The 115,343-nt window shown below is 58.8% G+C and carries 103 protein-coding genes and 1 other RNA gene (2 of these 104 cut by a window edge); 48 read left to right on the forward strand and 56 right to left on the reverse strand.

Annotated elements, in window-relative coordinates; genetic code table 11:
• Positions 1 to 123, forward strand: partial view of an undecaprenyl-phosphate glucose phosphotransferase gene (locus tag BK667_RS26045; RefSeq protein WP_123512329.1) — the final stretch only. Its footprint begins 1,272 nt before the window's first position; the window shows 123 of its 1,395 coding nt (coding positions 1,273-1,395); its start codon lies beyond the left edge, outside the window; the stop codon is at positions 121 to 123.
• Positions 124 to 379: 256 nt separating this feature from the next.
• Here BK667_RS26045 and BK667_RS26055 read toward each other — a convergent pair whose 3' ends face one another.
• From BK667_RS26055 to galE, 6 genes are all read right to left on the reverse strand, one after another.
• The gene (locus BK667_RS26055; protein ID WP_123599328.1) at positions 380 to 2,458 is read right to left on the reverse strand and encodes a YjbH domain-containing protein; all 2,079 of its coding nucleotides are present in this window, start codon (positions 2,456 to 2,458) and stop codon (positions 380 to 382) included.
• Positions 2,455 to 3,216, reverse strand: a complete 762-nt coding sequence (locus tag BK667_RS26060; protein ID WP_123599329.1) for a capsule biosynthesis GfcC family protein — start codon at positions 3,214 to 3,216, stop codon at positions 2,455 to 2,457. The genes BK667_RS26055 and BK667_RS26060 overlap by 4 nt, the downstream gene beginning before the upstream one ends.
• Complete coding sequence (locus BK667_RS26065; RefSeq protein ID WP_123512323.1) at positions 3,213 to 3,878, reverse strand: YjbF family lipoprotein; 666 nt, start codon at positions 3,876 to 3,878, stop codon at positions 3,213 to 3,215. The genes BK667_RS26060 and BK667_RS26065 overlap by 4 nt, the downstream gene beginning before the upstream one ends.
• 10 nt (positions 3,879 to 3,888) lie before the next feature.
• Positions 3,889 to 5,004 (reverse strand): polysaccharide biosynthesis/export family protein, encoded by a 1,116-nt coding sequence (locus BK667_RS26070; RefSeq protein ID WP_259698192.1) that lies wholly within the window; start codon positions 5,002 to 5,004, stop codon positions 3,889 to 3,891.
• Between the two features lie 87 nt (positions 5,005 to 5,091).
• Positions 5,092 to 5,328 (reverse strand): hypothetical protein, encoded by a 237-nt coding sequence (locus tag BK667_RS26075; RefSeq protein WP_123403467.1) that lies wholly within the window; start codon positions 5,326 to 5,328, stop codon positions 5,092 to 5,094.
• A gap of 234 nt (positions 5,329 to 5,562) precedes the next feature.
• The gene (gene galE / locus BK667_RS26080) at positions 5,563 to 6,579 is read right to left on the reverse strand and encodes a UDP-glucose 4-epimerase GalE (RefSeq protein WP_123599330.1); all 1,017 of its coding nucleotides are present in this window, start codon (positions 6,577 to 6,579) and stop codon (positions 5,563 to 5,565) included.
• Positions 6,580 to 6,889: 310 nt separating this feature from the next.
• Here galE and galU point away from each other — a divergent pair, with 310 nt between their 5' ends.
• Positions 6,890 to 7,723, forward strand: coding sequence for a UTP--glucose-1-phosphate uridylyltransferase GalU (gene galU / locus BK667_RS26085; RefSeq protein WP_123599331.1), 834 nt, complete (start codon positions 6,890 to 6,892; stop codon positions 7,721 to 7,723).
• Positions 7,724 to 7,768: 45 nt separating this feature from the next.
• A complete protein-coding gene (locus BK667_RS26090) occupies positions 7,769 to 8,179 on the forward strand; it encodes a phosphohexomutase domain-containing protein (RefSeq protein ID WP_123512317.1) in 411 nt (136 codons plus the stop codon).
• Between the two features lie 129 nt (positions 8,180 to 8,308).
• Here BK667_RS26090 and BK667_RS26095 read toward each other — a convergent pair whose 3' ends face one another.
• The 8 genes from BK667_RS26095 to BK667_RS26130 are packed head-to-tail and all read right to left on the reverse strand — an operon-like array spanning position 8,309 to position 17,769.
• The gene (locus BK667_RS26095) at positions 8,309 to 9,439 is read right to left on the reverse strand and encodes an SGNH/GDSL hydrolase family protein (protein ID WP_123599332.1); all 1,131 of its coding nucleotides are present in this window, start codon (positions 9,437 to 9,439) and stop codon (positions 8,309 to 8,311) included.
• 12 nt (positions 9,440 to 9,451) lie between these two features.
• Positions 9,452 to 10,489, reverse strand: coding sequence for an acyltransferase family protein (locus tag BK667_RS26100; protein ID WP_123599333.1), 1,038 nt, complete (start codon positions 10,487 to 10,489; stop codon positions 9,452 to 9,454).
• 12 nt (positions 10,490 to 10,501) lie between these two features.
• Positions 10,502 to 11,605 carry a hypothetical protein gene (locus tag BK667_RS26105; protein ID WP_123512311.1) on the reverse strand — a complete coding sequence of 368 codons (1,104 nt, stop codon included), beginning with the start codon at positions 11,603 to 11,605 and terminating at the stop codon, positions 10,502 to 10,504.
• A complete protein-coding gene (locus BK667_RS26110) occupies positions 11,605 to 12,825 on the reverse strand; it encodes an MATE family efflux transporter (protein ID WP_123599334.1) in 1,221 nt (406 codons plus the stop codon). The genes BK667_RS26105 and BK667_RS26110 overlap by 1 nt, the downstream gene beginning before the upstream one ends.
• Entirely contained in the window at positions 12,822 to 13,934 is a 1,113-nt protein-coding gene (locus tag BK667_RS26115) for a polysaccharide pyruvyl transferase family protein (RefSeq protein ID WP_123512307.1), read from the reverse strand. The genes BK667_RS26110 and BK667_RS26115 overlap by 4 nt, the downstream gene beginning before the upstream one ends.
• A gap of 14 nt (positions 13,935 to 13,948) precedes the next feature.
• The gene (locus tag BK667_RS26120; protein WP_123599335.1) at positions 13,949 to 15,031 is read right to left on the reverse strand and encodes a glycosyltransferase; all 1,083 of its coding nucleotides are present in this window, start codon (positions 15,029 to 15,031) and stop codon (positions 13,949 to 13,951) included.
• Positions 15,032 to 15,069: 38 nt separating this feature from the next.
• Complete coding sequence (locus tag BK667_RS26125) at positions 15,070 to 17,289, reverse strand: polysaccharide biosynthesis tyrosine autokinase (protein ID WP_123599336.1); 2,220 nt, start codon at positions 17,287 to 17,289, stop codon at positions 15,070 to 15,072.
• Between the two features lie 39 nt (positions 17,290 to 17,328).
• Positions 17,329 to 17,769, reverse strand: coding sequence for a low molecular weight protein-tyrosine-phosphatase (locus tag BK667_RS26130; protein ID WP_123512949.1), 441 nt, complete (start codon positions 17,767 to 17,769; stop codon positions 17,329 to 17,331).
• Between the two features lie 298 nt (positions 17,770 to 18,067).
• Between BK667_RS26130 and BK667_RS26135 the strand changes: the two genes are divergently transcribed.
• Positions 18,068 to 19,024 carry a cellulase family glycosylhydrolase gene (locus tag BK667_RS26135; protein WP_123599337.1) on the forward strand — a complete coding sequence of 319 codons (957 nt, stop codon included), beginning with the start codon at positions 18,068 to 18,070 and terminating at the stop codon, positions 19,022 to 19,024.
• Positions 19,025 to 19,164: 140 nt separating this feature from the next.
• On the opposite strand, the gene BK667_RS26140 is transcribed toward BK667_RS26135, so the two are convergent.
• The 3 genes from BK667_RS26140 to BK667_RS26150 all read right to left on the reverse strand — a co-directional run bounded on the left by BK667_RS26140 (position 19,165) and on the right by BK667_RS26150 (position 21,832).
• A complete protein-coding gene (locus tag BK667_RS26140; protein WP_123599338.1) occupies positions 19,165 to 19,557 on the reverse strand; it encodes a GtrA family protein in 393 nt (130 codons plus the stop codon).
• 88 nt (positions 19,558 to 19,645) lie between these two features.
• Positions 19,646 to 20,584 carry a glycosyltransferase family 2 protein gene (locus BK667_RS26145; protein ID WP_123599339.1) on the reverse strand — a complete coding sequence of 313 codons (939 nt, stop codon included), beginning with the start codon at positions 20,582 to 20,584 and terminating at the stop codon, positions 19,646 to 19,648.
• Between the two features lie 42 nt (positions 20,585 to 20,626).
• Entirely contained in the window at positions 20,627 to 21,832 is a 1,206-nt protein-coding gene (locus tag BK667_RS26150; RefSeq protein WP_123599340.1) for a hypothetical protein, read from the reverse strand.
• Between the two features lie 492 nt (positions 21,833 to 22,324).
• Here BK667_RS26150 and tal point away from each other — a divergent pair, with 492 nt between their 5' ends.
• A complete protein-coding gene (gene tal / locus BK667_RS26155; protein WP_123403444.1) occupies positions 22,325 to 23,251 on the forward strand; it encodes a transaldolase in 927 nt (308 codons plus the stop codon).
• 230 nt (positions 23,252 to 23,481) lie between these two features.
• On the opposite strand, the gene rssC is transcribed toward tal, so the two are convergent.
• Positions 23,482 to 23,964: an anti-sigma factor antagonist RssC gene (gene rssC, locus BK667_RS26160; protein ID WP_123403442.1), complete on the reverse strand. Its 483-nt coding sequence runs from the start codon at positions 23,962 to 23,964 to the stop codon at positions 23,482 to 23,484.
• On the reverse strand, positions 23,964 to 25,145 hold the full coding sequence (gene rssB, locus BK667_RS26165) for a two-component system response regulator RssB (protein ID WP_123512298.1): 1,182 nt from the start codon (positions 25,143 to 25,145) through the stop codon (positions 23,964 to 23,966). The genes rssC and rssB overlap by 1 nt, the downstream gene beginning before the upstream one ends.
• A 276-nt stretch (positions 25,146 to 25,421) precedes the next feature.
• On the opposite strand from rssB, the gene BK667_RS26170 reads away from it, so the two are divergent.
• Positions 25,422 to 25,721, forward strand: coding sequence for a PilZ domain-containing protein (locus BK667_RS26170; RefSeq protein WP_123512296.1), 300 nt, complete (start codon positions 25,422 to 25,424; stop codon positions 25,719 to 25,721).
• 62 nt (positions 25,722 to 25,783) lie between these two features.
• Here the strand turns inward: BK667_RS26170 and BK667_RS26175 are convergent, their stop codons facing one another.
• Positions 25,784 to 26,473: an MlaA family lipoprotein gene (locus BK667_RS26175; protein ID WP_123599341.1), complete on the reverse strand. Its 690-nt coding sequence runs from the start codon at positions 26,471 to 26,473 to the stop codon at positions 25,784 to 25,786.
• A 199-nt stretch (positions 26,474 to 26,672) separates the two neighbouring features.
• Between BK667_RS26175 and pcrP the strand changes: the two genes are divergently transcribed.
• The gene (pcrP, locus tag BK667_RS26180) at positions 26,673 to 27,293 is read left to right on the forward strand and encodes an HAD superfamily inactivated hydrolase PcrP (RefSeq protein WP_123512292.1); all 621 of its coding nucleotides are present in this window, start codon (positions 26,673 to 26,675) and stop codon (positions 27,291 to 27,293) included.
• A gap of 109 nt (positions 27,294 to 27,402) precedes the next feature.
• Complete coding sequence (locus BK667_RS26185; RefSeq protein WP_123512290.1) at positions 27,403 to 27,666, forward strand: DUF4404 family protein; 264 nt, start codon at positions 27,403 to 27,405, stop codon at positions 27,664 to 27,666.
• Between the two features lie 173 nt (positions 27,667 to 27,839).
• Here the strand turns inward: BK667_RS26185 and queF are convergent, their stop codons facing one another.
• A complete protein-coding gene (gene queF / locus BK667_RS26195; RefSeq protein ID WP_123599342.1) occupies positions 27,840 to 28,670 on the reverse strand; it encodes an NADPH-dependent 7-cyano-7-deazaguanine reductase QueF in 831 nt (276 codons plus the stop codon).
• 61 nt (positions 28,671 to 28,731) lie between these two features.
• Positions 28,732 to 29,253, reverse strand: a complete 522-nt coding sequence (copI, locus tag BK667_RS26200; protein WP_123512286.1) for a copper-resistant cuproprotein CopI — start codon at positions 29,251 to 29,253, stop codon at positions 28,732 to 28,734.
• Between the two features lie 155 nt (positions 29,254 to 29,408).
• Between copI and BK667_RS26205 the strand changes: the two genes are divergently transcribed.
• Together BK667_RS26205 and BK667_RS26210 are read left to right on the forward strand one after the other, a co-directional pair.
• Positions 29,409 to 30,089 carry a heavy metal response regulator transcription factor gene (locus BK667_RS26205; protein WP_123599343.1) on the forward strand — a complete coding sequence of 227 codons (681 nt, stop codon included), beginning with the start codon at positions 29,409 to 29,411 and terminating at the stop codon, positions 30,087 to 30,089.
• Entirely contained in the window at positions 30,089 to 31,435 is a 1,347-nt protein-coding gene (locus tag BK667_RS26210; RefSeq protein WP_123599344.1) for a heavy metal sensor histidine kinase, read from the forward strand. Before BK667_RS26205 ends, BK667_RS26210 begins: the two co-directional genes overlap by 1 nt.
• 118 nt (positions 31,436 to 31,553) lie before the next feature.
• On the opposite strand, the gene BK667_RS26215 is transcribed toward BK667_RS26210, so the two are convergent.
• From BK667_RS26215 to BK667_RS26225, 3 genes are all read right to left on the reverse strand, one after another.
• Positions 31,554 to 32,798 (reverse strand): lipoprotein-releasing ABC transporter permease subunit, encoded by a 1,245-nt coding sequence (locus BK667_RS26215; protein WP_123599345.1) that lies wholly within the window; start codon positions 32,796 to 32,798, stop codon positions 31,554 to 31,556.
• A 66-nt stretch (positions 32,799 to 32,864) separates the two neighbouring features.
• Positions 32,865 to 33,548, reverse strand: a complete 684-nt coding sequence (gene lolD, locus BK667_RS26220; protein WP_166655989.1) for a lipoprotein-releasing ABC transporter ATP-binding protein LolD — start codon at positions 33,546 to 33,548, stop codon at positions 32,865 to 32,867.
• A 7-nt stretch (positions 33,549 to 33,555) separates the two neighbouring features.
• Positions 33,556 to 34,806: a lipoprotein-releasing ABC transporter permease subunit gene (locus BK667_RS26225; protein WP_123512278.1), complete on the reverse strand. Its 1,251-nt coding sequence runs from the start codon at positions 34,804 to 34,806 to the stop codon at positions 33,556 to 33,558.
• Between the two features lie 94 nt (positions 34,807 to 34,900).
• Here BK667_RS26225 and BK667_RS26230 point away from each other — a divergent pair, with 94 nt between their 5' ends.
• Positions 34,901 to 35,482, forward strand: a complete 582-nt coding sequence (locus tag BK667_RS26230; protein ID WP_123512275.1) for a PilZ domain-containing protein — start codon at positions 34,901 to 34,903, stop codon at positions 35,480 to 35,482.
• Between the two features lie 13 nt (positions 35,483 to 35,495).
• Entirely contained in the window at positions 35,496 to 36,218 is a 723-nt protein-coding gene (locus BK667_RS26235; protein ID WP_123403413.1) for a glycerophosphodiester phosphodiesterase, read from the forward strand.
• A gap of 42 nt (positions 36,219 to 36,260) precedes the next feature.
• On the opposite strand, the gene sthA is transcribed toward BK667_RS26235, so the two are convergent.
• Positions 36,261 to 37,655 (reverse strand): Si-specific NAD(P)(+) transhydrogenase, encoded by a 1,395-nt coding sequence (sthA, locus tag BK667_RS26240; RefSeq protein WP_007907752.1) that lies wholly within the window; start codon positions 37,653 to 37,655, stop codon positions 36,261 to 36,263.
• 207 nt (positions 37,656 to 37,862) lie between these two features.
• Positions 37,863 to 38,807, reverse strand: a complete 945-nt coding sequence (locus BK667_RS26245) for an FAD:protein FMN transferase (RefSeq protein WP_123599481.1) — start codon at positions 38,805 to 38,807, stop codon at positions 37,863 to 37,865.
• Between the two features lie 405 nt (positions 38,808 to 39,212).
• On the opposite strand from BK667_RS26245, the gene BK667_RS26250 reads away from it, so the two are divergent.
• Positions 39,213 to 40,514: an MFS transporter gene (locus BK667_RS26250; RefSeq protein ID WP_123512273.1), complete on the forward strand. Its 1,302-nt coding sequence runs from the start codon at positions 39,213 to 39,215 to the stop codon at positions 40,512 to 40,514.
• Positions 40,515 to 40,695: 181 nt separating this feature from the next.
• Here BK667_RS26250 and BK667_RS26255 read toward each other — a convergent pair whose 3' ends face one another.
• A complete protein-coding gene (locus BK667_RS26255) occupies positions 40,696 to 42,159 on the reverse strand; it encodes a glyceraldehyde-3-phosphate dehydrogenase (RefSeq protein ID WP_123512271.1) in 1,464 nt (487 codons plus the stop codon).
• Positions 42,160 to 42,523: 364 nt separating this feature from the next.
• On the opposite strand from BK667_RS26255, the gene mfd reads away from it, so the two are divergent.
• Genes mfd through BK667_RS26270 form a run of 3 tightly spaced genes read left to right on the forward strand, consistent with a single transcriptional unit; the run spans position 42,524 to position 49,251 of the window.
• Positions 42,524 to 45,973 (forward strand): transcription-repair coupling factor, encoded by a 3,450-nt coding sequence (mfd, locus tag BK667_RS26260; protein ID WP_123512269.1) that lies wholly within the window; start codon positions 42,524 to 42,526, stop codon positions 45,971 to 45,973.
• Between the two features lie 10 nt (positions 45,974 to 45,983).
• Positions 45,984 to 46,550: a CsiV family protein gene (locus tag BK667_RS26265; RefSeq protein WP_123403403.1), complete on the forward strand. Its 567-nt coding sequence runs from the start codon at positions 45,984 to 45,986 to the stop codon at positions 46,548 to 46,550.
• Positions 46,551 to 46,560: 10 nt separating this feature from the next.
• Positions 46,561 to 49,251, forward strand: coding sequence for a DEAD/DEAH box helicase (locus BK667_RS26270; protein WP_123599346.1), 2,691 nt, complete (start codon positions 46,561 to 46,563; stop codon positions 49,249 to 49,251).
• 141 nt (positions 49,252 to 49,392) lie between these two features.
• On the opposite strand, the gene BK667_RS26275 is transcribed toward BK667_RS26270, so the two are convergent.
• From BK667_RS26275 to BK667_RS26290, 4 genes are all read right to left on the reverse strand, one after another.
• Positions 49,393 to 52,671 (reverse strand): DEAD/DEAH box helicase, encoded by a 3,279-nt coding sequence (locus BK667_RS26275; RefSeq protein WP_123599347.1) that lies wholly within the window; start codon positions 52,669 to 52,671, stop codon positions 49,393 to 49,395.
• Positions 52,672 to 52,729: 58 nt separating this feature from the next.
• A complete protein-coding gene (locus BK667_RS26280) occupies positions 52,730 to 53,467 on the reverse strand; it encodes an S-methyl-5'-thioinosine phosphorylase (protein WP_123512262.1) in 738 nt (245 codons plus the stop codon).
• Between the two features lie 12 nt (positions 53,468 to 53,479).
• On the reverse strand, positions 53,480 to 54,490 hold the full coding sequence (nagZ, locus tag BK667_RS26285) for a beta-N-acetylhexosaminidase (protein ID WP_123599348.1): 1,011 nt from the start codon (positions 54,488 to 54,490) through the stop codon (positions 53,480 to 53,482).
• Positions 54,491 to 54,648: 158 nt separating this feature from the next.
• On the reverse strand, positions 54,649 to 55,356 hold the full coding sequence (locus BK667_RS26290) for a TetR/AcrR family transcriptional regulator (RefSeq protein WP_123512258.1): 708 nt from the start codon (positions 55,354 to 55,356) through the stop codon (positions 54,649 to 54,651).
• 229 nt (positions 55,357 to 55,585) lie between these two features.
• On the opposite strand from BK667_RS26290, the gene lexA reads away from it, so the two are divergent.
• Together lexA and sulA are read left to right on the forward strand one after the other, a co-directional pair.
• Positions 55,586 to 56,194, forward strand: a complete 609-nt coding sequence (gene lexA, locus BK667_RS26295) for a transcriptional repressor LexA (RefSeq protein ID WP_054054288.1) — start codon at positions 55,586 to 55,588, stop codon at positions 56,192 to 56,194.
• Between the two features lie 10 nt (positions 56,195 to 56,204).
• Positions 56,205 to 56,678, forward strand: coding sequence for an SOS-induced cell division inhibitor SulA (gene sulA, locus BK667_RS26300; RefSeq protein ID WP_123599349.1), 474 nt, complete (start codon positions 56,205 to 56,207; stop codon positions 56,676 to 56,678).
• 93 nt (positions 56,679 to 56,771) lie between these two features.
• On the opposite strand, the gene BK667_RS26305 is transcribed toward sulA, so the two are convergent.
• The 6 genes from BK667_RS26305 to fadB all read right to left on the reverse strand — a co-directional run bounded on the left by BK667_RS26305 (position 56,772) and on the right by fadB (position 64,257).
• Complete coding sequence (locus BK667_RS26305; RefSeq protein ID WP_123403749.1) at positions 56,772 to 57,005, reverse strand: hypothetical protein; 234 nt, start codon at positions 57,003 to 57,005, stop codon at positions 56,772 to 56,774.
• A gap of 152 nt (positions 57,006 to 57,157) precedes the next feature.
• Entirely contained in the window at positions 57,158 to 57,682 is a 525-nt protein-coding gene (locus BK667_RS26310; RefSeq protein WP_123512254.1) for a DUF6586 family protein, read from the reverse strand.
• A 141-nt stretch (positions 57,683 to 57,823) separates the two neighbouring features.
• Complete coding sequence (topA, locus tag BK667_RS26315; protein ID WP_123512252.1) at positions 57,824 to 60,451, reverse strand: type I DNA topoisomerase; 2,628 nt, start codon at positions 60,449 to 60,451, stop codon at positions 57,824 to 57,826.
• A gap of 114 nt (positions 60,452 to 60,565) precedes the next feature.
• Positions 60,566 to 60,802: a DUF1653 domain-containing protein gene (locus BK667_RS26320; protein WP_092270764.1), complete on the reverse strand. Its 237-nt coding sequence runs from the start codon at positions 60,800 to 60,802 to the stop codon at positions 60,566 to 60,568.
• A gap of 99 nt (positions 60,803 to 60,901) precedes the next feature.
• Positions 60,902 to 62,077 (reverse strand): acetyl-CoA C-acyltransferase FadA, encoded by a 1,176-nt coding sequence (fadA, locus tag BK667_RS26325; protein WP_010456360.1) that lies wholly within the window; start codon positions 62,075 to 62,077, stop codon positions 60,902 to 60,904.
• A gap of 32 nt (positions 62,078 to 62,109) precedes the next feature.
• Entirely contained in the window at positions 62,110 to 64,257 is a 2,148-nt protein-coding gene (gene fadB, locus BK667_RS26330) for a fatty acid oxidation complex subunit alpha FadB (protein ID WP_123512249.1), read from the reverse strand.
• Positions 64,258 to 64,484: 227 nt separating this feature from the next.
• Here fadB and BK667_RS33145 point away from each other — a divergent pair, with 227 nt between their 5' ends.
• Positions 64,485 to 64,877 carry a hypothetical protein gene (locus BK667_RS33145; RefSeq protein WP_148060166.1) on the forward strand — a complete coding sequence of 131 codons (393 nt, stop codon included), beginning with the start codon at positions 64,485 to 64,487 and terminating at the stop codon, positions 64,875 to 64,877.
• Here BK667_RS33145 and BK667_RS26335 read toward each other — a convergent pair.
• Positions 64,861 to 65,298: a hypothetical protein gene (locus BK667_RS26335; protein WP_123599350.1), complete on the reverse strand. Its 438-nt coding sequence runs from the start codon at positions 65,296 to 65,298 to the stop codon at positions 64,861 to 64,863. The two genes, BK667_RS33145 and BK667_RS26335, sit on opposite strands and share 17 nt — an antisense overlap.
• Positions 65,299 to 65,402: 104 nt before the next feature.
• Between BK667_RS26335 and BK667_RS26340 the strand changes: the two genes are divergently transcribed.
• Positions 65,403 to 65,840, forward strand: a complete 438-nt coding sequence (locus tag BK667_RS26340; RefSeq protein WP_123512245.1) for a universal stress protein — start codon at positions 65,403 to 65,405, stop codon at positions 65,838 to 65,840.
• Between the two features lie 192 nt (positions 65,841 to 66,032).
• On the opposite strand, the gene BK667_RS26350 is transcribed toward BK667_RS26340, so the two are convergent.
• Positions 66,033 to 67,949 carry an ATP-binding cassette domain-containing protein gene (locus BK667_RS26350; RefSeq protein WP_123599351.1) on the reverse strand — a complete coding sequence of 639 codons (1,917 nt, stop codon included), beginning with the start codon at positions 67,947 to 67,949 and terminating at the stop codon, positions 66,033 to 66,035.
• 213 nt (positions 67,950 to 68,162) lie between these two features.
• Between BK667_RS26350 and BK667_RS26355 the strand changes: the two genes are divergently transcribed.
• A complete protein-coding gene (locus BK667_RS26355) occupies positions 68,163 to 70,091 on the forward strand; it encodes a transglycosylase SLT domain-containing protein (protein ID WP_123512241.1) in 1,929 nt (642 codons plus the stop codon).
• A gap of 78 nt (positions 70,092 to 70,169) precedes the next feature.
• On the opposite strand, the gene BK667_RS26360 is transcribed toward BK667_RS26355, so the two are convergent.
• A complete protein-coding gene (locus tag BK667_RS26360) occupies positions 70,170 to 71,201 on the reverse strand; it encodes a Fic family protein (protein ID WP_123599352.1) in 1,032 nt (343 codons plus the stop codon).
• An 87-nt stretch (positions 71,202 to 71,288) separates the two neighbouring features.
• Positions 71,289 to 73,076, reverse strand: coding sequence for an ABC transporter transmembrane domain-containing protein (locus BK667_RS26365; protein WP_185058279.1), 1,788 nt, complete (start codon positions 73,074 to 73,076; stop codon positions 71,289 to 71,291).
• 257 nt (positions 73,077 to 73,333) lie between these two features.
• Between BK667_RS26365 and BK667_RS26370 the strand changes: the two genes are divergently transcribed.
• Entirely contained in the window at positions 73,334 to 73,513 is a 180-nt protein-coding gene (locus BK667_RS26370) for a PA1571 family protein (protein ID WP_123512235.1), read from the forward strand.
• A gap of 183 nt (positions 73,514 to 73,696) precedes the next feature.
• Here BK667_RS26370 and pdxB read toward each other — a convergent pair whose 3' ends face one another.
• On the reverse strand, positions 73,697 to 74,839 hold the full coding sequence (gene pdxB / locus BK667_RS26375) for a 4-phosphoerythronate dehydrogenase PdxB (protein ID WP_123599354.1): 1,143 nt from the start codon (positions 74,837 to 74,839) through the stop codon (positions 73,697 to 73,699).
• A 333-nt stretch (positions 74,840 to 75,172) separates the two neighbouring features.
• Here pdxB and BK667_RS26380 point away from each other — a divergent pair, with 333 nt between their 5' ends.
• Entirely contained in the window at positions 75,173 to 76,582 is a 1,410-nt protein-coding gene (locus BK667_RS26380; protein WP_123599355.1) for an MATE family efflux transporter, read from the forward strand.
• Here BK667_RS26380 and tusA read toward each other — a convergent pair.
• The gene (tusA, locus tag BK667_RS26385; RefSeq protein WP_123403368.1) at positions 76,579 to 76,830 is read right to left on the reverse strand and encodes a sulfurtransferase TusA; all 252 of its coding nucleotides are present in this window, start codon (positions 76,828 to 76,830) and stop codon (positions 76,579 to 76,581) included. The two genes, BK667_RS26380 and tusA, sit on opposite strands and share 4 nt — an antisense overlap.
• A gap of 191 nt (positions 76,831 to 77,021) precedes the next feature.
• Positions 77,022 to 78,095 (reverse strand): 23S rRNA (cytidine(2498)-2'-O)-methyltransferase RlmM, encoded by a 1,074-nt coding sequence (gene rlmM, locus BK667_RS26390; RefSeq protein ID WP_123599356.1) that lies wholly within the window; start codon positions 78,093 to 78,095, stop codon positions 77,022 to 77,024.
• Positions 78,096 to 78,318: 223 nt separating this feature from the next.
• Between rlmM and acnA the strand changes: the two genes are divergently transcribed.
• The 5 genes from acnA (at position 78,319) to BK667_RS26420 (ending at position 85,374) form a co-directional block, all read left to right on the forward strand.
• Positions 78,319 to 81,060 carry an aconitate hydratase AcnA gene (gene acnA / locus BK667_RS26395; RefSeq protein WP_123599357.1) on the forward strand — a complete coding sequence of 914 codons (2,742 nt, stop codon included), beginning with the start codon at positions 78,319 to 78,321 and terminating at the stop codon, positions 81,058 to 81,060.
• 504 nt (positions 81,061 to 81,564) lie between these two features.
• Positions 81,565 to 82,356 (forward strand): CPBP family intramembrane glutamic endopeptidase, encoded by a 792-nt coding sequence (locus BK667_RS26405; protein ID WP_123599358.1) that lies wholly within the window; start codon positions 81,565 to 81,567, stop codon positions 82,354 to 82,356.
• 103 nt (positions 82,357 to 82,459) lie between these two features.
• Positions 82,460 to 84,025 (forward strand): methyl-accepting chemotaxis protein Aer, encoded by a 1,566-nt coding sequence (locus tag BK667_RS26410; protein ID WP_123512223.1) that lies wholly within the window; start codon positions 82,460 to 82,462, stop codon positions 84,023 to 84,025.
• A gap of 213 nt (positions 84,026 to 84,238) precedes the next feature.
• Positions 84,239 to 84,691: a hypothetical protein gene (locus BK667_RS26415; RefSeq protein WP_123599359.1), complete on the forward strand. Its 453-nt coding sequence runs from the start codon at positions 84,239 to 84,241 to the stop codon at positions 84,689 to 84,691.
• A gap of 215 nt (positions 84,692 to 84,906) precedes the next feature.
• Positions 84,907 to 85,374, forward strand: coding sequence for a hypothetical protein (locus BK667_RS26420; protein ID WP_123599360.1), 468 nt, complete (start codon positions 84,907 to 84,909; stop codon positions 85,372 to 85,374).
• A gap of 170 nt (positions 85,375 to 85,544) precedes the next feature.
• Here BK667_RS26420 and BK667_RS26430 read toward each other — a convergent pair whose 3' ends face one another.
• Entirely contained in the window at positions 85,545 to 86,222 is a 678-nt protein-coding gene (locus BK667_RS26430) for an alpha/beta family hydrolase (protein WP_123599361.1), read from the reverse strand.
• A gap of 111 nt (positions 86,223 to 86,333) precedes the next feature.
• Here BK667_RS26430 and ccoN (BK667_RS26435) point away from each other — a divergent pair, with 111 nt between their 5' ends.
• The 10 genes from ccoN (BK667_RS26435) to BK667_RS26480 all read left to right on the forward strand — a co-directional run bounded on the left by ccoN (BK667_RS26435) (position 86,334) and on the right by BK667_RS26480 (position 94,131).
• The gene (ccoN, locus tag BK667_RS26435) at positions 86,334 to 87,758 is read left to right on the forward strand and encodes a cytochrome-c oxidase, cbb3-type subunit I (RefSeq protein WP_123599362.1); all 1,425 of its coding nucleotides are present in this window, start codon (positions 86,334 to 86,336) and stop codon (positions 87,756 to 87,758) included.
• Positions 87,759 to 87,768: 10 nt separating this feature from the next.
• A complete protein-coding gene (gene ccoO / locus BK667_RS26440) occupies positions 87,769 to 88,377 on the forward strand; it encodes a cytochrome-c oxidase, cbb3-type subunit II (RefSeq protein WP_123512214.1) in 609 nt (202 codons plus the stop codon).
• A 3-nt stretch (positions 88,378 to 88,380) separates the two neighbouring features.
• Positions 88,381 to 88,581, forward strand: coding sequence for a cbb3-type cytochrome oxidase subunit 3 (locus tag BK667_RS26445; protein ID WP_123599363.1), 201 nt, complete (start codon positions 88,381 to 88,383; stop codon positions 88,579 to 88,581).
• The gene (gene ccoP / locus BK667_RS26450; protein WP_123512212.1) at positions 88,578 to 89,534 is read left to right on the forward strand and encodes a cytochrome-c oxidase, cbb3-type subunit III; all 957 of its coding nucleotides are present in this window, start codon (positions 88,578 to 88,580) and stop codon (positions 89,532 to 89,534) included. The genes BK667_RS26445 and ccoP (BK667_RS26450) overlap by 4 nt, the downstream gene beginning before the upstream one ends.
• Positions 89,535 to 90,070: 536 nt before the next feature.
• Positions 90,071 to 91,513, forward strand: coding sequence for a cytochrome-c oxidase, cbb3-type subunit I (gene ccoN / locus BK667_RS26455; RefSeq protein ID WP_123403345.1), 1,443 nt, complete (start codon positions 90,071 to 90,073; stop codon positions 91,511 to 91,513).
• Positions 91,513 to 92,121: a cytochrome-c oxidase, cbb3-type subunit II gene (ccoO, locus tag BK667_RS26460; RefSeq protein WP_054054085.1), complete on the forward strand. Its 609-nt coding sequence runs from the start codon at positions 91,513 to 91,515 to the stop codon at positions 92,119 to 92,121. The genes ccoN (BK667_RS26455) and ccoO (BK667_RS26460) overlap by 1 nt, the downstream gene beginning before the upstream one ends.
• 5 nt (positions 92,122 to 92,126) lie before the next feature.
• Positions 92,127 to 92,312, forward strand: coding sequence for a CcoQ/FixQ family Cbb3-type cytochrome c oxidase assembly chaperone (locus BK667_RS26465; protein ID WP_003175465.1), 186 nt, complete (start codon positions 92,127 to 92,129; stop codon positions 92,310 to 92,312).
• Positions 92,309 to 93,292, forward strand: coding sequence for a cytochrome-c oxidase, cbb3-type subunit III (ccoP, locus tag BK667_RS26470; RefSeq protein WP_123599364.1), 984 nt, complete (start codon positions 92,309 to 92,311; stop codon positions 93,290 to 93,292). The genes BK667_RS26465 and ccoP (BK667_RS26470) overlap by 4 nt, the downstream gene beginning before the upstream one ends.
• 174 nt (positions 93,293 to 93,466) lie before the next feature.
• Positions 93,467 to 93,721 carry a type II toxin-antitoxin system Phd/YefM family antitoxin gene (locus BK667_RS26475; RefSeq protein WP_185058284.1) on the forward strand — a complete coding sequence of 85 codons (255 nt, stop codon included), beginning with the start codon at positions 93,467 to 93,469 and terminating at the stop codon, positions 93,719 to 93,721.
• Positions 93,721 to 94,131 (forward strand): type II toxin-antitoxin system VapC family toxin, encoded by a 411-nt coding sequence (locus tag BK667_RS26480; RefSeq protein ID WP_123599365.1) that lies wholly within the window; start codon positions 93,721 to 93,723, stop codon positions 94,129 to 94,131. The genes BK667_RS26475 and BK667_RS26480 overlap by 1 nt, the downstream gene beginning before the upstream one ends.
• A 145-nt stretch (positions 94,132 to 94,276) precedes the next feature.
• On the opposite strand, the gene BK667_RS26485 is transcribed toward BK667_RS26480, so the two are convergent.
• Positions 94,277 to 95,293, reverse strand: coding sequence for a metallophosphoesterase family protein (locus tag BK667_RS26485; protein WP_123599366.1), 1,017 nt, complete (start codon positions 95,291 to 95,293; stop codon positions 94,277 to 94,279).
• 722 nt (positions 95,294 to 96,015) lie between these two features.
• On the opposite strand from BK667_RS26485, the gene ccoG reads away from it, so the two are divergent.
• From ccoG to hemN, 6 genes are all read left to right on the forward strand, one after another.
• The gene (gene ccoG, locus BK667_RS26490) at positions 96,016 to 97,431 is read left to right on the forward strand and encodes a cytochrome c oxidase accessory protein CcoG (RefSeq protein WP_123599367.1); all 1,416 of its coding nucleotides are present in this window, start codon (positions 96,016 to 96,018) and stop codon (positions 97,429 to 97,431) included.
• A gap of 11 nt (positions 97,432 to 97,442) precedes the next feature.
• Positions 97,443 to 97,982, forward strand: coding sequence for a FixH family protein (locus BK667_RS26495; RefSeq protein ID WP_123403332.1), 540 nt, complete (start codon positions 97,443 to 97,445; stop codon positions 97,980 to 97,982).
• Positions 97,983 to 98,128: 146 nt separating this feature from the next.
• Entirely contained in the window at positions 98,129 to 100,579 is a 2,451-nt protein-coding gene (locus tag BK667_RS26500) for a heavy metal translocating P-type ATPase (protein WP_123599368.1), read from the forward strand.
• 23 nt (positions 100,580 to 100,602) lie between these two features.
• Complete coding sequence (gene ccoS, locus BK667_RS26505; RefSeq protein WP_123512196.1) at positions 100,603 to 100,821, forward strand: cbb3-type cytochrome oxidase assembly protein CcoS; 219 nt, start codon at positions 100,603 to 100,605, stop codon at positions 100,819 to 100,821.
• On the forward strand, positions 100,814 to 101,497 hold the full coding sequence (locus BK667_RS26510) for a sulfite exporter TauE/SafE family protein (protein ID WP_123599369.1): 684 nt from the start codon (positions 100,814 to 100,816) through the stop codon (positions 101,495 to 101,497). Before ccoS ends, BK667_RS26510 begins: the two co-directional genes overlap by 8 nt.
• 194 nt (positions 101,498 to 101,691) lie before the next feature.
• Complete coding sequence (gene hemN / locus BK667_RS26515; RefSeq protein ID WP_123599370.1) at positions 101,692 to 103,074, forward strand: oxygen-independent coproporphyrinogen III oxidase; 1,383 nt, start codon at positions 101,692 to 101,694, stop codon at positions 103,072 to 103,074.
• Here the strand turns inward: hemN and BK667_RS26520 are convergent.
• On the reverse strand, positions 103,071 to 103,550 hold the full coding sequence (locus BK667_RS26520; protein ID WP_123599483.1) for a hypothetical protein: 480 nt from the start codon (positions 103,548 to 103,550) through the stop codon (positions 103,071 to 103,073). The genes hemN and BK667_RS26520 overlap by 4 nt on opposite strands.
• Positions 103,551 to 103,705: 155 nt before the next feature.
• Between BK667_RS26520 and fnr the strand changes: the two genes are divergently transcribed.
• Positions 103,706 to 104,437: a fumarate/nitrate reduction transcriptional regulator Fnr gene (fnr, locus tag BK667_RS26525; RefSeq protein WP_123512190.1), complete on the forward strand. Its 732-nt coding sequence runs from the start codon at positions 103,706 to 103,708 to the stop codon at positions 104,435 to 104,437.
• Between the two features lie 79 nt (positions 104,438 to 104,516).
• Positions 104,517 to 105,065, forward strand: a complete 549-nt coding sequence (locus tag BK667_RS26530; protein ID WP_123599371.1) for an adenine phosphoribosyltransferase — start codon at positions 104,517 to 104,519, stop codon at positions 105,063 to 105,065.
• Positions 105,066 to 105,201: 136 nt separating this feature from the next.
• Here the strand turns inward: BK667_RS26530 and BK667_RS26535 are convergent, their stop codons facing one another.
• From BK667_RS26535 to dnaX, 5 genes are all read right to left on the reverse strand, one after another.
• On the reverse strand, positions 105,202 to 106,350 hold the full coding sequence (locus tag BK667_RS26535) for an acyl-CoA dehydrogenase family protein (RefSeq protein ID WP_123599372.1): 1,149 nt from the start codon (positions 106,348 to 106,350) through the stop codon (positions 105,202 to 105,204).
• Positions 106,351 to 106,550: 200 nt separating this feature from the next.
• Positions 106,551 to 107,153, reverse strand: a complete 603-nt coding sequence (recR, locus tag BK667_RS26540) for a recombination mediator RecR (RefSeq protein ID WP_123512184.1) — start codon at positions 107,151 to 107,153, stop codon at positions 106,551 to 106,553.
• A 65-nt stretch (positions 107,154 to 107,218) separates the two neighbouring features.
• On the reverse strand, positions 107,219 to 108,253 hold the full coding sequence (gene curA / locus BK667_RS26545; RefSeq protein WP_123599373.1) for an NADPH-dependent curcumin/dihydrocurcumin reductase: 1,035 nt from the start codon (positions 108,251 to 108,253) through the stop codon (positions 107,219 to 107,221).
• A 273-nt stretch (positions 108,254 to 108,526) separates the two neighbouring features.
• Entirely contained in the window at positions 108,527 to 108,865 is a 339-nt protein-coding gene (locus BK667_RS26550) for a YbaB/EbfC family nucleoid-associated protein (protein ID WP_123403312.1), read from the reverse strand.
• 66 nt (positions 108,866 to 108,931) lie between these two features.
• Complete coding sequence (gene dnaX, locus BK667_RS26555) at positions 108,932 to 111,001, reverse strand: DNA polymerase III subunit gamma/tau (RefSeq protein ID WP_123599374.1); 2,070 nt, start codon at positions 110,999 to 111,001, stop codon at positions 108,932 to 108,934.
• A 144-nt stretch (positions 111,002 to 111,145) separates the two neighbouring features.
• Here dnaX and BK667_RS26560 point away from each other — a divergent pair, with 144 nt between their 5' ends.
• Positions 111,146 to 111,895, forward strand: a complete 750-nt coding sequence (locus tag BK667_RS26560; protein ID WP_123599375.1) for a substrate-binding periplasmic protein — start codon at positions 111,146 to 111,148, stop codon at positions 111,893 to 111,895.
• Between the two features lie 144 nt (positions 111,896 to 112,039).
• Here the strand turns inward: BK667_RS26560 and BK667_RS26570 are convergent, their stop codons facing one another.
• A complete protein-coding gene (locus BK667_RS26570; protein ID WP_123599377.1) occupies positions 112,040 to 113,740 on the reverse strand; it encodes a putative bifunctional diguanylate cyclase/phosphodiesterase in 1,701 nt (566 codons plus the stop codon).
• A 415-nt stretch (positions 113,741 to 114,155) separates the two neighbouring features.
• Here BK667_RS26570 and BK667_RS26580 point away from each other — a divergent pair, with 415 nt between their 5' ends.
• Complete coding sequence (locus BK667_RS26580) at positions 114,156 to 114,470, forward strand: helix-turn-helix domain-containing protein (protein ID WP_054054050.1); 315 nt, start codon at positions 114,156 to 114,158, stop codon at positions 114,468 to 114,470.
• Positions 114,471 to 114,664: 194 nt separating this feature from the next.
• Here the strand turns inward: BK667_RS26580 and ffs are convergent.
• An RNA gene (ffs, locus tag BK667_RS26585) (signal recognition particle sRNA small type) lies at positions 114,665 to 114,761 on the reverse strand.
• Between the two features lie 133 nt (positions 114,762 to 114,894).
• Positions 114,895 to 115,343, reverse strand: partial view of a zinc-binding metallopeptidase family protein gene (locus BK667_RS26590; RefSeq protein ID WP_123599378.1) — the 3' portion only. The gene runs 715 nt beyond the window's last position; the window shows 449 of its 1,164 coding nt (coding positions 716-1,164); the start codon falls outside the window, past its right edge; its stop codon occupies positions 114,895 to 114,897.

Below are 115,343 nucleotides of genomic sequence, written 5' to 3' on the forward strand. Positions count from 1 at the left end.
ATCGACAAGATGCAGAAGCGCGTCGAGATCGACCTCAAGTACATCAATAACTGGTCGTTGTGGCTGGACCTGAAGATCCTGGTGAAGACGCCCTTCACCTTGCTCTCGAAGGACATCTATTGATGGCGTGACGGCTGAAACAGCAACACCACAAGGGGACGAAAGTCCCCTTTTTTGTGGCTGGGATTAGCCGGTGAGCCTGATGACTCATTCGCGAGCAGGCTCGCTCCCACAAGAGTTCAGCGTTGTTCATCAACTTATGTCCATGCACAAATCCCTGTGGGAGCGAGCCTGCTCGCGAAGAGGCCTTGTCAATCGACATATAAGTTGACTGACACACCGCCTTCGCGAGCAAGCCCGCTCCCACAGGGCCCGATCGTTACTCGGTGATCTTCTCGAAGTTGCGGTAGAACATGTCGTTGTCGCGGCTGTCGGTCATCGAGTGCAGTTGGAAGCTGCGATTGAGCCGTGCGCCGCCGTCCCGGGTCAGGGGCGACCAGACGAGGTTGGCGCGGCGCATGGTCGACATACTCATTAATTCGTCGAACGGAATGGACAGGTACAGCCCCTTGTCGAAGCTACCTTCGCCATACTGCGCGCCGGTGGCGGTAGTGATCGTCGCCCACGCCCCGAACCGCACGCCGTTGGAGAATTCCCGCGAGAGATCGACCGTGGTGCCCCAATCCCCCGCCAGGTAACGTCCAACGCTGACCGCAGCCAGGGTGTCGTAGGGCAAATCGGTATAGCCAGTGATATGGCCGGTGATCACCGAGTAGTCCCGCAGCCCGAAGCCCTGGTCGAATTCGCGCTGACGCACGTAGTTCAAATCCGCGCCCACCGACCAGCGCTGGCCTGCCGGGCGAAACAGCACTTCGCCGCCCACACCGGCAAACATCGATTCCAGATAGCCGCCGTAGACCATGCCATACAGGTCTTTGTCCAACTGCTCGGCGTGGCTGACCTGGAACAGCGGCATGGTCACTTCCGAGGTGGTCAGGTACTGGCGCAAGTCCGTGCGCACCCGTGGCAAACCACTGGGTGCGTCGTATTTGAAGCCGTCGAAGTTGTTCAGCAAATTGGCGCTGAGCAGGCCGCTCCACCAGGTGTTGCGGTTGAAGCGATACTCGGCATCCGCGTCGGCACTGAATTGATAGAAAAAGCCGTCAGGGCCGCCAACGTTCTGTTTGAAGCCCAGCCCGGCGCCGTAGCTGAAAGGGTCGCGGGCTTCGGTGTAGAGGGTCTTCTCGTTGTGCGGCATCGCCGGATTGATCTCGGTGGTGCGGTGCAACGCTTGCAGTGGTTCTTCGTTGTTGAGCACTTCGCGAAAGGTTTGCCGAGGCACGCTGGTTTCTTCCAGCGGCAAGTCGTAGCGCTTGTTCACCAAGGTGAACCAGTCGATATCGGCGTTGACGCTATTGTCCAGAATCCGGCTGGCCCGACCGACCGCTTTGGCCGAATGAAAATAGCGGCCCTGCTCACCGTAGACGATCAGCTCGGAGCCGCGCTGGCTGATGCGCTCGACTTTGTAGCCGGCATTTTGCTGCAGACGCCGGGACACATCGGGCCAATTGACCTCTTCCATTGCGACGGCCGGGGCCTTGGCCGGCAATGGCTCGGCTGGCGGATCGAAACGCTTGGCCGGGGCCTTGCGGCTGACGAAATTGGTGTGAAAAGTCAGGCCAAACATCGCGGTGTTGCCCCGCTCCCACGCCGCACTCACGTCCAGCGAGTCGGTCACCTTGAACACGGCGCCAAGGTTGATCGGTGAATCCTGTTTGATCACGTTGTCCTTTGGCTCGTGCTTATAGTCGTTGCCTTCGTACTCAAGCTTCAGGCTGAGCCGGTCCCAAGGTGTCTGGTAGGTCACGCCGCCGAACAACGAAGGCTTGCCGCGAAAGTAGGCGCCGGCGTTGACGTCACCGGTGCCTTCCATGTTCGGTCGGGTCTTGAAACGATCATCGAGCCAGCCCGCCGGGTTGTCGAAGTCGCCGCGATTGCCCAGGTAACCCCAGGCAATGCCGGCACTGAAATCAAAATCGTCATAGCGCTTGTTGGCCACCAGGAACTCACTGGAGAACAGGCCGGTACCACCGATGTCTCGGAATCCCAACGCCACGTCGGGCGCCCAATGGGTTTCCTGCCACAACCGGACTTTGAGATCGACCGCCTTATCCTTATAGCTCTGGCCGCCACTCAGCGACTCCGGGCCATAAGGGCGGTTGGTGATGGAGGTGTAGCGAAACGCGCCTTCCAGCCAGTCGAACGGCTGAAGCGCCACGCTGTAGCGACTATAGGGCTCGGTGCGGTTGGCGTTCACGCTCAACTCACCGGCCGGGGACATTCGGGCGGTGGGCGTCTGCCACAAGCCGACGCCACCGAAATCATTCTGGGTCAGACGCGGCTCGGCATGGGCCAGTCCGCAGGGCAATAACAACACGGCTGCAAAACGTAAATTCAATGAACCACCTCAGCCAATTGCGTGGCAAGAAATTCGGCCAACTGCTGATTCAGTTCAGGGATAGGCGGATCCAGATCATCGTTTTTGAGCGGAACCAGGATCTTGCTGCCAGCGGCAGGCACCTGTCCGCGCTCACGATTCCACGGCGCGATGCCGACTTGTCGGGTGACACCATTGGGCTGGATCAGCCACAGATAATCGGCCTCGGCATCGCCCAGGATTGCGCACCCTTGCAGGTAATCCCGGGCCTCCTGCCCGACCACATGAGGCAACCGACAGGGTTCGACGACAGCGCCGAGCACTTCAACCTCATCGACGCGCATCGGATAGATCAGGCGATCGCCGTCGCTCAGACGCACGTTTCGGGCGAACCCGACCTCAATCGCCACCGGGTCCAGAACCGTGACCTCGCGCCCGGTGACCGGCATGGCGCTGACTTGTTCAAACAGACGCGTCGCCAAATCCGCCCGGCCCGGCCTGTCGAAGATCAAGGCTTCACGCCGCAACACCTGCAAGTCGAACAGCACCCCGGTCTTGAGTCGGGCCTGTTCCTCCAGCAACGACTGGCGCAATAACCCGGCGGCCAGCCAATAACTTTCGGCATTGGGCACGGCGACGCTGATCACGTCCGACAACCGCCTCCCCGGTGGCAGCTCGACCGGCCCAGGGACTTGCACATCGCCAGTGACGGTGACCGCCGCCTGACTCACGCTGGCGATCAACAGCAGGCAGGCCGATAGAAGCGGTAACCGCTTCAACGGGCAAACCTGCGCTCAGGGGTCAATTGCACGATCTTGACCCGCAGTCGCGTGGTCAGTTGCTGCTCGCTTTGCACAATGAACCCGTCAACGGGATCGACCCAATAACGATTGGTCGCCCGCAAGCCAATGGCCGGGGCGTCAATCTGCTCATCGACACGTAGCACGGCATATTCCTTGTTGAGGATTTCGAGGGTTTCCATGGATTTTCGGGAGAATCGACTGTTCAAGGTCACGCCCGTTTCGCTGCCTCGATACAGATCAATCCAGCGCTGGCTGGTGTAGCCATCCGGCAGGTTTTGCAGGCCTTGCTTGAAGGGCGAAGACGCCGCCAGCCGCGTGCCGTCCAGATCGCCCTCGACGCCCAGGCCGATGCTGCGTACCGCGAGTCCATCGCGCAGCAGCAACACCTGTTTGCCGGACGCGACCCAGAACTGCAGGTCGCCCCGCTCACGCACCATCGCCAACACCCCGGAGCCGGACGGCGTGGTCAAAGTAAGCTGAGGGAACTCAACCCGGGCCACTTCGGCAGGCGTGACTTCCAGTTCATCGGGGCCCATTACCGCTGCCTTGAAGTTGCCCAAGGAAGCGGTCATCAGCGGGTTACAGCCACACAACACCACGGCCGCTATCACGCAGACGCCAACTTTCAACGTTTTCACAGACCTGACCTTATTTACCGTTGTCCCGGACTTCACTCAGGTTCTTCGCCGAGGAAGCGCCCACGCCGAGAATGGCCGCCGAAGGCACCAATTGGCTGATGAAACGGTTCCAGCGCGTCACGTTGGCGGGGCCGACGTAGACGATGTCCTGGGGCCGAACATTGAAGTGCGTGGCGAGCGCCATGGCGGTCGGCGACTCGGCTTGCAACTGGTAGATTTTCGCCGGTTCCACATCCAGGTTTTCCACGCCACGGATCACGTACACGGCGTTGCCGTTGGAGGTGGTCTGGCTCAAGCCGCCGACCGAGCCGAGGACATCGGACAGGTTCATGGTGCCGGTCTTGAACGTCAGCGCCCGGGGCTGATTGACCTCGCCCATGACGTAGATGCGCTTGTTGTCGTTGTACGGCAGGTACAACTGATCGCCACCCTTGAGGTAGACGCTCTGCAACTCGGAATCCTGTTGATTGAGCGCATCAAGGTTCAGCGGATAGACCCGCCCGTTGCGCGTCAGCAGCAGGCCGGACAAATCCGCATTCTGCGGGTCGATGCCAGCCGTACCGAGGGCTTCGACCACATTCAGCGGATTGGTGGAAATCGGCTGCGGACCGGCCTTCACCACCGCCCCCGACACCACCACTTTCTGACTGGCAAAACGCAACACCGCGACATCCACTTGCGGGTCGGCAATGAAGGCCGACAGTCGTTCGGAGATGTCCGCGCGCAGTTGCTGGATGGTCCGGCCGGCGGCCTGGACTTCCTTGATATAGGGGTAATACAGCGTGCCATCGGAGCGCACCAGGCGACCGTTGGCATCGATCTGCTGTTGCGCGCCGGAAGGCGCGGTCAGCTCGGGGTGGTCCCAGACCGTGATGTACAAGACATCGTTGTTACCGATGCGGTACTCGGCCGGGGTGGTCAGCAATTCCGCCGGCAGCGACGCATGTTTCTGCGTGGCCCGGTCCATCGCAATGAGCTTGGGCGTGATCGGAATCAGCTCGACGCGACTGCTTTCGCTGGCCCCCTGGCGCGTGATATCGCTGGTGCTCAGGTATTGCCCCGGAGAAAACATGCAACCTTGCAAAGCGATACTTGCCAACAGCAAAAAAGGAAAACTACGAGTCATAATGGCACTACGCTATTCAAGGGCAAATCTAAAAACAAGGTCACCCGACTTTCATCGGGCGACCTTGTATTACACCTACAGAGTTACTCAGTTACTGGTGCCGGTTGTCCCGGTAGTACCTGTGGTCCCGGTAGTTCCGCCATTGGCGTTGCCACCACTGTTGGAAGCAGCCACTGCACCCGCAACCATCGCCGTACTGGCCGCAGGCGCTTGGGAAGCGGCTACGTTACCGGCGACATTAGTTGCCTGTGTCAGCGGTGCTTCCGCTGCGGACGCCCAGTTGCCAAACATCGACAACAGGGCAATTGCCATCACTTTTTTCATATCAACTCCTTTCTAACGTTCGGCCCTGTCAGAAACACAGCGTTCAGTTAGAGGTGGAAAGATCAAGCCGCAAAAAGTGCGAACAAGATCCGTTGTTCATCCACAGTCAAACGTGACTGATAGATGTCGAACGGCAGGGTTTATATCTACGGATTTGCCGGAAGTAACTCCAGCCTAATTTCCCGACGTTACTTAACATTGCTGTCGGTTTATAACATTCAGCAGAATCAATACTTAGCCGATGTAACCCTTCGGGTGGTTCGATTGCCAGCGCCAAGTGTCGGTCATCATTTGCTGCAAACTGCGCGTCGCCTTCCAGCCCAGTTCACGGGCAGCCTTGGAGGGGTCGGCCAGGCTCTCGGCGACATCACCCGAACGGCGCGGCAAGATCCGATAAGGCACCGGTCGTCCCGACGCCTGCTCAAACGCGTGCACCACTTGCATCACGCTGTAACCGTCGCCCGTGCCCAGATTCCAGATATTGATTCCGGTAGTTTGCGAAATCGACTGCAAGGCCTTGAGATGCCCCTCGGCCAGATCCACGACATGGATATAGTCACGCACACCGGTGCCATCCGCCGTGGGGTAATCGTCACCGAAGATCGACAACTCTTTCAGGCTGCCCACCGCCACCTGGCTGATGTAAGGCACCAGGTTATTGGGGACGCCATTGGGGTCCTCACCCAAGTGGCCACTGTCATGCGCACCGATCGGATTGAAGTAGCGCAACAGGGCAATGCTCCAGCGCGGCTCCGCCAGACACAGGTCTCGCAGCAGGTTTTCGACGATCAACTTGGATTGGCCGTAGGGATTGGTGGGGCTCCCGGTGGGGAAGTCCTCACTGATCGGCATTTGCTCCGGCGCGCCATAGACCGTGGCCGATGAACTGAACACCAGGCGAAACACGCCAGCCGCCGCCATCGCCTGACACAGCGTGATGCTGCCGCCGACGTTGGCTTCGTAATACTCAAGCGGCTTGCGCACGCTTTCGCCGACCGCCTTGAGCCCGGCGAAATGCAGGACCGCATCAATGGCGTGCTGCTGAAAAATCCGGTCGAGCAAGGCTCTGTCGCAGACATCCCCGTGAATCATCAGTGCACGTTTGCCGCAAATGGCTTCCACGGCATGCAGCGCAGCGTCGGAACTGTTGGAAAGATTATCCAGCACCACCACATCAAAGCCCGCTTCAAGCAGCGCAAGTGTGGTGTGCGAACCGATATATCCGGTGCCACCCGTTACCATAATCTTCATAGCGCGGTCCATAGTGGGGGGTCGTGAAGTACGCAATAACGTGTGCCGATCAATATTTACTTCGACCAGACAGTCATACTGGGTACTTATTTAGCACTATGAAACGTTCATCACTATCAACAGATGCGGACGAAAAATAACTAACGGACTACAGGCCGACAACTCATAACATTCCGTTGTTATAAACCTTAGACTAATTGCCATTAACAACCTATCTCAGGTATTAAAGTAGTCGCTTATTCAAGAAACTTACAGCCACTAGTTATTTCATCCGCAGTGGGTTGTGATCAATGACTTCCAGGATACTTTTATGATTCGTAAATGTTTGTTCCCCGCCGCGGGCTATGGCACGCGTTTCTTGCCGGCCACTAAAGCCATGCCCAAGGAAATGCTGCCAATCGTCAACAAGCCATTGATCCAGTACGCGGTAGAAGAAGCACGGGACGCCGGTCTGCAACACATGGCCCTCGTGACCGGTCGGGGCAAGCGCGCATTGGAAGATCACTTCGACATCAGCTATGAACTGGAGCATCAGATTCGTGGCACCGATAAAGAGAAATTCCTGGCCGGCACCCGCGAGCTGATCGAAACCTGCACCTTCTCCTACACCCGGCAGGTCGAAATGAAGGGCTTGGGTCACGCGATTCTCAGTGGCCGTCCGTTGATCGGTGATGAACCCTTCGCCGTGTCGCTGGCGGATGACCTGTGCCTGAACCTGCACGGCGATAGCGTGCTCGCGCAAATGATCCAGCTCTACAAGAAGTATCGCTGCTCGATCGTGGCCATTCAGGAGGTGCCCCGGGACCAGACGCACAAATACGGGGTGATCGCCGGCGAGTTGATCGCCGACGGCGTCTACCGAGTCAGCAGCATGGTTGAAAAACCCAACCCGGTAGATGCCCCGTCCAACCTGGCAATCATCGGCCGCTACATTCTGACGCCCGATATCTTTGATCTGCTCGCCGATACCCAGCCCGGCAAAGGTGGGGAAATCCAGATTACCGACGCCCTGATGAAGCAGGCGCAAAACGGCAGTGTCCTGGCCTACAAGTTCAAAGGCCTGCGCTTCGATTGCGGCGGCGCAGAAGGTTATCTCGACGCGACCAACTTTTGCTACGAGCACCTGTACCTCAAGGGCCTCTGACCAAACCTTTTCACCGTCGCCCACTCTTCATTCAGGCAGGCCACTATGAACATTGCAAAAAACTCGGCAGACATTGAACAGGGTAACGTCGGGGTGATGGCCTGGTTGTCACTGAATCCGTCGTTGCCCTCCCCCACTGAAACCTGGCTCGGCTCCCTGCTGATGGTGGAGCGCATCGGCGTGTTTCCTTCGTCCGGGGAAATCCGCCGACCGATTCGCGATCCTGATTCCCTCCTTGCCCACCTGAAGTCGCTGTACGCCCGGCAGGCGCTGGATGTCGATGAGCGCAACGGGCTGAAAGTGATTTTCAGTGACTGGCGATTCCGGGCGCGCATTGTCGGCAGCGATCCGGCCATCGTCATCACGGTGGAAACCCGTTGTGATCCGCAGTTGATGCCGCTCAAGACGGCGGAGTTGTTGAGTCAGTTGGAGTGCTTTGAGAAGGGCATACGCTGAAGCAGGTAAACGCCGCCATCCCTGTAGGAGCGAGGCTTGCCCGCGAAGACGGTGTGTCAGTAACGATGATGTCGACTGATACGCCGCCTTCGCGGGCAAGCCTCGCTCCTACAGGTTCTGTGTTTCAGCTCACTGGCAGGTGTTGTGCGGCGCGACGATCAGGCTATAGAGATAATCGGCAATCACCCGCCCTCCCGATCCCGGGATTGGATGAATCTTGTCCGGTCCAATCATCGGCGCAGCTCCGCCCAAGGCATAGCGTTTGACGTCAGCGCCGAACGCACACTGCATATTGGCGTACCCCAGATGTTCACCGCGCGCCCAGGGCTCCAGCACCTGCGCATAAGCCGACATCGGATAGGCGCTTGAGCGTGTTGTGTCCTGGCGCAGGATCAGGTTGATGCTCGCCTTTGGATGAACCTCGCGCACCATCCGCACCAGGCCTTGAATGTTCTGCAGATAGGTTTCCGGTTTCACGCCAAACCCTTGGTCGTTGCCGCCCAGCATGATCAGGTAAATGTCCGCCGGAATCTTCGCCACCACGGCTTTCCACTGCGTCTGCCATTGAGTATCGCTGTGATAGAAATCCGCGGATGACGCACCGGAAGCCGCAAGCTTGGACACCCTGATACCGCCCTGCTGATTGCTCATCCACAAGCCAAACAGGGTTGGCGCGCCTTTGACCACTTCCAGCCGGAACGCCCACTCGGGCTGTTCGGAAAAACCGGGCAACTGGACTTCCTGAACACCTGAGCCGCCTAACTGCAATGAATGCCAAGGGTCTGATGCCGTCCAGCGGTAGCGCACCTCGCTGGATTTCCCGTCCCCCAGGTACAGCAATTTCGCCTGGGCGATCGAGGTGTCAACGGCGGTTGTCGGTTTGGCATCGATCTCCAGATAAGCACCGGGCCGGCCCGTTATGGTGCGACTGTCGGGACTGGCCTGGCCTAGACCGGACACGTCCCAATCACCACCGAAGTACTTTTCGCTGCTGCGGGTGTATTTGTAGTGGGTGCCGCCGAGCGCCGCGCCATGATTGAAGCCGACATAGCCCGGCCCGGCAAAACCCGCCTTGTGGGTAAGCCGCTGGACAAGCTTGTTCAGATAAAAATCCTGCCCGGCGCTGTAGCTGTCGCCGATCACCGAGATGGCCAACACCTTCCCCGCTTTGCCTTCGCGCCACTGCGCAAACCGTTCGCGAGCGTCACCGACTGCGAGCACCGAAGCCGCTGCGGGATGTAAATCATCAACTGCAACCATGCGTCATTTCCTTCAGGATTGCGCCACCGACGCCACGGCGGCCGGCGGCTTTTTACGTGTTGCCCGCTCACCCAGAAACAGCACGGACGTGAGGCTGAACCGGCTGAAAATATTCGACAACACCACCGGTCCCAGCAAGCCACAGACCACGCCGCTAAGCACTAGAACGGCGTCCTCGTTAACCCCCAGACGTCCCAGCACGGCTCGCGAAGTGGCGGCAAACAGCACATGAAACAAAAAGATCGCGTAGGAATAACCACCGAGCCAGATCAGCCATCGCGCCTGCAGGTTACTCGACAGCAGCGCCATGCAAGACACACAACCTACCAGCAAACCGACCAGGCTGCGGCGATCAACGATCAACCCGCGATCCAGCGTCGCCACATACAGCAGCACCAGCGAGATCACCACGAACACCACCGGCCCGATCACCCTGAACGTTTGTCTGATCTCGGTCACCTTTTCATGACCAATCATCCCCAGCACAAAAAACGGCAGCAGATACACCGCGCCATTAATACCGAACGCATCGACCGCAAAGGGCGGCAGCAGAAACACCCCCGCCGCAAACGCCAGCAACAGGTACTGGCGCGTCATTGTCTGCAACAACTCGCGCCATTCCAGCAGACCGACAAACATGAAAATGATGAACACCGCCTGCAAAAACCAGAAGTGGTTGACCGGCACATAGAACGACAACAACGCATCGATCACGCCTACATCCTTGTTCACGCCGGGCCCGACCGCTTGCAGCACCGAGAACGGAACCCCCACACAAAACAACGGCACGATCAGCCGCCGGACCTTGCCGCTCACGTAGGCCGGGAAGTCATTGCCGCGGATTTTGTACAGGGAATAGATGTAGCCCGAGATAAAGGTGAACAGCGGCATGCGCACGTAGACCATCGAGTCGGCGATGACCCGAAATGGCGAACCCACGTCTATTTTCAAGCCGCCACCCAGGGGCCCGATCACGTGATAAAGCACCAGCAACAGGCAGGCCAGGCCGCGCAGGGTTTCAATCTCCAGCGACTTTTTCTTGCTCGACATAAAGCACCAACCTCAGCTCAGGATTCTTGATTCAACCAGCACAGGTTTCTTTGCGCGCAGCTGCAAACCCAGGCCCATAAACAGCACCGGCACCACCATGGAAAAATGCCGGGCGAAGGAACCGAAGTCCGGTTCGAACAAGCCCTGCACCAATAAAAAGGACAGGGGAATGGCGATCAGCTCTTTGACTTTGGTATCGATGCGCACGCCCTTGTAGTCGCTGGACGTGATCATTTTGAACATCAGCAATGAGGTCATCATCATCAACACCACGAAGATGATCTGGCCCAGGCCGGACAGCAAAATCAGCTCCACCGGAAACGACAGCCGGAAGAAGATGCTCATCGAGTCCAGCGCTTGGGACACGAAGTCACCGCCACTGATCCAGGACACGATCAGCGACTTCGAGCCCTCCTCGCCCGCCGTGCGCAGTTCGTTGTTGCTGGCGCGAATCGACGACACCGAATAGCCGACCGCCAATTGAATCGCCGTGGCGATGGCCAGGTAGAACAGGAACAGCATCAGGAAGAAGGTCATCCGCGACACGTACTTCTTCATCACGCACACGCCGAACCAGGCCAGGGAAAACAGGATCCAGTAGGGCCGGATCAACACGCCGTAGATCACCGCCGAGCAGAAAAATCCGCCGCGATAACGCCTGGAAAACGAGAACAGCAAAATTGAAATCATCGCCACCGAGACGATGATTTCCTTGGTCAGGTTTTCGAGGAAAAACGAGCGGACTACACCCCACAAACACAGGGTAAAAAAGATCGTCAGCGGCATGCGCCGGAACATCAGGACCGGCACCGCCGTCAGGAACAGGTTGCACGCCATGCCGTAGGCCCAGGCATTGGTCAGGTTGATGCCGGTGGGTCGCAGCAGGTACGCCGAGCATTCGTAGGACGAGCGGTCCGGCGAGAACGGATTCCAGAAGTTGCAGTTGTCGGCGCGGGCGTAGGACGACCACAACGTCATGGCATCGGGGCCGGGATCACGGTGCATCAGCAGCGGCATGGCCACCGACAGAAACAGGCCACTGAACAGAATCAGGAACGAGATGTACGCGTCGAGTTTTCTGCCGCGAAACTCGATGGAGGGCAGTTTCAGCGCCATTACGCGGTCACCTTCACGCGGGCAGACCGAGTCAGCAAAGCGATAACGCCGAGCTGCACGGTGATCGAAAACACATTCCCCCAGGCCGCGCCATAAATCGAGTAGTGCTTGATCAGCAGATAACTGACGGGCAGAGAAACCAGCAGGCAGATCGCCGCGCTGGTGAGTGATACCCGGCTGTTTTTCGACGCGATCAAACCACCCCAGACAATGTCGCCGACGGCGCGCAGGGCAAAGGAAAAAATCAGTACGCCGAGCAGGTCGTTATCCGGACGCGGCACCGTTGTCGCGACGTAATCGAGCACGACATTGAAGAACACCACAATCATCAGCGCCACGGCGCCGGACAGCACCAACGCGCGCATCACCCACTGATTGACGAACAACTGCCGGGCCGTCAGCGCCTGCTGGTCGTTCTGATAGCGCTTGGCAAGCACCGGAATGCCCACCACCGCCACCACGGCGTAGGACAACGCCTGCAAGGTGTTAGCCGCCGACCAGGCGTAAACGTACTTGCCCAGGCTGGCGTAGGGCTCGAGGTCGATAATCAGAAAGCGCTCGGCGTACTGACTCAACGCGATCAGCCCCGTACCCAGGTAAAACGGCAATCCGGCTTTCCACACCGAGGCCGTGGTCAGCGCACCGGTCACTCGCCCTCGGTGAACGTTCACCACAATCAGGTAACCGGCCAGCATCACCGACACGTTGGCCGCGACCCACAACCACAACACACTGGCGATGTCGGAGACCCAGCCGAGCATCATCCCGCCCAAGGCCAACAGCGCCCAGAAGCCGGTTTTGATAAAGAACAGCAGCGCGCCCCACGTGGCTTTCTGCGCAGAAAACACAAAGGAATTGATCTCGAACGACAGGTGCTCGGTGAGCAGCAGCAACGCCACACAAACGATCAGTGTGGTGCTCGCCTCAATCCCCTGGAACAACGAATACACCGTGACCGTCGCCACCGACAACACGACGCCCACGGCCAGGTACAACAGCAAGACCCTATCGACGACCCATCGCGAACTGCGACCGACGCTGATCAGCCGATTGATTTCCGAACTGAAACCGACGCTGTAGAACTTCGACGCAATCAACGACGCCGCCACCACCACGCCGTAAAAACCCAGCGCGTCATAGCCCAGGTAATGGGTGATGGCCAACACCAGCAGAAACTTCGCACCTAAAGCTCCGCCCCGGAGCAGTAGCCGAAATATCATCGAACAACACCCTTGATGATCCCGTCCATGACCAGGGTCTTGGCTTCAATCTCCCGGCAGGTGTCCGTCAACTTCTGACCAAATCGGGACAAGGCATTCGGTGCGTAAACCGTGTTGATGATGGTGTCGACATTGATATCGCCGCCATTGATCACCCAGTCTTCCACGCCCATGTCCTGATAGGCGCCAAAACCCTTGCGCTCGTAGCTGATATGGAACGCCGGAACGCCCGCCAGCAGCGATTCGATGGCGCCATGCAAGCGCACGGAAATCACCAGGTCCGGTTGATATTTGGCCAGGGTCGCCTTCAATGGCAGCAGGTCTTCGGTGATGCCCAACTCGCGATAGAACGCACCGTCATCGTTGCCACGCACGGCGCTTTGCACCGCACACACCACTTTGCTTTTGTTCTTCAAGCGCTGTAGCAGCAGCTTCAGATTGGCCACGTAACCGGCCTTCTTTTCCTTGCTCCACGCCGGCGGTTTGCGCAGTACCACACAGACCACCGCCGGCGTTGAGGCACAACGGGTGAACTTGGGTTGCTGGAGAATCTTGCCGGCCAATGCCTGCACCGCCAGGTCCGGTGCGCGGTATACATTTTCATAGGTGCCGAAAAGCTCCGAGGAGCGGTTGTCCCGCACAAACACCGCATCAGCCTTGGCGTAATGCTCGACGATTTTGCCGCCGTCACCATGGAACGGACCAATGCTCTGCGGCAGGTACACCGACGGCACTTTGCTCAGGATCGCCGTTTCCAGTTGCTTGGCGTGCCCCAGTTTCAACTTGATATGTTCGAAGGCGCTTTTGGAGCGCATGTAACCGCCGCCGACGCCGACGATCAGGTCGCTCGACCTCAATACATCCGCAAGGCCCGCATAGGACTGATTCAGGAACAGCGCCTGCTTGACCCGCCCCAAGCCCTTGGCCGCCATGACCGGCGCGTCGTGGCGCAGGTAGGGCAAGTAGCTGAAGGATTTCGGGTCCGAGGCCACGACGCTGATCGAGGTGTCGGCACCAAAGTTTCGCAGCACCAGGGCGATGGCCAAGTCCACCAGGAGACCATCACCGGAATTGGACGCGCTGTAGCCATGCAAAATCGTTACGTTCATAAGCTGATATCTACTTAATAAGAGGGAGCGGAATACACGTCGTAGGTCTGCTTGATCATCAACGTGGCACTGAACCGCTCGCGGACCATTTGCCGGCCTTGGGCGCCGAGCAACTGCAACCGGGGCTTCTCGATGTTCACTAACACGTCGGTCAGTGCCTGGTGATCACCGGAGGGAAAGACGAAGCCGGTCACACCGTGGGTGACCAACTCGGGCAAGGACGTGCAGTTGCTGGCAATCACCGGCAGCCCCATGGCCATGCCTTCCAGCGGCACCATGGCAAAGCCTTCCCAGCGACTGGGAACAATCAGTGCATCCGCCGCTTGATACAGCGCATTCACTTCAGCCGGGGTTACCCACGGCACGTACTCGACCCCGTCCATCACCGGGCAATCGACGGTGTCCTCGTTGACCGCACTGCCGACCACCGTCAGTTTCAGGTCCGTGCGCTGCACGCCGGCAAAGGCCTTGAGCAACACATCGAAACCCTTCTGATAGTCGAGCCGCCCCACAAACAGCAGATGGATCGGCGCTTGACCGGGGGTGTTCGGCTCATCGTCTTTGTAAGGGATACCGTTGTAGATCAACTTCATCCGGCGGCGCTCGATGCCAAACCGCGCGGCTTTGTCCAGTTCGTACTGGCTGACGCAAATGATCACGTCCGTGACCTTCTGCAACAGCCGTTCAATCAGCGAATAGACTTTCTGCTTGGCCGGCGAACTCTCCATCAAGAATGAAAAGGCATGCGGGCAGTAGACAATTTTCGGCGACCGCCACGGCCGCAGGAGCACGCACACGCAACGGCCAATGACCCCGGAAAAGGTGCTGTGCAAATGCACCACATCAGGTTTTTCCTTGAGAATCAGCCGCGCCAGTTGCCAGGCGAATCGCAGCAGCGAGCGCACATCGCGCTTGGTCCGGTCGAAGGTCCGGATCTGTTTTTCATCGATGCCGTGCAGCTCTTTTTTCTGATCGAACGGGATCAAATACACCAGTTCATAGTTCTCGACCTCGGCCTCAGGTGGCGCCGATATCGTGCGAATAACGGTCGCCACGCCACCCTTAATCGTTTCGGCCACATGCAGTATTTTTTTCACAATCCACCCATTTCCATTCAGGTAATGCCAATGCCGAATCAAGCCTTGTCGGACGCATACTCGTAGTTGTAATTGCCGTAGCCGCCGTTGCCGTAGTAGCCCGCGGCACGCTTCTCGACGCCATTGAACACAGCGCCTTTCAACTGGATACCGTTCTGGGCAAATCGACGGATCGTCAGTTCGATCTCTTTGGCAGGGTTCACGCCGAAGCGGGTGACGATCAGGCTGATCGCGGTTTCACGCCCGACAATCGCGGCGTCTGTCACCGCCAGTAGCGGCGGCGTATCGATGATCACCACGTCATACAGCTCGCTGAGTTGTGCCAGCAGCTCACGGAAGTTCGCGTGCATCAGCAGCTCTGATGGATTAGGCGGGACCTGCCCGCGACTGATGAAGTGCAGGTTGTCGACCTCGGTTTGATGGATGCCCTGCTCAAGCGTGCAACGCTTGACCAGCAGGTCCGACAAACCATTGGTGATCGGCGTATTGAGGGTTTTATGCAAATGCCCTTTGCGCATGTCGGCATCGATCAGCACCACTTTTTGCCCGCTTTGCGCCATGACCGCCGCGAGGTTGGAAGAGACAAACGTCTTGCCGACCTGCGGGCTCGGGCCGGAAATCATGATGCGGTTGTTGGTCGAGTCCAGCCCGGCGAAATGCAGGCAGGTGCGCAGGCTGCGGATCGACTCGATCGACAGGTCGGTCGGGTTACGCAGGGCCAACAGAAAAGCCTGCCGGCGCGACTCGTCACTTAAGCGCAGTTTTTTACTGTCCTCTTCCTGTTGCAACACGCTGTAGGGAATCGACGCATACACCGGCAACCCGAGTTGCTCGATGGCCTCCGGCCCTTCCAATCCACGACTCAGGGATTTGCGCACCAGCACCACAGCGACGCCGACAAACGCGCCGAGGAACGTTGCGATCAGAACGATCAAGGCTTTGCGCGGTTTGACCGGGGTGGTCTTGTCGACATCCGCGGCATCGATCAGCCGGGCATTGCCCACCGCCCCGGCCCGGACGATGTCCAATTCCTGGGATTTGTTCAGCAACTGGGTGTAGATCTGCGAGGCCACTTCCACGTCGCGGGTCAGGTTCAACAACTCCTGTTGCGTGGCGGGCAGATCCTGAACCTTGCTCTCCAGACTTTTCTGTTGGCGGGTCAATTCGCCAATCTGCGCCATCAAGGCACGATAGACCGGATGCTGTTTGGTGAACTTGCGATCAAGCTCTGCCTGTTGCAGCTTCAGTTCCGAAATGCGCGTGTCCAGGGTGACAATCTGTTCCAGCACCGACTGGGTTTCGAGGGAAATGTTGACCGTCTTGCCACGGGTTTGATAACCGTTGAGCGCATCACTGGCCTTGATCAGGTCGTTCTTGACTTGCGGCAGTTGGGCTTGCAGAAAGTCCAGGCTTTGCGCCGCTTCCGCCGAGGTGCGCTCGACGTTTTGCTGCACATATAACGAGGCGACTTTATTGAGAATCTTCACAGCCTGAGCGTGGTCAGGACTGGCCAGGGCCAGGCGGATGATGCCCGATTCCTTGCCTTGCTCGGACACGTCCAGGTCATCCTGGTAATCCAGGATGGTGACGATTCTTGCACTGCGCACCACTTCGAAACGGGTGCCGGGATTGGCCGCCAGATCGGCGATCCGCCCCTCGACCCCATTTTGCGCAAAGGCTTCGCCGGCGACGCCGTCCACCAACAGGTTGTCGTTGTCATCGAACAACTGGAATCGATGTTGCTCGGCGGCCACCAGTTTCAGTTTCTTGCCCAACAGTTCTTCCGGCAAGTTGAGCCGGGCGATATCCAGACGTTCACCGCCCCAGGCGTAGCTGTTCAGGCCGAAACGAGGGGGTGCAACGGAATCACCCTTGTAGCGTCGGGCCAGAAAGCCGCCAATGACCGGGAAGGTATTGGGCGTGACGTCGATATCAAGGTGCAGATCGTCGACGGTTTTACCGATTACCGCGCGGGATTTGATGATGCCGATCTCGGTCACCGACGGCGATTGACCATTGAGCATGCTGTTGAGATCGGAGAAACCGAGCATGTCGTTCTTTTTCGGTTCGACCTGTACCACAGCGTTCGCCAGGTACACCGGTGTCGCCAAAATCGCATAAGCCACACCGGTCAGCATAAATGCACCGGTGAGCGCGCCGATCAACCATTTCTGATCAATTAAACTGCCGAATATACCGAGAAGATCAATATCATCTCGCTCGTTGTCCCGGGTGCCGACTACTGACGGTAACTGCATAAGTGAATTCTTACCATTTACTGATCTGAAAATTATTCATCAATGCCCAAGGCGCTGCGCCCATGAGCAAACAGCATCTTCAATCAATGCGTGGGCATGAATAAAAGCTGCTTTTCCTTGACGATACGGGTCCTGTATTTCTCGCTCACTCTGCCACTTGCCGAGAAGAAACACTTTGCCCCTGGCGTGCGATGCAATCTTCAGCACTTGGCTTACATGCTGTTTTTCCATGACCAGAATCAGGTCTGATTCATTAACAATGTCCGGGGTGATTTGCCGCGCCTTGAACGCTTCGGCACTATGCCCATGCGCTTCCAGAACCTGGCGTGCCGCAGGCTCCATGGACTCGCCAACACGTGCACTAAGGCCCGCGGAGGTCACGGTGATGGTGGAAGATGCCAGCGCATTGCGCAGCAACATTTCTGCGGTCGGACTTCGGCAAATATTGCCTACGCAGACGACAAGGATCTTTCTGAACAAGGCAACGCTTCCCGTGTAATGTCGAATCAACCAATGCGTAGCGGGGATTTGAGTGAACCACGGGTTCATCCCGCACTCAGAAAAGGATCAGCCTTGTTAATACAAGCGTATTAAGTACCACGACAGCCAAAAACCACCCAACCAGAATAAGCGGACCAAAAATAACGAACGTTTTCTAACAATGGTTATCCGACAAAACATAACAGTCGTGCACTTAACAACTTCACCGCTATCGAACTAATAGCAGCAGAAAACCAATAATCAACGTTATTTCCAGATCGACGAGAGGGAATTCGCCATGCATGCCAAACGCCTTGCCGCTTGCACGCTGCTGATGCTCAGCAGCGCCAACCTGGTTCACGCCAGCGACCTGTTCCCGGCCCTGAGCGCCAAAAAGACCTTCGGTGTCCAGGTCAAGATCCAGAACTTCACCCCCGCCGATGCCGGGCAGATTAAACAGGCGGGGTTCGGGTTCGTGCGTTTTGGCGTATGGACAAACAGCTTGGCTGACTCGGCGTATCAAAAACAGATCAGCGACGCATTCGCCGTTGCCAAATCCGCCGGATTGCCGGTCCTGATGACCATTCGCTCAACCGATGCACTGACGGCCACGCCGGGCAACGCCAGTGAGCTGAAGACGGCGGGAGCACTGTTTGCCAAGTCCGTGGTCGCCCTGGAACAGTCCTACCGTCAGCAGTTGGTGGCCATTGAAATATGGAATGAGCCGGACCTGGACAAGTATTGGCCGACCGGCAACTTCGAAACGACCTTCGTGCCTTTCATGAGTGCCGTGTGCCAATCCCTGGGGCCAAACGCGCAAACCACGCCGCTGATCGGCTTCGGCTTTGCGAAAGCGCCGAGTGCGGGGTCGGCCTCGACGGTGGCGCTGAACCGGATAGTCAGTGAATACCCTAAATGCCTCAGCGCGATTTCCTATCATCCTTATGGCCAGACCGGCGCGCAGATCAGTAATGCCCAGGCGTTTATTCAGCAGAACTTCCATCTGCCGGGGGTTATCAGTGAGTGGGGAGTGTCAGCGCTCAGCTCCAACGGCGGGGATGACGGGCAAGCGAGTAAAGTCAGTACCTTCATCTCTGATGTCGAAAAACTGAAAATCCCGCTGACGTCCGTTTATGAATGGAAGAACAGTGATTCGGGCGGGAATGATCGGGAGCGCAATTTTGGCCTACTGACGGCAGATGGTCACCCGAAGCCGGCGGAAACGGCGGTCAGGACACTGCTTAATTCAAATTAGAGCGAGCGCGATAACTGCCCAGGCCCGCCAATCATTCAGGAGCGCGGTCCGGGCACATTAGCGATTCAAATATCCGCTTTGCGGATGCTACAGGCGTGCTTTCCAGCCAACCGCACGCTCAGCTGTTCGATGATCCAGTGTTATTTTTCGCGGACACGAAACACATAATACTTGCAGGTAAAAAAGCCATAAATCGCAACCACGAGGATGGCGACTATCTGCACAACCTGATGTGCAAAACCCAACGTATCAACGAGGACGAACAGGAACAAGAAGTTTATTAAATAACCCACCACGTGCATCTGAATATAACGCATAAGTGCGCCATGATTTTTATCCTGCGTAAACGTCCATCTATAATTTGCAAGAAATCCAATTATGACACCCATCAAATACATCAGCGTCATGGAGAGTTTCTTTCCACCCCCGGCATACACGATCAACAAATACCCTAGATAGAGCAAGCCGTTATTGACTACACCCACGACACCATAGCGAACAAACTGACCAATCGCTAAATTATCATCCGCCATAACCCTCAACTAACCTCTCATCTCACAGCATCACCAACGACTGTCTTCAATTACCAAATACAGCTGGTTAAACTCCAACTTTTGACAGTCAATTCGTTGTTCGCCCGACGATATACAACGGTCGCTTCTTAGTTTCATCGAACGTCTTGCCAATGTATATTCCAACAACCCCTTGTATAGAGATGATTACTCCACCAATAAAAAATAGTGAGACCATCAAACTAGTCCAACCTGGCACTTCCGCACCATGAATCAGAGTGGCGCCCAACAAATAAGCACCGTAAAAAAAAGACAAGAGCGCCATGGTAAACCCGAGTTTTACTGCCAATCGGAGCGGTTTATCCGAATACGCAAGTATCGTTTCCATCGCCAGATCCCAGAGCTTTGAAAACGTATAGGTGCTTTTTCCTTCAAACCGCGCAGCATGCTCAACCTCAATGCCCGTGGTGCTGAAACCTAACCAATGAACCAACGCGCCAAAAAAACGTAGTTGCTCTCGCATTTGACAAAGGTTATCAACGACCTTTCGCGAAATAATTCGGAAATTACCACTGTCGCCGCTGTACTCAAAATCTGCCAAATAACTGAACGTCTTATAAAACATCCATGACGCCGCTCGCTTCATTAAGGGATCATTGCGTTTGCCGCGCAGGGCCAAAACAATATCGTATCCTTCTTGCGCCTTGGCGTATAAACGCGGAATTTCCTCGGGTCGATCCTGTAGGTCGCAATCCATGACCACGACCCATTGCCCGAGACAGGCATCCAGGCCGGCAGTGATGCCATAGTGTTGGCCAAAATTTCGACTCAATTGGATACCGCGCACTCGTGGATCCGCGGCGGCAAGTCGCTCAATAATCTGCCAGGAACGGTCACCACCACAATCTTCGACTAGCAGAATCTCAAAATCCGGAGAAGTCTTCTCCAGCGACGTTTTTAATCGGGTGTATAGCTCATCCAGCGAGTTCTCCGCTTTGTAAACGGGAACAACAACCGATATTTGAGGCCCTGCTGATTTGAGTGACATTGTATTATTTGCTCTTATTCCGTTAAAAAAAAATCGTTATGATTACCAAAATTGCGCATAAGAAAATAGCAATTCCTGCTTAAAGTAAAAAATACCGCAGGCCGTGTGCACGAAGAACAACGCCATACAGACAGCATATTTTATTTTTCCAGCCGTTCCTGCGGTAAACGCAATTCTGTTTTTAAGCAAAAACACTACAGAAAACAAGAACGCCAAATACAATCCAATTTGCCCACTCCACCAAAAATTCCCGTCATACATTCTGTACCCGCTCTCCGCAAACAAGTAGGTAAGGATAGCCCCCATCAAAAGGCAGATTAATGCGAACACCAAGGCTCTATCTTTTATCAACGCTTTTGGATAACACAGCATCACCGCCAGTGGGAATGCAATCGAGAGAAAAAATTTGTATATCAAGAAGCCGGAATAATGAGACATTGTTTCAAATGGCAAGAAAACGATTCGACTGTCGGCATTCCCCGTCCCTTGCGAAAGGCTTTGTTCAAAGTAAGTTTGCGCAAACTGAAGACCTAATACCAAAAACACAGGAAGAAAAAACGCTCCATATACATACCCGCGCTTCAGCATAGGTTTTAACCGACGAAAAACAAATAAAAATACGGTAAACGCTGGCAGTACGATCAGCAGAAAGCTAGGCTTGGATATTCCGCAAAAAAACAAAGCTAACGCCAGTGCAATGCCATTTACCAAGTTGTTTTTCGATGAACTGTCGGCGGATTTCAGTGCATAACAAAAGACAATGAGAGACAGCGGCTTCAAGAGCAACATGGTGGGACTGTGATAAACAGTCACCCCCATGTACCCAAAATACAAATGATTATCCACAAAGTAAAAAAGCTGTATTGGCGTTACCATAAGCAGGCAGACAGAAAACAATATCGCAACCGATACAGATGAATTATTGACCAACACTTTATAGTTCAAGACAGCCAATAAAAAAATAGCAAGCGATACCACAACTGTCGACGACTCCACATAATCGATAGAAAAAACATGTCGAGTGGCAATGACGAGAAGATGATAAAGCGGGTGCGGCAGTATTAACTTCCCTTGATTATCCATATCGCTGGCCCACCTCAAGTGAACCACGTAATCGCCACCAATTATAGACAGCTTGTTTATCAACGGCGTAAATACAACCACGACGATCAAAAGCAACGCAATGTACGCTGCTAAATTCACGTATCGTTCCAACTGAATGCTGGAGGTTGTTTCAGTTTTTATCATCGTTTCATCCCAATCAGCGGCGGGGATAACTTAATTGGCTTAAATATGATCCCCCCCATGCGCCGTGTCTGTTTTCGTTTTGCACCCCCTCACTAAGTTGACCAGTTCAACGCTTATCTGGACAAACTATTGGGAAGCTTGAATTTTGCAGCGCATTATAGGCGCAGGACTCTCCAGTCGCCATCACGACTTGGCCTGTTTCTCCGAGGGCTCGAAAGGACTCAGCCGTGCGCGGTGCAAGTGAATCATCACACTATAAACCGGGGACTAGAGCGTCTCTTGCTGGGTGCGTTTACCTGCTGACAGAGCGTTAGCCGTCAGAATGGTTGAACCTGCCGCAATATTTGGCATCGTATTTACCGATACCACGCCCCACCATTCAAACACCCGTTTTCAGGATGTTGCCATTGGGGCCATCGATACGCACACCCGCCCTTGAGTGGCTGTCAGCGCTCGGGTAATGTCATCAGACCCATAGGACAGAGCACGCCCATGACTTCCAAGCTGGAACAACTCAAACAAATCACTACCGTCGTTGCCGATACCGGCGACTTCGAAGCAATCGCTCGCGTTAAACCCGTGGACGCTACCACCAACCCTTCCCTGCTGCTCAAAGCGGCGGCCATTCCCGGCTATGCCGAGCTGCTGAACGCCTGCGTTCACGACTGCAAGGGCGATGTGGGCCTGGCCAGCGACCGTTTTGGCGTCGCGGTAGGGCAAGAAATCCTGAAAGTGGTACCTGGCCGCATTTCCACCGAAGTGGATGCACGCCTGTCGTTCGACACTGACGCCGTATTGAAGCGTGCGCACCGTCTGATCGAGCTGTACGACAAGGCCGGTATTGGCCGTGACCGCGTACTGATCAAGATCGCCTCCACCTGGGAAGGCATCCGCGCCGCCGAAATCCTGGAAAAAGAAGGCATCCAGACCAACTTGACCCTGCTGTTCTCCTTCGCTCAAGCCGCTGCTTGCGCTGATGCTGGGGTTTTCCTGATTTCGCCGTTCGTGGGCCGCATCTACGACTGGTACAAGAAGGCCAACGGCAACGACTACACCGGCGCGGATGATCCGGGCGTGCAGTCGGTGACCCGCATCTACAACTACTACAAGGCCAATGACTACAAGACTGTAGTGATGGGCGCGAGCTTCCGTAACCTGAATCAGATCGAGCAACTGGCCGGTTGCGATCGCCTGACCATCAGCCCGGACCTGCTGGAGAAACTGGCAGCGGATAACGGCAAGCTGGAGCGCAAACTGGCGCCAGGGCATGCCGGCGAAGCGCGTCTGAGCCTGAACGAAGCGCAGTTCCGTTGGTTGTCCAACGAAGATGCGATGGCGACCGAGAAACTGGCTGAAGGTATTCGTCAGTTTGCTCGCGACCAGGAAAAGCTTGAGGCGTTGCTGCAAGCCAAGCTGTGATCTAGTTCGGCGCAACGCAAAAAGGGCGAACCCGATGGGTTCGCCCTTTTTTGTGTCCAGCAATTGCATTGGCTTCGCACAAGGCTGGTTGGCGGCCTCAAGGACGCCATCGCGAGCAAGCTCAGCTCCTACAGGAGCGGTGTTAGGCCGGGGTAATGTGATCGACGCACAACCCTGTAGGAGCAAGGCTTGCCCGCGATGGAGCCAGTCCAAACTACATCACTTCAGGATCAGTGGCGCTCCAGCGCATTCACCAGGTCATGAAACGCTTCACGATTGGAGTCGTTCAGGCCCATCAGGATCTTGTGCGCTTCGAGGACTTTGATCCGCACGATTTCCTCGGACTGATCCTGGTCGGGCAGGTCGGTCAGGCACTCAGGGCAAGGGATCGGGCGGTCAACGATGTTGAACACTTGCTCGAAGCCCATGGACTGCAGCAGACGGGTGATGTCTTCGTGGGTCGTGACGACGGTCGGCAGCAAGCCGACCTTCTGCCGCGACAGGATCGACAGTTTGGCCAACAGGCCCAACGTGGTGCTGTCGATGCTGCGGGTTTCGGTCAGGTCGATCACGATCGCGTTGAAGTTCAACGCCGTGAAGATCCGCTCAATAGTCGCATCCAACGCCGAACACAGGGTCAGGCGAACTTCACCGACGAACTTGAGGACGAAGGTGCCGTCCTGCTCGGCGAACTGGATTCTACCGGTACTCATTAAAGATTCCTGCTCAACACCAACAGGGCGATATCATCCGGCATCTCCCCTAGCGTGGCCAATCCAAAAACCTGCCGCAGCCCATCCAGGGTGCCGCCCGCAGCCTTGACCCGTTGGGGCAATGCCGCTTCTTTCTCTTTGAGTGTGGGTTCTGGCAAAAGGTCCAGAATGCCATCAGACATCAGCGTCAGGCTGAACGTCGGTGGCAATTCCATCACGTGGTCTTCATAGGTGGCTTCATTGAAGAGGCCCACCGGCAGACCACGCCCTTCCAGATAACGAACACTGTCTGGCGTGTACAACACAGGCAACGGCAGATGACCGCCGATGCTATAGGTCAACAAACCTGTCTCCTCGTCGATGACACCACCGACCATTGTGACGTGTTTACCCAGCTTACAACTGATCAGGCCTCGGTTGATATGACCAAGTACCTCTGAAGGCTTGAATTCTGGCAGCGTGCCATTGCGCTTGGATTCGAACAGCAGGCGCGTGGTCATGAATTTCAGCAGCACGGTGACAAAGGCTGAAGAAGCGCCATGCCCGGAAACGTCCGCCAGGTAGAAGGCTACCCGACGCTCATCAACCCGAAAGTAGTCGACGAAATCACCCGACAGGTACAGCGACGGGATGATCTGGTGGGCAAACTGGAACTCGTCAATCGTCCAGGGACTGACCGGCAGCATGTTCATCTGCACCTGGCGACCGGCGTTCTGATCTTCCTGGAGCAGGTTCAGGCTGGCTTCGAGTTCGCGGTTGGCCTTTTCGAGTTTGTCGCGGTAGCGCTGGTTTTCCAGCAGCAGACGCGCACGATCCAGGGCCCGGCGCACGGAGTGCTCGAGCACGGCCAGATCTTCGAGAGGCTTGATCAGGTAATCCGCCGCGCCCAGGCGCAGGGCCTCGACCGCATCGTTCATCACGCCGGCACCCGACACCACGATAACCGGGGTTTGCGGCGACAGCTCGGTGACCTGGCGAATGAGTTCGAGTCCGCCCATCTGCGGCATGCGCAGATCGCAGATGACCAAGTCGGGCTTGTCTTGCTCGAATACCTGAAGACCCTGCTGGCCATTGCTGGCCTGCAGGACACTGAAACCACTGTCTTCCAAATAGGCGGCGAGGCTCGCGCGCACTACTTCGTCATCATCGATTATCAGCAGCGTGGCACTGGTTTTTGGCATGTGGGCAAACGGCGCCAGAATTAGGTTGGCGTAGCAGGCAGGGTTTTTATCCCGGCTCTCACTACTGGATTCGCTTTCTAGCCTCTCTGTTGCACTGTTTTCGAGCGTTTGCCCTACACACAGGTCCACCAGAGGTGCCCTTCTAAGGCGCAGACGGTACTCCCATCCGCGGGGCGTTTCAAGCTCACGCCGATGGTCGCTTGACGTCTTTACTTCTCAAATCACCGGGAGTTATAAGAACAGGCAAAACCGTAACCCAATGGAAGGATCGAGCCCATGAGTCAAACCGATCGGGACTACAGCGAAAAGCGCGACTTCATCCGCATGCGAGTCGATGCCGATGTGTCGCTGATTCACGAGGGCGATGAGGTGCCAGCCGTCTGCATCGACCTTTCCAGCAGTGGCATGCAGGTCGAGGCGCCGCGCTTGTTCAAGATCGGGGACCGGCTCAGCGTGCGGATCGATTCCGATCACGCAGCCCTCAAGGGGCTTGAGGCCGACACCGAAGTGGTGTGGGTGAAGGAACAGGACGGTGGCAACCAGAAACTCGGGCTTACAATCTTGAAGATGAAATAAGCACGAACCCAAACGAAAGAAGGCGGCCCAATGGCCGCCTTCTTCGTTTTTACCGGGCTGAATCAGAAATCGTCTTCGACGTGGCCGTCTTTGACTTTGAATTCGCGGTTCTGCAGGTAGGCGTTGCGGATGAAGATGTACTTGTCGCCGTTGATCAGCTTCTCGGCCGACAGCAGGCTCGCGCGGGTATCGACGATGTTCAGGCCAAATACCGAGTTACGCACTGGCACGTCGTTGATGTACGGGTACGGGCCGGTGTAGCTGTCGACGAACTTGGACGGCGCATCGCGCAGGGTGCTTGGGCCGAGCAATGGCAGCATCACGTACGGACCACTGCCGACGCCCCAGTAGCCGAGGGTCTGGCCGAAATCTTCGTCGCTGCGTTGCAGGCCCATCTTGGTGCCCACATCGAAGAAGCCCAGCAAACCGAAGGTGGTGTTGAAGATCAGGCGAGCCGTGTCAACGCCAGCCGCCGCCGGTTTGGCCTGCAACACGTTGTTGGCAAGGTTGGTGACATCACCGACGTTGCGGAACATGTTGTGGATGCCGTCTTCCAGGAACTGCGGCGTCACGAACTCATAGCCCTGGGCAATGGGCTTCAGTGCGTAGGTATCGACAAAATCGTTGAACTGGTAGATCGGGCGGTTGACGCTTTCCCAAGGATCATCTTCCGAAGCCGCCTGGGCGGTAAACGAAACCAGCAACACGCTGGCACACACACATAGCTGAGCGAGTTGATTGCTCCAGCGCATAGAAAACTCCTTGGATTGTACTGGCGCGGGCGCGCGGCCCAAGCGTAATGGCGGCTAGTATAAGACGGAAAGTCAGGTTTAGGCAGCACCGTACGAGTCGGCCTTCAGAAGTTGCCAGACAACTGTGAGCGATTCACATGAATGTCACTCAACTGTCACCGTCCTCCCATAGCCTTGTCGTTATTTCAGGGACGTTGATATGCCGCATGCCGAAGCCTTGCCCCTCGCTGCCCCCAGCCTGACTGCCGTGCTGTTCGGCCTCAGTGGCTGCCTGGTGGATTTCGGCGCACGCACGCGCCAGCCCGATGCGCCCTGCGCCGAACACGCCGAAGTCACGCCCGGCGCCCTGGACAGCCTGCACAGCTTGCAGCGCCTGCAGATTCCATGCGCATGGCTCGATGAACTCCCCCCTGCCCTCAGCCACGCCTTGGCTGCGGGCCTGCCGGCGTGGATCAAACCTTCGCAACATCCGGCAACAATCAATCCATGGCCGGCCCCGAACGCCTGCTGGCAAGCCTTGATGGCGTTGAACGTCGAACGTCTGGACGGCTGCGTACTGGTCAGCGGTGAGCCGCGATTGCTGCAAGCCGGGCTGAATGCCGGGTTGTGGACCATTGGCCTCGCGTCCTGCGGCTCGTTGTGCGGGCTGGCGCCGAATGAATGGCAAGCCTTGAGCCAAAAGGAGCGCGAACACCTGCGCGGCAAAGCGACCGTGCAGCTGTTTGGCCTGGGGGTGCATTCGGTGATCGATCACCTCGGCGAGCTCGACACCTGCCTGGCGGACATCAGCCTGCGCCGGCTCAAGGGCGAAAAGCCCTGACAGAGATCATGCAGGCTGCACGTGAGTGGATTAATCTAAAGGTCAGCCATAGACCTTTGGCGTGCTGCTGCGGTCTATGCCAGTGCCTATCGATAAAAGGAAGAACGCCATGCCTGCCCGCGAACTGCAAGAACAGCTCAATACCCTGCGCGAGCAATTGGAACAGAATCCGCCGCTCAACGAAGACGAGCGCAAAAATCTGCACGACCTGATGGCGCAGATTGAAGCGGAGATCAAATTGGAAAGCACTACGCAGGACGCCAACCTCGCCGACGGTGTAAACCTGGCCGTCGAACGCTTCGAAGTCGACCACCCCACCATTGCAGCCACCTTGCGCAACATCGTGCAAACACTGGGCAATATCGGGATCTGAACCCACCAGATGCGAAAAAGCCCTGCTATCACTAGCGGGGCTTTTTCATATCTGCGACTTGAAATGCAGTCCCCTTGTGGGAGCGAGCCTGCTCGCGAAAGCGGAGCGCCAGTCACCATTGAGGTTGAATGTGACGGCCTCTTCGCGAGCTGGCTCGCTCCTACATTAGATCTTCACTGACGGGCCAGGCGGTGGTTCGGCAGTTGCACTTCTTCAGTACTGCGATACGGATTGATATCCAGCCCACCCCGGCGCACATACCGCGCATACACCGTCAATTTCTCCGGCTTCAACAACCGCTGCAGGTCGAGAAAGATCCGCTCCACGCACTGCTCATGGAAGTCCGAGTGCTGGCGGAAGCTGACGATGTATTCCAGAAAACTCGCGTGATCCAGCGCTGCGCCACGGTATTCCACCGCTACGCTGCCCCAGTCCGGCTGACTGGTGACCGGGCAATTGGATTTGAGCAAATGGCTGTGCACGCTCTCTTCAACAATCCGCGAATCATCACAACGCAGCAGTTCCGGGCGCGGGTGCTCGTAGTTGCTGACGCTGATGTCCAGGTCATCAATGCACACGCCGGGCAAGGCCACGATGCCTTCCGCCTCGACATCCTTCAAGCTGCGAATTCGCACACCAACCGGTTTCCCGGCCGCCGCCGACAGGTCTTTCACCAGCGTGGCTTCGAGGCTCGCGGTGTCGGCGAACGGCGTCTGGTTCAGGGAATTGAGGTACAGCTTGAAGGACTTGGATTCGATGATGTTCGGCGAATCCGCCGGGATGCTGAATTCACCGATCGCCACCACGGGCTTGCCCGACGGCAGCAGCCACGACAGCTCGAAGCAGTTCCAGAAGTCCACGCCTTTATACGGCAGGGTGTCCGCCGTCAGGCCCAGCTCGGCCCATTTCGCGGTGCGCGGGATCGGGAACAGCAAGGACGGCGTGTAGGTGGCGATGTATTCGCTGGATTTGCCCAGCGGCGAATGTTCGGCTGCGGGATGCATGGCGGAAACCTGACTGAAGAATCAGCGGATTCTATCAGCCTTTGCGCCCGCCTTTGAGTGCTTACTGACTGACTGTCAGTTTGCCGACCATGCCTGCCTGATAGTGGCCAGGAATATTGCAAGCAAATTCCAGGCTGGTGGCCTTGGTGAAGGTCCAGGTCAGCTCCGCGGTTTTGCCCGGTGGCACCAGCACGCTATTGGGGTCGTCATGTTTCATTCCATGCTCCATGCCAGCCATCGCACCGTGGTCCATTTCCTTCATGGCTGTAGGCGTCAGCATTCCGCTTTGCTGCATTTTCAACATTTCCTGCTGGTGCGCGGCATGCATCGCCGCGTCGCCGAGGTTGAATTCGTGCAGCAACTGGCCTTTATTCACCAGCACAAAGCGAATCGTCTCACCGGCCTTGATATCAATGGCCTTCGGATCAAACGACATATCGCCCATCACCACTTCAACACTGCGACTGGCCTTGGCCGCCGGGGCTGGCTGACCGAAGTCGTAAGTCTGCGCGGGCGAAGCCTCCAGCCCAAAGCTCAGAGCCAGCAAACACGCCGCCAGCACCAGTCGATTGCGCAAAAACATAGTCGTACTCCAACAAGATAAGGTTCAGCCTGTGGAAAACTCTAAACTGACACGCCTGCCCACAACCTGACAGCCAGATTACAACTTTGTCAGGTTGGCCTGTATCGGCAGCCCCCACGGTATAAAGCGTTCGTTCCATTTGCCCAGAGTCACTCATGAAACTGCTGATCGTCGAAGACCAAGCGAAAACCGGCCACTACTTGCGCCAGGGCCTGACCGAGGCGGGTTTCAATACCGAACTGGTGGCCGACGGCAGCACCGGTCAGCAATTGGCGCTGACCGGCGAATACGCCTTGCTGATCCTCGACGTGATGCTCCCCGGCCGCGATGGCTGGCAGATTCTGCAAGCGGTGCGCAGCGCCGGGCTCGACACGCCGGTACTGTTTCTTACGGCGCGAGACGCCGTGGAGGACAGGGTTCACGGCCTGGAACTGGGCGCCGACGACTACCTCGTCAAGCCGTTCGCGTTTTCCGAACTGCTGGCCCGGGTCCGCAGCCTGTTGCGGCGTGGCAGCGCTACACCCCAGGAAACGTCCCTGCAATTGGCCGACTTACGCCTGGACCTGATTCGCCGCCGGGTCGAACGCGACGGTCAGCGCATCGACCTGACCGCCAAGGAATTCGCCCTGCTGGAAATGCTCCTGCGCCGCCAGGGCGAAGTGCTGCCCAAGTCGCTGATCGCCTCCCAGGTGTGGGACATGAATTTCGACAGCGACACCAATGTCATCGAAGTGGCGATCCGGCGTTTGCGCCTGAAGATCGACGACGACTTCCCCAACAAACTGATCCACACCGTGCGCGGCATGGGTTACGTCCTCGAAGAGCGCGACGCCTGATGCGCCGTCTGTCCTTGAGCAATCGCCTGGCCCTGCTGTTTGCCGCCTGCACCGCAGTGGTGTCGTTGTTTGCCGGGGTGTTGTTCAGTCGCGCCAGCGAAGCGCATTTTATTGAGCTCGACCAGCAATTGCTGGACGGCAAGTTGATTGGTTTGCGCCGGGCATTGCAGGACATTCAGTCCAGTGAAAGCGAAGTCAAACTGCAGGATGAGCTGAGTCGCCAGGCCGATCTGTCGCTACGGATTAGCGGAAGCGATGGCCAACACTGGTACGACAGCTCCGCGCGCCTGCCCAAGCAACTCCCGCAGAAACCCGGCTTGTCGACCGTGACCGACAACGGCACCGACTATCGCGTCCTCAACGCTCCGCTGTTCCTCGACAAACCCGACTCGCCGCAACTGACGCTGTTGCTCGACATCACCCATCACCAACACTTCCTGCAACGCATGCAGCACCTGATCTGGCTGACCGTTGGTCTCTCAGCGCTGGCCACCGCATTGCTCGGCGCCTGGGCGGCACGTAGCGGGTTGCGCCCCTTGCGGCGCATGAGCGCGGTGGCCAGCGGGGTTTCCGCGCAATCGCTCAATGCGCGACTACCGGCAGAGAACATGCCACCGGAACTTGCGGAAATGGCCCACAACTTCAACGCCATGCTCGGACGTCTCGACGACTCTTTTCAACGGCTCTCAGCGTTCTCCGCCGACATCGCCCATGAACTGCGCACGCCCCTGTCGAACCTGCTGACCCACACCCAAGTCACCCTCACCCGCCCGCGCCCTATCGAGGATTACCGCGAAGCGCTGCACAGCAACCTCGAAGAACTGCAATGGATGGCGCAACTGGTCAATGACATGTTGTACCTGGCCAAGGCTGATCACGGATTATTAATGCCCAAGCGCGAACCGCTGGAACTGGCAGAGGAAGTGGATCTGTTGCTGGAGTTTTTTGCGCCGCTGGCCGAGGACGCTCAAGTGAAATTGAGCCGTGACGGTACAGCACGGATGGAGGGGGATCGCAGCATGTTGCGTCGGGCGCTTTCCAATCTGCTGGATAACGCGTTGCGGTTTACCCCGGCCGGCGGAGAAGTTCGGGTGCGGATTGTTGATCAACCCAAAGGCCTGAGTTTGACGGTTGAGAACAGTGGAGACGGGATTGTTGAGGCGTTGCTGCCACGGTTGTTCGACCGATTCTATCGGGCCGATCCGGCGCGTCAGGAAGGCAGTAGTGAGCATGCGGGGTTAGGATTGGCGATTACCCAGTCGATCATTCGTGCCCATGGGGGGCTGATTCGTTGCGAATCGGAGAATGGTTGGACGCGGTTTGTGATCGAGTTGCCCCGAACCTGATCATTCCCACGCTCTGCGTGGGAATGCAGCCCGTGACGCTCCGCGTCACATCTAAAGCCGAACGCGGAGCGTCCGCAGAGGCATTCCCACGCAGAGCGTGGGAACGATCGTGGTTGGCTTACGAATACCGCAATGCGTGAGCCGGCTCGATCTTCGCCGCGCGCCAAGCCGGGTACACCGTCGCCAAAAAGCTCAGGATGAAACCCGCCGAGCAGATCAACAACACATCTCCGCCCTGCAATTCCGACGGCAAGTTACTGACGAAGTACACATCCGAACTGAAGATGTGCTGCCCGCTAACGCGCTCCAGCCAACCCACCAATTCACTGACGTTCAACGCCGCAATCACGCCCAGCACGCCACCGATCAACGTGCCGACAATGCCGATCACCGTGCCCTGGACCATGAAGATCGCCATGATCTGGCGTGGCGTGGCGCCGATAGTGCGCAGGATCGCGATGTCCGCGCCCTTATCGTTCACCACCATGATCAACGTCGCGATGATGTTGAACGCCGCCACCGCGACGATCATCAGCAACAGCAGGCCGATCATGGTTTTTTCCATTTTCATCGCGCTGAACAGGCTGCCCTGGGTGTGGGTCCAGTCGTCAGCCTTGTAGGCGGTGCCGAGGCCATTGGCGATGTCGTTCGACACCTTCGGCGCCGCGTACAGATCCTTCACCGCCAAGCGTACGCTCTGCACCTGGTTCGGCTGCCAATGCTGCATCTGCGCCGCGTCGGCGATGTGGATCAGCGCCATCGAACCGTCCAGTTCGGCGCCGACCTTGAACACACCGACCACGTTCAGTCGCTGCATGCGCGGGGTGATGCCGCCCGGTGCGCTGCTGACTTCCGGCACGATCAGGGTGATCTTGTCGCCGACGTTCAAGCGGAAGCGCCGCGCGGTGATTTCACCGACCACCACGCCGAATTCGCCGGGTTTCAAGTCATCGAGACGACCTTGCACGATGTGCTGGGCAACGATGGACACCTTGCCTTCCTGCGCCGGGTCGATGCCGCTGACCTGGATCGGCTGCATCGAGCCCTTATAGGAGAGCATGCCTTCCATTTCGGTGAACGGCACGGCGGCAGTCACTTCAGGATTTTTCATCGCCGCAGCGGCCACGGGCTGCCAATCGTCAATCGGGTTCACGCCGACGATGGTCGCGTGGGGCACCATGCCGAGGATGCGCGAGCTCATTTCGCGCTGGAAACCGTTCATCACCGAGAGCACCACGATCATCGCCAGCACGCCCAGGGCGAGGCCGATCATCGAGGTCATCGAGATGAAGGAAACAAAGCGATTGCGGCGCTTGGCGCGGGTATAGCGCATGCCGATAAAGATCGATAACGGTCTGAACATTCGCTGGGGCACCGTATAAAAATAAAAGACCCGACGGACTTTTCAGTCACGCCGGGTTTCGGTCAATCAGATGGGCGTCAGGCAACCTTCCTGCAAATGCAGGACGCGATCCATCTGGCGGGCCAGGTTCATGTCGTGGGTCACCACCAGGAACGCCGTGCGCATCGAGGTGCTGAGTTCCAGCATCAAATCCTGAATGCCCTGGGCGGTGTGGGAGTCGAGGTTGCCGGTCGGCTCATCGAGCATCACCAGCCCCGGGTTGTTCACCAGGGCGCGGGCGATGGCCACACGTTGACGTTCACCACCGGACAGTTCCGACGGTTTGTGCTGCAAGCGATGCCCCAGCCCTACCCGCTCCAGCAACGCGGTGGCACGCTGACGCGCTTCCGGGATCGCGGTCTTGCCGATCAGCAGCGGCATGCAGACGTTTTCCAGGGCGGTGAATTCCGGCAGCAAGTGGTGGAACTGGTACACAAACCCGAGGGAACGGTTACGCAGCAGGCCACGATTCTTCTCGCTCAGGGCCGAAAGCTCTTCGCCATCGAGCCAGACGCTGCCCTTGGTCGGCGTATCGAGGCCGCCCAGCAGGTTGAGCAACGTACTTTTGCCCGAACCCGAGGTGCCGACAATCGCCACACGCTCACCCGGATGCAGCTCCAGTTGCAGACCGGCCAACACTTCTACCGACTCCGGACCTTCCTCGTAGGATTTGCCCAGGTTGCGGCAGCTCAAGATTGCTTTTTCACTCATGCCCGACTCACTCATAACGTAGCGCCTCCGCAGGCTGGGTGCGCGCGGCACGCCAGGCTGGATACAGGGTGGCGAGGAAACTCAGTACCAACGCGGCGGCGCAGACCATCAACACATCCTGGCTCTGCACTTGCGACGGCAGGTAATCGATGAAATACACGTCGGCGTTGAGGAATTTATGCCCGATCAGCCCTTCGAGGACCGAGATCGCGGCGCTGACGTTCAGCGCGGCGAAGATCCCGACCACGGCGCCAATCAGCGTACCGACCACCCCGATGACCGTGCCCTGGACCATGAAGATCGCCATGATTGAACCCGGCGTCGCGCCAAGGGTACGCAGAATCGCGATATCGCCCTTCTTGTCGTTCACCACCATCACCAGCGTGGAGATGATGTTGAAAGCCGCGACGGCCACGATCAGCAGCAATAGCAGACCGATCATGGCTTTTTCCATGCGGATCGCCTGATACAGGTTGCCGTGGGTGCGGGTCCAGTCGCGGGCGTAGTAATGGTCTTCGCCGAGTTGCTGGGCGAGGGTCCATGCCACGCGTGGTGCCTGGAACAGGTCGTCGAACTTCAGGCGGATGCCCTGGACCTGATCCGGTTTCCAGCGGTGCAACTTCGCCAGATCCTGCAAGTTGGTCACGCCCAGGTAGCCGTCCAGCTCACCGGCGCCGACATGGAAAATGCCGACCACGGTAAAGCGCTTCATGCGCGGGAACATCCCGGCCGGGGTCACGGTGACTTCCGGCGCGACGAACGTCAGCTTGTCGCCGATGGCCGCACCGAGCTTGGCCGCGGCCTTGTCGCCGATGACGATGCCGAAGCTGCCGGGGGTCAGGTCGTCGAGTTTGCCCTGCTGCATGAAGTTATCAATGATCGAGACATTACGCTCCAGCGCCGGGTCGATGGCATTGAGCAACACTTTGGAGACCTTGCCGTTGTTGGTCAGCAGCCCCTGCATCTGGGTGAACGGCGCAACGGCCGTCACCTGCGGGTTCTGCTTGACCTTGGCAGCCAGGCTTTGCCAGTCACTGATGGGTTCACCGGACTCGATGGTCGCGTGGGGCACCATGCCCAGCACGCGGGTGCGCATCTCATGATCGAAGCCGTTCATGACCGACAACACGACGATCATCACGACCACGCCGAGGGCGAGCCCGATCATCGAAGTCAGGGAAATGAACGACACAAAATGATTGCGACGCTTTGCACGGGTATAACGCGTGCCAATAAATACGAAGAGAGGTCTGAACATGTCGGGGCTTGTTCGGAGGGAAAAGGAACGTCCTTGTGGCGGGGGTCGATAACCAGCTTTACACTCAGACCACCGCCGCTACCATGGGTTCGCCATGTCGACATTAGATGAAGAAGATCGCCGCGAATACTACCGTATCGAGGACGCGATCGCACTGGAAATTCGGACCCTGTCCGCTCCCGAAGCCGCAGGCCAGGAAGTGTTGCAGGATGCTTCCCCCCTCTTCAACTTGCTCAGCGAACTGCACCTGAGCGAATTCGAGTCGCAGCACCTGTTGCGCCAGATCAGTGAGCGCGACCGGGCGATTGCGGCATTCTTGAAATCCCAGAACAAACGCATCGACTTGCTCAGCCAGGTGGTCGCGCTGACCGTGCTGGGGCAAATCGGCGAACCGCAACCGGTGATCATCTCCGAAGGCGGCATCGACTTTCAGCATCCGACCCCGATTGCCGTCGGCGCGCATCTGTCGGTCAAACTGGTGCTGATGCCGCAGGCGCTGGGCCTGCTACTGCGGGCCAGGGTCACCCACTGCGACCGCAAGGGCGATGGCTACGACGTCGGCACCGAGTTCGAGTACCCGACCGATGCCCAACGCCAGTTGCTCGCCCGTTACATCTTGCAAAAGCAGGCCCAGGAACGACGCCTGGCCCGCGAACAAAACGAATCAGGCATTTAATTAAGGAAGAACCGTGACCCTCATCTACGGCCATCGCGGCGCCAAAGGCGAAGCACCGGAAAATACCCTGACCAGTTTTCAGGAATGTCTCAAGCACGGCGTGCGCCGTTGCGAACTGGACCTGCACCTGTCCATGGACGGCGAGCTGATGGTCATCCATGACCCGACGCTCAAGCGCACCACCGACCGGCGCGGCAAAGTGGTCGAGCACACCGCCAAGGATCTGGTGACCTACGACGCGCGCAAAGGCGGTCCGGGCTGGATCAAGCCGTGCCCGATTCCAACGCTGGAAGAACTGTTCGAGAAATGCGATTTCGAGCACTGGCAACTGGAAGTCAAAAGCGCTTCACGCACCCGCGCCGCAACCACGGTGCTGGCGATCCGTGAGATGGCGGTACGTCACGGCCTGCTGGACAAGGTGACGATCACCTCAAGCTCCCGCGAAGTATTGAAAGCCGCGCTGGACCTGGTGCCGGACGTGTCCCGCGGATTGGTGGCCGAGTACGCCTGGCTCGACCCGTTGAAGGTCGCGCAAAGCTATGGCTGTGAGATTCTGGCGCTGAACTGGACCCTGTGTACGCCGGAACGCCTACAGAAGGCGCAGCGTCAGGGGCTGCATGTGTCGGTATGGACAGTCAACGAGCCCGCGCTGATGCGCAGACTCGCCGACTTCGGCGTTGACAGCCTGATTACAGACTTTCCCGGTTTGGCCACTGCCACCCTCGAGAATTGCTGAAATCGGTCTCCCCGGCCGGCTCAGGCCACCGGCCGGAGCCGCTCAAAAAAGCCGGTTGAGGCCATCGTACGCCGCTACCCGATAGGCTTCGGCCATGGTCGGGTAGTTGAACGTCGTGTTGACGAAGTATTTCAGGGTGTTCAGTTCGCCCGGCTGGCTCATGATCGCCTGGCCGATGTGAACAATCTCCGACGCCTGATAGCCGAAGCAGTGAACGCCCAGCACTTCCAGGGTTTCGCGGTGGAACAGGATCTTCAGCATGCCCTGAGGCTCGCCGGCGATCTGTGCACGCGCCATGCTCTTGAAGAACGCCTTGCCCACTTCGTACGGCACTTTGGCCTGAGTCAGCTCTTGCTCGTTCTTGCCGATCGAGCTGATCTCCGGAATGGTATAGATGCCGGTCGGCACGTCATTCACGAAGCGCCAGCTATTGTTATCGACGATGCTGCCAGCGGCCGAACGGCCCTGGTCGTGGGCGGCACTGGCCAGGCTCGGCCAGCCGATCACGTCACCGGCACCGTAAATGTTCGGCACACAGGTGCGGTAGGCTTCGTCGACTTCGATCTGGCCACGGCTGTTGACCTTCACGCCGATGTTTTCCAGACCCAACTGGTCGGTGTTACCGGTACGACCGTTGCACCAGAGTAAGGCATCGGCCTTGATCTTCTTGCCGGACTTGAGGTGCAGGATCACACCATTGTCCACGCCTTCGACGCGGTCATAGTCTTCGTTGTGGCGAACCGTGATGTTGTTGTTGCTGAAGTGATAGCTCAAGGCCTGGGAAATTTCCGAGTCCAGGAAGCTCAGCAACTGACCACGGTTGTCCACCAGCTCAACCAGTACGCCCAGACCACTGAAGATCGAGGCGTACTCGCAACCGATCACGCCAGCGCCGTAAACGATGAGTTTGCGCGGGGTGTGGCCGAGGCTGAGGATGGTGTCGCTATCGTAGATACGCGGGTGATGGAAATCGATGTCCGCCGGGCGATAAGGACGCGAACCGGTGGCGATGATGATGTGCTTGGCCACCAGTTTCTCGACCACACCGTTGGCGCAGACCACTTCGATGGTTTGCTCGTCGGCGAAGCTGCCGGTGCCGAAGAACACGTCGACGCGGTTACGAGCGTAGTAGCCGGTGCGCGAAGCGACTTGTTTGGAAATGACTTTTTCAGCGCTTTTCAGCACGTCCGGAAACGAGAACCAACGCGGCTCACCAATGGCCCGAAACATCGGGTTGGTGTTGAACTGCATGATCTGCCGGACCGAGTGACGCAATGCCTTGGACGGGATGGTGCCCAGGTGGGTGCAGTTGCCGCCGACCTGGCGACGGCTGTCGACCATCGCCACCTTGCGTCCTGCTTTGGCGGCGTTCATTGCCGCGCCTTCTCCTGCCGGGCCGGAACCCAGCACCACCACGTCGTAGTTGTAGACAGCCATGCGTACTCCTCAGAACAGGCCGCGGCGCCATCGGCACCTGCGGCTAAATCACGCCAATTTGCGGCGTGAAGGAACAATTTGGGGCCAGTGCAGAACCCGGACACAGTCTATAGAAGCGTCAACGCCGCGCACATTAACCCTTGGTCGCGTCGTAGGCTACTTTTGCCTGCACTACAACGCCAGTCTTCAATGCTTGAATCGCCGCAATCATTCGGTTTTCCCGCCACTGAGACGCTCAAAAGCCTGATTGGTCCGTGAGACGAAACCTGTATCGGCACGAATCACAAAGAATGCACCGATGTTGTGTTTTTGCGCGTAGTCCCAACCGCGCTCCGGGCCGAGAATCAGCAACAGCGTCGATAAGCCATCGGCCATCAGGGTTGAAGGATTAATTACCGTGACGGAGGCCAGGTTGTGGGTAATCGGCGCACCGGTGCGGGCGTCGAAGGTGTGGGAATACCGCTGGCCGTTTTGCTCGAAATAATTGCGGTAGTCGCCGGAAGTGGAGACGCCGTAGCCGTCCACGTTGATGATGCGCTCGGCCACTTGCTGGTCGTCCCGGGGTTCTTCCAGGGCAATCTTCCACGGCGAGCCGTCGAGTTTTTTGCCGGCCGCCTTGAGTTCACCGGTGGCTTCGGCGAGGTAGTTGTGGATGCCCAGGCCTTCGAGTCTGGCGGCAATGGTGTCCACGGTGTAGCCGGCGGCGATGCTGTTGAAGTCGACCTCGACGGCGGCATCCTTGCACAGCTGATTGCCGTCGATGTGCAGGTGGGCGTGACCGACTCGCTGCATCGCGTTGGCGAGTGCTTCGGCGCTCGGGACTTTTTCTTCGCGGGCCTGTGGGCCGAAACCCCAGAGGTTCATCAGCGGTTCCACAGTGATGTCGTAGGAGCCTTCGCTTTGTTGTGACAGTTGTTCGCCAACGCGGACCAGTTCGAGGATTGGTGCGGGCATGGTCTGACAGCGGTCGGCAGGCAGATCGTTGAAGCGCTCGATGTCCGAGTCGCTGCGGTAGGTGGACATTTGCCGGTCGACATCAGCGAGGATTTTCTCGACTTCGATCTGCACTTCTTTCGGAGCGGGCAGGCCTTGGGTGCGCACGTACTTGATGGAATAGGTGCTGCCCATGGTCGGGCCGCCGAAGCTTTCCATGGAATTGCCGTTGCCGCAGCCGGATAAGGCACTGATCCACACAACGAAAAAAAACTTCCGTTTCAACAATCGCTCTTCTCCTGAACACCCCTGACACAGCGCCGAGGGAAGCCATTATGCACTTCCCCTGTAGGAGCGAGGCTTGCCCGCGAAGGCGGTGTGTCAGGTTTATCGTCTTCGCGGGCAAGCCTCGCTCCTACAGAAGGCTAATTCGCTCCACCTCTAATTTCATGCCCCGTAATGGCTATAACGTTTAAGCAGCAGCCTAACTAGTGGTTGCCTATCCATCCTCATACACATATCGTTACAAAACTGTTCGGTGCGTGCCTGCGTGCTTGAGGCCGACAGCCAGGAAGCGTCAAGACCAGGGATTTCCAATAAGACAGCCAAAGTGAGAGCGTTAAAATGTCCTCGAATACGGGCAAAGGCAAAGCGATCTTTCGCGTTGTCAGCGGTAATTTTCTTGAGATGTTCGACTTTATGGTCTACGGCTTCTACGCCACGGCCATTGCCAAGACCTTCTTCCCTGCCGACAGCGCTTTCGCTTCCCTGATGCTGTCCCTGGCGACATTCGGCGCCGGGTTCCTGATGCGTCCGCTGGGTGCGATTTTCCTTGGCGCCTACATCGACCGTCATGGCCGTCGCAAAGGGCTGATCATCACCCTGGCCCTGATGGCCGCCGGTACGGTACTGATTGCCTGCGTGCCGGGTTATGCCACCCTGGGCGTGGCCGCGCCACTGATCGTGCTGTTCGGTCGCCTGCTGCAAGGCTTCTCGGCTGGCGTCGAACTGGGCGGTGTGTCGGTCTACCTGGCCGAAATTTCCACCCCGGGCCGCAAAGGCTTCTTCGTCAGTTGGCAATCCGCCAGTCAACAAGCGGCCGTGGTGTTCGCCGGCTTGCTGGGTGTGGGCTTGAACCACTGGCTCAGCCCGGAACAAATGGGTGACTGGGGCTGGCGCGTGCCGTTCCTGATCGGCTGCATGATCGTGCCGGTAATCTTCGTGATTCGTCGCTCCCTGGAAGAAACACCGGAATTCCAGGCACGGAAACATCGCCCTACCCTGCAGGAAATTGTCCGTTCGATCGGTCAGAACTTCGGCATTGTCATCGCTGGCATGGCACTGGTAGTCATGACCACCGTGTCGTTCTACCTGATCACCGCCTACACCCCGACCTTCGGTAAAGCCGAACTGCATTTGTCGGATATGGATGCGCTGCTGGTTACGGTGTGCATCGGCCTGTCGAACTTCTTCTGGCTGCCGGTGATGGGTTCTCTTTCCGACAAGATCGGGCGTAAGCCCCTACTGTTGGCGGCGACCATTCTGGCGATCCTCACGGCCTACCCTGCCCTGTCGTGGCTGGTGGCAAACCCGAGTTTCAGTCATTTGCTGATCGTCGAGTTGTGGTTGTCGTTCCTGTATGGCTCGTACAACGGCGCCATGGTGGTGGCCCTGACCGAGATCATGCCGGTAGAGGTTCGTACGACCGGCTTCTCCCTGGCCTACAGCCTGGCGACCGCGACCTTCGGCGGGTTCACACCGGCAGCCTGCACTTACCTGATCCATGTGCTGGATAACAAGGCTGCACCGGGGATCTGGCTCAGTGGCGCGGCGGTGCTGGGGTTGATCGCGACGCTGGTGTTGTTCCGTGGCAACAAGCATGAGTTGCGGACTGCGCAGGCCGCTGTAGTAGGCGGCGCCAGGTAGATCGTATTCGTCAGCATGGATCGTTCCCACGCTCTGCGTGGGAATGCAGCCCGGAACGCTCCGCGTCCCAGTGGAACGCGGAGCGTCCCTTGAGGCATTCCCACGCAGAGCGTGGGAACGATCACACCACAAACAAAAACGCCCCGACCAAAGTCGGGGCGTTTTCATTTGCAGCTAACGCTTAGCGCGGAAATGCTGGCGGATTCACACCGGCCATGTCTTCCATCACGCGAACCACCTGGCAGCTGTAACCGAATTCGTTGTCGTACCAAACGTACAGAACAACGCGGTTGTCTTGGCTGATGGTTGCTTCAGCATCCACAACACCGGCGTGGCGCGAGCCAACGAAGTCGGTGGACACCACTTCCTGCGAATTGACGTAGTCGATTTGCTTATGCAGATCGGAGTGCAACGCCATGTAACGCAGGTAATCGTTCATCTCTTCACGGGTGGCGGCTTTCTCAAGGTTCAGGTTGAGAATGGCCATCGACACGTTAGGCGTTGGAACGCGGATCGCGTTACCGGTCAGCTTGCCGGCCAGCTCAGGCAAGGCCTTGGCAGCAGCGGTGGCAGCACCGGTCTCGGTGATCACCATGTTCAACGCGGCACTACGACCACGGCGATCGCCTTTGTGGAAGTTGTCGATCAGGTTCTGGTCGTTAGTGTACGAGTGAACCGTTTCAACGTGACCGTTGATGATGCCGAACTTGTCGTTGACGGCCTTCAGCACCGGCACAATGGCGTTGGTGGTGCAGGAAGCCGCGGAAACGATCTTGTCGTCAGCGGTGATTTCACCGTGGTTGATGCCATGAACGATGTTCTTCAGCTTGCCTTTACCAGGCGCGGTCAGCACAACGCGGTCGATACCCGGGCAAGCCAAATGTTGGCCAAGGCCCTCGGCGTCACGCCATACACCGGTGTTGTCCACCAGCAGCGCGTCTTTGATGCCGTACTGGGTGTAATCCACTTCAGTCGGGTTTTTCGCGTAGATAACCTGGATCAGGTTGCCGTTAGCGGTGATGGTGTTGTTGGCTTCATCAATAGTGATGGTGCCATCGAACGGACCATGAACCGAGTCCCGACGCAGCAGGCTGGCGCGTTTGACCAAGTCGTTCTCAGCGCCCTTGCGGACCACGATGGCGCGCAGACGCAGGCCGTCGCCACCACCGGTTTTCTCGATCAGGATGCGCGCCAGCAGACGGCCGATACGACCGAAGCCGTACAGAACAACGTCGGTGCCTTTGCGCGCGGCAACGTTTTGCTGGCCAACCACATCGGCCAGTTCTTCACGGACGAACTGCTCGGCCGTACGGCCATTGCCTTCGGCCTTGAATTTGACCGCCAGCTTGCCCAGGTCGACCGAAGCGGCGCCGAGCTTGAGCTCGCTCATGGCTTTGAGCAGCGGGAATGTTTCGTGGACGGACAGTTCGCTGTCATCGGACTGGCGATGGCGAGCGAAGCGGTGAGCTTTGAGAATCGCAATGACTGAACGATTGATCAGGCTGCGGCCATAGATCGAGCTCACCACGTTGTTATTGCGGTAGAGCTGACCGATAAGCGGAATCATCGCTTCTGCGAGTGCTTCACGGTCGATCCATTCACCAAGACACTGGTCGGGCTTCTGAGTCACGGGAACCTTCCACATATGTAGGGGCAGAAAAAAGGGGCTACATTATGCCGCCGAGTGCCTCTCGTAGCAATGCGCGCCTGTCGTGCGAGCCGTAACAAAATTCCGTTCAAAAAAACTACGCCGCGCTGGAGCCCAGTAAATACGGGCCTTCCAGCGAAGTCAATTTTTTGGAGGTAGCGCTGCCTTGTCCGTAACCATCCGTAACACTGGTTAGTTTTGCCACTACATAATCGCTAATTTTCACTAAAAAACGGCCGGATTTTGTCTTTACCACTACATTTCGCCCAACCCGCGTAATAGACATATCTGCAACTGACAGCCGGCACCTGAGGCCGCTACAATTACCGACTTTGTCGCAACGCTTGGAGCTCAACCTTCCGTGCCCGTTCTGCGTCTACCGCTTCTCCCTGCCGCGGCAGGTAAACAGCACTGGGGCAACCTGCCCGGTGCCGCCCTGAGCCTGGCCATCGCCGAGGCCGCCAGCGCTGCCAAGCGCTTTACCCTGCTGCTGACCGCCGACAGCCAAAGTGCCGAACGGCTGGAACAGGAGCTGAGTTTCTTCGCCCCGGATTTGCCTGTCCTGCATTTTCCCGACTGGGAAACCCTGCCCTACGACCTGTTCTCGCCGCACCAGGACATCATCTCCCAGCGCATTGCCAGCTTATATAGGCTGCCGGAGCTGACCCATGGCGTGCTGGTGGTGCCAATCACCACGGCCCTGCATCGCCTGGCGCCGACCAAGTTCCTGCTCGGCAGCAGTCTGGTGCTGGACGTTGGCCAGAAGCTCGACGTCGAACAGATGCGTACCCGGCTCGAAGCCAGTGGCTATCGCTATGTCGATACGGTGTACGAGCACGGTGAATTTACCGTCCGTGGCTCGCTGATCGACCTGTTCCCGATGGGCAGTAAATTGCCGTTCCGGATCGACCTGTTCGACGACGAAATCGAGACGCTTCGTACTTTCGACCCGGACAACCAGCGCTCCATCGACAAGGTCAACACCGTTCGCCTGCTGCCGGCGCGGGAATTCCCGCTGCAAAAGGATGCCGTCACCCGCTTCAAGGCGCGGTTCCGCGAGCGTTTCGATGTGGATTTCCGTCGCTGCCCGATCTTTCAGGACTTGAGCAGCGGGATTACACCGGCCGGTATCGAGTACTACCTGCCGCTGTTCTTCGATGAAACTTCGACCCTGTTCGATTACCTGCCGCAAGACACCCAGGTGTTTTCCCTGCCGGGCATCGAACAAGCGGCGGAGAATTTCTGGAACGACGTGCGCAATCGTTATGAAGAGCGCCGCGTCGACCCTTCCCGTCCTTTATTACCGCCGGCCGAACTGTTCTTGCCGGTGGAAGACTGTTTCGCACGCCTGAAAAACTGGCCGCGCGTCGTAGCCAGTCAACAAGACGTGGAAACCGGTGTCGGCCGCGAACGCTTCCCGGCGCAGCTGTTACCAAACCTGGCCATCGAAGCCAAGGCCACCCAGCCATTGGCGGCGTTGGCCGGTTTCCTCGATGAGTTCCCTGGTCGCGTGCTGTTTACCGCTGAGTCTGCGGGCCGTCGTGAAGTGCTGCTGGAATTGCTCGAACGCCTGAAGCTGCGCCCGAAAACCGTCGACAGCTGGCCGGACTTTGTCGCGAGCAAGGATCGCTTGGCGATCACCATTGCGCCGCTCGATGAAGGCTTGATGCTGGAGGACCCGGCGCTGGCATTGATCGCGGAAAGCCCATTGTTCGGTCAACGGGTTATGCAGCGTCGTCGCCGGGAAAAACGCGCCGACGGCAACAATGATGCGGTGATCAAGAACCTCACCGAACTGCGCGAAGGCGCGCCGGTGGTGCACATCGATCATGGTGTCGGCCGCTACCTCGGCCTGGCGACCCTGGAAATCGACGACCAGGCTGCTGAATTCCTGACCCTGCAATACGCCGAAGGCGCCAAGCTCTACGTGCCGGTGGCCAACCTGCACCTGATCGCGCGCTATACCGGCAGCGACGATGCCCTCGCCCCGCTGCACCGTCTCGGTTCCGAGACCTGGCAGAAAGCCAAGCGCAAAGCCGCCGAACAGGTGCGCGACGTGGCCGCCGAGTTGCTCGACATTTATGCCCGCCGCGCCGCCCGCGAGGGCTATGCCTTCGCCGACCCGAAAGCCGATTACGCAACCTTCAGCGCCGGGTTCCCGTTCGAAGAAACGCCCGACCAGCAAACCACCATCGACGCCGTGCGCGCCGACATGCTCGCGCCCAAGCCGATGGACCGACTGGTCTGCGGCGACGTGGGTTTCGGCAAGACCGAAGTGGCGATGCGTGCTGCGTTCATCGCCGTGCACGGCGGTCGCCAAGTGGCGATCCTGGTGCCGACCACCCTGCTCGCCCAGCAACACTACAACAGCTTTCGCGACCGCTTTGCCGACTGGCCAGTGAGCGTGGAAGTGATGAGCCGCTTCAAATCGACCAAGGAAGTGAATGCAGCTATCGCTGACCTGGCCGAAGGCAAGATCGACATCGTCATCGGCACCCACAAACTGCTATCCGACGATGTAAAAATCAAAAACCTCGGGCTGGTGATCATCGACGAAGAGCACCGTTTCGGTGTGCGTCAGAAAGAACAGCTCAAGGCCCTGCGCAGTGAAATCGACATCCTTACCCTGACCGCCACGCCGATTCCGCGCACGCTGAACATGGCGGTGTCGGGCATGCGCGACCTGTCGATCATCGCCACGCCGCCGGCCCGTCGCCTGTCGGTGCGGACCTTCGTCATGGAGCAGAACAAAAGTACGGTCAAGGAAGCCTTGTTGCGTGAGTTGCTGCGTGGCGGTCAGGTCTACTACCTGCACAACGACGTGAAGACCATCGAGAAATGCGCCGCCGACCTCGCCGAACTGGTACCGGAAGCACGCATCGGCATCGGCCACGGGCAGATGCGCGAGCGCGAACTCGAACAGGTGATGAGCGACTTCTACCACAAGCGCTTCAACGTGCTGATCGCCTCGACCATCATCGAGACCGGCATCGACGTGCCGAGCGCCAACACCATCATCATCGAGCGTGCCGACAAGTTCGGCCTGGCGCAGTTGCATCAGTTGCGCGGCCGGGTCGGTCGCAGTCACCACCAGGCTTACGCGTACCTGCTGACGCCGCCGCGCCAGCAAATCACCGGTGATGCCGAGAAGCGTCTGGAAGCGATCGCCAACACCCAGGACCTCGGCGCGGGCTTCGTGCTCGCCACCAACGACCTGGAAATCCGTGGCGCCGGTGAACTGCTGGGCGACGGTCAGAGCGGGCAAATCCAGGCCGTCGGCTTCACGCTGTATATGGAAATGCTGGAACGCGCGGTGAAGTCGATCCGCAAGGGCGAACAACCGAACCTCGATCAGCCACTGGGCGGTGGCCCGGAAGTCAACTTGCGCGTACCGGCGTTGATTCCCGAGGACTACTTGCCGGATGTTCACGCCCGTTTGATCCTCTACAAACGCATCGCCTCGGCCACCGACGAGGAAGGTCTGAAGGACCTGCAAGTGGAGATGATCGACCGTTTCGGCCTGTTGCCGGAGCCGACCAAGAACCTGGTGCGCATCACGCTGCTGAAATTGCAGGCTGAGCAACTGGGCATCAAGAAAGTCGATGGCGGCCCGCAAGGTGGACGCATCGAGTTCGCCGCACAGACCCCGGTCGATCCGTTGACCCTGATCAAACTGATCCAGAGTCAACCCAAACGCTACAAATTCGAAGGCGCCACGATGTTCAAATTCATGGTCCCGATGGAGCGCCCGGAAGAGCGCTTTAATACTGTAGAGGCGCTGTTTGAGCGCCTCCTCCCGAAAACTGCTTGAAGGACGCCGCATGCGCCTGTTTCGCTCACTGACCTTGTTGATGACGCTGGTTGCTCCCTCGGCGTTTGCCGATGATCTGTATCAGGTCGAAATGATTCTGGTCCGGCAAAACGCCGTGCCGGCCATCGTCAGTCGTGCCGCCCCCGAAGACTGGGCCGCCGGCGCCCAGCGCCTCAGCCCCGACAGCCAGCGCACGCCGAGCCTGAATGGCGAAGTGGAGAAACTCACCGCCAGCAACGATTACACCGTGTTGCTGCACAAGGCCTGGCAACAGACCCTCGGTGAAGCCGAAAGCAAAGTTGCGATCAGCGACGGTACGGAGCAATTCGGCCAATTTCCGATCGAGGGCACGCTCAACCTGAAACTGGGGCGCTTCACCGACGTTGACGCCGACTTTTGGGTCAACCAGATCGACGGCAACGGCATGGTGACCGCCAGCGAACGCCTGAAACAGGAAAGCCACACCAAAAACGGCCAGTTGAACTTCCTCGACAACGGCCACTTGGGCCTGTTGATCAAGATCACCTCGCTCACCGCCCCGGCACCTCGGCCAGCCCCCGAAGAAATTCCGGACTGATTGAGTCCCTATGTCGACCCTGAGCAAACCCCTGGCACCTTCCTGGGTCAGCCGATTCAAGGAACAGAGCCTGGAGCGTGGCCGTCGCTACGCGTTGGAGAACCGCGTCAGGATCGTCGAGGCTGGCGATGCCACGATCATTGCCGCCTGCGAAGGCTCTGGCGGCAACGTTTACCGTCAGACCATTCGCCTGCGTGAGTCGGCCAAAGGCACGCTGCTGATGATCGACGCCAACTGCACGTGCCCGGTCCACAGCAACTGCAAACATTGCGCAGCGGTCTTGTTGAAAGTCCAGGAAACCCTGGCCTACCCTGCCGCCGCGCAAGATGCGGAACTGCTGGAAAAACTCCAGGCCGTACTGGAAAACCGTAGCCCGAAGGCGCCACCACAAGTGCTGGTGGATAACGTGCAACCGGTGCCGCGCCTGTGGCTGGCGAGCATCGAGTTCAGCGCCTTCGAACCGCGCAACGGCAAGATGCAGCGCTACATCCAGCATCGCGCGGCACTGTCCTTCAGCTATCTGGACGAATACGTGTCCGGGCAGAAGAATGCCGACGTGCTGATTCGCCAGGAGACACAGACTTTACGGATAAAACGTCACCCGGAAGTCGAACAGGCCTACAGGGAACAGTTAAGAATCCTCGGTTTCAAGATCGCCACCCGGCAAAGTAAGGCCTTGCCGGAAAGCGCCGGCGAACTGTTTGAGATGGTCAACGACAGCGCCTGGCTGACGTTCACCCTCAATGAACTGCCGAAGCTGCGCACCCAAGGCTGGGAGTTGCAGATCGACGAGGATTTCGGCTTCGACCTGACCGCCGTGGACGACTGGTACGCCACCGTCGAACAGGCGCCGGAGCGCGACTGGTTTGACCTGGAACTGGGAATCATCGTCAATGGCGAGCGGCTGAGTCTGCTGCCGATCCTGTTGAACCTGATGCGTTCGCACACCGAGATTCTCAACCCGGAACGCCTGGCCCGACGTCGTGACGACGAGTTGATCCTGGTGAACATCCCGAACCGCCCGAACTCCGAATACGGCCCATTGCAGGTCGCCCTACCCTTCGGCCGTCTGAAACCGGTACTTGCGACCCTTGGCGAGTTTTACCTGCAAGAGCCCGGCGAAACCACGCTGCGCCTGAGTAAGGCCGATGCCACGCGGCTGAATCCGCTGGAAGGCATGCCGTTGCTGTGGGAAGGCGGCGAGCAGATCCGCACCTTTGCCCAACGCTTGCGGGACATCAAGGACTTCACCACCACAGCGCCGGTAGGCTTGAATGCCACGCTGCGGCCGTATCAGCTTGAAGGTTTGAGCTGGATGCAGTCGCTGCGGCAGCTGGAAGTCGGCGGGATTCTCGCGGATGACATGGGCCTGGGCAAAACCCTACAGACCCTGGCGCATATTCTCAGCGAGAAAATCGCCGGACGCCTCGATCGGCCGTGCATGGTGGTGATGCCCACCAGCCTGATCCCCAACTGGCTCGACGAAGCGGCGCACTTCACGCCCCAGCTCAAAGTACTGGCGCTGTACGGTGCCAGCCGCAAAAAGCACTTCGAGAACCTGACCGATTACGACCTGATCCTGACCACCTACGCACTGCTGCCCAAAGACGTTGAAACCCTGGCAGCCGTGCCACTGCACGTGTTGGTGCTGGATGAAGCGCAATACATCAAGAATCCCAACAGCAAAGCCGCCCAGGCCGCTCGTGAACTCAATGCACGTCAGCGCCTGTGCCTGAGTGGCACGCCACTGGAAAACCACTTGGGCGAGTTGTGGTCGTTGTTCCACTTCCTGCTGCCCGGCTGGCTCGGCGATGTTAAAAGCTTCAATCGCGATTACCGCGTGCCGATTGAAAAGCGCGGCAGCGAAGTCAGGCTCCAGCACCTTAACGGTCGGATCAAACCGTTTCTGTTGCGCAGGACCAAAGAGCAGGTCGCGACGGAATTGCCACCGAAAACCGAGATCATTCACTGGGTGGATCTCAACGAAGCCCAGCGCGACGTGTACGAAACCATGCGTCTGGCCATGGACAAGAAAGTCCGCGACGAGATCACCCGCAAAGGCGTGGCCCGCAGTCAGATCATCATTCTTGAGGCGCTACTGAAGCTGCGCCAGGTGTGCTGCGACTTGCGCCTGGTCAATGACGCCGCCGTGCCCACCCGCGGCAGCACCTCCGGCAAGCTCGACAGCTTGATGGAAATGCTGGAAGAGTTGTTCGAAGAGGGTCGGCGGATTTTGTTGTTCTCACAGTTCACGTCGATGCTGGCGCTGATCGAAGACGAACTGAAGAAACGCGGCGTTGAATACGCCATATTGACCGGGCAAACCCGCGACCGCCGCGCGCCGGTAAAGGACTTCCAGAGCGGCAAGCGTCAGATCTTTCTGATCAGTTTGAAGGCTGGAGGTGTGGGCTTGAACCTGACCGAAGCCGATACAGTGATTCACTACGATCCGTGGTGGAACCCGGCGACGGAAAACCAGGCTACCGACCGGGCCTATCGAATCGGCCAGGAGAAACCGGTGTTCGTCTACAAGCTGATTGCCCGTGGCACGGTCGAAGAGAAGATTCAGCATCTGCAAAAGGAAAAGTCCGACCTGGCGGCGGGCGTACTGGATGGACGCTCGGCTGGGGACTGGAAGTTGCAGAGTGATGATATCGAGGCGTTGTTTGCGCCGTTGCCGGATAAGTTGGAGAAGCGTTGATATTTGTGGTGGCTGGTCGATCGCTTTCGCGGGCAAGCCTCGCTCCTACAGGTATTGTGTCGTTCGCGGCATCGACGATCACATAAAACCTGTAGGAGCGAGGCTTGCCCGCGAAGGTGCCATCACTGACGAAACCCTCTATCAGGACCTGAGATTGGGCAATGGCGCAAACAACGCCTCAATATCACTCTGCTCAAGCTTCAACCCACCCGTCGCCCCACCCTCAAGCACCGCTTCGGCCAGAACGGCTTTCTCCTGCTGCAATGCCTGTATCTTTTCTTCCACCGTGCCCCGGGCAATCAGCTTGTAGACGAACACCGGTTTGTTTTGCCCGATGCGATAAGCACGGTCGGTCGCCTGGTTTTCCACCGCAGGGTTCCACCACGGATCGAAATGGATCACCGTGTCCGCCGCCGTCAGATTCAGCCCGGTGCCGCCGGCCTTCAAACTGATCAGAAACAACGGCACGTTACCGCTCTGGAAGTTCTTGACCGGCGTGCGCCGATCCGTGGTTTCGCCGGTCAGTATCGAGTAGCTGAGGTTACGCTGCTGCAACTCTTCTTCAATCAGGGCGAGCATTGACGTGAACTGTGAAAACAGCAGAATCTTGCGACCTTCACTGAGCAACTCTTCCAGCATTTCCATCAAGCTGACCAGTTTCCCGCTACCTGATCGCAGGGCCTTCGCCGTCAGCGTCATGTTGATCAGACGCAAATCGCAGCAGACCTGACGCAGCTTGAGCAACGCATCCAGGATGATGATCTGACTGCGGCCAACGCCACTGCGGGCAATTTCGTCGCGGACTTTCTTGTCCATCGCCACGCGCACGGTCTCATACACGTCCCGCTGCCCATCACTGAGATCAACCCAATGCACGATCTCGGTTTTCGGCGGCAATTCGGTGGCGACCTGGTCTTTCTTGCGACGTAGCAGAAAGGGTTTTATCCGGGCCGTCAGATGCTGCATCCGCTCACTGTTGCCGTGTTTCTCAATCGGTGTGCGGTAGTCGCGATTGAAGGTTTTGCTGTCACCCAGCCAGCCGGGCAGCAGAAAGTGAAATTGCGACCACAACTCGCCGAGGTGGTTTTCCAGCGGTGTGCCGGACAGACACAACCGCTGGTGGGCCTGAAGATCGCGGGCGGCTTGAGCGGCTTTGCTGACCGGGTTTTTGATGTTCTGCGCTTCGTCGAGAATCAGCACGCTCCAGAGCTGAGGCTGCAACACCTCCTGGTCCCGAGGCAGGAGGGCGTAGGTGGTCAACACCAAATCGTAGTCGGCAAGGCTGGCGAAGTCTTTTTGCCGTGTCGAGCCGTGCAGTGCCAACACCTTGAGTTGCGGGGTAAAGCGCTGGGACTCGTCGAGCCAGTTGGGGATCAGGCTGGTGGGCATCACGGCCAGGGCTGGACGATCAAGTCGCCCGGCCAGTTTTTCCGTCAGCAGGTGAGCCAGGGTCTGTAGGGTTTTACCCAGACCCATGTCGTCGCCGAGGATGCCGCCCACTTCCAGCTCGCGAAGGGTTTGCATCCAGTTCAGGCCTTCATGCTGATACGGGCGCAGCGTCGCCTTCAGGCCCTCGGGCGCCGCGACCTGAACGTGCGTCGATTCACGCAAGCGTTTGGCAAAACTGCGCAGTCGCTCGCCGCCCTGCCAGACCAGCGGCACGCCTTCCAGCGCACTGAGGCGCGCGGCGTCCGGCGCAGTCAAACGCAACGAGTCGCCCTCATGGGCCCCCAGGTACAACTCGCCAAGGGTCGCCATTAGCGGTTTGATGCGACCATAGGGCAGTGCAACTTTCACATGCGCCTTGGAACCGCCAAGCTCGATCAACAGTTGTTCGTCATCGTTGCGTTTAGCCAGGCTGGCGGGATCGAGCAACTGTGGCTGGCTGCGCAGCAAATGCAGCAAGATCGGCAACAGGCTGTGGCGCTCGCCGTTGACCACGATGCCCAGTTGCAGATCAAACCACTGGTGCGCCGACTCTTCCTCAACATCGGCATACCACTGCTCTACCGGCTGCACATTGAAGTGAAAGGCATGACTGATATCGACGTGCCAATTTGCCTTACGCAGCAGCGGGATTCCTTCCTGCACAAAGGCAAGCCAGGCTGAATCATCCGGCAACGCGAACATCTCGCCCGGGCGGTCCACACTGCTTTTAATCGTAGCCTTTTTAAAACCGTGTTTTTGCAGGGCTTGGCGCAAGGCTTTTTCGGCGGCGGGCTTGCGCTGGATACGCTGGGTTTCGGTGCCGGAAAGGATCAACACTTCGGGGTTTCGGTCCGTGGCCGGGTGCCCGTCGTAGGTGAACGCCAGCGCGGCACGGTGCTCCGCCTCATACTTCCAGTTCTTGTAGCGTTTACCGCTGTTGAGCGTCAGGTGCGCCTTGGGAAAAATGTCATCGACCACCCGTTCCGTCAGCTGGTGCGGCGGGGCCACTTGCGTCGCGGAACTCATCCGATGGCTGAACTGCATCGCCTGGCGCGCCGGGATATCCGGCGCCAAGGTCAAGTGACACGCCAGTTTTTCATCCTGCTCGGTGCACAAGGTTCCGACGTGCAGTCGCTCGCGGTCAAGGTAGTACATGGGTTCAATGGCCAGTACCGTTTCCGGCTCGACTTCGTCGCTGCTCCATTGAGGCCGAAAACTGCCGTTGGATTGTTCGACCCAGGCAAACCGACCTGCCCTCTTCGCTCCCGACGCCAGGGGCGGCTGCTCGAAATCGAGGAACAGTCGCGCGGTACGCACCAACATCTCCAGGAGTTCAGCGCCACTGCTGCCTTCCAAGGGGTAGCCACCGTAATAGGCGTGATGGGAGTGAATGGCCACCAGCAGCCTGGCGATCCGAAGGTCCAGTTCAGCCAGGTAGCCGGGTTGGCGCAACAGCATTTCCGATAACGAGTACACCGGCTTGAGGTCTTGCAAGACGCCGCTCTTGAGTTGGCGGGCCTTGAAAATTTCCAGTGTCCACTTCCCTGCTACGGTTGTGGCCTTGAGCCGGTAGACCAGGCGCGTGTTTGTCCCCAGCGCCGGCTCATCAACCGTCTTGCCCGTAGTGGGAATACCGTCGAGCCAGCGCTCCAGCTCGCGACTCAGGTGGACCTGTGCGGTGCTTTCGGATGGTTTAGCGGGAAGGCCTTGCAGGTGATAGATGACTGCGGCGCAGTGTTTGCAGTTGTATGAAACAGGACAGGTACAAATGCATCCGAACCGCAAGCCCCCATCCCGATCTTTGATGAGCTCGATGTTCTGCTCGTATTCCTGTCTTTCGGAGCCGACGCACGTTGCGATAATCATCGAGCCGTCGTTCTGATGGATTGTTACACGATCCTCATCCGCGTACCTGCGGGCCTTTTCCAGAGCGCGATGACTGAACACCTCTGCCCAAGGTAGCGCAAGAAGTTGCTCAGTTATTGTTGTCATGAAATCGACGCCGCTTGATTCAATGAATCGGCCAGACACTTTATCTGCCCGCAGAAACTCAACCCGCCAACACTCGCGCCAACGTCGACTTCACCTTGCCCATCCCGTCATGCAACGCCTGTTCAATCTCGGCCATGGTGATCACCGCCGTGGACTTGCCCGCCGCCGGGTTCACTACCAGCGCCAGGCAGGCGTAATCCAGTTCCAGCTCACGGGCCAGCGCCGCTTCCGGCATGCCGGTCATGCCGACGATGTCGCAGCCGTCACGTTCAAGCCGGGCGATTTCAGCAACGGTTTCCAGGCGTGGGCCTTGAGTGCAGGCGTACACGCCGTGACTGCTGTAGCCGACGCCTTCAGCCGCCAACGCCGCAATCAACTGCTGACGCAGCGGCTCGCTGTACGGATAGCTGAAATCGATGTGGGTGACGTGTTCCAGATCATCAGCGAAATAGGTGTGCTCGCGGCCGCTGGTGTAGTCGATCAACTGATGAGGTACGCAGAAGTGTCCGGTGCCCATTGCGGCGTGAATTCCGCCCACGGCGTTGACCGCAAGAATCGCTTCGGCCCCGGCCTGTTTTAGCGCCCAGAGGTTGGCGCGATAGTTGACCTGATGCGGCGGGAATCGATGGGGGTGACCGTGGCGCGCAAGGAACAGCACTTCCTTGCCGGCGTAAACGCCGATATGCACCTCGGCGGAAGGCGGGCCGTAAGGCGTGTCCACCGCCAATGACTGACGAATGCTCAGGCCTTCGAGTTGAGTCAGGCCGGTGCCACCGATAATCGCGTAAACCGTCATAACGAAAAGTCCTTATTCAATCAGTTGAGCTTCTTTGAGCGCGCCGACAGCAGTGAGCCAGCGTGGGTCTTGGCGATATTCAATACCGACGAACGACTGCCCGCGCATCCGCGCAATACGCGGCGATGGCTTGACCTTCATGCGTTGGGCGGCGGTCAGGGCCAGTTCCGCAGCCGCGCGGTCGTTGCACACCAGGCCCATGTCGCAACCGGCGGTCAGCGCGGCTTCGATACGGCTGGCAGCATCGCCGACTACGTGGGCGCCAGCCATGGAAAGATCGTCACTAAAGATGACACCGTCGAACTGCAACTCACCACGCAGGATGTCCTGCAACCAGCGCCGGGAGAAACCGGCTGGCTGGGCATCGACTTGTGGATAAATAACGTGGGCCGGCATGACGGCGGCCAATTGCTTGCTCAATCGAGCGAACGGCACCAGATCCTTGGCGCGGATCTCGTCGAGGCTGCGTTCATCGTTGGGAATGGCGACATGAGAATCCGCCTCGGCCCAACCATGACCCGGGAAATGTTTACCAGTGGCGGCCATGCCGGCGCTGTTCATGCCGCGGATAAAGGCACCGGCGAGCAAAGCGGCGCGCTCGGGATCGCCCTCGAACGAGCGGGTGCCGACCACGGCGCTGCGCTGGTAATCGAGATCCAATACCGGCGCAAAGCTCAGGTCGAGGCCGACGGCGAGGACTTCGGTCGCCATGATCCAGCCACACTGCTCGGCCAGGTATTCGGCATTCGGGTTGTCGGCGATGGCGCGCATGGCCGGCAGTCGCACGAAGCCTTGGCGCAGACGCTGAACCCGCCCACCCTCCTGGTCCACCGCCAGCAGCAGATCAGGACGAATGGCGCGGATCGAGGCGCTCAGTTCGCGCACCTGACGAGGGTGCTCGATATTGCGGGCGAAAATGATCAGGCCGCCCACTTCGGGCTGGCGCAACAATTGGCGATCTTCAGCCGTCAGCCAAGTACCGGCGACGTCCACCATCAACGAGCCTTGCAGGCCAGCAGTCATAGAGATTCCTTGAAAACGATAAACCCGGCTCGCACAGGTTCGCCGCCGTGGGCTGTGCCCGGCAGGTCGGCGATATCAATGGGAAACGGGTTCAGAACGAGAGTCGGCATGGGCGGCTAGCTTAGCGGATGTCAGCTGCCGCGCCCACCCGTGTGCAGTCAAACCTTGGCGGCAACCGGGGCCGATTTGCTGCGCGGACGCAACTGCGCAGTCGCCATGGCCGTGTCAGTGACGCCGGTTTCGGCACGCATGCCAGCGGCCAGGAACGGCACCATCAGGCGCATGACCTGCTCGATGGAGGTGTTGACGCCGAAATCGGTTTCGGCAATCGCCCGCAGAGCCTTGATCCCCGACATGCTGAAAGCAGCGGCGCCGAGCATGAAGTGCACGCGCCAGAACAGTTCGATCGGTGGAATACGCGGCGCGGCTTCGTTAACCAGCATCATGTAGCGACGGAATACCTTGCCGTACATGTCTTCCAGATAACGACGCAAGTGGCCCTGGCTCTGACTGAAGGCCAGGCCCAGCAAACGCATGAATATAGAGAGGTCGTTGCCGCTGCGTGGCTGAACCACCAGTGCTTGCTCGACGAGGATTTCCAGCAGCTCTTCAAGCGTCGGTTTGTTTTCCGGCTTGGCCTGGCGCCGCTCCAGCTCTTTATCGAGGCTGATGCAGAACGGCCCGAGAAAACGCGAGAAAACGGCTTGGATCAGCGCCTTCTTGGAGCCGAAATGATAGTTCACCGCCGCCAGATTGACACCAGCCTTGCTGGTGATCAGACGCAACGAGGTTTCGGCGAAACCTTTTTCCGCGAACAACTGCTCGGCAGCATCGAGAATGCGTTCAACGGTTTCCGACTGGGCCATGGCTACTCCGCCTGACAAACACTTGTTTGAAACATACGTTTCAGCCTGTGCATTGTCAAGCCTGCCGGTTCGTTTTGGGAATGGTCGGTCAGCTATTTAACCATACAACTCTGCGTCGTTAATCAGCGAGCTGACTGACCGTCCAGCGGCGAGGGAAAAAAGGGGCATTGCCAAGAAGCTTTCACTGTATATAATCCCAGTCACTGTATAAAAAGACAGAGCGATCAATATGCTAAAGCTGACGCCACGCCAAGCAGAGATTCTGGCCTTCATCAAACGTTGCCTCGAAGACAACGGCTATCCGCCGACCCGTGCGGAAATCGCCCAGGAATTGGGTTTCAAATCGCCTAACGCAGCGGAAGAACACCTCAAGGCGCTGGCCCGCAAGGGTGCGATCGAGATGACACCGGGCGCCTCCCGCGGCATCCGTATTCCAGGTTTCGAAGCCAAGGCCGACGAATCCACCCTGCCGATCATCGGTCGCGTCGCGGCCGGTGCGCCAATCCTGGCCCAGCAACACATCGAAGAGTCCTGCAACATCAATCCGACGTTCTTTCACCCACGCGCCGACTATCTGCTGCGGGTGCATGGCATGAGCATGAAGGATGTGGGCATTTTCGACGGCGATCTGCTGGCCGTCCACACCACCCGTGAAGCCCGTAATGGCCAGATTGTAGTGGCGCGGATCGGCGATGAAGTCACCGTCAAGCGCTTCAAGCGCGATGGCAGCAAAGTCTGGTTGATTGCCGAAAACCCTGAGTTCGCCCCCATCGAAGTCAACCTGAAAGATCAGGAACTGGTGATCGAAGGCTTGAGTGTCGGCGTGATTCGCCGCTAAAGGAGGCTTTATGCAGTTCCCACACACACCACAGCAAGCCCAACTGCCGTTGTTCGAGGCGTTCATGGTGCAACCGCTGGCGCCGATCCTGAAAGACGTGGTCGAGTCGCCCTGGAGCGCAGAGCCCGAGGTTTTCAGCGAGCTGTCACTGCGTGGTGCAGCAGGGAGCTGCCTGAACCTTCTGGCACCGATTCTTCGGGAATTGAGCCAGGACCAGGATGCACGCTGGCTGACCCTGATTGCTCCACCCGCCAGCCTGACCCAGGCCTGGCTGCGGGACGCCGGCCTGAACCGTGAACGCATCCTGTTGTTGCAACCCCGCGGGACCCAGAGCGCCCAACAACTGACCTGCGAAGCCTTGCGATTGGGCCGCAGTCACACGGTCGTCAGCTGGCTCAACCCGCTGAACGCCGCGTCACGGCAACAGTTGATCAGCGCCGCCCGCACCGGGGACGCTCAAAGCCTGAATATTCGACTGGGGTAATTAAAATTCAATGTGCGCTTCAAACAGCGCCAGGCTTCTCCAGGGATAGAGAAGCCGATCTGTAGCGGTATCAGCAGAAACCGACGGACGGGATCAGTGAAGGATCCGCGGCTCTTCATCTTTATTGAATTCGCCTTCAACCAGGCGCCCTGCCATCTGCACACCGACGCTTAACATCGCCTTCGCGACTTCCACATGATTGCCTTGCAGGAACGCTTTGGCGTCCTCGGAGAAATCCAAAGTAACCAGAGAACCCTCGTCCTCAGCCCTGCGCAGCTCGATTCGGCCGTCTGGTAACTCAACAATTTCTAGAAAGGACGTTGGCATAAAGGTCTGTTCTCCACGAAAGGCGGGGATTATATAGGCATCGGCCAGGCTTCGCTCGGGATCTTGACCAGAAGTCATCGCGAAGAAATATCTGTTAGCAATCATCCCTGAACGGACAGCCCAACGGGTCATCCGTCACATCAGTCAGTCCACTAGCACTCGTTCAGCCCGTCACGGAAGCGGATCGCCAACTCTTTAAGGTTCTGGCGCCAGCTCTCCAGCTCTTCTCGACTCAGCTCTTGAGGCGCCTCTTCTTCGTCCAGATTAACCGCCATGATCAATGGCTGTGTCACGTCACCCTTGGGTTTGTGCGGGACCCGTGGCGGCTGAAACAGTGCCGCATGGGCCGCGAGCAGCTTGGCCAGCCAGGTTTCCGAATTACCAGCCAACTCGACCATCTCGGCCATTTCGGGAATGGCGATAGCTTCCAGCACTTCACGGGTCAGTAACATCTCCGCCCGCGGCGCATTGGCCTGAGGCAAGCGATAGAAACCGGCGATTTCATGGCACAACCCGAGCAACGCGCCGTAAAGGTGAAACAACGCCGACTCGCGCCCGGCCTGGATCAGCGCCAGGGAGTTCATCGCCCGCCCTTCTTCGGCCCTAGCGAGCGCTTCAAGCGACAGGCCGGCGAAATAAATCTTCTGGTTGGTGCGGGTATAGAGTTCGTGGGCCATGACGGCAGCCTCCACAGCGAAATAATTACGTCACACAGACCCGACAGTGTCGTGGATCAGCCGATCTGACCGCAAGCTCAAAACAAAAAGGCCGCATGAAAATCCGAGGATTGTCATGCGGCCTTTTGTGTACAGCTACTTTTAAGCTTTAGCGGCTGGACGCTTATCTTCAACCGTCCACTTACCGCCGTCGTAGTACGCTTTCCAACCCGTCGGCTTACCGTCGACTTCAGTCTGCACGTACTGCTCTTTGGTTTTGCGGCTGTAACGGATCACGGAAGGCAGGCCATCCGGATCTTTCTTCGGCGCTTCGCAGAGGAAGTGGTACTTCGGATCGATCTCGTCCTTGTGCGGCACGATCTCGATCACCAGCGGAGCACGGGTCTCGCGGTTTTTCGGGAACTGGCTCGCCGCCAGGAACAGGCCGGAAGCCCCGTCGCGCAGGATGTAGGTGTCGTTGACCTTTTCGCATTTCAGCTCAGGCATCTTCACCGGATCCATCTTCGGCGGCGCCGCATCACCGCTTTTCAGCAGTTTACGGGTGTTCTTGCACGTCGCATTGGTGCAGCCAAAGAACTTGCCGAAACGGCCGGTCTTGAGCTGCATCTCGCTGCCGCACTTGTCGCATTCCAGGCTCGGACCTTCGTAGCCCTTGATGCGGTAGCTGCCTTCTTCGATTTCGTAGCCATCGCAATCCGGGTTATTACCGCAGATGTGCAGCTTGCGTTTCTCATCCAGCAGGTAAGCGTCCATCGCCGTGCTGCAAATCGGGCAGCGGTGCTTGCCGCGCAGGACCAGGGATTCCGACTCGCCTTCGTCGTCCGCAGCGATTTCATCGCCCGGCACCAGGTTGACGGTGGCCTTGCAGCGTTCTTTCGGCGGCAGGCTATAGCCCGAGCAGCCGAGGAACACGCCGGTCGATGCGGTACGAATCTGCATCGGACGACCGCACACCACGCACGGAATGTCAGTCATGACTGGCTGGTTGGCACGCATGCCGCCTTCAGCGCTTTCGGCTACTTCGAGTTTCTTTTTGAAGTCGCCGTAGAACTCGTCGAGCACGTTTTTCCAGTCGCGTTCGCCCTGGGCCACGTCATCGAGGTTCTCTTCCATGCCGGCGGTGAAGCCGTAGTCCATGAGGTTGGAAAAGCTCTCGGCCAGACGCTCGGTGACGATATCGCCCATCTTTTCCGAGTAGAAACGACGGTTGTGCAGCGCTACATAGCCGCGGTCCTGGATGGTCGAAATGATCGCCGCGTAGGTCGAAGGACGACCGATGCCGCGTTTTTCCATTTCTTTTACCAGGCTTGCTTCCGAATAACGGGCCGGCGGCTTGGTGAAGTGCTGGGTCGGATCAAGCTTGATCAGCTTCATCGCGTCGCCCTGGGCCATGTCCGGCAGCACGTCGTCATCGCCCGGTTTGGCGATTTGCGGCATGACGCGGGTGTAACCGTCAAACTTCAGGATGCGGCCCTTGGCACGCAGCTCGAAATCACCGGCACCCACAGTCACCGTGGTCGACAGGTATTGCGCAGGCAACATCTGGCAAGCGAGGAACTGACGCCAGATCAGCTCGTAGAGCCGCTCAGCATCACGCTCCATGCCCGACAGCTTGCTTGGCTCGGTATTGGCGTCGGAGGGACGAATCGCTTCGTGAGCCTCTTGTGCGCCTTCCTTGCTGCTGTAGACGTTCGGGTTTTCCGGCAGGTACTTCTTGCCGAACTCGCCTTCAATATAAGTACGCGCCATCGCCACCGCATCAACCGAGAGGTTGGTGGAGTCGGTACGCATATACGTGATGTAGCCCGCTTCGTACAAACGTTGGGCCATCATCATGGTTTTCTTCACCCCGAAGCCCAGGCGGTTACTCGCGGCCTGCTGCAGGGTGGAGGTGATGAACGGTGCCGACGGCTTGCTGCTGGTCGGTTTGTCTTCACGTTTGACGATGCTGTAGCTGGAAGACTTGAGTTTCTCCAGCGCGGCCATGGCCTGGGTTTCGTTGAGCGGCTTGAAGGCTTCGCCTTTCTCGCGAGCCACGTCAAAGCGCACGGTGGCGCCCTTGGCGGTGCCGAGGTCAGCGTGGACTTCCCAGTATTCTTCCGGGTTGAACGCGCGGATTTCACGCTCACGCTCAACGACCAGTTTTACCGCAACCGACTGCACGCGCCCGGCGGACAGGCCGCGAGCGACCTTGGCCCACAGCAGCGGCGAAACCATGTAACCCACCACGCGATCGAGGAAACGACGCGCCTGCTGGGCGTTTACACGGTCGATATCCAGCTCGCCCGGCTTGGAGAAGGCTTCCTGAATCGCCTTCTTGGTAATTTCGTTGAACACCACGCGCTTGTAGCGGCTGTCGTCACCACCGATGGCTTCGCGCAGGTGCCAGGCAATGGCTTCCCCCTCGCGATCCAAGTCGGTTGCGAGATAGATGGTGTCAGCATCTTTGGCGAGCCGGCGCAGCTCTTCGATGACCTTCTCTTTGCCCGGGAGGATCTCGTACTTGGCTTTCCAGCCATGATCGGGATCGACACCCATGCGCGAGACAAGCTGCTTGCGCGCCTTCTCTTTCGGCGTGAGCACCGGACCTTCACCCGCGGCAGCCTTGCCGCGCTTGGCGGCTGGCTCTTTGCTGGCGCTAGCCGAACCGCTGGTGGGCAGGTCTCGGATATGGCCGATACTCGACTTCACCACGTATTGGTTACCCAGATACTTGTTGATGGTCTTGGCCTTAGCCGGGGATTCCACAATGACCAGCGATTTGCCCATGGATCAGAAAATTCCTGAATTCTAGAAGTGAAAGGCGGTTGGCGCCTGACGCGGCACCGCTATATATAGTGGCTACAAGGTGAGGTCAAGCGCAGGGTTCGGCGCGCACTCAGCTTATGGCTTGGAAAAAAGGCTCGGTTCGGCTTGCACCAAAGCAAAGCGTGGGACCTGTTCGCCGTCAACCTCGACCGACTCCAGGAACATGCTCAAGGGACGCACCCAAAAGCCGTAATCGCCATACAGGGCTTGGTAGAAGACCACTTCTTCTTCGGTCTCGGAATGCCGCGCAACATTGAATACACGGTACTGCGGACCTTTGTAATGTTGGTAGAGCCCAGGTTGTATCGGCATGCTTCGGCCCTCGCTCAAATCTTTTTAAAATAAAAACAAAAATAAATTCAGAAAAACAAAAACCGGGGCACTTGGCCCCGGCTTCCATCAACGAGACGCTTAAACGCGTTCGAAGACGGTGGAGATGCCTTGGCCGAGACCAATGCACATGGTGGCTACCCCGAAGGTGCCGCCATTTTGCTTCATCACGTTCAGCAAAGTGCCGGAGATACGTGCACCGGAGCAACCAAATGGGTGACCCAAGGCGATTGCGCCGCCGTGCAGGTTAACCTTCTCGTTCATCTTGTCGAGCACTTTCAGATCTTTCAGCACTGGCAGGGCCTGTGCGGCGAAAGCTTCGTTGAGCTCGAAGAAGTCGATATCGTTGATCCCCAGGCCCGCACGCTTCAGTGCTTTTTGTGTGGCCGGAACTGGACCATAGCCCATGATTGCCGGATCCACACCTGCCACTGCCATCGAGCGAATCACCGCCAATGGCTGGATGCCCAGGTCCTGGGCACGCTGCGCCGACATCACGATCATGCACGAAGCACCATCGGTGATCTGCGACGAAGTACCGGCTGTCACGGTGCCACCCTTCGGGTTAAACGCTGGCTTAAGAGCTGCCAGGCTTTCCAGGGTGGTTTCCGGACGAATGGTTTCGTCGTAGTCGAACAGTTTCAGGAAACCGTTCTCGTCGTAGCCCTGCATCGGGATGATTTCGTCTTTGAACTTGCCTTCCAGGGTCGCCTTGTGGGCGAGCTGGTGGGAGCGCACGCCGAAAGCGTCCTGTTGCTCGCGAGTGATGCCGTGCATTTTGCCCAGCATTTCAGCGGTCAGGCCCATCATGCCCGAGGCTTTCGCCGCGTACAGGGACATGTGCGGGTTCGGATCGACACCGTGCATCATGCTCACGTGCCCCATATGCTCGACGCCGCCAACGACGAACACGTCACCGTTGCCGGTCATGATCGCTTGCGCCGCAGTGTGCAGGGCGCTCATCGACGAGCCACAAAGACGGCTGACGGTCTGACCGGCAGCGGTGTGCGGGATCTGAGTCATCAGGGACGCCATGCGGGCGATGTTCCAGCCCTGCTCCAGGGTCTGGTTTACACAGCCCCAGATCACGTCTTCGACTTCGTTCGGGTCAACCTTGACGTTGCGTTCCAGCAGTTTGCTGATCAGGTGCGCCGACATATCTTCGGCGCGGGTGTTGCGGTGCATGCCGCCCTTGGAGCGGCCCATCGGAGTACGACCGAAGTCGACAATCACGACGTCTCTTGGATTCAAGCTCATAAAATTTCACTCTCGCTCAAAAGTTGGGACGCTTAACCGAAGAACCGTTGGCCAGTCTTGGCCATTTCACGCAGCTTCGCGGTCGGGTGGTACAGCGCGCCCAAATCAGCGTACTGGTCAGCCAGGGCAACGAACTCTGCAACACCGAGCGAATCGATGTAGCGCAGCGCACCGCCACGGAATGGAGGGAAACCAATACCGTAGACCAGACCCATGTCGGCTTCGGCGGCGGTTTCGACAATGCCGTCTTCCAGGCAACGCACGGTTTCCAGGCACAGCGGGATCATCATCCAGTTGATGATGTCTTCGTCAGTGACTTCGCGCTGCTCGTAGACGATCGGCTTGAGCACTTCCAGCACCGACGGATCGGCGACTTTCTTCTGCTTGCCCTTCTTGTCGGTCTCGTAAGCGTAGAAACCCTTGCCGTTCTTCTGGCCCAGGCGCTTGGCTTCGTAGAGCACGTCGATAGCCGAACGGCGATCGTCTTTCATGCGGTCCGGGAAACCTTCAGCCATGACGTCACGACCGTGGTGACCGGTGTCGATGCCGACCACGTCCATCAGGTACGCCGGGCCCATTGGCCAGCCGAATTTTTCCATGACCTTGTCGATACGGACGAAGTCCACACCGGCGCTGACCAACTTGGCGAAACCGCCGAAGTACGGGAACAGGACGCGGTTGACCAGGAAGCCCGGGCAGTCATTGACGACGATCGGGTTCTTGCCCATTTTCTTGGCGTAGGCAACGGTGGTGGCAACAGCCAGCTCGCTGGACTTCTCGCCACGAATCACTTCAACCAGCGGCATCATGTGCACCGGATTGAAGAAGTGCATGCCGACGAAGTTTTCCGGACGCTTGAGGGCTTTGGCCAGCAAGGTGATGGAAATCGTCGAGGTGTTGGACGCGAGGATGGTGTCCTCTTTGACCTTGTCTTCGACTTCGGCCAGTACGGCTTGCTTGACCTTCGGGTTCTCGACGACAGCTTCGACAACCAGATCCACGTGACCGAAATCGCCGTAGGACAGGGTCGGACGAATGCCGTTGAGCACTTCAGCCATTTTCGCCGGGGTCATGCGACCTTTATCAACGCGACCGACCAGCAGCTTGGCGGCTTCAGCCAGACCCTGCTCGATACCGTGCTCGTTGATATCCTTCATCAGGATCGGCGTACCTTTGGAAGCCGACTGATAAGCGATACCGCCACCCATGATGCCGGCGCCCAGTACGGCAGCCTGCTTCACGTCCTTGGCGATTTCGTCGTAGGCCTTGGCCTTTTTCTTCAGTTCCTGATCGTTCAGGAACAGACCGATCAAGCTCTGCGCGGCAGAGGTCTTGGCCAGTTTGACGAAACCGTTGGCTTCGACTTCCAGCGCTTTGTCGCGACCGAAGTTCGCAGCTTTCTGGATCGTCTTGATCGCTTCAACCGGCGCCGGGTAGTTCGGGCCAGCCTGACCGGCGACGAAACCTTTGGCGGTTTCGAAAGCCATCATTTGTTCGATGGCGTTCAACTTCAGCTTTTCCAGCTTCGGTTGGCGCTTGGCCTTGTAGTCAAACTCGCCGGAGATGGCGCGTTTGATCAGTTCCAGAGCGGCTTCCTGCAGTTTCTCAGGAGCAACCACCGCATCGACTGCGCCGACTTTCAGCGCGTCTTCAGGACGGTTTTCCTTGCCAGCGGCAATCCACTCGATAGCGTTGTCGGCACCGATCAGGCGCGGCAGGCGCACGGTGCCGCCGAAGCCTGGGTAGATGCCCAGTTTGACTTCTGGCAGACCGATCTTGGCCTTGGTGGACATGACGCGGTAGTCCGCCGCCAGACACATTTCCAGACCGCCGCCCAGGGCGATACCGTTGATCGCGGCGACAGTCGGGACGTTGAGGTCTTCGAAATCGCTGAAAATCTTGTTGGCTTCGAGGTTGCCAGCGACAAGCTCTGCATCAGGCAGCTTGAAGTTCTCGACAAATTCGGTGATGTCGGCACCGACGATGAACACGTCCTTGCCACTGCTGACGATCACACCCTTGATCGAAGCATCTGCCTTGATAGTGTCTACGGCCTGACGCAATTCGTTCAGGGTTAGACGGTTGAACTTGTTGACGGACTCACCCTTGAGATCGAACTTCAGTTCGACGATGCCACTTTCAAGAGCCTTAACCGTGATGGCTTTACCTTCGTAAATCATCAACTGATCTCCACGATATGGAAGCTGAACAGTACACGTCGGACGCAGGCGAATGGCTCGGCAGGACGCTTTTCGTCGATGCTAACGCCAATCCACCCGGCACACCCGCCAACGCGATAGTCGGGATTCTGTAGGAGCGATCTGAAATACAAACGCTCAATTCATACGCCCGTTTGATTTGGGTACGCCACCTTCACGGAATTTCCGGCAATTGTCAATCGCCCAAAATGCTGGTTGAAACGCGACTTTGCAGTCATTTCCGTAAGACGAAGGTTCACAACACGCAGGTGCATGTGAGGCCATTCATAGAATCAATAGTTAGAAAAGTCGCCCTAATTCACGGCAACCTGCGTTTAAGCAGCTACGCTGGCGGGACATTGAGGAAAAAATTTGAACGCTTTTGGCGAATGCCCGGCGTAAGATCAGCGCCACAAAGATTTCCGGCCTGCCTGGCCAACCCCAGCCCGATGATGATGTCGGGCTTTTTATTGCCTGTCTGTCAGGTGCTGGCGCTCGCTTTTGTAGGAGCTGCCGCAGGCTGCGAGCTTTTGATCCTGTCTTTCTTACAAGAGCAAAAGATCGCAGCCTACGCGGGATCGGGTTTCAGGCAAGGGCTTTGAGTGTGGCGTCGATGTGCTGCAGAACTTCGGCGTCGCCCTTCTCGCCCCAATACAAGAAGATCATCTGCTTGTCCGCCTCGACCTTGTAGACGTTGGCCGGCAATTTTTCGAAATGATTGAGCAACACCGGGTCTTCACAGACCTCCTGCCACTGATTGACCCACACCCCCGGCGACTTTTGCCAATAACTCCAGCACTTGGGCTGATTGCCCCGGCGCGGTCGATGGTACTGGGCGCAGGGGCTCGGCGGCTCCTGGCTCAGCCAGTGAGGCCACTCTTGCGGCGCCAGTTGCATGGCCAACCCGATGCGTCGCGCCTCCATTCGCAAGGCCATACGGCCACTCTGGTGGCGGGACGGTCGCAACCATGCCAGCGGACTCAGTACCACCAGCAGGATTGACACCACTATCCAGACCGTCATATCTGTACTCCCGATTCTTGATGAGCGCTTTGGGTCACTTTGGAACCATTGCGCTTGAAACCAGCCATACTTACCAATATTGCAATCCTCAGGAGGAGCACCTCATGCCCTACAACCATATTCTGGTCGCTGTAGATCTAACCGAAGAGTGCGATCCTGTTATCCACCGCGCTCGCGAACTGTCGGTGAGCAACGGCGCGAAGCTGTCCCTGGTGCACATTGTCGAGCCGATGGCCATGGCCTTTGGCGGCGACGTGCCGATGGACCTGTCACAACTGCAACAACAGCAGTTCGACCAGGCCAAGGAACGACTTGACCGCTTGATCCTCAAGTACCCGGAACTCTCCAAGGAATACAGCCACCTGACTTACGGCCAGCCGCGCCAGGAAATTCATCACCTGGCCAAGGAACAGACCTGCGACCTGATCGTGGTCGGCAGTCATGGTCGACATGGTTTGGCACTGTTGCTCGGCTCCACCGCCAACGACGTGCTGCACGGTGCGCCCTGCGATGTGCTGGCGGTGCGCCTGATCAAAAGCTGACAACACGGACCAATGTGGGAGCGGGCTTGCTCGCGAAGGCGGCTTAACATTCAACAAATAGGCTGACTGAGACAGCGCTTTCGCGAGCAAGCCCGCTCCCACATTGGATCTATGGCGGCCCAGTAGATCGCATTCCATACGAAAAGCCCGGCGTTCATCTCTGAACGCCGGGCTTTTTTATTGCAGGATCATTCAGGCATCCAGCTCGGCCCAACGCTCGACCATCACGTCGAGTTCAGCCTGCAATTGCTCAAGCTGAGCAATCACCGCCGCCGTCTCGGCAGCCGGGCGCTGATAGAAAGCGGGGTCCGCCATCTGCGCTTCAACCGCAGCAATCTGCTGCTCCATGGCTTCGATCTGGCCCGGCAACATCTCCAGCTCACGCTGATGCTTGTAGCTGAGCTTCTTCTTCACCGCCGGCGCTTCCACCGCCGCGACCGGCGCTGCTTCGGCAGTCACGACCGCGGAGGTCAGGTCGGCTTTGCCGGACTTGCTCTCGGTCACGCCCAGCAGACGCGGCGAGCCGCCCTGACGCAGCCAGTCCTGATAACCACCGACGTATTCGCGAACCTTGCCTTCACCTTCGAAGACCAGGGTGCTGGTCACCACGTTGTCGAGGAATGCCCGGTCGTGACTGACCATCAGTACGGTGCCGTTGAAGGTCAGCAAGACCTCTTCCAGCAGTTCGAGGGTTTCCACGTCGAGGTCGTTGGTTGGTTCGTCGAGGACCAGCAGGTTCGCCGGTTTGCTGAACAACTTGGCCAGCAACAGACGGGCACGCTCACCACCGGACAACGCCTTGACCGGCGTGCGGGCACGCTGCGGGCTGAACAGGAAGTCGCCGAGGTAGCTCAGTACGTGACGGCTTTGACCATCGATATCGATGAAGTCGCGACCTTCGGCCACGTTGTCGATCACGGTCTTTTCCAGATCCAGCTGATGGCGCAACTGGTCGAAGTAGGCCACGTCGATGCGCGTCCCCTCTTCCACAGTGCCGCTGGTTGGTTGCAAACCGTTGAGCATCAGTTTCAGCAAGGTGGTCTTGCCGGTGCCGTTGGCGCCGAGCAGACCGATACGGTCGCCGCGCTGCAGGACCATCGAGAAGTCCTTGATCAGGAACGGGCCACCCGGGTGAGCGAAACTCACGTTCTCGAGGACCATCACCTGCTTGCCGGACTTGTCGGCGGTATCCAGTTGAATGTTGGCTTTGCCGGTGCGCTCACGACGCTCGCTACGCTCGTTGCGCAGGGCCTTGAGGGCACGGACGCGGCCTTCGTTACGGGTACGGCGCGCCTTGATGCCCTGGCGGATCCAGACTTCTTCCTGGGCCAGTTTTTTATCGAACAGTGCGTTGGCGGTGTCTTCAGCGGCCAGCGAGGCTTCTTTGTGCACGAGGAAACTGGCGTAGTCGCCGTTCCAGTCGATCAAGCCGCCGCGATCCAGTTCGAGGATGCGGGTCGCGAGGTTCTGCAGGAAGGAACGGTCGTGCGTGATGAACAGCACGGCGCCCTGGAAATCCTTCAGCGCTTCTTCAAGCCAGGCGATCGCACCGATGTCCAGGTGGTTGGTCGGTTCGTCGAGCAGCAGCAGGTCCGGTTCGGAAACCAGGGCCTGGGCCAGCAGGACGCGGCGACGCCAGCCGCCGGACAATTCGGCGAGGGTCTTGTCGGCCGGCAATTGCAGACGGCTCAAGGTGCTGTCTACCAATTGCTGCAAACGCCAGCCGTCGCGGGCTTCGAGATCGTGCTGGACGTGCATCAGCTTATCCAGGTCGGCGTCGGTGACGATGTTCTGGCTCAGGTGGTGATACTGCGCAAGCAGCTCGCCCACACCGTCCAGGCCTTCGGCCACGACATCGAACACGGTCCGCTCGTCGGCTACCGGCAATTCTTGCGGCAATTCGCCAATCTTGAGGCCGGGTGCGCGCCAAACGGAGCCGTCATCGGGCTTCTGGTCGCCCTTGACGAGCTTCATCATGCTGGACTTGCCAGTGCCATTGCGGCCGATGATGCACACCCGCTCACCACGGGCGATCTGCCAGGACACCTTGTCCAACAACGGCGTAGAGCCGAAAGCAAGGGACACATCGCTGAATTTGAGCAGGGTCATGAGCTTCTCCAAAAACCGGGCGCGCATTCTACCTGACTTGAGGCTTCAGAAGGCCGGCAATTTCACCTGTGTAGCACTCTGCATGACAATTGTTGCGATCTTGCACCGGCAGGCCGGCAAAGCTTTCGCCCGTTGCTGGCAAAAGGCTAAGCTACAGATTATTCAGTGCTGATCCTGTCAGCACTTGTCATGATTTTTCTGCCCGGATGTCTCATGCGCAGTCGCCTTTTCAGTCTTTTATCGTGTTTGCTCCTTTCTGCCACTGCCGCTCAATCAGTCCAGGCGGTAGACCTGTCCACCCAACGCCAGTATTACGATGAAGCCAAGCGTGCCTTGGCAAAAGGCGATTCAGAGCCTTATTTCCGTTACAGCCAGGCCCTCAGCGATTACCCGTTGGAACCGTATCTCGCCTATGACGAACTGACGGCCCGCCTTAAAACCGCCAGCAATACCGAAATCGAGAAATTCCTCGCTGAACACGGTGACCTGCCCCAGGCCAACTGGATGAAATTGCGTTGGTTGCGCTGGCTGGCGGATCGCGGCGACTGGGCGACCTTCGTCAAGTATTACGACCCCAAGCTCAACTTCACCGAACTGGACTGCCTGAACGCGCAGTATCAGATCGGGCACAACCAGAAAGCGGTCGGTTACGCCAACGCCGAAAAACTCTGGCTGACCGGCAAATCGCAGCCCGCAGCCTGTGATGGCCTGTTCGGGATCTGGGCTGCCGAAGGTCAACTGACCGAACAGAAACGCTGGGAACGCACCAAGCTCGCCGCCCAGGCGCGCAACTATCCACTGGCCAACAGCCTGGTGAGCGGCCTGACCACCCTCGCCCCACGCGGTCGTTTGTTGGTGGACGTGGCGCAGAAACCCGAATTGCTTAACCAGCCGTCGCGGTTCAGCCCGGCCGACGAGCCGATGTCCGACATCGTCAGCCTCGGTTTACGCCGGCTGGCCAAGCAGGACCCGGACAAGGCCATGGACCTGCTCGACGGTTACGCCAGCAGCATGCATTTCTCCCGCGATGAAAAAGTCGCCATCGCCCGGGAAATCGGCCTGACCCTCGCACGACGTTTCGACCCTCGTGCGCTGGATGTCATGACCAAGTACGACCCGGAGCTGCGCGACAACACCGTGTCCGAATGGCGCCTGCGCCTGCTACTGCGCCTGGCTCGCTGGGACGACGCCTATCAGTTGACCCGCCGTCTGCCACAGGACCTGGCCACCACCAACCGCTGGCGTTACTGGCAAGCTCGCGCCCTGGAACTGGCGCAGCCGCAGAATCCGGAAGCGCAGACGCTCTACAAAGGCCTCGCCCGGGAGCGTGATTTCTACGGTTTCCTCGCCGCCGACCGTTCGCAGTTGCCCTATTCATTGGTGAACAAGCCGTTGGTGCTCAGCCAGGCGATCATCAACAAAGTACGCAACACCCCCGGCATCCGTCGCGCCCTGGAATTCCACGCCCGTGGGCAGATCGTCGACGGTCGTCGCGAGTGGTACCACGTCAGCCGTCATTTCAACCGAGACGAGATGGTTGCTCAGGCGAAACTGGCCTACGACCTGAAATGGTATTTCCCGGCGATCCGCACCATCAGTCAGGCCCAGTACTGGGACGACCTGGATATCCGCTTCCCGATGGCCCACCGCGAAACCCTGGTGCGCGAAGCCAAGGTCCGTGGTTTGCATTCGAGCTGGGTGTTCGCCATCACGCGCCAGGAAAGCGCGTTCATGGACGACGCTCGCTCCGGCGTCGGCGCCAGCGGCCTGATGCAACTGATGCCCGGCACCGCCAAGGAAACCGCGCGCAAGTTCAGCATCCCCCTGGCCTCGCCGCAGCAAGTGCTCGACCCGGACAAAAACATCCAGCTCGGCGCCGCCTACTTGAGCCAGGTCCACAGCCAGTTCAACGGCAACCGCGTCCTCGCCTCCGCCGCCTACAACGCCGGCCCCGGCCGCGTACGCCAATGGCTGCGCGGCGCGGATCACCTGAGCTTCGACGTGTGGGTGGAAAGCATCCCGTTCGACGAAACCCGCCAGTACGTGCAGAACGTGCTGTCTTACTCGGTGATCTACGGCCAGAAGCTCAACTCGCCGCAACCGCTGGTGGATTGGCATGAACGGTATTTTGATGATCAGTAATGGTCTTCTGATCGTGCGCTGAACCGTAAACAAAAATGCCCGCATCGAGTGATGCGGGCATTTTTCAATTCAAAGCACTTATTGCTTCAACTTTGCGACAGCGTTATTGCCTTGGCTGGTCAGGCGATATTTTTGAGCCGGACTGCTGGGAGACTCAGGATTGCTCATTTCAATCAACCCGGCAGCCAATGCAGCCTTGAGATAGTTCGCCCGAAACGTTGCCTTGTGAGCCAAACCAACCTGCGCCATTAGCTCACTAATCTTGAGCGGACCATTTGCATGAAGCACTCGAAGCAACTTCCCTACTGGGTCGGTTACTGGGTCGGTTACTGGGTCGGTTACTGATTCACTCCGAGCCGCCTCCGCCAGCGCAACACTCAACGCCTGAAGCATAAATTCAACAAACGGAGTCGATTCAGCCAACTGATCGGCAGCAGACAACGCCGCATAATAAGCATCCTGCTGCTCACGGATCACCGCTTCAACCGGCAAAAAAGCCAGTACCGGGCGCCACTGGCTGAGAATCAAAGTCTGCCAGAGCCGTCCCATGCGTCCATTGCCGTCGGCGAAAGGGTGGATGAATTCGAATTCGTAATGGAACACGCAACTAATGATCAACGGATGCCAGTCAGAGACACCCAGCCAGGCCAGCAGGTCATCCATCAAGTGCGCGACTCTACTCGGTGGCGGAGCCATATGAACCAACTGTTCACCACGGTAAATGCCGACACCCGCTTGTCGAAACCGGCCGCAATCATCAATCAAACCATGCATCAACAGTTCATGGGCACGGAGCAAATCGGACCGATTGCCTGGCCGCCAGTCCGGCATGGCTTCGTAGGCTGCGAAGGCATTGCGGACTTCCTGGATTTCCCTCGGCAAACCCAATACCCGTTGCCCAGCCAGAACAGCGGTGACCTGCTCGATGCTGAGCGTATTGTTTTCAATCGCCAACGAAGCCTGGATCGTGCGGATACGATTACCCCGGCGTAGTTGGGGCGTTTGCCGACTGTCACCGAAAGCCGAAAGCTGACCGATCTGCTCGCTGATCTCGGCGATCAGAGCCAGTATTCGCGTGGTCAGGGTCAGCGGGGGTTGGTAGCGACTCATATCCTCATCCGGGCAACTCGATTGAGCCGCCATAATGCCCGAACAACCGGACATCAGCAGCCTTCATTCCGCCCCCAAAGGTCGCTGTCACAGATGAGCCTCGTACTCCGTCTTGCCATCACTAAACTGCAACGCCGCCAACCGCGCATACAACGCATTGCTCGCGACCAATTCCTGATGCGTGCCCACTGCCACCAGTTTCCCTTGGTCCATCACCGCGATCCGATCCGCGTTTTTCACCGTGGCCAGGCGGTGGGCGATGACCAGGGTGGTGCGGTTTTTCATCAGGCTGGGCAGGGCTTGTTGGATCAGGTGTTCGCTCTGGGCGTCGAGGGCGCTGGTGGCTTCGTCCAGCAGCAGGATGGGTGCGTCCACCAGCAGCGCCCGGGCGATGGCCAGGCGTTGGCGCTGGCCGCCGGACAGGCCGAGGCCGCCGTCGCCGAGGTGGGTTTGGTAGCCGTTGGGCATTTGCTCGATGAAGTCGTGGGCGTAGGCAATTTTGGCCGCTTCCTGGACCTGGGCCAGGGTCGCATTCGGGTTGCCGTAGCGGATGTTCTCTTCAATGCTGCCGAAGAATAGTGCCGGGTTTTGCGACACCAGGGCGAAGCAGCGGCGCAGGTCCAGCGGATCAAGTTGAGTCAGTGACACACCGTCAAGCAGGATGCGCCCTTCGGCGGGGTCGTAAAAGCGCAGGAGCAGGTCATACACGGTGGACTTGCCCGCGCCGGACGGTCCGACCAGGGCGAGGGTTTCGCCGGCGTTGATGGTCAGATTCAAGCCATCGACAGCAAAGCTTTCGGGACGCGACGGGTAGGAAAAGCGCACATCCTGAAGAACCAGATTGCCATTAACCCGCTCGGGCAAGGTCACCAGCCCGGCAGTCGGTTTCTGGATGATATTTTCCGAGCGCAGCAATTCGGCAATCCGCTCTGCCGCACCGGCCGCTCGCTGCAACTCACCGATGACTTCGCTCAAGGTGCCAAAGGCGCTACCGACGATCAGGCTATAGAAGACAAACGCCGCCAGCTCACCACCGGAAATCCGCCCGGCGATCACGTCCATGCCGCCGACCCAAAGCATCACGCCCACCGCGCCCAGCACCAGCACGATCACCAGCGTAATCAACCACGAACGTTGGAGGATGCGTTTGCGTGCGGTGTCGAAGGCCTGCTCCACGGTGATAGCAAAGCGCTTTTCGTCCTGGACCTGATGGTTGTAGGCCTGCACGGTTTTGATCTGGCCGAGGGTTTCGGAGACGTAACTGCCGACATCGGCAATCCGGTCCTGGCTCTCGCGGGACAGGCTTCTGACCCGACGACCGAAGATCAGGATCGGCGCAACCACCAAGGGCAAGGCGATCACCACGATGCTGGTGAGTTTGGGGTTGGTGATAAACAGCAGCACGATTCCGCCGATCACCATCAGCAGATTGCGCAGAAACAGCGACAGCGAAGAGCCGATCACCGATTGCAGCAGGGTGGTATCGGCGGTCAGCCGCGACTGGATTTCGGAGCTGCGGTTGTCTTCGTAGAAACCCGGATGCAGGTAAACCAGATGATTGAACACTTGGCGCCGAATGTCCGCGACAACCCGCTCGCCGATCCACGACACCAAATAGAAGCGGGCGAAAGTCCCCACTGCCAGGGCAATCACCAACACCATAAACAGGCCGATGGACTGGTTGAGCAAATGCGGCGACTGGGTCATGAGCCCCTGATCCACCAACAGGCGAATACCCTGGCCCATGGACAAAGTGATACCTGCCGTGACGATCAACGCCAGCAAGGCACCAAAGGCCTGCCAGCGATAAGGCGCCAGAAAGTGACTGGTCAGGCGAATGGCGCGACGGTGACGGGAAGAGAGCATCGGGTTCATCCAGGTTCGCAACAGAAGCGATTGATGGGGCCAGCCTACACACTCAATGGGGTGGAACTCTGTAAATCACAATGAGTCAGGTTAATTATGACCGCCAAGACTAGTGCCTAGACGCTATTGGTCTAAAGTCCGGGTGGCAACACTGATGTATTTCTGGTGGACTGGCGTTGCCGCCCCGAAGAGACCGCAGGGAGTTGTCACAGCCCGGTCACTTGGCGGCTTTAGAGTAAGCACACAACCTGATGAGGAGACAGGCCATGTCCTTGCAAAACAGCAGCGAAGACAAGATTCAAGTGATCCGCACACAACCAGACCAGTCTCTGGGTTGCTCGATTATCGATAAGGACGGGCGCGAAGTACCGATCACTGAAGGCATGATCCAGGACGCGTGCCGCGAACTGGAGAAGCGATTGGTCAAGCCTGCCGAACAAGAGTGATATAGCCACCGTCTTCTTGACCCGGCCCTGGTTGGCCGGGTTTTTTGTGGGTGATTATCCGGAAATGACAGCGCGGCCTTCGCGGGCAAGCCTCGCTCCTACAGGTAGAGTCGCCCACATTTTTAACAAACGACACCAAACCTGTAGGAGCGAGGCTTGCCCGCGAAAGGGCCAGTGCGGTTCCTAGATTACCGTCGCGCCCAACGCCGCCACGATCCGGCGCAACACCGGCGAATCCCCCTCTATCCTTACCTGCAACCCATCAATCTCCCGCCGCGACGGATAGTTCTTGCGCAGTGCATCAAACGCCGCACGCTGTTCGCTCACATTACCTACAAGGCTGCGGCGAAAGTCCGCATCGTCACGGCGCGGGTCGTACACCCCGCGGCACAACATCGCCAGCGCCCAGGCCGGATCGCTGTCAGCGTGCAAGGTCACGTGCGACAACCAAGGCGCCGGCAGCAAATCGCTCAGGCTGACTTCGGCAGGCTGGTCGAGGAAGTCGCAATACGCCTGATAGATCTGCGCCGTGCCACGCTGTTTGCCGTCGAGGCTGTAGCCGGCGATATGCGGCGTCGCCAGCACACAGAGTTCGGCCAGTGCCACATCGACCTCGGGTTCGCCTTCCCAGACGTCCAGCACCGCTTGCAGGTCTTCACGTTGCAGCAACACTTGGCGCAGGGCGGCGTTATCCACCACCGGGCCGCGGCTGGCGTTGATCAGCCAGGCGCCGGGCTTGAGCCGGTTCAAACGGGGTTTGTCGAACAGGTGCCAGGTCGCCAGAGCGCCATGCTTCTTCAAAGGCGTGTGCAGGCTGATGACGTCGCACTGCTCGATGATCTGCTCGAGGCTGACGAAATCACCGCCTTCCGCCGCTTGCCGCGGTGGATCGCACACCAGCACATTCCAGCCCAGGCCTTGCAGGACCTTGACCAGTCGCCCGCCCACTTCGCCAGCACCGACGACACCGTAAGTGCGTTGGGTCAGGTCGACGCCTTCGATTTCGGCCAGGGTCAGCAGGCTGCCGAGCACATAATCGACCACGCCCCGGGCATTACAGCCGGGCGCGCTGGACCAAGTGATGCCGGCCTGCTGGAAATAATCCAGGTCCAGGTGATCAGTGCCAATGGTGCAGGTGCCGACAAACCGCACCTTGCTGCCTTCAAGCAACGCGCGATTGACGTTGGTCACCGAGCGCACCAACAGCACATCGGCCTGCTCAACCGTAGCGCGGTCGATGGAACGCCCCGGCACCCGGCGGATTTCGCCGAAACCCTGGAAAAAGGCATCGAGCAGCGGGATATTTTCGTCGGCAACAATCAGCATGGCGAGGCTCCTTTGGCGGATCGGCAGTTTAGGCGCAGAAGGTGGGATCGGCCAGCGAGTAATCAGGCTGGCCGCGCACCTTTGTGGCGAGGGGGCTTGCCCCCGTTCGGCTGCGAAGCAGTCGTAAAACCTGCGTACACGGTGGTTCTGACGAAACGGGGTTGTTGGTTTTGGGGCCGCTTCGCTGCCCAACGGGAGCAAGCTCCCTCGCCACAGGGATGTCGCAATGTTCTAAACAGGATTACAAATCCCTAACACAGCTCTTTTCCTGACTAGCGCGTCAACGGGTAGAATGCGCCGCCCTGCGCATCAAATCCCCTGGACGTTTCGCTCTTGAATTCCGTAACAGATCGCCCCGCTGCAACCACCCTCACCCGCCCGGCACGGATTCGCCTGGAGCTGAAAACCCTGCTCGCCCTGGCGCTGCCGATCATGATCGCGCAACTGGCGACCACCGCCATGGGCTTCGTCGATGCGGTGATGGCAGGCCGGGTCGGGCCGCGAGACCTGGCCTCCGTGGCGCTGGGCAACTCGATCTGGGTCCCGGTGTTCCTGCTGATGACCGGCACCTTGCTGGCAACTACACCGAAAGTCGCCCAACGCTTCGGCGCCGGCACCCACAACGAGATCGGCCCGATCGTGCGCCAGGCCTTATGGCTCGCGCTGGTGGTGGGTTTGATGGCGACCAGCATGCTCGTCGCTGCCGAACCGATCCTGCACATCATGAAGGTCGATCCCGAACTGATCGGCCCGTGCATGCAATACCTGCATGGCATCGCCGCCGGTTTGCCCGCAGTCGCGCTGTATCACGTGCTGCGCTGTTTCAGCGACGGCATGGGCCGCACGCGTCCGGCGATGATCCTCGGTTTGTGCGCCCTGGCGCTGAACATCCCGCTGAACTACGTCTTCATTTATGGCCACCTGGGCGTGCCCGCCATGGGCGGCGCCGGTTGTGGTTGGGCGACGGGGATTGTGATGTGGTTCATGGCTCTCGGCATGGTGGCCTATACACGCTGGGCGCCGGCCTACCAGAAAAGCGAGCTGTTCAGCCGCTTTGACTGGCCACAATGGTCGGTGATCAAACGCCTGCTGGGCATCGGCCTGCCGATCGGCATTGCCGTGTTCGCCGAATCGAGCATCTTCGCGGTGATTGCCCTGTTGATCGGCAGCCTCGGCGCAACCGTCGTCGCCGGCCATCAGATTGCCCTGAACGTCAGCTCCCTGGTGTTCATGATCCCTTACTCGCTGGGGATGGCCGTCACCGTGCGTGTCGGCCAGGCACTGGGCCGCAGTGAACCGCGCGAGGCCCGTTTCGCCGCGGGCGTCGGCATGGGCACTGCCCTGGCGTATGCCTGTCTGTCGGCGAGCATGATGCTGTTGCTGCGCGAACACATCGCGACGATCTACACCGCCGATCCGACGGTGATTCATGTGGCGGCAATGCTGATCGTGTACTCGGCGCTGTTTCAGTTTTCCGATGCGATCCAGGTCACAGCAGCCGGCGCGCTGCGTGGCTATCAGGACACCCGGGTGACGATGATCCTGACCCTGTTCGCGTACTGGGGGATTGGTTTGCCGGTGGGTTACGCGCTGGGCCTGACCGACTGGCTGGGCGCGCCGAGCGGCCCGAGCGGGCTGTGGCAGGGTTTGATCGTGGGCTTGAGTTGCGCGGCGTTGATGCTGTCGATCCGCCTGACGCGCAGTGCACGCAAGCGGATCCGCATCAGCCAGTCGGCGGGTTAAGCGAGTTTTTTGCGGATCCAGTAGAGGTAGGTGCCTGCCTCTTCGTGCTGGCCGACCAGTTCGTGGTCGAGGAACACGCAAAACTTGGGGATATCGCGACGGGTCGACGGGTCGGTGGCGATGACTTTCAGCAAGCCACCGGGCGCCAGGTCACGGATGTGCTGGTGCAGCATCATCACCGGCTCCGGGCAGTTGAGGCCGGTGGCGTCGAGGGTGCCGTCTACCGGCGTATCAATCATTTCACTCATGATTCACTCCTGAAACTGGCCGGCATTGTCGCGCATTGCCGGGTGTTCGGTCATCTACGGCTGATCGCCTGATCGTTCCCACGCTCTGCGTGGGAATGCCGCCGGGGACGCTCCGCGTTCCGCCTTGCATGTGACGCAGAGCGTCACGGGATGCATTCCCACGCAGAGCGTGGGAACGATCGGCGTACGAATCAGCGGGACTTGGGTTTCTTCACGTCGATCCGGCGCAAGTGGCAGGTTACTTCTTCGCGGTCGTGGTACAGCTGTTTGCAGCCGATCTCGACCTTGATCCCGCGTTCCTTGAAGCCGTCGGCGATGCGTTCGAGCAAGCGCTTCACTTCAGCGTAACGCTGTTTCATCGGCAACTTGAGGTTGACCACCGCTTCGCGGCAATGCCCTTCGCCAATCCACTCTTCCAGCATCGCGGCGTTGCGCGCCGGTTTCTCGACGATGTCGCAAACCATCCAGTCCACGGGTTGGCGCGGCTTGAAGGTGAAACCGTCGGCCATCAAGTGTTGCACCAGACCGGTGTCCATCAGGCTTTCGGCCATCGGACCGTTGTCGATGGCGGTCACCAGCATGCCGCGATTGACCAGTTGCCAGGTCCAGCCGCCGGGTGCGGCGCCCAGGTCAACGCCGGTCATGTCGCTGTGCAGACGCTCGTCCCACTGGTCACGTGGGATAAAGTGGTGCCAGGCCTCTTCCAGCTTCAGGGTCGAACGGCTTGGCGCGTCACGGGGGAACTTCAAGCGGGGAATGCCCATCGGCCACATGGCCGAGTTATTCGACTCAGCCAGACCGACGAACACTTCACGACCGCTTTTGAAGGTCAGCAACAGGCGCGGCTTGCCGGCTTCTTCCACCAGTTTGCCGGCGGCCATCAACGCCTTGCGCAGGTGGCCTTCGAATTTCTTGCAGAAGTTCGACAATTCCTTGCCATCGTTGGTATCGACCATTTCCAGCCACAGGCTGCCGCACACCGGAAAATCAACAATGTGCGCGAGAATCACGCTGATGCGGTCGGTTTCCGGCAGGTCGATGAAGATCCCCCGGGCCCACTGGCGCGGGAAGATCAATTCGGCGAAACGCTGGCCACGCATCAGGCGCTCGGCGCCGTCTTCTTCGGTGCAAATGAACTCGGCGCAGGCGCTGGCGGTCTTCGCCTTGGCGTAACCGGCCACGTTCAGCCGTGCGGCGTGTTCGGAAATCTCGGAACAGACTTCGCCTTCGAAGCCCGGCCGGCAGTGCATAAAGAGGGTGTTCATTCTTACTCCTGGGCAGATGGCGAGAAATTCAACCACTGCGCGATGCCCAGGCTTGCGGTGAAGCAAAGCCTGTCACGAAAACCGGCGCATGATAGCCGAGTTCGGAACCTTGGACTCGCCCATAGAGTCCAGTTATTAGCTTTAACGAATGAACAGGGCTAGGTTAAAGGCTCTGCTTGTCCCGTCAGTCCGTAGCCGTGCGGACCCAAAGGAGTCATTTCAAATGCCGTCCCTCGATAGCCTGAAAACCCTTAAAACCCTGCAAATCGACGACAAGACCTACCATTACTTCAGTCTGCCCGACGCTGCCAAGAGCCTCGGTGATCTCGACAAGTTGCCGATGTCGTTGAAAGTGCTGCTGGAAAACCTGCTGCGCTGGGAGGACGAAAAAACCGTCACCGGCGCCGACCTCAAGGCGATTGCCGCGTGGCTCAAGGAGCGCCGCTCCGATCGTGAAATCCAGTACCGCCCGGCCCGCGTCCTGATGCAAGACTTCACTGGTGTGCCGGCGGTGGTCGACCTGGCCGCCATGCGTGCCGCCATGGCCAAGGCCGGCGGCGATCCGCAGCGGATCAATCCGCTGTCGCCGGTGGATTTGGTGATCGACCACTCGGTGATGGTCGACAAATTCGCCAGTTCCAGCGCCTTCGAACAAAACGTCGATATCGAAATGCAGCGCAACGGGGAGCGTTATGCGTTTCTGCGCTGGGGCCAAAGTGCCTTCGACAATTTCAGCGTAGTGCCGCCGGGCACCGGGATTTGTCACCAGGTGAACCTGGAATACCTCGGGCGCACGGTCTGGACCAAGGACGAGGACGGCCGCACCTATGCCTTCCCCGACACACTGGTCGGCACCGACTCCCACACCACCATGATCAACGGCCTCGGCGTACTCGGCTGGGGCGTGGGCGGGATCGAAGCGGAAGCGGCGATGCTCGGCCAACCGGTGTCGATGCTGATCCCGGAAGTGATCGGTTTCAAACTCACCGGCAAGCTCAAGGAAGGCATCACCGCCACCGACCTGGTGCTGACCGTCACCCAAATGCTGCGCAAAAAAGGTGTGGTCGGTAAGTTCGTCGAGTTCTACGGCGACGGCCTCGCTGACTTGCCGTTGGCCGACCGCGCGACCATCGCCAACATGGCCCCGGAATACGGTGCCACGTGCGGTTTCTTCCCGGTGGACGACGTAACGCTGGAATACCTGCGCCTGTCCGGTCGCCCGCCGGAAGTGGTCAAACTGGTCGAGGCTTACACCAAGGCCCAGGGGTTGTGGCGGCTGCCGGGCAAGGAACCGATTTTTACCGACAGCCTGGAACTGGACATGGGCAGCGTCGAAGCCAGCCTCGCCGGGCCGAAGCGCCCGCAGGACCGCGTCTCGCTACCGAATGTCGCCCAGGCCTTCAGCGATTTCCTCGGCCTGCAAATCAAACCCACCAGCAAGGAAGAAGGTCGCCTGGAAAGTGAGGGTGGCGGTGGCGTCGCGGTGGGTAACGCCGACATGGTCGGCGAAGCGGACTACGAGTCTGACGGCCATACGTATCGGCTGAAAAACGGCGCGGTGGTGATCGCTGCGATCACTTCCTGCACCAACACGTCCAATCCGAGCGTGATGATGGCGGCCGGGTTGGTGGCGAAGAAAGCGGTCGAGAAAGGCCTGAAACGCAAACCGTGGGTCAAGAGTTCACTGGCGCCAGGTTCGAAAGTGGTTACCGATTACTACAAGGCTGCCGGCCTGACTCAGTACCTTGATGAGCTGGGTTTTGCGTTGGTCGGTTATGGCTGCACCACGTGCATCGGCAACTCCGGGCCTCTGCCGGAGCCGATCGAGAAAGCGATTCAGAAAGCCGATCTGGCCGTGGCGTCGGTGCTGTCCGGCAACCGCAACTTTGAAGGCCGGGTGCACCCGCTGGTGAAAACCAACTGGCTGGCCTCCCCGCCCTTGGTCGTCGCTTATGCGCTGGCCGGCACGGTGCGCATCGATATCAGCAGCGAATCCCTGGGTGATGACAAGGATGGCAACCCGGTCTTTCTGCGGGACATCTGGCCAAGCACCAAAGAGATCGCCGACGCGGTGAATCAGGTCAACACCGCGATGTTCCACAAGGAATACGCCGAAGTGTTTGCCGGTGACGAGCAGTGGCAGGCGATTGAAGTGCCGCAAGCCGCGACTTATGTCTGGCAGGATGATTCGACGTACATCCAGCATCCGCCGTTCTTCGATGACATCGGCGGGCCGTTGCCGGTCATCCAGGACGTGAAAAAAGCCAACGTGCTGGCGCTGCTCGGCGATTCGGTGACCACCGACCACATCTCCCCCGCCGGCAACATCAAGGCCGACAGCCCGGCCGGTCGTTACTTGCGCGAGAAAGGCGTGGAACCGCGAGACTTCAACTCCTACGGCTCCCGTCGTGGCAACCATGAAGTGATGATGCGCGGCACCTTCGCCAACATCCGCATTCGTAACGAAATGCTCGGCGGCGAAGAAGGTGGCAACACGATCTACATTCCCACCGGTGAGCGGCTGCCGATCTACGATGCGGCGATGCGTTATCAAGCGTCGGGCACGCCGCTGGTGGTGATTGCCGGGCAAGAATACGGCACCGGGTCGAGCCGCGACTGGGCGGCCAAGGGCACCAACCTGCTGGGGGTGAAAGCGGTCATCGCGGAGAGCTTCGAGCGAATTCACCGCTCCAACCTGGTGGGCATGGGCGTGCTGCCGTTGCAGTTCAAACTGGACCAGAACCGCAAGAGCCTGAACCTGACGGGCAAGGAGACCGTGGACATTCTCGGGCTGACTGGCGTCGAGGTCACACCGCGAATGAGCCTGACCCTGGTCATCACCCGTGAAGACGGGACCAGCGAGAAGGTCGAGGTGTTGTGCCGGATCGATACGCTGAACGAAGTGGAATACTTCAAGGCTGGGGGGATTCTGCATTACGTGTTGCGCCAGTTGATTGCCTCATAAGCACCGCTGCTGACAGAGACACCGCCTTCGGGCGGTGTTTTTGTTTGTGCGGTATACGTCCTTATAATCGCCCCACATTTTCGGGCCTGACACACAATCCCTGTGGGAGCGAGCTTGCTCGCGATAACGGTGCCACAGGCAACATTGATATTGAATGTGCCGGCCCTATCGCGAGCAAGCTCGCTCCCACAGGGGACCGTGTCGAATGCACATCTCCAGGCGACGCCGATCCACTGTGGGAGCGAGCCTGCTCGCGAAAGCGGAGTGTCAGGCGACATCGATGCTGGATTTGATGGCCCTTTCGCGAGCAGGCTCGCTCCCACAAGGGGAAAGGTGTTGAACACAAATCCCCAGAACACCACCGATCAACTGTGGGAGCGGGCTTGCTCGCGAATGCGGTGTGTCATTTAACAATTAAGTCGGCTGACACACCGCTTTCGCGAGCAAGCCCGCTCCCACAGGGGACTGCGTCACACTGCAAATTTATTGGTACAAGGATTTCCCATGCTCGCTCTGCCATGGCTCTACCTGGCACTCCTCTCCATCGGCTATGGCCTGGCTCTGCTTTACGGCCAACTTGGCTGGCTCGCGGCTATCTCTGTCGCCCTGCTGCTGTTCGCCGGTTTCGCCGTGCGCCAGCAACAGATCCAGGCCGGCCGCTACATCGGTCACGGCTTGTTCATCATCCTGGCGTTGGCGCTGGCGTTGCACTGGCTGCCCGGTTTCTACAACGGTCGCGGCATTGACCCGCGGCGCCTCACGGATGATGCCGTACCGTTTTCCATGTATTTGAACCAGGACAAACCCCTGATTGGTTTCTGGTTGTTACTGGTTTGCCCATGGATTGTCGGCCGACGCTCGCTGCGGCTGTCGATTTACGCCACCGCGCTGGCGCTGACCCTGAGCGTCGTGCTCGCCCTCGGTGGCGCGCTGTTGCTCGGCGTGATCAGTTGGGCGCCGAAATGGCCGGATCAGGCCTGGCTCTGGGTGTTGAATAACCTGCTGCTGGTCACCCTGGTCGAAGAAGCGCTGTTTCGCGGCTATATCCAGGGCGGTCTGAGCCGACGCTTCAAACACCTGCCCTACGGTGAAAACCTCGCCCTGCTGCTCGCCTCGCTGCTGTTCGGCCTGGCGCATCTGGGCGCAGGCTGGCAATGGGTGTTACTGGCGGGCCTGGCGGGGGTCGGCTATGGTCTGGCCTACCGATTTGGCGGGTTGGGTGCGGCCATCGCTACCCATTTCGGCTTGAACCTGCTGCATTTCGGTCTATTCACCTACCCGATGCTCGCCGGCTGACGCAACAGTCGTTTTGCGACGCGCTGCTGATTATTGAAAAATATTTTCAACAATTCCCTGACCACGCCGACAACCTCTCAAAGCCTCACGGATTGAAATAGCCATGCGCAACAACCAACCCATTACACAACGCGAACGGACCTTCCCGGCTCAGCAACGGTTGATTTCCACGACCGACGCCAAAGGCGTGATCACTTACTGCAACGACGCCTTCGTCGAAATCAGTGGGTTTTCCCGTGAAGAGCTGATCCGTGCGCCGCACAACCTGGTCCGTCACCCTGACGTTCCGGCGGCGGTTTTCGCGCATATGTGGGGTACTTTGAAACAAGGCTTGCCATGGATGGGCATTGTCAAGAATCGCTGCAAGACCGGTGATCACTACTGGGTTAATGCCTACGTCACACCGGTTTTCGAAGGCAATCAGGTGGTCGGTTACGAGTCGGTGCGGATCAAACCCACCGCCGAACAGATCCGCCGTGCCGAAGCGCTCTACCAACGCATCAACCAGGGCAAGTCGGCGATTCCTTCGAGCGATAAATGGCTGCCGGTCCTGCAGGACTGGGTGCCGTTTATTCTGATCAGCCAGGTCAGCTTCATGATCGGTGCCTCGCTGAACTCCCACTGGGGTTTTGCCTTGGCTGCCGGCCTATCGGTGCCGCTGGGCCTGATGGGTTTGAGCTGGCAACAGCGCGGTCTCAAACGCCTGCTGGTCCTGGCCGGGCAAACCACTTCCGATCCGCTGATCGCCCAGATGTACACCGACAGCCGTGGCGCCCAGGCGCGTTTGGAGATGTCGATCCTCAGTCAGGAAGCACGCCTGAAAACCTGCCTGACCCGCCTGCAGGACACTGCCGAGCATCTGACCGAACAAGCGAAGCAGTCCGACACCCTGGCGCACAAAAGCTCCAACGGCCTGGAACGTCAACGGGTCGAAACCGAACAAGTGGCCACCGCCGTCAACCAGATGGCCGCTACCACCCAGGAAGTCGCCAGCCACGTGCAACGCACGGCGGACGCCACCCAGGAAGCCAATCGCCTGACCAGTCGCGGCCGCGATATCGCCGGGGAAACCCGTGAAGCGATTCAACGCCTGTCGGTGGTGGTCGGTGAAACCGGCCAGACTGTGACTCAACTGGCCAAGGACAGCGACGAAATCGGTGGTGTGGTCGATGTGATCAAAGGCATCGCTGACCAGACCAACCTGCTGGCGCTCAACGCCGCCATCGAAGCGGCTCGCGCCGGTGAAATGGGCCGTGGTTTCGCGGTTGTCGCCGATGAAGTACGGCAACTGGCGCAACGCACCAGCGAATCCACCGGGCAGATCCATGCGCTGATCGCCAAGCTGCAACAAACCGCCAACACCGCGGTACAAACCATGGACGCCGGGCATCGCCAGGCTGAAGAAGGTGTGGCGCGGGTGCTGGAAGCGGATCAGGCCCTGATCGGCATCAGCGAAGCGGTGGCGCACATCACCGACATGACCACGCAAATTGCAGCCGCGACCGAAGAGCAAAGCTCGGTGGCCGAAGAAATCAGCCGCAACATCAGCAACATCTCGCAACTGGCGGACCAGACCTCGGAGCAGGCGCAACACTCGGCGTTGTTAAGTGAAGAACTGACCAAGACTGCGAATACCCAGTATTCGTTGGTGGAGCGGTTTAACCGCTGATTGTTGCTGGAAGACAAAACCCGGACAGCTAACGCTTCCGGTTTTTTTTTTGGCCCATGAGATTGATCGCCGACAAGCACAAAGCATGTTTTTGACAAAGCGTCTAGCTGTCAAGTTTGACAGTAGACGTTTCTGAACAGAGGCCCTATCAATGGCTCGCCGACACGCGGCTCGGCGGTTGATTTATACCCCTGCGAGGAAAAGGATTGTGCAATGACCCCACGAGAGATTGTCATCCCCAAACAGAACAGTATTCAGGCAGCGGGGAACACCTTCTGCTGGAGTCTGGGCGGTAACCGAATCCACGCGCAGCACAGCTTTTTCTGCCGAATGCAGTCTGTACCGGGTCGCTGGGTTTTCAGCGGCCTTACAGGTTCGCCTGATCAAGACAATTACTTCAGCGTGGATTTCAATGTGCCCGCCCTGGGTGACGATGTGCTGGAACGCACTTACCAGCTCGGGGACGGGCAAGGACTGCGGGTTACCCACACCTACTCGCTTCCTGGCCCTGACGGGGTCAGCGTCATTGAGGTGATCGACGCCGATTATGCCGAACTGACGATCCGGCTCGACCCGATCAAAAGAACCGTGCGAGGCGACTTTAATGCCCACTTCAAGTCTGTTGGCCTGAAGCCGGAAGGCGCGTTCCAATTGAAAACCGAATAGCAATTACGCTCGGTTTTTTGCCTGGCAGACCGCTTTCGCGAGCAGGCTAACGCTCACTTGCTACTTGCCGCCGACAAGTACTTTCCACAGTTTTAATCCGGCGTCTAGCTGTCAAGGTTGACAGTAGACGCTCCTCAATCACGGGCTTATTAATTGATCGCCGATGCACCGCTCGGCCAATAATTGATAACTCCGTGATGAGAAGGATTTCTCCAATGAGCGCACACGCTATTTTTATCCCGAAAACAAACAGCATTCAGGCACCGGCAAACAAATTCAACTGGACCCTAGGCAGCAAAACCACCTACGCGCAGAACAGCTTCTTTTACCGCAGCCTGTTTGAACCTACCGGTGAGGCAAGTTGGGTTTTCAGCGGTTCTACCGGTTCTGGCGATGAAGAGAACTTCTTCAGTTTTCTCTTAATGGTGCCTTACCTGGGCGACGATCGGTTGGAACGCACTTACAAGCTCGGGGATGGGCAAGGATTGTTTTTCTCCCATACCCATTCAATTCCCGCCCCTCCCGGGTTCACTGGCTTCCAGACTGTCGATCCAAATGATGCTGAATTGGCGATTGTCATGGATCCTGTCAAAGGCACTGTAACGGGTGACTTTAATGCCAAGTTCAAGACTTATCGCCTCAGCCCGATCGGCACGTTCAAAATGACAAGAGACGATCAATAAAAGTGGATGACAGTTGCCAGGTTCGCTGAGGGTGTTTGATTGCGCATCCGAGAATGATGGTGCCCGGCAGATCGCTATCGCGGGCAAGCCTTGCTCCTACAGGTTTTGCGCTGCCGATACTGTAGGAGCGAGGCTTGCCCGCGAAGAGGCCCGCTGCAACGCCAAAGACATCACTGAAGAAACGCTGCCACCTTCTGCGCCGCAGCCGCCAAATGCTGCTCATGACTAAACCCCGAAGCCTTCAACGGTTTCAAATCATGATCCCCCGCCACCAGCCAAAACACCTCCATACTCGGCGATAACGAATACGCCTCGACCGCCTCACGATTGCCCAACGCATCCCGCTCGCCCTGCACAATCAAGGTCCGGGTCTTCAGCCCGGCCAAATGCTCGACCCGCGGCTTCTCCGGTTTGCCCACTGCGTAAAACGGATAGCCCAGGCACACCAGCGCGTCCGCGCCCAATTCATCCGCCAGCAAACTGGCCATCCGCCCGCCCATGGACTTGCCGCCAATGGCCAGGTGCCCAGTGACATGGCGTCGCACCTGGGCATACACCTCACGCCAGCATTCCAGCAGTTTCGGTGCCGGGTTCGGTGGGCGTTTGCCGCCGTCGAGGCGCCGTTGCGCCATGTAGGGAAACTCGAAGCGCAACACGTTGACGCCCAGTGCGACAAGGCGTGCAGCCATGTCGCTCATCCAACCGCTGTCCATCGGCGCACCGGCGCCGTGGGCGAGGATCAGCGTGGTCGATGACGGCTTCAACGCCGCATTCCACAGCCAGCCATTTTCCGCCACGCACCGCCCCCATTGATCCCCGTCAATACTGGCCTTGTGCTCTTTGCTCATGCTTGCCTCGCTTTTAGTCTGCCTATAACTCCAGGCGAAGGAAGCGTCATTGCTTTGCGGCTTACTCGCAAAGACAGGCCTTCACTTCGGCTGAACCGTGGATGGGGAACCATGAACACTTCTATCAGTACCGCCTACAACTACAAGGTGGTCCGCCAATTCGCCATTATGACGGTGGTGTGGGGCATCGTCGGCATGGGGCTCGGGGTTTTTCTCGCGGCTCAATTGGTCTGGCCCGAACTCAACTTCAATTTGCCGTGGACCAGTTTCGGCCGTTTGCGCCCGTTGCACACCAACGCGGTGATCTTCGCTTTCGGCGGTTGCGCCCTGTTCGCCAGTTCGTTCTATTCGGTGCAGCGCACCTGCCAGACCCAATTGTTTGCACCAAAAATCGCCCAGTTCTGCTTCTGGGGCTGGCAACTGGTGATTGTCCTGGCGGCCGTCAGCCTGCCGCTGGGTTACACCAGCTCCAAGGAATACGCCGAACTGGAATGGCCGATCGACATCCTGATCACCATCGTCTGGGTGGCCTACGCCATCGTGTTCTTCGGCACACTGGCCAAGCGCAAGACCAAGCACATCTACGTCGGTAACTGGTTTTTCGGCGCGTTCATCGTCACCGTGGCGATCCTGCACATCGTCAACAACCTGGAAATCCCGGTCAGTTGGACCAAGTCCTACTCGCTGTACGGCGGCGCCACTGACGCCATGGTGCAGTGGTGGTACGGCCACAACGCGGTGGGTTTCTTCCTGACTGCGGGCTTCCTCGGGATGATGTATTACTTCGTGCCGAAACAGGCCGAACGTCCGGTGTACTCGTATCGTTTGTCGATCGTGCACTTCTGGGCCCTGATCACCCTGTACATCTGGGCCGGTCCGCATCACTTGCACTACACCGCGCTGCCGGACTGGGCACAGTCGTTGGGCATGGTGATGTCGTTGATTCTGCTGGCGCCAAGCTGGGGCGGGATGATCAACGGGATGATGACGCTTTCGGGTGCCTGGCATAAGTTGCGCAGCGATCCGATCCTGCGCTTCCTCGTGGTGTCCCTGGCGTTCTACGGCATGTCGACCTTCGAAGGTCCGATGATGGCGATCAAAACCGTGAACGCCCTCTCCCACTACACCGACTGGACCATCGGCCATGTTCACGCCGGCGCGCTCGGCTGGGTGGCGATGATTTCCATCGGCGCGCTGTACCACATGATCCCGAAAATTTTCGGTCGCCCACAGATGCACAGCATCGGCCTGATCAACGCGCACTTCTGGCTCGCGACCATCGGCACCGTGCTCTACATCGCGTCGATGTGGGTCAACGGCATCGCCCAGGGCCTCATGTGGCGCGCTGTCAACGAAGACGGCACGCTGACCTACTCCTTCGTCGAAACCCTGGTGGCCAGCCACCCAGGCTTCGTCGTGCGGTTGGTGGGCGGTGCGATCTTCTTCAGCGGCATGTTGCTGATGGCCTACAACACTTGGCGCACCGTGCGGGCCTCGCAGCCTGCCGAAGCCACCGCTGCCGCGCAGATGGCCTGAGGAGTCCGCCATGAAACACGAAACCATCGAAAAAAACGTCGGCCTGCTGTTGCTGCTGATGGTCCTGGCCGTGAGCATCGGCGGTCTGACCCAGATCGTCCCGCTGTTCTTCCAGGACGTGACCAATAAACCGGTGGAAGGCATGAAGCCCTACACCGCGCTGCAACTGGAAGGTCGCGACATTTACATCCGCGAAGGCTGCGTCGGTTGCCACTCGCAGATGATCCGGCCGTTCCGCGCCGAAACCGAACGCTACGGGCACTACTCGGTGGCCGGTGAAAGCGTCTGGGATCACCCGTTCCTGTGGGGCTCGAAACGTACCGGGCCGGACCTGGCGCGAGTCGGCGGTCGCTACTCCGAAGACTGGCACCGCGCGCACTTGTACAACCCGCGCAACGTGGTGCCGGAATCGAAAATGCCCGGCTACCCATGGCTGGTCGCCAATCAGCTCGACAGCAGCCACACCGAAACCAAGATCAAGGCCATGCGCACCCTCGGCGTGCCGTACAGCGACGACGACATCAGCGGTGCCGTCGCCTCGCTCAAGGGCAAGACCGAAATGGACGCACTCGTCGCCTACCTGCAAGTGCTCGGCACTGCCATCAAGAGCAAGAGGTGAGCCATGTTCTTTGATATGAGCAGTGGAATGATCCGCGGCCTGGGCACGGTCGTGGTGTTTGTGGCCTTCGTCGGCCTCGCGTTGTGGGTGTTCAACGGCAAGCGCAGCCCGGAATTCGCCGAAGCGCGAATGCTGCCGTTCGCCGATGAACCACTACCCGACGACGCCACCCAAGAACCTGAAACAAGGAGTACCCGGCCATGACCACCTTCTGGAGTACGTGGATCTGCGTGCTGACCATCGGCAGCCTGATCGGCCTGACCTGGCTGCTGATCGGCACCCGCAAGGGCGAAACCAAGGGCAGCGTCGACCAGACCATGGGCCACAGCTTCGACGGCATCGAGGAGTACGACAACCCGCTGCCGCAGTGGTGGTTCATGCTGTTCGCCGGCACGTTGGTGTTTGCCGTGGGTTATCTGGTCCTCTATCCGGGCCTGGGCAACTGGAAAGGCATCCTGCCCGGCTACGAGGACGGCTGGACCGGCGTCCACGAGTGGGAAAAGGAGATGAACAAGGCAGACGCCAAATTCGGCCCGATCTTCGCCAAATTCGCCGCGATGCCGGTGGAAGAAGTCGCCAAGGACCCGCAAGCGCTGAAAATGGGCGGTCGCCTGTTTGCCTCCAATTGCGCGGTGTGCCACGGCTCGGATGCCAAGGGCGCCTTCGGCTTCCCCAACCTGGCCGACAGCGATTGGCGCTGGGGCGGCGATGCCGACATGATCAAAACCACGATCATGGGCGGGCGCATGGCCGCGATGCCCGCCTGGGGCGAAATCCTCGGTGAAGCGGGCGTGAAAAACGTTGCCGCGTATGTACGTCACGAACTGGCCGGACTGCCACTGCCCGCCGACAGCAACGCCGATGTGCAAGCCGGACAGCAACTGTTCAGCACGACATGCGTAGCCTGTCATGGGGCAAATGGCCACGGCACTGAAGCCATGGGCGCGCCGAACCTGACGCACCCGGCCGGATTTATCTACGGTTCAAGCCTGGCGCAACTGCAACAAACCATTCGTCATGGCCGCCAGGGCCATATGCCGGCGCAGAACGAACTGCTCGGCAACGATAAGGTGCAACTGCTCGCCGCCTACGTTTTCAGCCTTTCGAAGGGTGAGGAGCAGTTGAGCGGCAAGTTGCAAGCTACGAGCGGCAAGTAAAGGCATAAAAACCAGCGACAAGTTTCAAGCTACAAGCGGCAGTACAGGCAAAAGCAAAAGCTGCAAGCAACGAGATCCCTCTTGAAGCTTGCAGCTTGACGCTTATGGCTGCTTCTTTTTGTCACACCCCCTCCCCGCCTCCCTTTCGGTTCCCCGGTTTCGGGTCTACGCTTGCTCGATGCGGACTGGCAACGAGCCGGTTCCAGGTCGACCTTAGCCGATGTGTTCGACGAATCTGCTCGATGACAGGCCGCAAAGGCTGGTAGATACCGGCTGTCGTGCAAATTGCCTTCTGTCACCTGAACCTTGCGTTTGAACATACCCCGTTACAACTGACCTGAACCCCTCGCCTTTTTCATCCGCTGCGACATTTTGTCCGGGGCCGATTTTGTCCTTACGCGGCGCATGGAAAGGCCGCAGAATCAGCTTCTGAAAGCATTGACCCAGGTCATGGTGCGTTGCAATACCCCCCTGCTTTCTACATACTTGCGGCCGATTTTTATCCTAATAAAACACCCAAACCGTGGAACCTTAGAATGAGCACAGCAATCAGTCCGACTGCTTATAACTATAAGGTAGTCCGCCAGTTCGCCATCATGACGGTGGTCTGGGGGATCCTTGGCATGGGGCTTGGTGTCTTCATCGCCTCACAGCTCGTATGGCCGGAATTGAACTTCGGTCTGCCGTGGACGACTTTTGGACGCTTACGCCCGTTGCACACCAACCTGGTGATTTTCGCCTTCGGTGGTTGTGCACTGTTTGCCACTTCTTATTACGTCGTGCAGCGAACCTGCCAAACGCGACTGATTTCCGACAGCCTCGCGGCCTTCCACTTCTGGGGTTGGCAAGCGGTGATCATCGGCGCCATCGTTACCTTGCCGCTGGGTTACACCACCACCAAGGAATACGCCGAACTGGAATGGCCCCTGGCTATTCTGCTGGCTGTCGTCTGGGTCGTTTACGGCCTGGTGTTCTTCGGCACCATCGTCAAGCGCAAAACCAAGCACATCTATGTCGGTAACTGGTTCTACGGCGCGTTCATCGTCGTGACCGCGATGTTGCACATCGTCAACCACATGTCGCTGCCGGTCAGCCTGTTCAAGTCCTACTCGGCTTACTCGGGTGCGACGGACGCGATGATCCAGTGGTGGTACGGCCACAACGCGGTGGGTTTCTTCCTGACCACCGGCTTCCTGGGGATGATGTACTACTTCGTTCCGAAACAGGCCGAGCGTCCGATCTACTCCTATCGCCTGTCCATCGTGCACTTCTGGGCGCTGATCACCCTGTACATCTGGGCCGGTCCGCACCACTTGCACTACACCGCACTGCCGGACTGGGCTCAGTCCCTGGGCATGGCGATGTCGATCATCCTGCTCGCGCCAAGCTGGGGCGGCATGATCAACGGCATGATGACCCTGTCGGGCGCCTGGCATAAGCTGCGCACCGACCCGATCCTACGCTTCCTCGTGGTGTCGCTGGCGTTCTACGGCATGTCGACCTTCGAAGGCCCGATGATGGCGATCAAGACCGTCAACTCGCTCTCGCACTACACCGACTGGACCATCGGCCACGTACACGCCGGCGCGCTCGGCTGGGTGGCGATGATCTCGATCGGCGCGATCTACCACATGATCCCGAAACTGTTCGGTCGCGTGCAGATGCACAGCATCGGCCTGATCAACACGCACTTCTGGCTCGCGACCATCGGTACCGTTCTGTACATCGCTTCGATGTGGGTCAACGGCATTACCCAGGGTCTGATGTGGCGTGCAATCAACGACGACGGCACCCTCACCTACTCGTTCGTCGAAGCGCTGCAAGCCAGCCACCCTGGCTACATCGTTCGCGCCCTGGGCGGTGCGTTCTTTGCCAGCGGCATGCTGTTCATGGCCTACAACGTATGGCGTACCGTACGTGCCTCGAACCCGGCTGAAGCCGAAGCCGCCGCTCAGATTGCTGTAGTTGGAGCTCACTGATGAAGCATGAAGCAGTCGAGAAGAACATTGGCCTGCTGGCCTTCTTCATGGTCATTGCCGTCAGCATCGGCGGCCTGACCCAGATCGTTCCGCTGTTTTTCCAGGACGTCACCAACAAGCCGGTCGAAGGCATGAAGCCTCGCCCCGCGCTTGAAGTCGAAGGACGCGACGTGTTCATCGCCAACGGTTGTGTCGGCTGCCACTCGCAGATGATCCGCCCGTTCCGTGCTGAAACCGAACGTTACGGCCACTACTCGGTCGCCGGTGAAAGCGTCTGGGACCACCCGTTCCTGTGGGGTTCCAAGCGTACCGGTCCGGACCTGGCCCGCGTCGGCGGTCGTTACTCCGATGACTGGCAGCGTGCGCATTTGTACAACCCGCGCAACGTAGTGCCTGAGTCGAAAATGCCGGCCTACCCGTTCCTCGTGGAAAACAAGCTCGACGGCAAAGACACCGCCAAGAAACTGGAAGTCTTGCGCACGCTCGGCGTCCCTTACACCGACGAAGACATCGCCGGCGCCAAGGATGCTGTGAAGGGCAAAACCGAAATGGACGCGCTGGTGGCCTATCTGCAAGGCCTGGGCACCATCATCAAAAGCAAACGGTGATTTAGATGGATATCGGGATGATTCGTGGCCTGGGCACCGTTGTTGTGATGGTGGCCTTCATCGGTCTGGCGTTGTGGGTGTTCAGCCCCAAGCGCAAGTCGGAGTTTGAAGACGCGACCTTGCTGCCTTTCGCGGATGATCCCGAAGCCATCAAGCACGTCGAGCAAGCTTCTAGGAGTAACAAAGAATGACTACGTTCTGGAGTCTGTACGTCACAGTCCTCAGTCTGGGTACTATCTTCGCCCTGACCTGGCTGCTGCTGTCCACCCGCAAGGGCCAGCGCAGCGAAGCCACCGAAGAGACTGTTGGCCACTCCTTCGACGGGATCGAGGAGTACGACAACCCACTGCCTAAATGGTGGTTCATGCTGTTTGTGGGCACCATCATCTTCGCCCTGGGCTACCTGGTGCTGTATCCAGGCCTGGGTAACTGGAAAGGCCTGCTGCCGGGTTACAACTACCTCGATAACGACAAGCAGACCGCGTTCGCCAACGGCCAGACCGGCTGGACCGGCGTCCACGAGTGGGAAAAGGAAATGGCCAAGTCGGACGCCAAGTTCGGCCCGATCTTCGCCAAGTTCGCTTCCATGCCGATCGAAGAAGTCGCCAAGGACCCACAGGCCCTGAAGATGGGTGGCCGTTTGTTCGCCTCCAACTGCTCGGTTTGCCACGGTTCCGACGCCAAGGGCGCTTATGGCTTCCCCAACCTGACCGACGCCGACTGGCGCTGGGGCGGCGAGCCGGAAACCATCAAGACCACCATCATGGGCGGCCGTCATGCGGTCATGCCAGCGTGGGCGGAAGTGATCGGCGAGCAAGGCGTTGCGGACGTTGCCTCGTTCGTGCTGACCAACCTCGATGGCCGCAAGCTGCCGGAAGGCACCAAGGCCGACCCGGTTGCCGGGCAGAAACTGTTCGCCGCCAACTGCGCCGTATGTCACGGCCCGGAAGGCAAAGGCACCCCGGCAATGGGCGCGCCTAACCTGACCCACCCGGCCGCGTTCATCTACGGTTCGAGCTTCGCGCAACTGCAGCAGACCATCCGTTACGGCCGTCAGGGCCAGATGCCTGCGCAAGAACAGCTGCAAGGCAACGACAAGGTTCACCTGCTGGCCGCTTACGTCTACAGCCTGTCTCACGGAGAGAAGGCTCCGGCGGCGGATGCTCAGTAAGGCAAACGCTTGATGCAATAAAAACGGCCCCGCCAATATAAATTGGCGGGGCCTTTTTTTTGTAGGCCCGTGACTATGGCGACCAGTGGTGGTGCCGCTCTCCCCTCTCGGGTTGCGAGAGCGACCATAGAGTAGTAACGTTTCTACAAAGCACTTTAAAGAGGGGCTGCCATGATGGCTATCACCACGATTTCCAGCCGTGAATTCAACCAGGACACAAGCAGTGCCAAAAAAGCCACACGTCAGGGCCCGGTTATCATTACCGACCGTGGCAGGCCGGCTCACGTACTGCTAAGTATTGAGGAGTATCAAAAACTGACCGGCAGCAACGCCAACATCGTCGACCTCCTCGTCATGCCAGAAGCGGCAGACATTGACTTCGAAACCGAGCGTGCCGTGATCACTCATCGACCTGTGGACCTGTCTTGATGTTTCTACTCGACACCAATGTAATTTCTGAACTGCGTAAACCCCAGGCTGATGCGAACGTTGTCGCCTGGGCCAAAAGCGTCATTGCGCCACGCCTTTTTATTTCGGCTATTACCTTGAAAGAACTGGAGACAGGGGTTCTTCGTATGGAACACCGTGATCCTGCTCAGGGAAAGGTGTTACGCACTTGGTTGAAGCGCCACGTCATACCAGCTTTTGATGCCAGGATCCTGCCTGTCGATGCCGCCGTGGCATTACGTTGTGCCAGCTTGCATGTTCCGGATCAAGTCAACGAAAGCGACGCTTTGATCGCTGCGACTGCTCTGGTTCATGGCCTGACGGTGGTCACCCGAAACATCGGTGATTTTCAATCCAGTGGTGTCGCATTGATCAATCCATGGGTTGAATGAATTCGTGGCAGTCTGGCCGCTTACGTCTACAGCCTGTCTCACAGTGAGAAGGCTCCGGCGGCGGATGCTCAGTAAGGCAAACGCTTGACCACAATACGAAAAGGCCCCGTCATCTGACGGGGTCTTTTTTATTGGCGCAACACTCCTAGCGGCGAACCGGGATTGTCTTCACCTCGGTCTGTTTAGGCCATTTATTTTCCTTGACCATGCTCACCGTCAGGCTTTTGCGATCCTCGGAAAAGCTGGCCGTCAGGTAAGTCTGCTGCGAAGCCCCACCGCTCAAAAAGACCGGCACGTCACCAAAGAAAGTACGCTGGTCATAGCCCCACCAAGTGCCGGCATCCCGGTGATAGTGCCCGGCAAACACAGCGCTCACCTGGTACTTCTGAATCATCAACCTGAACCGCTCAACCTGTTCGGGGCTGCCCTTCCACTCATCCGGCTTGTGCATATTGAGCAGGATGATCCGGCCTTTTTCCCGGGCCACTTTCAGATCCTGCTCCAGCCAGTCGAGGGAGTCCCTGATTTGATAGACAGTCGGTATGCCCCAATTCCAAGCGGTGAACACCGTCGAATAGGTGGGTTCGTTATGTAACTGCACGAAATGGACGTCCCCGAAAACCCTGGAGTACGCCAGACTGCCGATAACGGACTTGGCGATAGAACCTTCGCTACTCGCCTTCATATCAAGCGAGTCCAACTTGCCTAAGTAATGACTCTGAAAATCCACAACACTGCCGGCCGCACAATTATTCAAAAAACAATCATCCACATTATTTTCATAATCATGATTACCCAGGCCGTAGTCAAAATAACCACCCAAGTGTTTATCCAGAATCGGTTTAACCGTTGATCTTTGCCAGCCATGCCCGAAGGCCGTCATGTCACCGTTAATCATCACCGGGACTTTCGAAGCACCGCCATAAAACGTCCTGAAACTGGCGATATCCGAATACTGGGTTTCGATCAGCCATTTGGAGCGTGCATCGCGCTCGCCATCGGTCTGGGCCTCGCCACTGTCCGTTCGTTCGGTCCAGGGGTATTGTGGATCGGAAGCAAATACCAGGTGCCGGGGTGAATAATCAAGTTGTTCAGCATAAACAGGCACATTGAAAAACAACACCAGACCCAATAACGAGCCAGCCTTTACAAATACACTCATAGAAATCCATTTCCGTTTTTAATAATGACAAACAACAGAACACTTTTATTGGTGCCCAGGACAACGTTATGCCAACGTTCAATCAAAAACAAACAACCGCAGATTCTATAGTTATAAAAGATATGTCCCGGCAATCCAGCCAACACCCTAAACACATACTATTAAACCGTGTGGTGTGCATGCAGCTACGGCGTCGATAGCCTGCCCCATGCGTGACCGTCACAATTTGAGACTGACTTTTAATCGACCGAATGCCTTGCGGCCTGTAGGTTTTTCACCACTTGAAAGCCCACCTTCCAAAGTGAGGCGTTCAAGAACAGCGAAATGCATTCTCAGGTCATCACCAAGGAAGAAATGACATGTCCCATTTTGAAAACAGTCTCCAACCCTCTGAAATCATCTTGGCGTTGGCCCCTGGAAACGGGTCAGGCGGACTGGACGGCTTGGGTGGCGGTCGTCTCCCCAGGACTTGACCGCTCCCTGACACAGGGCCGCGCCAACGCGCAGCCCTCGAAGCAAATAGCGGATCGTCTATAGTCAATTGATCTGGATCACGATTTGTTACATCTGCTACACCATCTTCGCTTTTCTCCCAACGCGACCAAAGGTCGCACCCTTGAGCTAGAGCGACAGGCGTATCATTGCGCCACTGCAACACCTCTTTTTGACCGCGGTCGGCATGTACTGACCGAGGCATTTTTCCACTGCCGTGGGATGCAATGATGAGCAATCAGATTCCGGTACACGACGTTACCCCGCCTGCCAAGAACGCGAACAATAGCGTCGACCTCTACGCCTCTCGAGAAAAGATCTACACCCGCGCTTTCACCGGCCTGTTCCGCAACCTGCGGATGATGGGCGGCGCTGCGTTGTTCCTGCTGTACTTCGGCACGGTGTGGCTGAACTGGGGTGGCCATCAGGCCGTCTGGTGGAACCTGCCTGAACGTAAATTCTTCATCTTCGGCGCGACCTTCTGGCCCCAGGATTTCATCCTGCTCTCGGGCCTGCTGATCATCAGCGCCTTCGGACTGTTCTTCATCACCGTGTACGCCGGGCGAGTCTGGTGCGGCTATACCTGCCCGCAGAGTGTCTGGACCTGGATCTTCATGTGGTGCGAAAAAGTCACCGAAGGCGATCGCAACCAACGCATCAAGCTCGACAAGACGCCGATGAGCGCTAACAAATTCCTGCGCAAGCTCAGCAAACACAGCCTGTGGCTGTTGATCGGCTTCGTCACCGGCATGACCTTTGTCGGTTACTTCTCGCCGATCCGCGAGCTGACCATCGACTTCTTCACCGGTGAGGCCGATGGCTGGTCGTACTTCTGGGTCGGTTTCTTCACCCTCGCCACCTACGGCAATGCCGGCTGGTTACGCGAGCAGGTGTGCATCTACATGTGCCCGTATGCGCGCTTCCAGAGCGTGATGTTCGACAAGGACACCCTGATCGTGTCCTACGACCCGCGGCGTGGCGAGTCCCGTGGTCCGCGCAAGAAAGGCGTGGACTACAAGGCTCAGGGCCTGGGCGATTGCATCGACTGCACCATGTGCGTCCAGGTCTGCCCGACCGGGATCGACATCCGCGACGGCCTGCAAATCGAGTGCATCGGCTGCGCTGCGTGCATCGATGCCTGCGACAGCATCATGGACAAGATGGACTACCCCCGCGGGCTGATCAGCTACACCACCGAGCACAACCTGTCCGGACAGAAAACCCATAAACTGCGCCCGCGCCTGATTGGTTATGCGCTGGTGCTACTGACCATGATCGGCTTGCTGGTCACCGCGTTCTTCATGCGTTCGCTGGTGGGGTTCGATGTCAGCAAGGACCGCGTGCTGTACCGCGAGAACGCCGAAGGCCGGATCGAAAACGTCTACAGCCTGAAGATCATGAACAAAGACCAGCGCGACCACACGTACCTGCTCGAAGCCAGTGGGTTGCCGGACCTCAAGCTGCAAGGCAAGCGTGAAATCAAAGTCGCCGCCGGGGAAATTTTCAGCCAGCCGGTGGAGCTGTCCAGCGCGCCGGAGCAATTGCCATCGAGCACCAATGAGGTGAAATTCACCCTCAAGGATGCCGATGACGACAGCGTCCACGTTGAAGCCAAGAGCCGATTCATCGGCCCACAAATTCGTTGAGAGAAGTGATCATGCCCGCAGCAACTGCCGCAAGCCCTTGGTACAAGCATCTTTGGCCGTGGATCATCATCGGGATCCTCGCCTGCTCGGTGACCCTGACCCTGTCCATGGTGACCATCGCGGTCAACAACCCGGACAACCTGGTCAACGATAACTACTACGAGGCCGGCAAAGGCATCAACCGCTCCCTGGACCGTGAGTTGCTGGCCCAGACCCTGCAACTGCGCGCCAACGTGCATCTGGATGAGCTGACCGGTGAAGTCGACCTGCGCCTGAGCGGCAACAGCCAGCCCAAGACCGTCGAGCTGAACCTGATCTCGCCGACCCAACCGGAGAAGGATCGCAAGATCACCCTGACCCGTAGCGAAACCGAACAGGGCCGCTACATCGGCCAGATGAGCGACAAGGTCGAAGGCCGCCGTTTTGTCGAATTGCTGGGCGTACAGGACGACAAGACCTGGCGCATGTTCGAAGAAGAACAGGTCAGCCATGACAAGGACTTGCTGCTGGGTGATGAGCCGTTGCAGGGTGCTGAAGACCTGAAGAAGTAAATCTCACTGTGATCGTTCCCACGCTCTGCGTGGGAACGCAGCCAGGGACGCTCCGCGTCCCAGCCAAAGCGGACGCGGAGCGTCCGGGGAGGCATTCCCACGCAGAGCGTGGGAACGATCATCGGACAACACCCTGTGAAAACCCCATGACCACCCCAACCCCTTGCTACCACTGCGCCCTGCCCGTCCCGGCCGGCAGCCGCTTCACCGCCGTTGTCCTCGGTGAAACCCGCGAACTCTGCTGCCCGGGTTGCCAGGCCGTGGCCGAAGCCATCGTGGCCGGGGGGTTGGAAAGTTATTACCAGCATCGCAGCGAAGCCTCGTCCAACCCCGAAACCCTGCCAGTGCAATTGGTGGACGAACTGGCGTTGTATGACCGCGCCGACGTCCAGAAACCCTTCGTCCGCCACGAAGGCGAACTCGCTGAAACCACGCTGTTAATGGAAGGCATCAGCTGCGCCGCCTGCGGCTGGCTGATCGAAAAACACCTGCGCGGCTTGCCGGCGGTGGTCGAGGCGCGGCTGAACCTGTCCAACCATCGTCTGCACGTGCGCTGGGCCGACGCGCAACTGCCGCTGAGCCAGGTGCTCGGCGAATTACGCCATATCGGTTACGTCGCCCACCCTTATCAAGCCGACCGCGCCAGCGAACAACTGGCCAGCGAAAATCGCCTGGCCCTGCGCCAACTCGGCGTCGCGGGATTGCTGTGGTTCCAGGCGATGATGGCGACCATGGCCACCTGGCCAGAATTCAACATCGACTTAAGCCCTGAACTGCACACCATCCTGCGCTGGGTCGCGCTGTTCCTGACCACGCCCATCGTCTTCTACAGCTGCGCGCCATTCTTCAAGGGCGCCATGCGCGATCTGCGCACTCGGCACCTGACCATGGACGTTTCGGTGTCGCTGGCGATCGGCAGCGCTTATCTCGCCGGGATCTGGACGTCGATCACCGGCATCGGCGAGTTGTATTTCGATGCCGTCGGCATGTTCGCGCTGTTCCTGCTGGCCGGGCGCTACCTGGAACGTCGCGCCCGGGAACGCACCGCCGCCGCCACCGCGCAACTGGTCAACCTGCTGCCCGCCTCCTGTCTGCGCCTGAGTGCCGATGGCCAGAGCGAGCGCATCCTGCTCAGCGAATTGCGCGTCGGCGATCAGGTGCTGGTGCACCCCGGCGCGATCCTCCCGGCCGATGGCAAGATCCTCGACGGCCAGTCGAGCATCGACGAGTCCCTGCTCACCGGCGAATACCTGCCGCAACCGCGCACCCTGGGTGACGCGGTGACTGCCGGCACGTTGAATGTCGAAGGTGCGTTGACCGTGGAAGTGCTGGCGCTGGGTCACGACACCCGACTGTCCGCCATCGTCCGCCTGCTGGACCGCGCTCAAGCCGAAAAACCGCGCCTGGCGGAAATCGCCGACCGCGCTGCCCAATGGTTCTTGTTGCTGTCGCTGATCGCAGCCGCCGCCATCGGTTTGCTGTGGTGGGAACTGGATTCATCGCGGGCGTTCTGGATTGTACTGGCGATGCTCGTGGCGACCTGCCCGTGCGCCTTGTCCCTCGCCACGCCGACAGCCCTGACCGCCGCCACCGGCACGCTGCATAAATTGGGCTTGCTGCTGACCCGCGGCCATGTTCTGGAAGGCCTGAACCAGATCGACACCGTGATTTTCGACAAGACTGGCACGCTGACGGAAGGTCGTCTGGCCCTGCGTTCGATTCGCCTCCTCGGGGCCCTCGGCAGCGATGAATGCCTGGGGCTCGCGGCCGCCCTGGAAAACCGTTCCGAACACCCGATCGCCCGAGCCTTTGGCCGTGCGCCATTGGCCGCCGAAGAAGTCCTCAGTACGCCAGGGCTCGGTCTTGAAGGTCTGGTCGGAGAGCAACGGCTGCGTATCGGCCAACCGGGTTTTGTCTGCGAACTCAGTGGCGCTGTCGTACCGCTGATGCCGGACGAAGCCGGACAGTGGCTGCTGCTTGGCGATCAAACAGGACCGCTGGCGTGGTTTGTCCTCGACGACCGCTTGCGCGCCGACGCCCCGGCACTGCTCGCTGCGTGCAAGGCGCGCGGCTGGCGCACGTTGTTGCTGTCCGGCGACAGCTCGCCGATGGTCGCCAGCGTCGCCGCCGAACTGGGCATCGACGAGGCCCGTGGCGGCTTGCGTCCCGATGACAAGTTGCAAGTGCTGCAACAGCTGCACAAGGAAGGTCGCAAGGTGTTGATGCTCGGTGACGGGGTCAACGATGTGCCGGTGCTGGCCGCGGCCGACATCAGCGTGGCCATGGGTTCAGCCACCGATCTGGCGAAAACCAGCGCCGACGCCGTGCTGCTGTCCAACCGCCTCGACGCCCTGGTCCAAGCCTTCAGCCTGGCGCGGCGCACCCGCCGGGTAATCATCGAGAACCTGCTGTGGGCCGGGCTGTACAATGGCCTCATGTTGCCGTTCGCCGCCCTCGGCTGGATCACTCCGGTGTGGGCCGCGGTCGGCATGTCGATCAGTTCGTTGACCGTGGTGCTGAACGCCTTGCGCCTGACTCGCATGCCGAGCACGCCCAAGGCCAGCGCCACGCCAGAAACCCGCCCGCTGCCGGCTTGAGCCGCGCGGGCACGGAGTTACCGATGCCAGCTCTTTACATAATGATCCCGGCAGCGCTGCTGATCGTGGCCATCGCCGTCTACATCTTCTTCTGGGCGGTCGACAGTGGTCAGTACGACGACCTCGACGGCCCGGCCCACAGCATTCTGTTCGACGACCAGGACCCGAACCACACCGCAGCGGTCGATGAAGCCAGCGGTCATCCCGCCAAACCTGACGACAAGGCGCCACCCCATGCTTGAGCTGGCGCCCCTGCTGGTATCAGCGGTAATTCTCGGCCTGCTCGGTGGCGGCCATTGCCTGGGCATGTGCGGCGGCTTGATGGGCGCGCTGACCCTGGCGATTCCCAAGGAACAACGCAGTCGTCGCTTCAGATTATTGCTGGCCTACAACCTGGGCCGAATTCTCAGCTACGCCACGGCGGGCCTGCTGATCGGCCTGGCCGGCTGGGCAGTGGCCAACAGCCCGGCGGCGATGTTCATGCGCATCATCGCCGGGCTGCTGTTGATCAGCATGGGCCTGTACCTGGCCGGTTGGTGGAGCGGCCTGACCCGCATCGAAAGCCTCGGTCGCGGCCTGTGGCGGCATATTCAGCCGGTTGCCAACAAACTGCTGCCAGTGTCGAGCCTGCCCCGCGCCCTGCTGCTGGGCGCACTCTGGGGCTGGCTGCCGTGCGGGCTGGTTTACAGCACGTTGCTGTGGGCGGCGAGCCAAGGGAATGCGCTGGACAGTGCGTTGTTGATGTTGGCGTTCGGCCTAGGGACGTGGCCGGTTTTATTGGCCACAGGACTGGCGGCCGAGCGGGTTACGGCGCTATTGCGCAAGCGCAGTGTGCGGATGAGTGGCGGGTTGCTGGTGATTTTGTTCGGGATCTGGACGTTGCCTGGGCCGCATCAGCATTGGCTCATGGGACATTAGATCGGCGGCGCGGCCTTCGCGGGCAAGCCTTGCTCCTACAGGAGTCCGTAGGAGCGAGCGGTGCGACGATTCGACTTGCCCGCGAAGAGGCCCGCATTGGCCACACAGATCGTCCGTTGATGCAAATCAAGATGCCCCAACGCCGCACCCCATAGACTCGCAGCCACTGCAAGCCTATCCGGGGGAATGCCCGCATGCTCGACGCCATTCGTTGGGACACCGATCTGATTCGCCGTTACGACCTGTCGGGACCGCGCTATACCTCGTACCCGACCGCCGTTCAATTCAATAGCCAGGTCGGCACGTTCGACCTGTTCCATGCCCTGCGCGACAGCCGCAAAGCGCTACGGCCGCTGTCGTTGTATGTGCACGTGCCGTTCTGCGCGAACATTTGCTACTACTGCGCCTGCAACAAGGTCATCACCAAGGACCGCGGCCGCGCACTCCCCTATTTGCAACGCCTGGAGCAGGAGATCCAGTTGATCGCCTGCCACCTGGACCCGACCCAGAAAGTCGAGCAACTGCATTTTGGCGGCGGCACCCCGACCTTTCTCAGCCACGATGAACTGCGCCAGTTGATGGCGCAGTTGCGCAAGCATTTCAATCTGCTGGACGACGATTCCGGTGACTACGGCATCGAAATCGATCCCCGTGAAGCCGACTGGTCGACCATGGGCCTGCTGCGGGAACTGGGTTTCAATCGGGTCAGCATCGGCCTGCAAGACCTTGACCCGGCGGTGCAACGCGCCGTCAATCGCCTGCAAAGCCTGGAAGAAACCCGCGCCGTGATCGACGCCGCGCGGACCTTGCAGTTTCGCTCGATCAACATCGACTTGATCTACGGCCTGCCGTGCCAGACACCCGAGAACTTCGCGCACACGGTGGATGAAGTCATCGCCCTGCAACCGGACCGGCTCTCGGTGTTCAACTACGCGCACCTGCCGGAACGCTTCATGCCACAACGGCGGATCAACAGCAACGAACTGCCGACCCCGGCGCAGAAACTGGAGATGCTCCAAGGCACCATCGAACAGCTGACCAAGGCCGGTTACCGCTACATCGGCATGGACCACTTCGCCCTGCCCGACGACGAACTGGCGATTGCCCAGGAAGAATCGACCCTGCAGCGCAACTTCCAGGGCTACACCACCCACGGTCATTGCGATTTGATTGGCCTCGGGGTGTCGGCCATCAGCCAGATTGGCGACCTGTACTGCCAGAACACCAGCGATCTGAACCTGTACCAAAACACCCTGGCTTCGGCACAACTGGCCACCAACCGTGGCCTGCTGTGTAACGCCGACGACCGACTGCGCCGGGCGGTGATTCAGCAATTGATCTGCCATTTCAGTCTGGAATTCGTCGGGATCGAACAGGCCTTTAACATCGATTTTCGCGGCCATTTCAGCGAACTTTGGCCGCAGTTGCAGGAAATGGCCAAGGACGGCCTGATCGAACTGGACAGCGAACGGATCACCGTGTTGCCGGCCGGACGATTGCTGGTGCGCTCGGTGTGCATGGTGTTCGATGCGTACCTGGAGCAGCAGAATCGCCAGCGCTTTTCCCGGGTGATTTAGGACTTCATGACCAACGACGCCGCTTTGAGGATTTGCTCCGGCGTCAGGCCCGATTGCTTCATCGCTTTACTGAGGGCGTTGTTGGCAACGATCAAGCCACCGTTGAGGTTGTTGATAAACGCTTGCAAGGCGCCGAGCTTGGCCTTCATTTCTTCCGGGCTCAGCCGTTTATCTCGCATCACCGCCTGCATTTCGGCGAGTTTTTCCGCGATCTGCTGCTGCAATTTGCGAATCATTTTCACGATCTGCTGAATGTTTTCCGGCAAACCGCTTTCTTCGATGTCGCTGTTTTCGCCCTTGGCTGCGGCTTTTTCGATGCCGGCACCGGACAACGACACTTTGATGCCTTCGACTTTGGTCGGGGTTTCAAAGATTGGCAAGGTGACGTCCGCCTCATCGACCGTCGGAATTTTCGCGGTGTCGAGCAACGACGGCAAGCTGCTATTACCGGGGTTCAGCGTGCCAATGGCGGACATGAATGCGGTTCCTTGCAGGCGATCAGTTGACAGGTCATCGGCCACCCGGCCGCGACCTTTACCTGCCTGCGACAAAATCGCCATGCGCTGGCCTGAATGTCCTCCCGTGAGTTACCCTTACGGCTTATGTGTGTTTTCCCACAAGGATTAAAGAAATGTCCGAGCCAGTCAAACTGCGCGCTCACAGCCAGGCCCATTGCAAGGATTGCAGCCTGGCTCCCCTCTGCTTGCCACTTTCTCTGAATCTGGAAGACATGGATGCGCTGGACGAAATCGTTAAACGTGGGCGCCCGTTGAAAAAAGGCGAATTCCTGTTCCGCCAGGGCGACACATTCGATTCCGTTTATGCAGTTCGCTCCGGCGCGCTGAAGACCTTCAGCCTCAGCGATGGCGGTGAAGAACAGCTCACTGGTTTCCACCTGCCGAGCGAACTGGTCGGCCTGTCGGGCATGGACACTGAAAAGCACCCGGTCTCGGCGCAAGCGCTGGAGACAACATCGGTCTGCGAAATCCCATTCGAACGCCTCGACGAACTGGCTCTGCAACTGCCGCAACTGCGTCGTCAGTTGATGCGGGTGATGAGCCGCGAGATTCGTGATGATCAGCAAATGATGTTGCTGCTGTCGAAGAAAACCGCCGACGAGCGCATCGCCACGTTTCTGGTCAACCTGTCTGCACGCTTCCGCGCCCGCGGCTTTTCCGCCAACCAGTTCCGTCTGAGCATGTCACGCAACGAAATCGGCAACTACCTGGGCCTGGCGGTGGAAACCGTGTCTCGGGTGTTCACGCGCTTCCAGCAAAACGAGCTGATCGCCGCCGAGGGCAAGGAAATTCATATTCTCGACCCGATTCAGCTGTGCGCCCTGGCGGGCGGCTCTCTCGACTGATTGATGTCTTTGCGGCTGAGCGAAACGGTTCAGCCGCCGCTATACTGCGTCGTTTGCAGCCTGCCAGGACAACTCGACGATGGTCTTCGACTCCTTCGATATCAAATCCCTGATCCGCCCCGTGATCGACTTTCCCAAGCCGGGCGTGATCTTTCGCGACATCACTCCGCTGTTTCAATCGCCCACGGCCTTGCGCCTGGTGATGGACACCTTCGCCCACCGTTACGTTGAGGCCGACTTCACCCACATCGGCGCGATGGACGCCCGCGGCTTCCTGATCGGCTCGGTGTTGGCGTATCAGTTGAACAAGCCGCTGGTGCTGTTCCGTAAACAAGGCAAATTGCCGGCGGACGTGCTGGCCGAAGGTTACGCGACCGAGTACGGCGAAGCCTTGCTGGAAGTGCATGCCGACAGCCTGTGCGAGGGCGATTCGGTGGTGATGTTCGATGACCTGATTGCCACCGGCGGCACGCTGATCGCGGCGGCGAATTTGATTCGTCGCATGGGTGCGCGGGTGCATGAGGCGGCGGCGATTATTGATTTGCCCGAGCTGGGTGGGTCGCAGCGCTTGGAAGATATGGGCATTCCTACGTTCTGCCTGACGCAGTTTGCGTTGAGCGAGCAATAAGCGGCGCCTTCAAGGACGCCTTCGCGGGCAAGCCTCGCTCCTACAGGTTTTGCGTTGGCCGCATAATTCGGGCACGACGCATGACCTGTAGGAGCGAGGCTTGCCCGCGAAAGCGCCAGCCGCCACACCACAGGAATCAAAGCCCCATCTGCTTGCTGATGATCTCGTTCATCACTTCCCGCGTGCCGCCGCCGATCGACAGGATCCGGTTGTCCCGATACAGCCGCTCCACCAGACTTTCGCGCATATACCCCAAACCACCCAGAATCTGCACCGCATCGGTGGTGATGCGATCCGCCGTGTCAGTCGCGAAATTCTTGGCCATGGAAATCTCCTTGATCACGCTCTGCCCCGCCGCCATTTTCGCGGCCTGGCGATAGGTGAATTCCCGTGACACTTCCAATGCCGTGGCCATTTCGGCGAGTCGGTGCTTGAGCACCTGGAACTTGCCGATCGGTTTACCAAAGGCCTCTCGTTGACGCGCCCATTTGAGGCTTTCTTCGAGGGCAAGCTGCGCCGTCATGTTGGCCATCAACGCCAGGGCCAGGCGCTCGCTCTGGAAGTTGCCCATGATGCAGGCGAAGCCCATGTTCTCGGCACCGATCAGATTTCCTACGGGCACCCGGCAATCATCGAAGAACAACTCGGCGGTGTCCGACGCCCACCAGCCCATTTTCTTCAGTTGCCGGCCGACGGTGAAACCCGGCGTCCCTTTCTCGATCAACAACAGGCTGATGCCAGCGAAACCCGGCTCACCCGTGCGCACCGCCACGGTGTAGAAATCCGCACGGACGCCGCTGGTGATAAAGGTTTTGCTGCCGTTGACCCGATAACAGTCGCCGTCTCGCACGGCGCGGGTTTGCAGGTTGGCGACATCGGAACCGCCGCTGGGCTCAGTGATGGCCAGGGCGCTGATCTTTTCGCCAGCCAACACCTGCGGCACCACCCGGTCGCGGACCTCGGGCCGGGCCCATTTAAGGATCGGCGGCAGGCCGATGTCCAGGGAACCGAGGCCCGCCACCAAGCCGCCGGAGCCACAACGCATCAGCTCTTCGCTGGCGGCGACCTTGGCGAACAGATCACCCTCATGGCTACCGCCCAGGGCTTCGGGGTAACCGATCCCGAGAATCCCGGCGGCACCGGCCTTGAGGTAGAGCTCACGAGGAAAGCTTTCGGCTTCTTCCCACTGGTCGATGTCCGGCAGGATCTCGCGCTCGACGAAACGCCTGACGCTGTCGCGAACCAATTGGTGGCTGGGGTCGAAGTATTCCTGAAAGGCAGGCATCGGCAAACTCCACTGAAGGGTTCAGCGACGTTAACCGAGCGCTTGCTTGGTTTTCAACAGGGTTGTGTGAATCAGGTGGACCGAGGTGCGCCCTTCGCGGGCAAGCCTCGCTCCTACAGGTCATGTGTCGCGCCCCAATTACGCGGACGACGCAAAACCTGTAGGAGCGAGGCTTGTTCGCGAAGGCGTCAATTCAGACGCTACAAGGCTATCGGCTTACGCCCCGCAAACGAATGCGCCAACGTCCCGCCATCCACCAATTCCAGCTCGCCACCCAACGGCACGCCATGGGCGATGCGCGAGGCGATCAAGCCTTTGTTGCTCAGCAACTGGGCGATGTAATGCGCCGTGGCTTCACCTTCCACCGTCGGGTTGGTCGCCAGGATGACTTCGGTAAAGGTGCCCGCCTCTTCAATCCGCGCCAGCAATTGCGGAATGCCGATGGCCTCTGGCCCGAGGCCGTCGAGTGGTGACAAATGGCCCTTGAGCACGAAGTAGCGACCACGGAAACCGGTCTGCTCCACCGCGTAGACGTCCATCGGCCCTTCCACCACGCACAGCAAGGTGTCGTCACGACGGGTGTCGGCACATTGCGGGCAGAGGTCGTCTTCGGTCAGCGTGCGGCACAAGCGGCAGTGACCGACCCCTTCCATCGCCTGGCTCAGGGCCAGGGCCAGGCGCGAACCGCCGCTGCGATCGCGCTCAAGCAGTTGCAACGCCATGCGCTGGGCGGTTTTCTGACCCACACCCGGCAACGTTCGCAGGGCATCGATCAGTTGGCGAATCAGAGGGCTGAAGCTCATGGGGAAAAGTCCGACAAAACAACGAGACGCGGTTTATACCCGCGCCTCTGGCCAGCGTCAAATACTCAGTCCTGGGCGACCCGCACCACCAGTTTGCCGAAATTACGTCCTTCCAGCAGACCGATGAACGCCTCGGGCGCCTGCTCCAGGCCATCGACGACGTCTTCGCGGAACTTGACCTTGCCATCGCGCACCCAAGGCACCATGGCGCTGACGAATTCCGGCTGGCGATCACCGTAGTCATCGAACACGATAAAGCCCTGGATCCGCACACGTTTGGTTAGCAAGGTGCGCTGCAATTGCGGCAGACGATCCGGCCCGCTCGGCGCTTCATGGGCGTTGTAACCGGCGATCAGGCCGCAGAGCGGAATCCGCGCCTTGGCGTTGAGCAACGGCACGATCGCGTCGAAGACTTTGCCGCCGACATTCTCGTAGTAGATATCCACGCCCTTGGGACAGGCCAGCGCCAGATCATTGGCAAAACTCGGGCTCTTGTGGTCGATGCAGGCGTCGAAGCCCAGCTCCTCGACCACGTAGCGGCACTTCTCGGCACCACCGGCCACACCGACCACCCGCAGACCTTTAATCTTGGCCACTTGGCCAACCACCGAACCCACGGCGCCGGACGCGGCAGCGACGACCAGAGTTTCACCGGACTTGGGCTGGCCGATGTCCATCAGGCCCATATAGGCCGTCATGCCCGGCATCCCCAACACGCCCAACGCCATCGACGGGCTCGGCAGCCCGGACGGGATGGGGATGATGTTGCGACCATCGCTGATGCTGTGGCTCTGCCAGCCTGTGGAGCCGACCACCAGGTCACCTTCGTGAAACTTGGGATTGAGCGAACGCTCGACGCGACTGACAGCACCACCGGTCATCACTTCGTCGATTTCCACCGGCGCAGCGTAAGACGGCGCGTCACTCATGCGTCCGCGCATGTAGGGATCGAGGGACAGATAAAGGGTCTTGAGCAACACCTGACCGTCGGCCAGGTCCGGCAGCGCGACGCGTTCCAGACGAAAATTCTCCGGGGTCGGCGCGCCCACCGGGCGGGACACCAGGACGATACGTTGGTTGAGGGTCAATGCTTGTGGCATGTGAGCGTCTCCTGTGATCGATGAATTCGGCGGTATAGGGTGCAGACCTTTGTGGCGGTATGGTGTTCGATGTATCTGCCACAGATCGTTCCCACGCTCCGCGTGGGAATGCAGCCCGGGACGCTCCGCGTCCCAAAGCGTGACGCGGAGCGTCACAAGAGGCATTCCCAGGCAGAGCGTGGGAACGATCAACGATCAGTGTGCGCCGAAAACAAAAATGCCAGGCGCAATGCCTGGCATTTTTTTGTAGCTCATCCGACGCACGTTGGCGAATCAGAATGGCAGTTTCATACCCGGCGGCAGTTGCATGCCAGCGGTCACGCTGCCCATTTTGTCCTGGCTGTTGGCTTCGATCTTGCGCACGGCATCGTTGACGGCGGCGGCAAACACGGCCTCCAGCATCTCTTTGTCGTCTTCGCTCAGGCCTTCCACCAGGCTTGGGTCGATGGTCACGCGCTTGACGTCGTGACGACCGGTCATCACCACGGTGACCATATCGCCGCCGGCCTTACCGGTGACTTCGGCGTTGGCCAGTTCTTCCTGCATCTTGGCCATTTTTTCCTGCATCTGCTGTGCCTGCTTCATCAGGCCGGCCATGCCACCTTTCATCATGGTAATCACCTCAAAGTACTTGGATAAAAACAGCGCCCGGCGAATACGACCGGACGCCTTCAGTTATTAGCCCTGACTGACCAGGGCTTCGACAGGTTCAATAGTATCGTTGCGAATCACCGCACCGAACTGCTCCATCATCTGCTGGATGAACGGATCACCGTGGATCGACTCCTCGGCCTCGCGCTGGCGGTTCACACGACGCCGGGACGCAGCCTGGGCCGGGGTTTCCTGCTCGGGCTTGATCAACTCCATGCTCAGGTTCAGCGTACGCCCGTGAAACTGGTTCAGCGCATCGTTAAGACGACGTTGCTGGGTCGCATTGAACAAAGCGCTGTGGGCCGGATCCAGGTGCAGCAGCCAGTTGTCGCCATCGACGGCGATCAATGTGCAGTTGGCGGCGATGCTGCCGGTCATGCCGGAAATCGGCAATTTCGGGAACAGCTCCAGCCATTGCAGCGCCAGGCCGGTGGCGGGCATTGCAGCCGGCTCGGGCTCAGGTTCCGGCGTTGGCTCGGCGGTGTGTTCGCTGGCCAGTTCATCGAGATAGCTGTAAGCCGAGTCGATGTCCGGCTCAATGTAATCCTCATCCAGCGGCGGCTCATCATCCAGGTCGATGCCCGGCGTGGCGGCATCCACCTCGGCCACGGACGGTTCCGGGATCGGCGCAGCGGCCCATTCCGGCGCGTCCGGCACCACGCTGTCAGGCGTCGGTGTCGGCATCGGTGGTAATTCAGGTTGCTCGCTGGTGGTTTCCAGCATCGGCTCGACCGCTGGCTGCTGAACGACTTCCGGTTCAACCGGGTCATTCCACGGCAGATCGACAACGACTTCAACCGCTTCAACGACGGGCTCGGGCACGACCACTGGCGTAACCGGTTCAGGTTCAAGCTCAGGGGCCGGCGCAACAACCGGCGCGGGCACAACCGGGACAACTGCCGCAGGGGCTACCGGCGCCACTTTAGGCGCGGTAGCCACTGAATTGGCGGAATCAACTGTGGCCTGGCTGATCCCCACGGTCTTTAGCGGTTGCCTCGGGGCGTCCGCCGTATCCGCTGGCCTGAACGCCAGCATGCGCAGCAGGACCATTTCGAAGCCACCGCGCGGGTCCGGTGCCAGCGGCAAATCGCGGCGCCCGATCAGGCCCATCTGGTAATAAAACTGCACATCTTCGGCCGGCAATGCCTGGGCCAGAGCCAGCACCCGGTCACGATCGCCGTGGCCGTTGTCGACGCCATCAGGCAGGGCCTGGGCGATGGCGACCCGGTGCAGCACGTTGAGAATTTCCGAGAGCACGCCGTTCCAGTCCGGGCCTTGCTCGGCCAGGTGACGAACGGCTTCGAGCAATGCCTTGGCGTCTCCTTCGATCAGCGAATGCAGGACATCAAACACCTGGCCATGATCCAGCGTACCGAGCATCGCCCGCACGTCGGCGGCCATGACCTTGCCTTCACCGAAGGCGATGGCCTGGTCAGTGAGGCTCATGGCGTCACGCATCGAACCGTCGGCGGCGCGACCGAGCAACCACAGTGCATCGTCTTCGAACGGCACCTGCTCGACACCCAGCACATGGGTCAAATGCTCGACCACCCGTTCCGGGGTCATGTTCTTCAGGGAGAATTGCAGGCACCGGGAAAGAATGGTTGCCGGAAGTTTCTGCGGATCGGTGGTCGCCAGGATGAACTTGACGTAGGGCGGCGGCTCTTCGAGGGTTTTCAGCAGCGCATTGAAGGAATGGCTGGAGAGCATGTGCACTTCGTCGATCAGGTAGACCTTGAAGCGCCCGCGGCTCGGGGCGTACTGCACGTTGTCGAGCAGCTCGCGGGTATCCTCGACCTTGGTCCGGCTCGCGGCGTCGATTTCGATCAGGTCGACAAAGCGCCCCTCATCGATCTCGCGGCACACCGAGCACTCGCCACAGGGCGTTGAAGTGATACCTGTTTCACAGTTCAGGCATTTGGCGATGATTCGTGCGATGGTGGTCTTGCCGACACCCCGAGTACCGGTAAACAGGTAGGCGTGGTGCAGCCGCTGGCTGTCCAAGGCATTGATCAGAGCCTTGAGCACATGGGTCTGGCCGACCATTTCGCGGAACGAGCGCGGACGCCATTTACGTGCAAGAACCTGATAACTCATCGAAAACCGTCGCAACTAAGGAACAGAAGCGGCTAATGCTAGCGGAGCAGGCCCGAAATTGCATCCGGTGTGCTCGTCTAATCTGACTAAGCTGCACTTTGGGGGGCTATTTTCGGCTCGGGTTTCATCAGTACCGGAGCGTTTATGCGGTTGGCCTTGGGGGCTTTATTGTTGATCAGCCTGAACGTCGCAGCCGCCGACGCGCCGGTGCGCTTCGTCATGGCCGACAGTTGGGCCATGCCAATGATGCAACTGGACCGGGGCCGCCCGACCCAGGGCATCCTCTACGACATCCTGCTCAGCCTGGCGACCCAGGTCGGGGTGCCGGCGGAATTTCATGTGCTGCCTCGGGCGCGGGTGCAGGGTGCCATGGAGCACGGCGAAGTCGATGTGCGCTGCTATGCCGCACAGTCATGGCTGCCGAATCAGTCCGGGGATTACATCTGGAGCATTCCACTGTTTCTGCAGCGCGACCTGCTGGTCAGCCGACAAGGCGGGCCCGCGTCAGTTGTCCCGGCCAGTCTGAAACATGAATCCATCGGCACGGTGCTCGGTTACATCTATCCGACACTGCAACCGCTGTTCGACGCAGGCCAGTTGCAACGCGAAGACGCGCGCAATCAGGAACAGGTCCTGGATAAACTCCTGGTCGGACGCTATCGCTACGCCGTCACCAATCAATGGACTCTGGACTGGTTCAACCAGCGTCTGATGCCCGGCCGGCAGTTGCAAGCGGTGGCGGTGCTGCAGGAACAGAATGTCGGTTGCTATGTGCGCAACGACCCGGATGTGCCGGTGCAGCGGATATTGCGCACGTTGTTGCGGATGAAAATGTCGGGGGAGATTGATGACATTATTGGGCTTTATACCGGTGAGGGGCCTGGTACGCCTTGAGCCGATCTACCTGACCATCTGGAACCCTCCTGTGGGAGCGAGCCTGCTCGCGAAGGCGGTATGTCAGATAACATTGGTGTTGAATGTGATGACCTCTTCGCGAGCAGGCTCGCTCCCACAGGGGATGCAGTTGTTACAGAAATTTCAGCCAACCTGATCCAATTCCCGCCACTCCACCGGCGCAACAAACCCGGCCACCCACTCCGGCACCTCGGCAGGCGGCATCGGTTTGGCGATGAAATACCCCTGGGCCACTTCGCAGCCCAACTCCAGCAGCAATCGACCATGCTCGACACTCTCCAATCCTTCAGCGATCACCTGCCGACCAAACGCCCGGGCCAGGCCGATCACTGCGGTGGTCAGGGCCAAATCGTCACGATCATGCAGAATGTCGCGCACAAAGGATTTATCGATCTTGATGGTTTGCGTGCGCAGGCGCTTGAGGTAACTCAGGGACGAGTAACCCGTGCCGAAATCCCCCAATGAAAACTGCACCCCCAGCGCCTGACAGGCCTGCAAACAGGCGCTGACGTGCTGGATATTCTCGACGGCCACGGACTCGACGATTTCCAGATCCAGCAGTTGCGGGTCGACCTGGGCATGCCGGGCGAGCACCTGCCGAAGCCGCTCGACGAAATCCGCCCGCTGGAAATGCCGCGCCGCGATATTAATGCTGATCGGCCAGCCCTGCCCCACCTGCTGCCAGCGGTGCAACTGCGCCAGGACCTGATCCATCACCCATTCGCCGATGTCGATGATCAGGTCAGTTTCTTCCACCAGCGGCAGGAACTCCCGTGGTGGCACCAGGCCGTTTTGCGGGTGCTGCCAACGCAATAACGCTTCGAAACCGACCACCTCGCCACGGCGCATGTTCACCTTGGGCTGAAAATGCAGACGCAACTCACCGGCGGTCAGGGCCTGACGGACACGCTCGACCGTCTGGTGGGTGGCTTTGACTTCCTGATCCCGGGACACATCAAACAGATGAAAACGATTACGCCCGCGCTGCTTGGCCACATACATGGCCTGATCGGCATGGCGCAACAGGGTTTCGGCATCTTCGTTGTCGTAGGGGAACAGGGTCACGCCAATGCTGGCGAACACATTGATGTCCTTGCCATGCAGCGAATACGGCGCCGAGATCGCGCCCAGCACTCGATTCAGCGCCGCGCGCAATTCCGGCAGATCCCGTACGTAACGCAGCACCAGCACAAACTCGTCGCCGGCTAGCCGAGCCACCACATCTTCGCCGCGCACAATCGTGCGCAATCGCTTGGCCACTTCCACCAGCAACAGATCGCCACTGGCATGACCATAGCCGTCGTTCACAGCCTTGAAGCCATCGAGGTCGAGCATGCAGACCGCCAGCGGAATATTTTCCTTGCGGGAGAATTCCAGCGCCTGGTCCAGCAGGTCCGAGAGGAACGCGCGATTGGGCAACCCCGTCAGCACGTCATGCCCGACCCGCCATTGCAGGGAATGCAGCAGTTGGCGTTTTTCGCTGATGTCGAAACGAATCGACAGGTAGCGGTCAACCCGCCCAGTGGCGTCGTTGAGTACCGGCACCATGGTGCTGTCGACCCAATACAGGCTGCCATCCTTGGCGCGATTACAGATCTCGCCCTTCCAGACATCGCCCAGGGCGATGGTGCGCCACAGCGTGGCGAAGAAATCGGCGGAATGCAGGCCCGAATTCAGCAGGCGATGGTTTTGCCCGATCAGTTCCTCGCGGCTATAGCCGGAAATGGCGCAGAACTGGTCATTGACGTAAGTGATCCGGCCGCTCAGATCCGTCTCGGAAAAGATAGCGGCAGCATCCACGGCCCTGCGGTATTTCTCATCCATGAGTCAGGCTCGCTGTCGCTAGCGGTGGGACCGCTCGACCAGCGCACAATGCCCGGAAGAGATGTTTTGAGACGGACTGCGCAGAGACACTTGCTTACTCCATGACAGCATTTGATGGCCCCGGGACAGCCGAAGATCAACTAGGCTCAAAGGCCTCGGCGAAATCGGAAACAGCGATCCAGGCAGCATTTTGCAAGGCATCGAGCCACTCGTGGCGTCGCCACACACCCGGTGCCGGAACGCAACGCTGGCTGTTCCATAGCGCCTTAACTTCTGAAAGCAGGTCACCAAATGCCCCCTCTGAGCGGCGATTCTACGAAATGCATCACATTTTGCAAAGCAAGGTGATGGATCATGCAGTTGTCTAATGCAAAAATCTATCGTTAAGTTCTTGATTCTAAATGGGAATTGAGCGATGCAAATTTCAAGTTTGGGTCCAGCCATCCGACGCTATCGCAAGGTCGCGGGGCTTACTCAGGCTGAACTCGGCGAAAAAACCGGTTTTGACCCCAAAACCATCAGCCGTTTCGAAACCGGCACCTATACCCCCAGCGTGGAAGCATTGTTCTTGCTTGCCGATGTGCTGGGCGTGAAGCTGAAAGCGTTTTTCGCAGATATGGGCGATGAAGACGAACAGCGGGCGTACCTGTTCAGCGTCATACACAAAGCCACCTCAAAGGATCTGGGAAAGCTGATCGCTGCGGTTGACCAGGCCTTGTCCAAGCCTTAGTGCCAGAAACGAAAAAAGGAGGCCGATCTGTCTGATTCGACAGATCGGCCTCCTTTTTTTTATTCGCGCCCGATGAAGGGCAAAATCCGGAAACGACTAAATACTCCCAAGGACAAGATCCATGGCAGAGCAGCAACAACAATTTTTGGATTAATAAAGCACGATAGGGGATTCGTGCTGCGTTATGGAGGCAACCCCATCAGCCACACCCCGGCACACAATGTTCCCGCTGTGGCTGCTGCCTTCCGGCTCTGACCAGGTTCACGGGTAATCGTTGCGGGGGGACCGATGGGGTCACCATAACGACGCTCACCTGACGGCGAACGGCGCCATTGTACCTATCTGAGTCGAAGTTACAACCGTTCGATCCAGATTAAAAATATGAATTAGGTCAATGACATGCGCAGGCCCTGAAAAGCCGCGCTTATTGCACCAACACCTCATCCGCCCTGCCACCCTCCTGCTGGATCACCAGGTGGATAAAGTGCAGCTTGGCGATCACCGCCGGCGGCAGGACGAACGGATAGAAATCCGGTTGGCCCATGCTCCGCGACAATTCGTTGAGCATGCCGGCCAGTTCGATCCACGCGTTAACGAACGACAGGAACGCCGCGCCACCAGGATGCTGCGGGTCGTAGAGGGTGCTGGAGGGGAATGGCTGGTAATCGAAGTCCATCTCCCGGGCGCTCATGCCGAAGCCGAGGGCGGTGTCCACGGCGTCCATCATGTGCAGGTAGTGCGCCCAGGTTTCGGCCCAGTCCTCCCACGGATGCATCGTCGCGTAGGCGCTGACGTAATGTTGCTGCCAGTCCAGCGGCGCGCCTTGCTGGTAGTGCCGCTCAAGGGCGTCGGCGTAGCTGGCGCGCTCATCAC

The sequence above is a fragment of the Pseudomonas frederiksbergensis genome, from assembly GCF_003732705.1.
Lineage (GTDB): Bacteria > Pseudomonadota > Gammaproteobacteria > Pseudomonadales > Pseudomonadaceae > Aquipseudomonas > Aquipseudomonas frederiksbergensis_F.

Coding starts and splice junctions, on each gene's coding strand:
- BK667_RS26070 (WP_259698192.1), bottom strand. CDS start 5,004: ATGACTCGTAGTTTTCCTTTTTTGCTGTTGGCAAGTATCGCTTTGCAA.
- BK667_RS26075 (WP_123403467.1), bottom strand. CDS start 5,328: ATGAAAAAAGTGATGGCAATTGCCCTGTTGTCGATGTTTGGCAACTGG.
- galE (WP_123599330.1), bottom strand. CDS start 6,579: ATGAAGATTATGGTAACGGGTGGCACCGGATATATCGGTTCGCACACC.
- galU (WP_123599331.1), top strand. CDS start 6,890: ATGATTCGTAAATGTTTGTTCCCCGCCGCGGGCTATGGCACGCGTTTC.
- BK667_RS26090 (WP_123512317.1), top strand. CDS start 7,769: ATGAACATTGCAAAAAACTCGGCAGACATTGAACAGGGTAACGTCGGG.
- BK667_RS26095 (WP_123599332.1), bottom strand. CDS start 9,439: ATGGTTGCAGTTGATGATTTACATCCCGCAGCGGCTTCGGTGCTCGCA.
- BK667_RS26100 (WP_123599333.1), bottom strand. CDS start 10,489: ATGTCGAGCAAGAAAAAGTCGCTGGAGATTGAAACCCTGCGCGGCCTG.
- BK667_RS26105 (WP_123512311.1), bottom strand. CDS start 11,605: ATGGCGCTGAAACTGCCCTCCATCGAGTTTCGCGGCAGAAAACTCGAC.
- BK667_RS26110 (WP_123599334.1), bottom strand. CDS start 12,825: ATGATATTTCGGCTACTGCTCCGGGGCGGAGCTTTAGGTGCGAAGTTT.
- BK667_RS26115 (WP_123512307.1), bottom strand. CDS start 13,934: ATGAACGTAACGATTTTGCATGGCTACAGCGCGTCCAATTCCGGTGAT.
- BK667_RS26125 (WP_123599336.1), bottom strand. CDS start 17,289: ATGCAGTTACCGTCAGTAGTCGGCACCCGGGACAACGAGCGAGATGAT.
- BK667_RS26135 (WP_123599337.1), top strand. CDS start 18,068: ATGCATGCCAAACGCCTTGCCGCTTGCACGCTGCTGATGCTCAGCAGC.
- BK667_RS26140 (WP_123599338.1), bottom strand. CDS start 19,557: ATGGCGGATGATAATTTAGCGATTGGTCAGTTTGTTCGCTATGGTGTC.
- BK667_RS26145 (WP_123599339.1), bottom strand. CDS start 20,584: ATGTCACTCAAATCAGCAGGGCCTCAAATATCGGTTGTTGTTCCCGTT.
- BK667_RS26150 (WP_123599340.1), bottom strand. CDS start 21,832: ATGATAAAAACTGAAACAACCTCCAGCATTCAGTTGGAACGATACGTG.
- tal (WP_123403444.1), top strand. CDS start 22,325: ATGACTTCCAAGCTGGAACAACTCAAACAAATCACTACCGTCGTTGCC.
- rssC (WP_123403442.1), bottom strand. CDS start 23,964: ATGAGTACCGGTAGAATCCAGTTCGCCGAGCAGGACGGCACCTTCGTC.
- rssB (WP_123512298.1), bottom strand. CDS start 25,145: ATGCCAAAAACCAGTGCCACGCTGCTGATAATCGATGATGACGAAGTA.
- BK667_RS26170 (WP_123512296.1), top strand. CDS start 25,422: ATGAGTCAAACCGATCGGGACTACAGCGAAAAGCGCGACTTCATCCGC.
- BK667_RS26175 (WP_123599341.1), bottom strand. CDS start 26,473: ATGCGCTGGAGCAATCAACTCGCTCAGCTATGTGTGTGTGCCAGCGTG.
- pcrP (WP_123512292.1), top strand. CDS start 26,673: ATGCCGCATGCCGAAGCCTTGCCCCTCGCTGCCCCCAGCCTGACTGCC.
- BK667_RS26185 (WP_123512290.1), top strand. CDS start 27,403: ATGCCTGCCCGCGAACTGCAAGAACAGCTCAATACCCTGCGCGAGCAA.
- queF (WP_123599342.1), bottom strand. CDS start 28,670: ATGCATCCCGCAGCCGAACATTCGCCGCTGGGCAAATCCAGCGAATAC.
- copI (WP_123512286.1), bottom strand. CDS start 29,253: ATGTTTTTGCGCAATCGACTGGTGCTGGCGGCGTGTTTGCTGGCTCTG.
- BK667_RS26205 (WP_123599343.1), top strand. CDS start 29,409: ATGAAACTGCTGATCGTCGAAGACCAAGCGAAAACCGGCCACTACTTG.
- BK667_RS26210 (WP_123599344.1), top strand. CDS start 30,089: ATGCGCCGTCTGTCCTTGAGCAATCGCCTGGCCCTGCTGTTTGCCGCC.
- BK667_RS26215 (WP_123599345.1), bottom strand. CDS start 32,798: ATGTTCAGACCGTTATCGATCTTTATCGGCATGCGCTATACCCGCGCC.
- lolD (WP_166655989.1), bottom strand. CDS start 33,548: ATGAGTGAAAAAGCAATCTTGAGCTGCCGCAACCTGGGCAAATCCTAC.
- BK667_RS26225 (WP_123512278.1), bottom strand. CDS start 34,806: ATGTTCAGACCTCTCTTCGTATTTATTGGCACGCGTTATACCCGTGCA.
- BK667_RS26230 (WP_123512275.1), top strand. CDS start 34,901: ATGTCGACATTAGATGAAGAAGATCGCCGCGAATACTACCGTATCGAG.
- sthA (WP_007907752.1), bottom strand. CDS start 37,655: ATGGCTGTCTACAACTACGACGTGGTGGTGCTGGGTTCCGGCCCGGCA.
- BK667_RS26245 (WP_123599481.1), bottom strand. CDS start 38,807: ATGGAAAGCTTCGGCGGCCCGACCATGGGCAGCACCTATTCCATCAAG.
- BK667_RS26250 (WP_123512273.1), top strand. CDS start 39,213: ATGTCCTCGAATACGGGCAAAGGCAAAGCGATCTTTCGCGTTGTCAGC.
- BK667_RS26255 (WP_123512271.1), bottom strand. CDS start 42,159: ATGTGGAAGGTTCCCGTGACTCAGAAGCCCGACCAGTGTCTTGGTGAA.
- BK667_RS26265 (WP_123403403.1), top strand. CDS start 45,984: ATGCGCCTGTTTCGCTCACTGACCTTGTTGATGACGCTGGTTGCTCCC.
- BK667_RS26270 (WP_123599346.1), top strand. CDS start 46,561: ATGTCGACCCTGAGCAAACCCCTGGCACCTTCCTGGGTCAGCCGATTC.
- BK667_RS26275 (WP_123599347.1), bottom strand. CDS start 52,671: ATGACAACAATAACTGAGCAACTTCTTGCGCTACCTTGGGCAGAGGTG.
- BK667_RS26280 (WP_123512262.1), bottom strand. CDS start 53,467: ATGACGGTTTACGCGATTATCGGTGGCACCGGCCTGACTCAACTCGAA.
- nagZ (WP_123599348.1), bottom strand. CDS start 54,490: ATGACTGCTGGCCTGCAAGGCTCGTTGATGGTGGACGTCGCCGGTACT.
- BK667_RS26290 (WP_123512258.1), bottom strand. CDS start 55,356: ATGGCCCAGTCGGAAACCGTTGAACGCATTCTCGATGCTGCCGAGCAG.
- lexA (WP_054054288.1), top strand. CDS start 55,586: ATGCTAAAGCTGACGCCACGCCAAGCAGAGATTCTGGCCTTCATCAAA.
- sulA (WP_123599349.1), top strand. CDS start 56,205: ATGCAGTTCCCACACACACCACAGCAAGCCCAACTGCCGTTGTTCGAG.
- BK667_RS26305 (WP_123403749.1), bottom strand. CDS start 57,005: ATGCCAACGTCCTTTCTAGAAATTGTTGAGTTACCAGACGGCCGAATC.
- BK667_RS26310 (WP_123512254.1), bottom strand. CDS start 57,682: ATGGCCCACGAACTCTATACCCGCACCAACCAGAAGATTTATTTCGCC.
- topA (WP_123512252.1), bottom strand. CDS start 60,451: ATGGGCAAATCGCTGGTCATTGTGGAATCCCCGGCTAAGGCCAAGACC.
- BK667_RS26320 (WP_092270764.1), bottom strand. CDS start 60,802: ATGCCGATACAACCTGGGCTCTACCAACATTACAAAGGTCCGCAGTAC.
- fadA (WP_010456360.1), bottom strand. CDS start 62,077: ATGAGCTTGAATCCAAGAGACGTCGTGATTGTCGACTTCGGTCGTACT.
- fadB (WP_123512249.1), bottom strand. CDS start 64,257: ATGATTTACGAAGGTAAAGCCATCACGGTTAAGGCTCTTGAAAGTGGC.
- BK667_RS33145 (WP_148060166.1), top strand. CDS start 64,485: ATGCTGGTTGAAACGCGACTTTGCAGTCATTTCCGTAAGACGAAGGTT.
- BK667_RS26335 (WP_123599350.1), bottom strand. CDS start 65,298: ATGACGGTCTGGATAGTGGTGTCAATCCTGCTGGTGGTACTGAGTCCG.
- BK667_RS26340 (WP_123512245.1), top strand. CDS start 65,403: ATGCCCTACAACCATATTCTGGTCGCTGTAGATCTAACCGAAGAGTGC.
- BK667_RS26350 (WP_123599351.1), bottom strand. CDS start 67,949: ATGACCCTGCTCAAATTCAGCGATGTGTCCCTTGCTTTCGGCTCTACG.
- BK667_RS26355 (WP_123512241.1), top strand. CDS start 68,163: ATGCGCAGTCGCCTTTTCAGTCTTTTATCGTGTTTGCTCCTTTCTGCC.
- BK667_RS26360 (WP_123599352.1), bottom strand. CDS start 71,201: ATGAGTCGCTACCAACCCCCGCTGACCCTGACCACGCGAATACTGGCT.
- BK667_RS26365 (WP_185058279.1), bottom strand. CDS start 73,076: ATGAACCCGATGCTCTCTTCCCGTCACCGTCGCGCCATTCGCCTGACC.
- BK667_RS26370 (WP_123512235.1), top strand. CDS start 73,334: ATGTCCTTGCAAAACAGCAGCGAAGACAAGATTCAAGTGATCCGCACA.
- pdxB (WP_123599354.1), bottom strand. CDS start 74,839: ATGCTGATTGTTGCCGACGAAAATATCCCGCTGCTCGATGCCTTTTTC.
- tusA (WP_123403368.1), bottom strand. CDS start 76,830: ATGAGTGAAATGATTGATACGCCGGTAGACGGCACCCTCGACGCCACC.
- rlmM (WP_123599356.1), bottom strand. CDS start 78,095: ATGAACACCCTCTTTATGCACTGCCGGCCGGGCTTCGAAGGCGAAGTC.
- acnA (WP_123599357.1), top strand. CDS start 78,319: ATGCCGTCCCTCGATAGCCTGAAAACCCTTAAAACCCTGCAAATCGAC.
- BK667_RS26405 (WP_123599358.1), top strand. CDS start 81,565: ATGCTCGCTCTGCCATGGCTCTACCTGGCACTCCTCTCCATCGGCTAT.
- BK667_RS26410 (WP_123512223.1), top strand. CDS start 82,460: ATGCGCAACAACCAACCCATTACACAACGCGAACGGACCTTCCCGGCT.
- BK667_RS26415 (WP_123599359.1), top strand. CDS start 84,239: ATGACCCCACGAGAGATTGTCATCCCCAAACAGAACAGTATTCAGGCA.
- BK667_RS26420 (WP_123599360.1), top strand. CDS start 84,907: ATGAGCGCACACGCTATTTTTATCCCGAAAACAAACAGCATTCAGGCA.
- BK667_RS26430 (WP_123599361.1), bottom strand. CDS start 86,222: ATGAGCAAAGAGCACAAGGCCAGTATTGACGGGGATCAATGGGGGCGG.
- ccoN (WP_123599362.1), top strand. CDS start 86,334: ATGAACACTTCTATCAGTACCGCCTACAACTACAAGGTGGTCCGCCAA.
- ccoO (WP_123512214.1), top strand. CDS start 87,769: ATGAAACACGAAACCATCGAAAAAAACGTCGGCCTGCTGTTGCTGCTG.
- BK667_RS26445 (WP_123599363.1), top strand. CDS start 88,381: ATGTTCTTTGATATGAGCAGTGGAATGATCCGCGGCCTGGGCACGGTC.
- ccoP (WP_123512212.1), top strand. CDS start 88,578: ATGACCACCTTCTGGAGTACGTGGATCTGCGTGCTGACCATCGGCAGC.
- ccoN (WP_123403345.1), top strand. CDS start 90,071: ATGAGCACAGCAATCAGTCCGACTGCTTATAACTATAAGGTAGTCCGC.
- ccoO (WP_054054085.1), top strand. CDS start 91,513: ATGAAGCATGAAGCAGTCGAGAAGAACATTGGCCTGCTGGCCTTCTTC.
- BK667_RS26465 (WP_003175465.1), top strand. CDS start 92,127: ATGGATATCGGGATGATTCGTGGCCTGGGCACCGTTGTTGTGATGGTG.
- ccoP (WP_123599364.1), top strand. CDS start 92,309: ATGACTACGTTCTGGAGTCTGTACGTCACAGTCCTCAGTCTGGGTACT.
- BK667_RS26475 (WP_185058284.1), top strand. CDS start 93,467: ATGGCTATCACCACGATTTCCAGCCGTGAATTCAACCAGGACACAAGC.
- BK667_RS26480 (WP_123599365.1), top strand. CDS start 93,721: ATGTTTCTACTCGACACCAATGTAATTTCTGAACTGCGTAAACCCCAG.
- BK667_RS26485 (WP_123599366.1), bottom strand. CDS start 95,293: ATGAGTGTATTTGTAAAGGCTGGCTCGTTATTGGGTCTGGTGTTGTTT.
- ccoG (WP_123599367.1), top strand. CDS start 96,016: ATGAGCAATCAGATTCCGGTACACGACGTTACCCCGCCTGCCAAGAAC.
- BK667_RS26495 (WP_123403332.1), top strand. CDS start 97,443: ATGCCCGCAGCAACTGCCGCAAGCCCTTGGTACAAGCATCTTTGGCCG.
- BK667_RS26500 (WP_123599368.1), top strand. CDS start 98,129: ATGACCACCCCAACCCCTTGCTACCACTGCGCCCTGCCCGTCCCGGCC.
- ccoS (WP_123512196.1), top strand. CDS start 100,603: ATGCCAGCTCTTTACATAATGATCCCGGCAGCGCTGCTGATCGTGGCC.
- BK667_RS26510 (WP_123599369.1), top strand. CDS start 100,814: ATGCTTGAGCTGGCGCCCCTGCTGGTATCAGCGGTAATTCTCGGCCTG.
- hemN (WP_123599370.1), top strand. CDS start 101,692: ATGCTCGACGCCATTCGTTGGGACACCGATCTGATTCGCCGTTACGAC.
- BK667_RS26520 (WP_123599483.1), bottom strand. CDS start 103,550: ATGTCCGCCATTGGCACGCTGAACCCCGGTAATAGCAGCTTGCCGTCG.
- fnr (WP_123512190.1), top strand. CDS start 103,706: ATGTCCGAGCCAGTCAAACTGCGCGCTCACAGCCAGGCCCATTGCAAG.
- BK667_RS26530 (WP_123599371.1), top strand. CDS start 104,517: ATGGTCTTCGACTCCTTCGATATCAAATCCCTGATCCGCCCCGTGATC.
- BK667_RS26535 (WP_123599372.1), bottom strand. CDS start 106,350: ATGCCTGCCTTTCAGGAATACTTCGACCCCAGCCACCAATTGGTTCGC.
- recR (WP_123512184.1), bottom strand. CDS start 107,153: ATGAGCTTCAGCCCTCTGATTCGCCAACTGATCGATGCCCTGCGAACG.
- curA (WP_123599373.1), bottom strand. CDS start 108,253: ATGCCACAAGCATTGACCCTCAACCAACGTATCGTCCTGGTGTCCCGC.
- BK667_RS26550 (WP_123403312.1), bottom strand. CDS start 108,865: ATGATGAAAGGTGGCATGGCCGGCCTGATGAAGCAGGCACAGCAGATG.
- dnaX (WP_123599374.1), bottom strand. CDS start 111,001: ATGAGTTATCAGGTTCTTGCACGTAAATGGCGTCCGCGCTCGTTCCGC.
- BK667_RS26560 (WP_123599375.1), top strand. CDS start 111,146: ATGCGGTTGGCCTTGGGGGCTTTATTGTTGATCAGCCTGAACGTCGCA.
- BK667_RS26570 (WP_123599377.1), bottom strand. CDS start 113,740: ATGGATGAGAAATACCGCAGGGCCGTGGATGCTGCCGCTATCTTTTCC.
- BK667_RS26580 (WP_054054050.1), top strand. CDS start 114,156: ATGCAAATTTCAAGTTTGGGTCCAGCCATCCGACGCTATCGCAAGGTC.